Here is a 115,343-nt window from a genome sequence, read left to right on the forward strand (position 1 = left end):
TGAGCAGGCGCTCCTTGAACGTCCAGATCGTTGTCCGGTCCGGTATCTGACTACTGGAACGCAGTCCAACAAAGCGCTGGAAGCTCAGGCGGTCGAGCAACTGGAATTCCATTTGCTCGTCGCTCAAGTTGAACAACTGCTGGATCAGCAGGACGCGAACCATCAGTTCGGTCGGGAATGGAGGACGCCCGCCGCGTTCGCGGCCGGGACGCGGAGCCGCTTCGTCAACCGCATCGGCAAGCGCGACGAAGTCGACATGCTGCTCCATCACCTTGAGCGCATCACCAAGCTTGTTCAGCTTGGCTTCGCGCTCTTGGTCGGCAAACAGGCTCGTCTTGATCATGAAATTAGGTCAGCAACGTGGAGCCGCTATGATGCCACGGCTGCGCCGGTTTTTGGAGGTGCCCTTGCGTACCGCCGTCAGCGTCGTTGGCCGCGGCGCGCTTTTGTTCGGCGCCATCGCCGCGCCTGTCGACCCTGGCGAGCGGTACGTAGCCGCCCGGCTCGTACAGGTATGTTGCCATCTCGCTCCCGCGCTGCTCCTGCATCATTTGCAATACGTCCCACAGGAAGGACGTTACGCCGGACTCATCCGTTTTGCGTATCCTGCGCCCCAGCGCGTCGTAGTCGAAATGCACGAGTTGCCGTACGCCGTGGCGCACCGTCTCGACTTATCGCAACCGGTGCTCGCCGTCATAACTGAAATGTTGCTCTGTATGCGTGCCGACCCTTTTCGATTCCAGCCTGCCATGCACGTCGTACTCGAAGCGCTTGTCTTCGAACACCAACACACGGTTGTGCCGGACGTAGCCGCCTCGATGGTTGCTGTCGACCAGATTAGCAGCAGCATCCCAGCTGAACATTTCGCGTCGTGCGGGCGCGACTGTCGAGAGTATCCTGCCTAGCGGATCATAGAGATAGTTGGTCACGCCATTGCGCGAATGGCGTTTCTGCGTTATCTCTCCGCCGAGATCGTAGACCCATTCCTTGCGCAGCACTGGCTCGTGCTCGACTCGGTGTGCCGACTGTGCGGATGTTTTGCGGCTCATGGTATCGTAAGCAAAACGCGTATTGAGCGCTCCCTGGCTGCGCCCCACTTCCCGGTGCAGGTCGTCACGCTCCATATCGCTGACGACCTCGCCGTCGATATTGACTTGGTGCAGGTGTCCGTCGCCGTAAAACAGGCTGTTGATGGTGCGTCCATCGGGCAAGGCGGTGGCGGTGCGGTTACCGAGTTCGTCGAATTTGTGGCTCAGCTTGCCCAAGTGGCCGGCTTCGCTCAGCAACTCGCCACGCTTGCTGTGCGTAAACAACAGATTGTCATGGATAATTCGTGGTCCGCCGTTGTCGGTATATTGCTGCGCCTGTAGTAACTGGCCAACTTGGTCGTAGCGGTACGATGTACTGCGCGCGCGCGCATGCTTGGCGGTCAGGCGCCCCAGCGCGTCACGCTGCATGGTAAGGATGACCGCATCGGGTTCGCCCAACGCATCGGTCACCGAGACCGGGAGGCCGCGTGCATCGTGCCCGATGCGCTTGATGATGCCATCGAGTCCGATTTCTTCGACCACGTTGTCGTTGCGGTCGTAAACAAATTGGTATGCCTCGTTATTTTCATTGATCAGCCGTTCCAGCCGGTGCGCGCGGTCGTACGCGAACTGCACCGCGCGCCCAAGCGCATTGACGCGCCGGATCAACTGGCCGCGCGTGTTGCACTGGTAAAGGGTTTGATTGCCGGCGCTATCAATGCTCGTCTTCAAGCGACCGAACACGTCATAGCCGAAGCGCTCTGTCGCCCGCTTCAATCTTGAAGTTCTTCCCCACCAAAATGTTCTTGTCGCCACCGACCTGCTGCAGGTCGTCGACCTTCACGGTTTCTCTCAAGCTGTCCTTGACCAGGTTGGTCTCGTTCTGGCCGACGTACTTGATCCGGTCGAGCGCCACGCTGATGCTTTGGTCATGGCCCACGCTGACACTCTGGTCGTTGCCCACGGTACGGGTTTCGTCGTGCCGAACGGTGTAGGTCTGGTCGTTCTTGACCAGGCCGTCGAGGTTGCGCTCGGCCTGCATCCACAGCTGCTCGGCGCCCTTTTTATCTTCGAAGCGCATGCCGTTGGCATTGTCAGGGCCGCCCTTGGGCGTGGTGCGCGACAGCACGCCGCTCTGGGTTTTGTTGTCGGGCAGCTTCCAGGGCGGCATGGTGTCTTCATTCGGCACCATGCCGGTCACCAGCGGACGGTCCGGGTTCCCGTTCAGGAACTGGACCACGACTTCGGTGCCCACGCGCGGAATCGAGGTCATGCCGAAACCGGGTCCGCTCCATGCGGTCGCCACGCGGATCCAGGCCGAACTCTTGTCGTCGTAGCTGCCGATGCGGTCCCAGTGGAACTGCACGCGCACGCGGCCGTATTCGTCGGTGTGGATTTCCTCGCCTGGCGGACCTGTCACCACGGCCGTCTGCAGGCCGTAGATCTTGGTCGTTGTGCTGTTAAAGCCACGTCCGGGGCGCCAAGGGATCTTCTTGCGGATGCAGCCGATCCGGTTCTCGTAATGCGACAGCCCCGTTTGGCGGCTCACCTGGTAGTTGTTGGTGGCCGTGTGATGGACTTCGATGATGAGGAAGTTGTCGCCGCCATCGTAATGATCGGTCAGATCGAAACTGCGTCCCGGCTGTGCGTAGCGGTCGTTGCCGGCGCCTTCGAAGTGCTTGCCGGAGGCTTCGATTTCTTCCAGCCGCAGGCGGGTTTGCGCGTCGCCGTCGCCGGCATCCTTGAAGCCGTAGGCGCCGGTGTATTCGTATACTTCCTTCTTCAATACATCGCCCTGCTGGTTGACGGTCGGCAGGTCGACCTTGACCGGTTTCGGCTTCTTGAAGTCGAAGCTGGCCAGCGCCACGTGGGCCGATACCAGGTTGCGCACCGGCGTCCATTCGCGCAGGGCGTCGTCCTCCTCGGTGCCGGCTTCGGCCTGGAAGGGAATGTCGCTGCGCCCGTCGATCGGCGGCGCGGCGGTCGAGTCGTCCGCCAGCACCAGGGTGTGGCCGCCGGCCGTGTGTTCGTACCAGTAGAACCAGCCTTTCGCTTCCCAGCGCCGGTGCACGTAGTTGTAGTCGGATTCGTCGAACTGGCAGGCGTCGGTCATGACCGGATCGGGGCCGCCGATGCGCATCTCGCTCTTGCGCACCGAATACTCGCCGAAGATGTCGTCGGTCTGGTCGCGCACCGTCATGTTGTGGTACAGGTAGTTGTCGCGGCGCAGGCGCAGGTAGGCCAGCCAGGGCAGCAGGACCATTTCGTAGTACACATAGCCGCCGTCGGCGCGCACGCGGCGGAACTCGAACACGTGGCCGTTGAAGTAGCGCAGGCTGCCGTCTTCGCGCACCAGTTCGACGGTGGCGAGCTTTCCCTGTACATCCTTGAGCGCAATCGACGGATTGTCGGACAGCACCTCGACCGTAAAATTGAAGTCGCGCGACAAGCCCTCGACGGCGTCGAGCCGGTTGGCCAGCATCAGGCCCGACGGACCGCCCGACGGAAACCGCAGGCGCAGCAGGCGCTTACTCTGGCGGTCGCCGCCTCCTGACGAAGAGGATGCGGAAGGTAGCGTGCTCATGCTTAATCCTTTTGACTGATTGTGTAGGTGAACAATGGAGCGACCAGGCGGCTCTCGTGCGCTTGTCGGCTCCCACGCGATGTCGCAATCGCCCCCTGCATCGCCGGTATTCGTTTACAACAGCAAGGTGCCAATACAGAGGCAAGAAAGGCAACCATAAGTTAAACATTAGATTTTTTGGGGGGGGCAGAAAATTTGCTGGCATTGCAACCCGCAGGCAAGGCATATTCAAGCCAGCGCTACCCGATAAGGCGGTTGCCCCGAATATCGATCTTGAATCGACCGTCAACATGATGGCGGTGGCGGTGGCCGCTGCCAACGACGGTGACATGCCAAACAGGCGCAGCAGCGGTCTTGGCCTGCACAGGTGGCGATCTGGTGATTGGCACCTCCCGGTACGGGAGGTGCGCCTCCACAAGCCGCCAATCTGCCGTAAAAAGCTCTCTTCCGACATAAAAAGCCAGCTTCATCCCCCTTTACCCTGTCAGTTCGATCGCCGCTCCGGTATCATTCGGGGATGAATAAGATTTCTTTCCCTGCGTTTGTAATTGGTGTCGCTGGCGGAAGCGGTAGTGGCAAGTCAACGGTGACCCAGCAAGTACTCGCTTCGTTCGGCGCCGACATGGTGTCGGTCGTGATGCAGGACGACTACTACTGCGACCAATCCGATCTCACTCCCGAAGTGCGCCGCAAGCAAAATTACGACCATCCGCGGGCATTCGACTGGCCACTGCTGGTACAGCACATCCATGCCTTGCGTAATGGCGAGGCGATCGAGATGCCAGAGTACGACTTCACGACCGACAACCGCTCCAACAAGACCATTCCCGTCAAACCTGCCCCGGTCATCGTGATCGAAGGCCTGTTTGCCTTGTACGACGAAGACCTGCGCAAAATGATGTCGCTGAAGATCTTTGTCGACACGGCTCCCGATGTGCGCTTCATCCGCCGCATGCAAAGGGATATTACCGAACGCGGCCGCTCGGTCGAGAGCGTTGTCGGCCAATATCTGGAAACAGTGCGGCCGATGCACAAGCAGTTCATCGAGCCGACCAAGCGCCACGCCGATGTTATCTTGCCGCACGGCGCCAATGGCCCGGCAATCGATGTGATCACGACCAAAGTGGCGAGCGTCATCGGCCAGTTGAAGCGGTCCTGACCCAAGCCCTTTGAATGCCTCGGCATCTTCTGCCGTCAAGCCATGATGTCACACGCGCCCGCACGTTCCCGTGCGCAGCGATGTGCTGGTCATCGACGCGCTCGCCAGCGCAGTCTGCCGCATGTACCTGGACCATGACCGCCCACGGGTAGGGCCGGTTTTGCGGCCTTCAATGGCGTCCCCCAGGCATGACTGGTTCAATGTCACATTTATTGAGCGAGCTCAAGCATGCGCGATTCAGGCGGCTTTTACATTTGCGCAAGGTCTTCCTTACGCCTAGATTGACTGGTGAGAGCGCGCCGCGCTTCTCTGTGAAGTTCAAGCGCATGCTCGAACAGCATGCCCACGCCCAGTCAAGCGCCCAGCCGCCCAGCCAATCCGGGGTGTAATACCGCTGTCGCTGACCGCTCATGCACTCATAAAGGAAGACACCATGACTATCAAGGACAGAGGCCCGAACCAGACGGACGCACGCTTTCGCATCGAGGGGCAGGTTCAATTCGAAGAACAGGATGGCAAGGCGGAAGACCTCGGCGTGAAAGTGCTTGTCGCGGACCGGTTCGGAGAGCCGCTGGGCGATGCCGATGTGGATAGGGAGGGGCGTTTCAGCGTGGCGCTACGCCTGGCCAAGCCGACCGATGTGCAGTTGTTCATCGGTCCGGGCTTGAACGCGGCCGACGTGCGCCACACGTCAAGCTTCTCACAGCGCTATAGCATCAAGGATTGGGTGGCAACGGAAAACGGCGCCGTCATTCGCGCCACACCGGTCGTGCCACAGTCCCTATGGTGGCCTTGGCGGCCGGTGCGTATCTGCGTCACTGGCCACGTGCGCAAGATCGACGACCATGAAGGGCAGGTCGACATCTGCCCGGTTCCGTTCGTGAAGATTGAAATTTTCGACGTGGACCGGGAAGGCTGCTTCTGGCCCCCGATCCGCAACTGGTGGGATGTGCTGGTCGACCGGCCGGTCGTACGCATCCCCGATCTGTTGAAACCGCGCCGCTTCCCTGTCAAGCCATTTCCGGTGCCCGATCCGGCCCCGGACCTGCGCCTCGACTTGGGCGCACCCGGCCGCATGGCCAGCCTCAATCCGCAACCGCTGCCGCCGCGCGCCAAGTCGCTCACGAGTTTGGCTGACATCGACAGGCATGCGGTCAACGCGGTGCCGGCCCCGGTTGCATTTGAAGCGGTGCAGCGTGTCGGCGAAGCGCGCTTGCTGGACACGAGCATTGCATCCCGGCTGGACCGGCTCACGCTCACGTCCACCGTCGCGCCCTGGCTGATATTCCCGCGTTGCTTTTACAGCAGGGAGCTGTTGTGCGAGACGTATACCGATTGCGACGGCTATTTCCGCTGCTGTTTCCGCTGGTGGCCCATCCATTTCCGCAACGGCCGGCTCCGTTTCGATTCGCGTCCGGACATCATCGTCCGGCTCACCCAGATCATCAACGGCGTGCAGACCGTGATCTATATGGACCCTTATACCAGCACGCGCTGGAACGTGACCAATACCCACCTCGATCTGTATCTTGACAACGAAGACGTGCGTTGCGGCCAGGGTTGCAAGCCGCCGCCGACCGGCACGCCGGTGTTTTTCACCCGAATCGGCCACGACGAGGTCTACCAGATCAACCAGGCCAGCGGTCTGTACAGCGACACTGTCCTGAGCCAGATGGCCTACGGCCGAGGGTTGGATGTCTTCGGCTTGTTCGGCGATGCGCTGGCCAGTGGCGCACCGGCACGCTATTACCGGCTGTCGTACAAGAAGCAGGGGCAAGCCGACAGCGCCTTCAAATTTGTCGACGCGGACTTGAACGACACCCGGGTCGACAAGAGCAGCTACCTGTCAACCGGCCACAAACTCGGCCCCTATCCGGTCAACGGCACCAATGCGCTGTACGAAGTGCGTAATCGCACTGACTACTACTGGTACAACCCGGACTGGATCGGCTACTGGAACACCGTGCCGGTCGAAGCCGGGTCGGACACCTACGTCCTGCGCCTGGAAATGTTCGACGAGAACGGTGTTTACCTCGACACCGCCTCAGGGCAGGTGGATTATCGCGACGGTACGGTGGCGCCACCGGCGACGTTGCCGGCGGTGGCAGACCACTGCGATCTGGTCATCACGATCGATAACCAACCGGCCGAGCTCGATCTTGATATACCGGCGGTGCTCAACGACTGTGGCGTCATCCCGTGGCACCCCGCACTCGTCCTCAATTTCAATGTGTCCGTCACGCAGCCCAGTAACCGGCTCTATACCTGGGCATTAGACTACACCAAGGGAGTGTCCCCGACGGTCACCTCGTTATTGCCCAGCCCTGCCTTCTCCAACAGTGGAGCGCTCAGTCCGGTAAATACTACTGTCAGCGGTGCGTCGTTGCTGGCGGGACTGAGCTCTACCTGCGCGTTTGCGGTCAAACTGTCTGCCTATGCACATATTCGTAATGGCTACGGACTTGTGTACTACAGTGAGATCATCATCGCCCTCGCCATCGAGAAATGCGTACCTTGTCCGGAGTGCGGACCGATAGCGATCCTGTAAACGGCGACATCGTTGGGATTTTCCGCAGGCGCCATGCCGTTCGAACCGCGCCTGCGGACCTGTTACCAAGCGCTGCACGCTAAGTAAGTGTGCAGAAATTATTGTGATTTTTAGCGAACAGAAGCGGATGCCTTGCAAGGCGCACGCCGCGACGCAGTGCGAGCACTGCTAGCGGTGGGCAACACAGCAAGGCCCCGCTGATGGAAGCTAAAAATTACAAGAATTTATGCGCACTTACTTAGGTTCAGGAGCGAGAAAAATCAATCAGCGCCCGCCCGCTTGAACGCTCTACCCGCAAGGCGACCGTACAGCCGGTTTGTATTGCCGGCAGGTTGATCACGTCGATGGGCTGGGCGATATCGCGCTGCGTTGCAGGCGCCTGCACATCCACCAGGCGCACCACGCACAGCGGCTGGTCATTGATCAGGGTGCCGCTCTGGCGCGCACTGACGACCTTGGCATAACAAATGTCGCCGTGCGCGAGCAGCCTGGCGTCGGCCGCCTTTGCACGAAACAAGCCGCGGATCTCCCAGGCGAGGTGCCCGCCGACGAGCGCGATGATTGCCGCTGCGATCGCCATCGCGGTAAAGTCGCTCATGCCTCAGCCCAGGTGAATCTGTTTTGAATCCATTTTCAACAGCTTGTCGCTGGTCACCATGACGTGGTCGCCGTGTAGCCGCACATAGTCCCTGGCCTGGTAATCGAGCTGGCCGGCGCGCAGATGGTCGGTTTGCTCGACCTGGCGATAGCAGACACGTGCGACCTGCCGTACTTTGTCCAACAGCATTTCCAGCGCCTGCCCGGTATGGCGCAGCACCCCCAGTGCGCCTTGCCACTGCCGGCCCTGATAGCTCAGTTCCTGCGCCACGACGACAGCGCTTTCGGCGCGAATGCCCAACTGCCCCGATGCCAGGGACAGCGATGCGCTTTCCAGGCTGATGGCGTCGTCGCTGAGGACCTGGACCGCGCCGCCGTAGCCGATCGCCATGGCGCCCTCGACGCCGACCCGGGCGGTGCGCGCGCTATCGCGTTCCAGCACGGCGATCAGGTAACTTTGCTGGCGGCTCGGCCCGGAGACCAGCACCTTGTCGCCGGTTTCCGGATGCAGCAGGCAACTGGCGGCGCGCTTGCAGGTCAGGGTGCCGCCGTTGAGGTCCAGCAGAAAATTGCCATGGCCAAGATCGGCGACGACCGTGGCAATGGCGTGAATGGCCGCGTCGTGGGCGCTGGCGTGGTCGAGTACGGTATGCATCGTGAAAATCCTTAAAAAATAGGGAAGGGCGATCGCCGGGCAGGCTTAACGCGACCACAGTTCGGCCTTCAGGAGCGGCTCGTCGTGTTCGATGACGCCGCGCCGGCTGGTCCAGGTCGCGCCAGCTTGCGCGCTGCCATGCAGCCGGGTGCGCTCAAAGCCGGCGTGGCTGAAGCTGGCGTCGCGCAGATCGGCATAGGAAAAATCGGCGAAGCGCAGGTCGGTGTCGCGGAAGTTGGCGCCTTCGCAGCACGCCGCCTGGAAATTGGCGTAAGCGAGCCTGGCGCCGTGCAGGTTGGCGCTCCGCAGACTGGCACGCGGCCATAGCGTTTGTTCAAAAAAACCGCCCGACAGATCGGCGCCGTCCAGGTTGGCCTCGGCAAACAAGGCAAAGCGTGCCTGTGCGCCTCGCAGCAGCGCACCTTGCAGTTGCGCACCCTTGAACATGCAGTGCGCAATATTGGCCCCGCTGAAATCGGTCTGCGCCAGATTGCTTTCGACAAACTGGCACAGCGGCATATCCAGTCCGGCAAAGACAGTCCCGCTCAGCTTCGCCTTGGCGAAAACAACGTTCTTCAAGCTGGCCGCGCGCCAAACGCTACCTGCGAAATCGACCTCCATGAACAGCGTCTTTTCCAACAGCGCTTGGGAGAAATCGCAGTCATGCGCCGAACATTCCGTCACACACAATATTTCCGCCCTGAGAGCGATGAGCTTGGCACCATCGAGCTTGCAGCGAAGTAGCGCGGCGTTGCTGAAGCACGACAATGCCAACAGCGCATAACGCAGATCGCATTCGAGCATGTTGGCGCCACTGGCATCTGCGCGATCGAGCCGGGCATGGCTCAGCTTGCATTTGTTCCATGTCGTTTTGGCCAAGGTCGCACCACGCAGATCGGCCTGTTCAAAATTGCAGTTAATGAAGTCGCACTCGCTCAGATCGGCGCCATCGAGCTGGGCGCCCCGAAAGTCCACCTCATTGAATTGCCCCCCGGCTAGTTCGAGCCCTGTCAGCACTGCCCCGCGCAGGTCGAGTTTCTCCAAGCCCTCGCCGTTCCTGATTGTCGATTGTAGATTTTGTGCTTGCATGGCGGTTCAAAATATCAGGTTCATGAATCTGCTATTCACCCGCACCCCGCCACTCTCGTTGGACACTGCGGAGACTTGGTGATAAGCGACATTCCCTTCGACTTTCATGCCATTGACGTCGCGCTTGTACAGGCAAAAGTCGGTTTTTATGCCGAAAAAGCTTAATGCTTTTCCCAGAAAGGCGACTTGGACAATGCGCATGTTTGTGTTGAGTGGCACCACGGATAACGCTGATGTTGCATAGGTTAATTTGAAGATCCCGACAAAGTCGACGGAGTAGGTTGAAGTCATACCAAGTTTATTGTCGTAAGTGCCGCCACCAGTGCTACTTTTAGCGGGAGTGGGCGTGGGCGTGGGAGTGGGGATGGGACCCGGAGCGGGAGTGGTGCCGGGACCGGGAGCGACAGCGCCGCCGCCGCCACCGCCAGCTTTGATGAATACGTTACCACCAATAATATTGTGGATACCGCTCGTATGGTGGTCGGCATTGCTCGCGGTTACCTTATGTCCGCCATGCACAACGTGAACGTGGCTGCCTTCGACGATGTGGTCCTGGTTTCCACTGACCGCGCGCAAATAATCACCGATGACATTCTGTGCCTGATTGCCGTTCAGCATATGCACCTGGTTGCCATTCAAATCGTAATTGCGATGTCCATACACCGTGTAATTGTGGTCCCCGTGCAGGACGTAATTGTGATTGCCATAGATGGTTTCGTTGTAGTCGCCCGTGACAATATGCTCGTGGTGCCCGGTGACTTTATGCGCATGGCCGCTCTGGTGCTGCTCGGTGCTGGCGCCGGCCACCGTGCGGGTACTGGTGCCGCCAACCGTATGGGCATGATTGGCGTCGATGGCAGTTACCTTATTGGCGCCGACACTTTCGGTCAGGTTGGCCGCCACCGATTGGGTCGCGTTGGCGCCAATCGACTCCGTATGGTTGGCGACGATGGTCTCGACCTGATTGTTACCGACCGTATTGGTCTTGTCGTGTTCCACTTCGATCAACATGTCCTTTTCGGCATGCAGCGCCAGCCTTTCCGCGCCCATGGCGTCCTCGAACTCCAGCGAATTGGCATTGGCGGGCGAGCCGCCCTTGGTCGAGCGCGACACGATGCCGCTTTTGCTGGCCGCGCCCGGCAGTCCGAACGGGGGCATCTGGTCGGCGTTGTAGGTGCTGCCGATGACAATCGGCCGGTCGGCCTCGCCACCGATGAAATCGACGATGACTTCCTGCCCTACGCGCGGGATGTACAAGGCGCCGAAATTGGACCCAGCCCAGCTGCTTGCCACACGCAGCCAGCACGAACTGTTTTCGTCCATGGTGCCGTAGCGGTCCCAGCGAAACTGCACTTTGATGCGGCCGTATTCGTCGGTCCAGATTTCTTCGCCCGCAGGGCCGACCACGGTCGCCGTTTGCGGGCCGTTGGTGCGCGGCTTGGGCGTGACACGGCGCGGGCGAAATGGCAGGCTGGCCGGTTGCGTGACGAAATCGCATTCGTAGCAGGCCGGGGTCGGGTCGCTGGCGTAACAAGGTTCCTGCAAGCGATACGTCACGCTCACCAGCAGATACTCGCGGTTAGCCTCGTCGCGCGGGCAGTTGCTCAGGTTGAAGCGGTAGCCGGGCGCCAGGGCGCGCACGGTGGCGTGACCATGGTCGCGTTCACGCTCGCACTGCAATCCTTCTAGGCGAATGCGGCTGTAATGGTCGGAATCGCCCATCTCGGCGTAGCCACCCATCCAGTCGTAGACTTCCATGTCGCCATGCTGGTGCGAAGCGGCGTTGGCGCGCTGGTTCTGCAGCCTGGCGCGCGGCTTGGTGAAATTGAAGTCGTCCGTCACGTAGCTGCCCGGGGCGATTTCTTGCGCCACGTGGTAGCGGTCGATGAACTCTTCCTGGGGCGTGGCTACGCGCTCGGCCTTGAAGAAGGGGATCGAGGCGTAGTCGGGCAGTACCTCGTGCGCGCCGATATCATCGGCCAGCACCAGGGTATGGCTGCCCAGCGCATGCTTGAAGTAATAATAGATGCCTTCGTGTTCCATCAGGCGGCTGACGAAGTCGAAGTCGGTCTCCTGGTACTGCACACAATACGTCCAGGTGCGGTAATTGCCGGTCAGATTAAGCTCCAGGGCAAAGCCATATTCCCCGAGTACTTCCTGCAAGATCTCGGCGACGCTTTTGTTCTGGAAGATCTTGCAGTCCTTGGTTTGCGTAAGCAGCCACAACCACGGGCGCACGATGGCGCGGTAGCGCCAGCTGCGCGCGGTTGCCCCTTCGCGACCCACCAGCATGCCGCGCCCGACGATGCCGTTCAGGTAGCGCACTGCGCCGTCGCGCGTCTGTATTTCCAGCGTCAATGGCTGTCCCAGCAGCGCCTTCAGGTCCAGCGCGTTACTATCGGCAATCATGTCCACTTCAAATTCGAACAACTGCGACAGGGCTTCGGTGCCGCGCAGGGCGCTAAAGAGCAGCACCTCGTCACCGAGGGGCGTGTGGGCTTTTACAATGCGGTCCATATCAATTTCCTTCCAGGCTTAAACACAATTTTTGGGTGCGGACAGCCGCTCATGCTGCGATGTCACGTAATAGTTCGGCTACCTTCGGCCACCAGAAGTCGACCCCATCCGGGTCCAGCACGTAGCGGTGAGCGCACTCCTTGAAGCGGCCGAGGTTGACAAATTCAGCGTTGGCGCCGTGCTCGCAGTAGGCCTCATGCAGCGAGCTGGCATAGTCCAGCGGCCAGAAGCTGTCGTTGTCGGCGTACAGCCACAGCGAGCGCACTTTGGCGCGCCGGCCGTAATACCGGAACGCGTCGCGTAGCGGCTGCTGCCAGCCCTGGTCCGACTCCCCGCGCAGGCCGCCGGCAAAGTTCACCAGGGCGCGCACGCCGGCATGCGGCTTCATGCCGTAGGCCAGTGTTCCCAGTGCGCCGTACGAATGCCCGCTGACGATGATGCGGCTGGCGTCGATATACGGCTTGCCGGACATGGCCAGCACCACGGTCTCGATGTCGCGCGCACAGCACAGTCCGGCGGAAAGCGGGTTGGACCAGTGGCTCAGATGGCGGCCGCCCGAGTCGGCAAACCCCCTGCGGTTAGGGGCGGCAACGGCGTAGCCCTGGCGCAGCAGGACCCTGGCCAGGGCGTCCGGCCGGCTGCGCGCTTGATGCGCGGTATTGCCGAAATTCCTGCCGTGGTTAAATACCCAGAGAGGAAACGGGCCCGGCCCGCCGGGCAGGTACAAGGTGGTTACCATCATGACCGGCTCGGCCCCGCGCGAGGCGATATGCAGCATGCGGCAGGCCCGCCTGGGGGGAGGGCAACAGGCCGGACTGGCGACGACGCTGCGGTACTTCAAGGAAAACCCTTTCGGAAGGCCATGGCTAAAACGCCAGCACCTTGAACTGTCCTGGCACCAGATAGATGCCCGGTGCGTTGGTGGAATTCTGGATCGACATGCTGGTCATGCGCGTTGCGGGCGTCGCTTTGATCAGCAGGTTGTATTTGCCGGTCACTTCGCGCGACGGTCCCATGACCGTACCGCTGGCCACGCCAACGCCGGGCAAGGTCATGGTCATCGGCGCAAAGGTAGCCAGGTTGTGGGCCGGGGTGCCGCCAACGAGGATGTTGAAGGCATTCGGGATGTGCATCGGCGCTGGTGCGGCGTTGGGCGAGGTAATCGGAATCTTTGCGTCGACCGGCGCCAGGGAGAGGCCAAGTTGGGTTTTCAAGAACATGGGGTGTCCTGCTTGAGTTGTAAGAAAATCATCGGCGTCACTCGGCCTCACTCGGCCAAGGCGGTGTCAGGCGTCAGCCGGGGCAAGAATTTGGTCTGTTCCAGGTAGGCCTGGTCGAACAGGGTGCCGCCGTCGCCCAGCGTTTGCGCCAGGTCGGCGCGAAACAGGTTGGCGCCGCGCAGGTCGCACGAACGCAAATCGGCTTTCGCCAGGCTTGCGCCGATCAGATTGGCGCCGCGCAGGTCGCTGGCGACCAGATTGGCACGGGTGAAAAAACTGCCGCTGGCATTCATGCGCTGCAAGTTGGCGCCGCTGAGGTTGGCTTCGGAAAAGTCCGTGATCGCCGCTGTCGCGCCGTTGAAATTTGCGCGTTGCATGCTGATTTCACGGAAATTGCATTGGGATAGCTGGGCATCCGTGAAATCGGCATCATCGAGTGACGTTTTGTCGGTGACCGCGCAGGTGCGCAAGACGCTGCCGCGAAAACTCAGCCGCGCCGCATCGGTCGTGACCCATGCGCTGTCTTGCAAGGTGGCCTTGTCAAAACAGAGATCTTCTTGCCGGCCTTCGATAAAGACGCATTTTTCGAACTGCGCATGCATAAAGCTGCAATTGCGCATGCCAACTTTGTAGAAGGTCACCGAGAAAAAGCGCGCCCCTTCAAAATTTGCCGACGCGATCTGCATGTCGGTGAGCATGACTTCACCGATCTGCGCGTGCGAGAAGTCGCCATGATCGAGCTTGGCTTCTTCCCATGCGCACTTGTTCAGTATGGCGTGCGCGAACGAGGCGTGGCGGGCGTCGGCTTGCGCCAGGCTGGCGCCATCGCACCTGGCGTGCGCAAAGCTGGCGCCGGCCAGCGAGGTGCGCGCCAGGATCGCTTCGGCAAAGTTGCAACCGTCCAGCTTTGCGCCGCGCAAGTCGGCGCTTTCCAGCATGGCGGCGCTAAAATCGGCGCCGCGCAAATCCATGCCCGACAGATCCGCCCCGGTCAGGTCCAGGCCGGCAAAGTCCCGCGTGCTGGCGTAGATCGCCGTCACCTGCTCGCGCATGCGCCGGGCCGCATCGCCGACCAGCACGGCGGCCGGGGCGAAACCGGTCACGCCATGCAGATACATTTTGTGCATTTTCGCTTTCAGCTCCGCAGCCGGCATGATCTCGGGCACTGGCGTCTCGGGAAATGTTTTTCCCATGGCTGCCATGTGAGCGTGGCTGGCGCCGACCTCGGCGAAGCTGTGGGTGGGCGCCGCCGGCGCTCGCGTGACGCCGGCATTGCTGCCCAGCAGAGGGGCCAACTGGTCCAGCATGGCAAGCTGGTTCTTGTGTTCGGGCGGGAGATGGGCCGCCATGTCCAGACGCGACTTCGCCAGCGTGGCCCGCGCTTGATCCATGTCGGCGGCGTGCAGCCGATCCACCTTTTCCATAAATTGTGGCAAGTCTTCCAGGCGGCGCGGCAGGTCGGGAGCGGAGTTCATTGTCGGTAAGATGTCGTCCGGAACGAGCCCTTCCTCGCGCGCTGTTTGCGCGGCCTTGTCGCGCTGGTTATGCATGTGCTGCCGAAGATTGCGTTCCAGCGGGCCTGGCGCCGGGTCGAACATGGTGTCTTCGCCAGGAAACAGCGGGCCGAGCGCCACGCCGTCAGGCAGCAGGTCGCCATCGCGAAAGGCGTAGTTGCTGCCAGTCCTGGTGTCGACCCTCTGGGCGAGCACCTTCAGGAAGTGGGCGTGATCGCGTTTTGCATGGCGATGCTCCAGCGCCGGCATTAGTTGCACGACGTCGTGGGCATCATCCTGGTCGATCCCGACCACGCCGTGATACATCAGCACGCTTTCCAGCCGGTGCGGGAAGAACCAGGCGGTGGTCAGCCGCAAGTCGATGTCGGTGCTAATCTGCTTGCCGTTCTGCTGTTTGACCACGAGGCAACGGCCAACCCAGTCGGGAATGGTCCCGCTCAATACCGGGTGCTCCGGGTGCAGGTTGCGCAAGGTGTAGGGCGCGCCGGCAAGTTCAAAGTTAGCCGGGAAGTGCTGATCGTCGGGCGCGGCGTTCCATGCGCGCCAGTCCATGCCGCGGGCAAGGCCGGGGAAGTCATTCTCGAACCAGGCTTGGTCGTGCACGCCCATGCGCGACTGGCGCTGCTGCCAGGCGATGTCGATCGGTCCCATGCCAGCCGGCGCGGACGGTGGCCTGCCTGGCGATTGGTACAGTTCGCCGGCCAGCTCGATGTTTGGCAGCCGGATCACGTGTTGACCGCCAATATGGTCGGCGTCGATGCCACGGCCAAGCGGATTGGTAGCGCAGGCCGCGCCGCCGAACGCATGCGTCCAGTCCAGCGGCATGGCATCGAACGGCGCCGGCGCACTGGCGCCACCGGCGATCCAATAGCGGTCGCCAAAGACAGTCAGGCGTTTTTCTATATGACCAACCTGGGCGGCAACGGCGCATCGGGTTTTGTCTTGCTGATGGTGGGTGTAGCCAAAACCGGATACCAGGAACTCCGGATATTGTTTTGGCAAGCCCAGATCGAGGACGGCGGTTTCTCCCAGCTCGCTTGCCAGCATCGGCCACAAGCCTTGTTCATTCAATAGTTGGGGATTGGGGCCCAGCGTGACATGCGCATACGCCGTCACGCATAAAAAATGCTTGTTCTCCCAGGTAAAGGGCCGGGGTAATACGCCCAGGCGCATCGGCTTGATGATCTTCATACGTGCTTATTCATCCATGACGCTGGAACTAAAATCGATATGAAACGCGCGATATTCCATAAATCAGGATCTGATAATAGAATATTGCAATTATCTTAATTGGCGGGCTATGCTAACGTTATTGAAGCGGCCCGGTCAATAATGTTCCACAAGGTTTTGACTATATTAATTTAGTCATTAACAGGTAATATATATAATGTATGGCTTGTAATCCGGCGCTTATCAAGCGCCCGGCGCGCGCGTGACCAATTGCGGATCGCCGACCCATACGCCCAGCGCCGAGTAGTTGTCTTGCGTGCCCTCGCCATCGCTGCGTTGACGCACTTCCCCGGCAAGCAGGGTGATCCAATCTGTCACATTGCCCGCTACTTGCAGGCAGCGCTGCATCGCGGCGTCATCGAGCCCGTTCCAGAAGCCGTCGGTGCACAGCAGATAGGCATCGCCGTCTTCAAGTGAATACGCCGCTCCGGGCTCGATAGTGTCGGTATCGGCCTGGCCCAGCGCGTGGCTGAGCAAATGCGCTTTGTCCGGGCTGCACGACAAACCCGCCCGCTGCAGTTGGGCGGCCAGGCTGTGGTCTTGCGTGCGTTGCAGCAGACACCCACGCCGGAACAGGTACAGGCGGCTGTCCCCGACATGAATCCACTGCGCCATCCGTTCGCGCCGGTCGATGAACAGCGCCACCATGGTCGCCGCCATGCGCGCCCGTTCGGGGTTGCGCCTTTGTTCCGCGACGATGGCAGCGTCGGCGGCATCCACGCTGCCGTGCGTCATCGCTTGCAGGCCGAACGATTGCTTGTCATCGAGTTGCTGCAAGGCCCAGTGCACCGCCAACTTCGATGCGATGGCGCCGCCGGCCTGGCCACCCACGCCGTCGCTGATCACAAAGCAGGCGTCGCGGTCACGCACGCGGGAACCTAACGCGTCTTCATTGCTGGCGCGGCCGCCTCGATGCGAACATTGCGCCGTGGACAAGGTCAGCATGCCTGTTGCATCCTCTGTGCGCGGTAGAGTTCGACCTCGGCGTCGTAGGCGGACAAGAATACCTGCCCGAACACGGTATGGAAGTCTTCCTCCACGGCGGTCACCGCCGCCTGGTGCAGCGCGCGATAACGCACCCACGCGCGCCCGTCGCGTCCCTTCGGCATCAGGCGGTCGTACCAGACGTCGGCGCCCATTTGCTTGTCCACCACTTCCGGACTGAAATTGCGCAGCAACTGATTGAGCGCGGCGCGCATGCCCGCCAGCATGCCCATCTGGTGGGCCTGCAGGTCATGGAAGGTATCGTCCACGGCGCGTTCGGACGTCATGAAGCCGGAAAACGGTGGCCCGAACATTTGTTTGAGTACGGTCTGGGCATCCGGCAGCAGCTTGAGCGGATTGTTTTCCTTGTCGAGCATCATGGTCAGCTCGGCCTTGACTTCCCGCTTGATGATCGTGCGGCTGGTCAACAGGTTCATGGAGCCGCCGACCAGTTTGCTCAACAGGCGGCCGGCCTGGTGAAAGTGCGCTTCGGTCAGGGTGCCTTCATTGGGCGTAAAGCCGGCGCCATCCAAAAACGCGGCGACCATGCTGGCGGCGTCCGGCGTTGGCGGCGCCGGGTCGCAAGACGTGGGCCGCGTTGCCGCCTGGGCAGGCGACGACGCAATATCAGCAGCGAACCGGGCTGGCGTGGGATCTGCTTGCGCGCCGCTGGCAATCGCCGGGCCAAACAAGGAGCTGGTGTCGAAGGGTGCGGATGCCGCATGTTCTTGTTGCACCAGTTCCAGCAGCGCAGTGCTGGTGTCGGGCAAGGCGCTGGCACTGTCGGCGAACAGATTGCTGTGCGATTCCGCGCCAGGGTTGGCAAAGAAATCGAGCGGATCGACTGACGGATTGCTGAGCGTCGCAAGGGCGTCATCCGGCAAGAGCACGTCCGGCGCTGCCGCCTGCGCGACCGCCAGCGGCGCCGACACTGGCACGGTAGCGGCAAACAGCCCGGCGCTCGGTGCCGGCGCAAAGTCGGACACAAGGTTGTCCCAGAAAGCGTCGTCGGGAGCCGCCATCGCCGCTGGCGGCGCCGGCGCCGGTGCGACACTCACAGGCGCCATGTCGATTGCATCCTCCACGTCGGCCACCGGCTGGTCGCCAACCTGCAGCAGATACAAACCAATCCGTACCTGGTCGCCATCCTGCAGGCGCCAGGGCTGGTTGCCCGTCAATGCCGCGTCATTCACTTCAACCGGGCAGACCGTACTCAGGTTGGCCAGGTAAGCACCACTGTCATCGATACGCACCGATGCCTGCAAGCGTGAAATCTGCCTGGTGTCGTCGACCAGCACCAGATGATTGTCCGCGCCCCGGCCGATGGTTGCGCCGGGCCGGAAGAAGTCCTTGCCGACCGGCTTGTGTAGCGGCTGTCCGGCGTGTTCGAGGATGGTCAATCGCATGCGTGTTCCCGATTATGGCTTGGCTGGAAGGGCGGCTTTTTTGCGGGCGGCATCGAACGCCGGCCCCCAGGTCGGATGCGAACGCTCGGCTTCGGGCAACTGAAAGCGTGGATCGAGCACCATCACGCGCTCTGCTTCAGCATTGCACAGCGCGGTCTTCTTTGTGAGGCAGTAGCTGAACGCCAGCAGCTTGTGCGCCTGGACTTGCGTTGCGATGCTTGCAAAATCGATGGCCTTGCTGGTGGTCAGGTGAGCGATGACGCCTTTGAAGTCACCGGCAGTAAACTGCTTGTCGGCTTCCGCAATGGCGGCCTGCGCGCGCTGTTCCATGGAGTTCAATATCACTGCGGCGGGCCTGGCCGCTGGCGCTGGCGCGGGCGTCGCCACTGGCGCGGTGTCAGTACTGGCGCACGCGCCCAGCCAGAGCGGGGCGCCGATCGCCAGCACAGACGCGCCGGTTCTCAACATGGACATCGGAGGGCGAACGTTAAAAAGACGCTTCATCAAGAATTCTCTCGTAATAAGTGAGGCAATGTCAGTGCGGGAGTGCCGACAGTTCATCGGCCCGCGCCGCCGGGGTGGCCGGCGCGGCGTGCGCATGCTCGAAGCGATACGTGAACTCGCCTCCCTGCGCACCGATCGTCACACCCGTCAGTTTTTCGGGCGCGGACAAGCGCAGCAAGATCTCGCGGCTGATGTGCGGCAGCACCGTCTGCGTCAATACCGCGTCGACCATGCGCCCGCCGGATTCGAGCTGGGTGCAGCGTTGACCGAGCAGGGCCACGGCGGCGTCTTCATAGGTGAACGCAATGTCATGGTTGGCCAGCAGGCGGCTGCGGATGCGATCGAATTGCAGCGCGACGATACGCGCCAGCATGCTGTCCGACAGGGGGAAGTACGGCACCACCGACAGGCGACCGAGCAAGGCGGCCGGGAACACCTTCAGCAGCGGTTCGCGCAGCGCGCCGGCCAGCGCATCCACGTCCGGCATCAGGTCCGGGTCCTGGCACAGGCGCGTCAAGAGATCGCTGCCCACATTCGAGGTCAGGATGATGACGGTGTTCTTGAAGTCGATGTAGCGGCCTTCGCCATCTTCCATCCAGCCCTTGTCGAACACCTGGAAGAAAATTTCATGCACATCCGGATGGGCTTTTTCGATTTCATCGAGCAGGACCACGCTGTACGGACGCCGGCGCACCGCCTCGGTCAGCACACCGCCTTCGCCGTAGCCGACATAACCTGGCGGCGCGCCTTTCAAGGTGCTGACGGTATGGGCTTCCTGGAATTCGCTCATATTGATGGTGATCAGATTCTGCTCGCCGCCGTACAGGGTTTCGGCCAACGCCAGCGCGGTTTCGGTCTTGCCCACGCCGGACGGACCGGCCAGCAGGAACACGCCCACCGGCTTGTTCGGATCATCCAGGCGTGCGCGCGCGGTCTGCACGCGGCGCGCAATCGCTTCAAGCGCATGTTGTTGGCCGATCACGCGCCGGCCCAGCGTGTCGGCCAGTTCCAGCACCGCTTCGACGGCGTCGCCGACCATCCGTCCGACCGGAATGCCGGTCCAGTCCGCAACCACGGCGGCCACTGCATGGGCGTCCACCGCGGTGTGGATCAGCGCTTGTTCTTCCTGGTGCAGTTCAAGCTGTACCAGTACCGCTTGCAATTGGCTCAGGCGCGCGGCACGCTCGCCGGGAGCGGCCGCCTGCAAGGCTTCACGCAAGGTAAATATTTGTTCCGCCATGAGCTTTTCGGCGTGCCAGCGCGCGCTGATGGTGTCGAACTCGTGCCGCTCGGCGGCGATGCGCCGGGCCAGCGGTTCAAGGCGGCTGGCGTCGCCCGCGCCGAGATGGCATTCATGTGTCACGATGTCCTGTTCGACCAGCATGGCGTCGATGCGGCGCTGGCAGTCCTCCAGCATGGGCGGCTGGCTGTGCTGGCTCACTGCCACGCGGGCGCAGGCGGTGTCGAGCAGGCTGACGGCCTTGTCGGGTAACTGGCGCGCCGGAATGTAGCGGTGAGACAGCGCCACAGACGCCACGATGGCATCGTCGAGCAGCAGCACGCGGTGGTGGGTGGCCAGCTTGTCGGCCAGGCCGCGCATCATGGTGACGGCGCGCGCCTCGTCCGGTTCGGCGATCTGCACGACCTGGAAACGGCGGGTCAGGGCGGCGTCTTTTTCGATGTATTTCTTGTACTCGGCCCAGGTGGTGGCGCCAATGGTGCGCAGCTCGCCGCGTGCCAGCATGGGTTTTAACAGATTGGCGGCGTCGCCAGTGCCGGCCGCGCCGCCAGCGCCGATCAGGGTGTGAATCTCGTCGATGAACAGGATGACCGGCCGGGCGCTGGCCTGCACCTCGGCGATCAATTCGCGCAGGCGTTTTTCGAATTCGCCTTTGACGCTGGCGCCGGCTTGCAGCAGGCCGATGTCGAGCAGCAGCAGGTCGACGTCACGCAGCGGCGGCGGCACGTCGCCGTTGGCAATGCGCTGCGCGAGGCCTTCCACCACGGCGGTTTTGCCGACCCCGGCTTCGCCTGCCAGCAGCGGATTGTTCTGGCGGCGACGCAGCAGCACGTCGACCATCTGGCGAATTTCTTCATCGCGCCCGGTGACAGGGTCGATTTCACCGGCGCGTGCGCGTGCAGTCAGGTCGACCGTGTAGAGCGCGAGGGCCTTGCCGCCGCTGGCCGGAGGCACGCCGTCAAGCGCGCCGGCGGTGGCGCTGGCGGCAGCTTGTTCCGGCGAGCCGGCCAGGATCTGGCCGAAGCTGCCCGATAGCACGTCTGGCAAGACCCGCTCGAACTGGCGCGAGATACCGATCAGCACATGGCGCAGGCTGTTGGTCTTAAGCAAACCGAGCAACAAATGCGCACCGCGAATCTTCTCTGCGTTAAACGTCAGGCTGGCGTACACCCACGCGCGTTCGACCGCTTCGTCGATATGGCCGGACAAATCGCTCACCGCACCGGCGCCACGCGGCAATCGATCCAGCGCCGCCAGCAAGTCGCGCGCCAACTGGTCCCGGTCCACATTGAAGTGGCTGGCGACGTGCTGCAGGTCGCCGTCGGGCGCCTGCCATAGCTGATGGATCCAGTGCACCAGTTCGACGTAGGGATTGCCGCGCAGGCGACAGAAGGCGGTGGCGCTTTCGATGGCCGCGTACAGGGTGGGATTGAGCTTGCCGAACAGGGCCAGGCGGCTGATTTCAGACATGAAGTGTTCCTCGTTGACGGTGAGAGTCGGCGCGCGGCGCGGTGCGTTTGTTGGCCGCGCGTGCCGTGTAATCGATGATCAAGTGAGCGCCTGTTGCGCGCGGGGCGCCGGCCGGCCGCTTTCCCAGCCACGTCGACAGGCCGAGCGGCTGCATCCGGCTCAGCGCCGCCCTGGGCTTGTGTTCGTCGGCCAGCAACAGCTGGACATCCCAGCTCAAGTCCATGCCGACAAATTCGTGGACCCATTCGACCAGCGCGGCCACATGTTCGCCACCCGGCAAGAAGCGCTGGTAGTCGTCCAGGGTCAGCGGCCCCAGCACCAGCCGAAAGCGCGACTGGGCGTCGCGCACGGCCATGCCAAGCGTGCTGCCCCGGCCAAGCCCCGTGCCCGCGTTACCGAGCGCCAGGCGGTCGGCAGCGGCCAGCCTGACCCAATGCGTCACATGCTCGACGACATTGACCGGGATCTCGAAATAGCTGTGCAAGATGGCCCGCAAGCCTTCCGGATTGCGGCTTTGCCGGCCCAGATGGCCGGCCTGGCAGTAGCGCGCATGCAGGCCGATGGCGCCAGGGCGTTTTTGTGCCGGCAGTCCCATGCCCAGCAGGCTGGCCAGATGCGCATCGAAACGCGCCTCGCCCGGGCGATCGAGCGTGGTGCTCACCTGGCTATCGGCCCAGGCCCGGTAAAACAGGGTAATGAGGCGATGATGAAACAGGTCGGCAAACGCCACCAGCGTCGGATCGGCCGCCATGCGCTCGCGTTCACGCGCGTATTCGGTCAGGTGCAGCGGCAGCGGGCCGTTCGGTCCAAACAAACCGAAGCCGTAGATGCCCAGTTGCGGCGCGCGGCCTTCCGGCTCGCTCAGGCCGGCGACCGAGGCGGGCGCAAAGGCGAGCGACGCCTTTTGTGCCAGGCGCAGCGGTTCCCCGGACGGGTGGCCGGTGCGGCCCAGCGGCTGCGCGGCGCCCGCGCGCGCGTCGATCCAGCGCAGCAGCGCGAACAGATCGTGCTCGTACGGCGCCTCGCGCAGCCGCTGCCACGGCGCCTGATTGGTCCAGGTTGGGTTCATAACAGCGGCCTGTTGCCCAGGCGGGCCGGCCAGTTGGCGATCCGGCCCCGCTTACCGCTATGGAGCTCCAGCTCGGCGAACAGATTGACCGACACGTAGCGCGCGAAAAACTGTTCCAGCACCGCGCCAAACAAATACGGACTGTCGCCGGAAAATGCCTGCTCATCGATGGTCACGGCGATCTTCACGCCACGTCCATGCACCGGCGGGCCAGGCTGGGGCAGGCGACGGAATACCGGCTGGTGCACCACCGAACGCACGCCTTCGACCTGGCGCTGCAATCCAGCCTGGCTGTCGTCCAGATACAGGCCCAGCAATTGACGCAGGATCGCCGCGCCTTGCTCGCCATCTTGCTCGAACAGGCCCTGGTGATTCAGGCCGAGGTGGCTGATCAGCTGCCACGCCAGCTTGCCGTCGGCCAGTGGCGCCTGGGGACGCGAGGGCGCGCGTACGGTCGTGATCGCGCCAACCGGGGCGGAGACATTCAGCGTGAAGTCGCTGTCGCCGCCGGTACTGAGCAGCAAGGCCAGGTCGCGGTTAGTGCACAGCGTATCGACCGACAGTTGGCGCAGCGAGTCGGCAAACGGCGCGTCGTGCTGATCGACCAGCGAAATATAGACATCGCTGCCGTTATACGAGGTGCGCGCCCCATGTTGGCGGGCACGCTGCGACAGCAGGCGTGCGTCGCGCCGCAGGCAGTAGTAGGCGCCATGGTCGCGCGCATCGCGTGCGAATGAGGCATGAAATGGCCGGAACTGGCGGTCTTCGCCGCTGCCGTGGCCCGTCATGGACGTCACGCTATGGACTTCGAAGTCGAGCGCCTTGCTGCGGTCGACCAGCAGATGGTACTCATTGACCTTGGGCGTGACCAATACCCGGTCCGCGCGTTTCGCAAACAGATTCACCACCGGCGTGCAGTGCATGGCCAGGTCGCCCGTGCCGACCAGGCGCTCAAGCGTTGCGTCATCCTGGTCGAGCAGGATGGTGATTTCGAACTGGGTGCCGGTCACGCCGCGCAAGGCGCGCTGCAAGCCGGCGATACTGAAAAACAGCAGACGCGCAGGGTAGGCAAAATATTCCTGCAAGATGCGGTAGCCCTGGAAGTGCCGTTCGTCGACCGGCAGGAGGGCCTGCTCCATATCGAAGCCGTCATGGCGCACCGCGCTGGCGTCGAGAACTTCGCCCCATGGCCGGCTGGCCCCATTGCCGCTGTCGGTTTGCCGGCACAGCACGGCGACGCTGTGACCCGCCACCAGTTCCAGCAGGCGCAAGGCGCGCTGCTCGGGACCGGCCACATGGAAGGTGAGCTTGTCGAGCGGCGACGCTTCGCAGCGCTGGCCGCCGCCGAATTGCAGGTTGATGCGCAGCGCGGCCTTGGCCCGGTTGCGCAAGCGTGCCGGAATATCACCCGGTGCGGGGCCGAAACGCACCTGGTCCAGGGTCAGCGGCCACAGTGTGACGGCGTGGCCGGTGCGAAACTCGCAGGCAGTCTGCTCACCGCGCGCCAGGCCGGCGCGCAGCGATGTTTTGGCCGGCAAGGTGAAGCCCGATGCCAGGCTGCCCACGCTCAGGTCCGGCTGCAACTGCACGACCGCCATGGACGGCGTCGGCGCCAGGTAGCCAGGGTAGATCGACGTCAGCAACTGCTCGGTAAAGCGGGGAAACTGCGCGTCCATTTTCAGCTGCACGCGCGCCGTCAAGAAGCTGAAGCCTTCCAGCAAGCGCTCGACATAGGGGTCGGCCACGTCAATGCCGTGCATGCCCAGGCGGCCAGCGACCTTGGGAAATTGTTCGGCGAATTCCGCACCCATCTCGCGCAGGTAGCCCAGTTCGCGGTTGTAGTAGTCCAGCAGCCGTGCATCCATCAGTCGGCCACCAGGTTGTGCAGTTTGGTGTGGCCGGTTTCGATGTCCACGTCGGAACGCACGAGAAACTCCACCGGATACGGTTGCGACCATAGCTGGGCGCGGATCTCGAACGCCAGTTCATTGTGCAGCGACAGGCTGTCCGGGTCGGACACGCAGCAAACCTGGAGCGTGTCCGGCAGCAGGCGCGGCTCGAACTTGAGAATCGCGCGGCGCAGGCTGCTGGCCAGTTCCTGGCTGTCGAGTTCGGACAAATGCTTGCCTGACAGCGGAAGAATGCCGTAGTTAAGCACCGAGCGCTGCACCTGCGGGTAAGCCTCCAGATCGACGTCGGCGGCCATGGCCGTGCAATTGAGCAGCCAGACCAGGTCACGCATGACGGCGCTGCGCAGGGCCGCACTGGACGTCCCAGGCGGCTCCATTTCGATGGCTTGCAGCCGGTCGTGGTCGGTCAGGCGTTCCAGCAGGGCCGGGCGCAGGCGGTCGCGCGCACCCTGGCGCAGGCGCTCGGCGTCGTCGTGACGCCCGTGCAGGGGGCGGGGGACGTTAAACATGGCCGGCCCGCGCGTCGTCGAGTTCGAAAACAATTTCGGCGATATCGAGCAGGGCGTATTCATCCTGGTCGGTCACCAGCATGCGTTGGCCGATGCCCAGGTATTGGCCTGTCCCCGCCAGCGCCTGCCATTCGGTATACGCGGCGGTCAGGATCTTTTGGTCGCTAACAGCGGCAGGCAAGGGGTAACGCACCGGCAAAGCCGCGTGGATTGTCTTGCCGCTCACGAGATCGATGGCGCTATGGGACCAGACCAGCGCGCAGCGGCTGGTCGGCGGCACAAAACGAATGCGCTGTACCTGGGCGAGTGGCAGCCAGAGATAGCGCTCGCCTGCGAACAGTTCGAGCACCGGGCCAAAGCGGCTGTCGCCATCGGCCAGCCACGCGAACGGGACAACCGTGTCGCTGCCATGCAGCCGCAGGTGTCCGCTGCGCGCCGGCAGTTCGGCCATGGCGGCGGCGCGCAATGCGCCAGCCTGCGCATCGCTACCACCGGCGTCGAGTTGCAAGGCATCGGCCAGGCGTTCGACTGCCGCATCGGCTCCGGAAACGTCGGGCCGACGGGCGCCGGCGAACACCTGCGCGCGCAGCAGTTCGCAAGCCAGCGGCCGCATATACGTCCCCGCGAGCGAATGGGCGTTCGGATTGAGTGCCAAGGTCATTCCCAGCGCCGCCTGCGCACGCAACCAGTCGCCGCGCAATGCCTCCACCTGGAACAGCTGCGCGCGCAGGTCCGCGTCCTCCGGTGTGCGTCGGATGCGTTCCTTGAGCTGCGCATGTTCTTCATCCAGGCTTGCTACTTCAGCGATCGCATGTTGATTCATGTTCCACCTTTAAGACAGGGTTCATTGCGCCTCGGCGCAATGAACCCCGAACATTACATTTCGATGTTGTCGGTGATGTTCCAGCCCATTGGGCTGCTTGCGCCGTTGCCTTGCTTGTCGGTGTAAGCCTGACGCACTTTTGCAGCCTGGAAGCCATAGTTCATGACCAGGCGCTCCAGCGTGTCTTGTGGATCGACGCCGATGATCTGCGCCGACGTGACCAGCACGTCTTCCAGCGTGACGACGCAAAACTCTTTTTTCGTGCCTGTCGATTTGCACACGTGGACAATCACGCTGCCGACACGCAAACCGCTTGCGCAGTGCTTGATCAAGGCTGGCGTGGCCTTGTCCATGTAGGCGACCACTTGCAGGTCGTTAAAGCTGGCGCGACCTGCGCCGCCACCGACGACCATGCCACCTGGCTGGCTGGCGCCCCACGAGAACGATCGGATGTCGGTCCAATCCTTGTGCTTGTCATCGGTTGCTTCGCCGGTGACGCCAGTTACTTTCATAAACATCATTGCTGCCATGTGAAACTCCTAAATTGAGAAAAGACTTGCAGGGTTGGTGCTTGCTTAGCCGTCCACTTTCTTCAGTGAGGGCAATTTCGATACCAAACGCAGGGAGACGGTCAGGCCTTCCAGCTGGTAATGGGGACGCAGGAAAAACTTGGCGGCGTAATAGCCTGGGTTATCGGCCAGCTCTTCCACTTGGACTTCGGCGGCGGCCAAGGGTTTACGCGCCTTCGTTTCCTGCGACGAGTTGGCCGGATCGCCATCGACGTAATGCATGATCCAGCTGTTGAGCCAGCTGGTCATTTCATCGCGGTCCTTGAACGAGCCGATCTTGTCGCGCACGATGCATTTCAGGTAGTGCGCGAAACGGCAGCAGGCGAACAGGTAAGGCAAGCGGGCCGACAGGCGCGCGTTGGCCGAGGCGTCGGCGTCGAAGTACTCGGCCGGTTGCTGCAGCGACTGGGCGCCGATGAACGCGGCAAAGTCCGAGTTCTTGCGGTGCACCAGCGGCATGAAGCCATTCTTGGCCAGTTCCGCTTCACGGCGGTCGCTGATGGCGATTTCGGTCGGGCACTTCATGTCCACGCCGCCGTCGTCGGTCGGGAAGGTGTGGCACGGCAGGTTGTCGACCGCGCCGCCGGACTCAACGCCGCGAATCGAGGTGCACCAGCCGAATTCCTTGAACGAGCGATTGATGTTGACGCCCATGGCGTAGGCCGAATTGGCCCAGGTGTAACGCTCGTGCGATGCGCTGTCGGTGTCTTCTTCAAAACTGAATTCATCGACCGGATTGGTGCGGGCGCCGTAGGGCAGGCGACCGAGGAAGCGCGGCATGGTCAGGCCGATGTAGCGCGCGTCTTCCGATTCGCGCAGGCTGCGCCAGGCGGCGTATTCCGTGTTCTGGAAAATCTTGGTCAGGTCGCGCGGGTTGGCCAATTCCTGCCAGGATTCCATCTGCAGCACGGTCGGGGCGGCGGCGGAAATGAACGGGCAGTGCGCGGCCGCCGAGATGCGCGCCAGTTCCGCCAGCGTTTCGACGTCCTGCGGGCTGTGGTCGAAGTAGAAGTCGCCGATCATGCTGCCAAAAGGCTCGCCGCCGAACTGGCCGTATTCTTCTTCGTAGACTTTTTTGAAGAGCGGGCTCTGGTCCCACGCCACGCCCTTGTAGCGTTTCAGGTTGCGCGCCAGTTCTTTTTTCGAGATCGGCAACACGCGGATCTTCAGCAGTTCGTCGGTTTCGGTGTTGCTGACCAGGTGATGCAGGCCGAGCCATGCGCCTTCGAGCTGCTGGAAGTCGGCGTGGTGCAAGATCTGATTGATCTGCTCCGACAGCTTCAGGTCGATCTCGGCGATGATGGCCTGGATCGAGCTGTACGCGTCCGACGACATCGTCACCGTGTGCGCCAGTGCTTGCTGGGCAAGCGTGCGTACGGCGTTTTGCACCGCGTGGTTGGCTTGCTCGCTCTTCGGCTTGAACTCCTTTTGCAGCAGCAGCGCGAAGTCGCTTTCGGCGCTGGCGTTGTTGCTGGTACCGTGGGCGGGCAGGGCGCCCGGTTCCAGCAGGGCGGAAAAATCATTCATGCGCGTCTCCCTGCACGGTTGCGGGGCCGGTCACCGTGCCAGCGGCCGGCCGGGCGGCCAGGCTGCCGAGCAATGCCGGATTCTTGAGCACCTGGTTAATCAATTCCTCGGCGCCGCTCTTGCCGTCCATGTAGGAGAGCAGGTTGGACAGCTGGGTGCGGGCGTCGAGCAGTTGCGCCAGCGAATCGACATTGCGCGCCACATTGGCCGGCGAGAAGTCGTCCATGCTGTCGAAGGTCAGGTCGACTTGCAGCATGCCTTCGCCGGTCAGCGTGTTGGGTACCTGGAAAGCGGTGCGCGGTTGCAGCGACTTCATGCGTTCATCGAAATTGTCGATGTCGATTTCCAGGAATTTGCGCTCGGCCAGGTCCGGGAGCGGGGCCAACTGCTTGCCGGCCAGGTCGGCCATGACGCCCATGACGAACGGCAGTTGCACCTTGCGTTCGGCGCCATACACTTCGACGTCGTATTCAATTTGCACGCGCGGTGCACGGTTACGTGCGATGAATTTCTGGCCGCTGCTTGCGGGCCGTCGGTTAGCCATGGGAATTGCTCCTTGTGAAAGCTGTCAATTGGTCGAAAACGGTGTGAAAGGGAGGGCGCGCTGTCATGTCTGCGTGCCCATCAGCAGGTCGATCTGGCTGACGCTGTCCGGCGCGAGGTCGCGCATGATTTCGTAAAAACTCATCTGCATCAGCCGCTGCGCGCGCCGCAGCAACAGCGGCGCCGGGTGACTCGGTTCGTGCTTTTCCAGGTAAAAGCAGATCTTTTCGAGCATCAGGCGCACGTCGTCGCGGCTGTCAAGCTCCTGCGTGCGCCAGTCCGTTGCGCGCGGGGCCGGCGATGACGGCGCGCCAGGCTGGCCAGCTGCCTGCTCAGGCGCGCTCTCGACGGCGGCGTGGCTGCTGCCGGTGGTCTCGTCGAGGCGTCGCAGCAGTTTGGTCACGTGCTGGTGTTCCGGCAGCCATTCCGTCCCCAGGTGCTCCTGCAGCAGCGCGACAATCGTCTCGAGCGCCCAATGCGCTTCGCCCACGGCCAGCAGGGCGGGATGATTGTCGTGGCGGGCGCGCGTCAGTTCCATGCGCAGGCGGTCCGGTCCACCGGCGTAGTGCACATGCTCCGGGGCGCTGTGATTGAGTACCGATTCGATTTCGCGCAAGGGAAGGGCGCCGGGACCGAGCAGCGGCACGGCGCGCAAGTCGCGCAGCACGCTGTGCGGCTCGAACAGCGGCGCCAGCGCGTTGGTGCGCGGGAATGGGTCGATGTCCTCGTCGTCCTGGTCGTCTTCCTTCAGGCGCGGGTAAAGATCGGTCCAGTAGCGGCCCAGCAGACCTGCTACCAGGCGCAGGCCCTGGGCGTAGCCCTGCATGCCTTGCAGGTTGGTCCAGGCTTGCGCCAGCAGGCAGGCGATGCGCAGGTCCTTGCTTTGCACAATCAGCTGCTCGCCCTGGCGCGCGACCTCACGCCAGTCCGGCGCTTCGGCCGCGATGATGGTGTCGCCGTATTGCTGCTCGGCGCGCGGCTGCGCGGCCTGCATCAGCGCCAGGAAGGGGGCGGCATATTCCAGGTTGCGGCCACACGGGGGCGCGTCACCGACTGGCGCGAGCAAGGCGCTAAGCAGGGCCGACTCGGCGCAGGGAGCTTCAAGCAGGTTCATGGCTGGCCCGATTTGAAGGCGTGCACAACATCGGGCGCGGCTGCGTCGGCTGTTACCTGCAGCCGCAGGCGGTGCGGCGTCAGCGATCCGTTGCGCACTTCGATCTTGTAGTCACCGGGCATCAGCTGGAGTGACTTCATGGGTGGACTGACGCCGCGTTTTTTGCCGTTTACATATACTTCGCCCCATGGGCTGATACGCAGCGCGACCGGCACCGGCTTGAGCACCGGCTTTGACACTGGCGCGGCGGGAAGCTTGGGCGCGGCATCGACCAGCGCCGGCGGTTCGGGTTCGCTACTCTGCGCTGGTGCTGGCGGCGGGGACGGCGACACCTCGCTGCTGTTGACCTCTGGCGCAGGCGTTACGGGCGCTGGCGGGGGTGTCGCGACCGGGGGTGCGGGCACCGGTGGCGGCGCGTGCGGCGGCGCTGCGGCGTTCACCAGCCACAGCACTGCAACAAGGGCCACGGCCGATGCGCTCGCGCCGAGCACCCACCAGCGTGCTTTGTTTGTTGGCGCGACGCGCTCGGCGGGCGACGCTGGCGGCGCGACCGACGCGGACCTGACAAGTGCGTCGCGCGGCGTGCTGTGCTGGGGCGCTGAGCTCTCCGGCAGCGCGGCTTCTTTTACCGCCGGCGCCGCTTGATCAACAGCGCTGTAGTGTCCCGGCGTCGCCGACGTCAGGCCCAGCAGGGCCGCAAACGCGCCGACCGATTGCGGGCGCTCTTCAATGCGCTGGCGCAGGGCCGCATCGGCAGCGCGCAGCAGGGTGGCGCTGTAGCGCTGGGTGCTGCCTTCAAGCGGCTGGTAGTTGTCTGAAATGCTGCGTACGACCGCCGCCGGCGGCAGTTGACCCGACACCAGGATGTGAATGACCGCGCCGAGCGCGTAAATGTCGGTCCACGGTCCCTGGGGAAAGGCCGGGTCGTCGGTGTATTGCTCGATCGGCGAATAGCCGGGTTTGAGCATGATGCTGGAATCGTCAACCAGGTCGCCAATGAGTTTACGGGCGGAGCCGAAATCGAGCAGGACCGGGAGGCCGTCCGGCTGCATCAGGATGTTGTCGAGGGCAATGTCACGGTGGAAGCACTGGGTGCGGTGCAAGGTTTCGAGCGCGCCCAGCAGTGCCGCCAGCATGCGCATGATGTCCGCTTCGCCGAGGGCGCGCCCGCCCGCCAGGCGCTGCTTGAGCGTCAGGCCTTCGTAGCATGGCGTGGCCATGTAGGCGGTGCCATGGGCTTCCCAGAAACGCAGCACCTTGATCAGGCCCGGATGGTCGAACTTGGCCAGCAGGCGCGCTTCATTGATAAAGCCTGCCTGGCCGCTTTTGAAGGTGGCGGCGAAACGCTCGCCCCGTAGCGCGATACTCAGGTCGCCCTGGCGCACCGCCAGCATGGCCGGCATGTATTCCTTGATCGCCACGACCCGCGCGAGCGCATGGTCGAAAGCGCGGTACACGATGCCAAAGCCACCGACACCGAGGACGCCGGTGATTTCGAATTCTTCCATGCGGTGGCCGTTGGGCAGCGGGCGCGTGGCGGCGTCCGACGCTGCCGCTGGTTCGATCAAGACGCTGTCGTTGGAAAAATTGCTCATACGGATCCTTGTTGGGGACCAAACAGGCGGGCGAACAGGGCATTATTGAGCTGTCCGGTGTGGGTGCAGGTCTTCAGGGGCGAGCCGTCGCCCTGGTTGGTCCACCAGAAACTGGTGGCGCTGGCAGCGTCGAAGTACAGCGCCAGGTCGGGACTGGACTTGGCGTGCCGACGGGCGCCGGCCTGCGCCTGGCGCCAGAACGCGTCCTGGTCCACTGCGGCGCGTGTGCTCATCGGCGCGGTGTCCACGTGCGCCAGGGCGGCGCCGAGGCGGTCGATGGCGTGGCCGTGGCGGATCGCCTCCAGCAGCGCCTGGCCAAGCGCGCCGTAAAATTCGTCGCAGCACTCCAGCATGCCGTTATGGAACGCGCCGGTCGGCACCGGCCACAGCGCCGCGACCGGGTAGTAGCGGCCAACCCGGTCGCAACTGGGCGCCAGAACGCCGAGCTGAACCGAGTCGTGGCCGAGTCCCGCCGGAAGCAAAAAATTCCACAGCGGCGCCACGGCATAGTGCGTGGCCAGCATGTTCGGACCGGCTTGCTGCAAGGCCGCCAACCCGTTTTGCAGCCAGTGCTCCCAGCCGCCCAGCAGGGCGTAAGGCAGTTGCTGCCGGACGAAGTCGCCGGCCGACGGGATCTTGCCGAACCAGCCCACCGGCGCGGTGGCGCTGCCCTGGACGTGCGTGTTGAACGGGCCGTTCATCACACCCCTCCCGGGCAGGAAAAGCTGGCCAGCTGGGCCAGGCGGAACGGGTTGTGCGCACTGCTGGCGGTCACTTCAAACACGGCTTTGGCGCCGTTGACGTCGAACGTCGCCAGCATTTTTTCCGCATCGCGCTGTGGCGCCAGGCTGGCGCGGTCGAACATGCGGTGCAGGGCCCAGGCGCCTTCGGTCATCAGGGAGCCACTGCTGCCGTTGCTGCCGGTCACCTGCACGCGCACCTGGTTGCGCCCTGCCGGACCGGGCCATTGAATCGGCGTCGACACTTGCGGGCCGTGGGCGTAGCGCACTGCCTGGCCGTCGATGTCGATGACAAACTGCGCGATGGAGGCATCCATCTGAACCGGCTTGATATCGAGCCGGATGGTGGGCGTGCGGGCGCCGCCGGCGAAATACACATCACGGATGACCACTGCCTGCTCAAAGGAATTGAGGTAGCCGGCACGGGCCTTCTGTTCTCCCTTGAAGCGCCATGGCCGCACCGCCGTGTCGACCTGGTTTGCCAGGTTCTTCTGGAAAAACTCGTCCATCAGGGCGCCGGGGGCGAAGATCTGGGCAAAGTCGCCAAGCGCCATGTCACGCGGGGAGCTGCGCACGAACGGGTAGCGGCCAGCCACGCTTTGCTGGCAGTAGTGGCCCACATTGGCGGCGACATTCTTGCCAAGCTGCTGTTGCAGCACCTGGGTCACGTTGTTGTCGGACGAATTGGCCAGTTCGCCCAGCATGCCGCGAAACGGCGTCGGCAGGCGGCCGGCTTCGGCCAGGATTTTGCTGACCACTTGATTCGGTGGCGGCGTGGCGCCGTCGCGCAGGGCGGTCTCGGTGGCGATCAACTGGGCGTACAGCTCGCCGAGGGTGTCGACAATGCCGTCGATGGGCGCCTTGCCGCCTTTGTCGCGCGCTGTCGTAAATTCGCGCAGGCCGGCGAAGCGTGTATCGACCAGCATTTCCACGCGTTCCGCGGCGGCCGCCTCCGGCTTGCCGCCGGCCAGGTCGCTTTGGCCGAAGATCTGGCTCAGGGACGAGCGCGTGCTGTCGAGTTTGTCTCTGGCCTTGTCGACGATGGTGGCGCCGTTGATCTCGTCTTTGCGCACCAGCGTGGTTTCCTTGGCGGCAGCGTTCATGACGCGCACCAGCGGCGAGTCAAGGGACGACAGGATGCGCGCGACCTGGATATTCTGGGCCAGCGTGCCGCCGGTCTTCAGGCGCAGGTCGCCCAGGTAGTCTTCCCACACGCGAATGTAGTCGGTCAGATACAGGCGACGTACCTCGGCGCTCCATGCGGCAAGGTTGTCGGCACGGGCTGGCGCGCTTTTTGGCTGGGCCAGGACCCATTTCTCTTCTTCCGCCAGCTTGGCGATGCGCGCGTCCAGGCCGGGAGCGAACAGTTCCCAGTAACCGCGATAGCTGTACAGGCCGGCCACGCCTTGGTTCAGGCTGGCGCCACTGGCGCGCCGGAACACCAGCGGCGCCTGCGGACCGACCACGGCGCCGACATTGAACGTTGGCAGTTGCTTGTTACCTTGCAACATGCGCTTCATGGTGCCGTAGGCGCGCTGGGCCAGAGTATGTGTGAGCAGTCGTTCACGCGTTTGCGCCACCAGTGGCTCGTCCATCGCAAACGGCGACGCCACGATCCGCTGCGCAAGCAAGCGCTTCAGATGGTCGCGCAGTTCGTCGCGCTGGACGTTCGACAGGGCGCTGCCCAATTGACGTTCCAGGTCCAGCGACAACCACGCCTGCAGGAAATCGGCGTCGTAATGCGTCGGATCGAACAGCATCAGATACGCCTTGAGCGCGTTGTAGCTCAGTTCCACGTCGCCGCTCGGGGCCTGGCGCAGGCTGTCTTCCAGGCGGCGCGCCAGTTGCGGCAGAAACATGTCGTCCAGCGCCCGCTCGTAAGCACGGGTGGACGCCGCTTGCAGCTTGTTGCCCTGATACAGGCCCAGCTGGTAAGCGACCGGAGGATTTTTCACGTCCAGCACGGTGCTGACTGGCACGGCGTGCAAGGCGTCGAGCATCGGCATGACGCTGGTGATCTGTTCACGGTCGCTCAGCCGAACTGCGCCAAGGCGTTTTTCAAGCGCTGGCAGGCGCGCTGCGACATCGTTGACGTAAGCCTGGTTGGCGCGGTAGCTGTTGATCCATGCGAGCGAGATCGCGATTGCCAGCACGGCGGTGGCGGCATAGCCGGCTGTGCGCAGCCAGGTTTGCTTCTTCTGCCAGCGTTCATTGGTGCCAGCCAGGCCGGCTTCCTTGAAAATGATGTCTTGCAACAGGCTGCGCAGGAAGAAGCTGCGGCCGGGTTCGCCGATCTGCGGCGAACGCTGGCCGGTATTGATCTGCAAAAAGTTTTTGATGCCGCCGAGGACCCGGTCGAACACGGTGCCTTCCTGGGTGCCACTGGTAAAGTACACGCCGCGCAGCAAGGCGTTCGACTCGAATTTTGAGGAGACGAAGACGTGCGCCAGGAACTGGCTCAGAATGCTCTCCAAGCCGGCAAACTCCTGCGGCAGCAGGTAGGCCAGTTCGCGCTGGCGCGGGTCGTGCTCGGCCAGCAGTTGCTCGGGCAGGCTGGCGTACAGGCGTTCGAGCAGTTGCTTGTACTGGGCCGAAAAAGCGCCCGGCAAGTCGAAGCCGCTGTCGCGCACGGCGTCGAGCTTGAAGGTCAGGCCCCATACCTGGCTGCGCTGTTCCTTGCTCAGTTGGGCAAAATATTCGGTAAACCCGGCCAGCAGATCGACCTTGGTGATCAGGACGTAGACCGGGAATTGAATGCCGAGCTGGTCGCGCAGTTCGTGCAGGCGCTTGCGCAAGGTGAGCGCATGCAATGCGCGTTCCTGCTCGCCGCTGGTGAGCAGATCGGCGATGCTGATGGTGAGAATGGCGCCGTTCAGTGGCTGGCGCGGCCGGAATTTTTTGAGGAGGTCGACAAAACCCTGCCATTCGCCGTGGTCGTGTTCACGATTTTCTTGCACGGTGTAGCGGCCGGCCGTGTCGATCAGCACCGCTTCGTTGGTGAACCACCAGTCGCAGTTACGGGTGCCGCCGATGCCGCGAATGGCTGCTTTGCCAAATTGTTCAGCCAGGGGGAATTCCAGGCCGGCATTGACCAGCGCCGTGGTCTTGCCCGAGCCCGGTGCGCCGATGAAGACGTACCACGGCAGCTGATACAGATACTGGCCCGAGAAGCGCTGCAGGAAAGCCAGCTTGCCTTGATTGGCGTCGGTGGCGAACCTGGCCGTCTTCAGCTTCTCGGAGGCGTCCTGGAAGCGCTGGCCGAGTTCATCCAGGTGTGGGTTGGCAGCGCTTGGTGCGGCATGGGGGCGTGCGGCGGGCGTACGGATCTGCGTGAGCAGCTGGGAGTTCAGGCGGGCCGCGCGCCAGTAGCGGTACAGCGCGCGCAGCAGCCAGATGGCAAACACCAGTCCGATCACGCACCAGCGCGCCAGTTCGCTCTCCAGCGGGCGCATCTGGCCGATGGCGACGATCGGCCCGAGCAGCCAGACCATGCAGCACAAGGCAAGCAGGCCAAAGAATATCCACAGCTGACGACCGAAGACGACACCGGCCACTCTGCCGAACAGGTTCATGACAATATTCATGGTGCGGACTCGGTGGCCGGTGCCGCCGGCGGCACCATTAAGGTAATTTCGACGCGACGGTTGCGCGCCCGGTTGGCTGGACTGTCGTTCGGCACGGCTGGCTCGGCCGCGCCACGGCCCTCGGCGCGCAGGCGGTTTTTTTGATCGAGCAGCGCTTGCAGCATGTTCTTGACGCTCTCGGCGCGCGCCACCGACAGTTCCCAGTTGGACGCAAAGCGCAAGCCGCGGGTCGGCACATCGTCGGTGTAGCCGACCACCAGCACGGCGCCGGGGACGGCATTGAGCGCCTTGCCGATGCGCTCCAGCAAGGCTGCGTGCGCCGGGCTGCCGCTGACCGTGCCGGCGCCCGACTCGAACAAGCTGTCGCCGCGGATGATGACCGTGCTGCGGTCGCTCAGGTCCAGCACACTGACGAGCTTTTCGGCGATTTCCGTTTCCAGGAACTGCGCCAGGCGGCGCGCTTGCGGGGCGGGGACGGGCCTGGCGGCGCTGGCGACCACGCGCGGGACGCGCAGTTGATCGATGGCGGCATAGACCTCGTCGGAGCGCGACGACAGCGACCACTGCAGACCGATGAACAAGCCGACGCAGGCCAGCGCCGCCACACTGGCGACCGCCCACAGCGGTACGCTGCGCTGCGCACGCGCAGCGACGACCGGATCATGCCAATGGGGCGATAGGGCGCTGGCATGCTCGCCGCGCTGGGTGCGGATTAGTTGCAGCAGGCGCTGCTTGAGCACGTCAAGCTGCGAGCGGCCCTGGTCGAGCACCCGGTAGCGTCCTTCGAAGCCCAGCATCAGGCAGAAATATTGAAGTTCGAGCAGATCGACGTGCTGGGCCGGATAGGACGCCAGGCGCGACAGCAACTGGAAAAACTTTTCTCCGCCCCAGGTTTCGTTATGAAACGTCACCAGCAGGCTGCTGGCCGACCAGACGCCAGCGCCGCCCCAGGGCGTCAAGGTGGCCGCTTCATCGAGCGTGGTGCAGAGGCAGTAGCGTGCGCCGATAATGGTTTCGTTGGCAATGCCCGCTTCCCGGGCGCGGGTTTCGAACTGGCGCAATTCGGCCACCAGCTGCTCGCGCAGCATGGCCGGATCGGCGTGATGCACGGTCGTGCGAATCTGTGGAATGAGATTGAGCAGCGGGTTGGCCAACGCCACCAGCGGGTTGCTGCCGCTGTGGATGCGTTGGCCGGGAGGCGGCGCGGCGGCGGCATTGGCTCCAACGGCTCCAGCGCCTTGCGTGGTCGATGCGCCACCGGGATTGGGTGCGACGAAATGGTCACCGCGCCGGCCCAGCTGGCCGAGCGGATCGAAACCGAGGGTGTTGGTGGTGTTCATTGACGAATGGCCCAGAATTCCATGGAGAGGCCGGGGAAATCACCGGCCACGTGCAACGCCAGGCCGCCGGACTTTTCGAGCTGCTTCCAGAACTCGCCGGTCTTGTCGAGTTCAAAATAGGTGAAGCCGGCGTGGTAGGGCAGATGCCGGGGCGCCACTGGCAACAGGCGCACGCCAATACCGGGCAACTGCAGCAGCACCAGGTCACGGATGCGCTCGACCGCGCCCATTTTCAGCTGCGCCGGGAAGCGCATGCGCAGCAGGTCGGACGGCATGTCGGCATTGACCGCCAATACAAACCCGGCGTCCTGGATCAGTTCCAGCGACGGAATCTGGGCGACGCGAATGCCGTTGCCGCGCTCTTGCAGCTCGATGGCGATGGCGTGCTGCTCGAGGACGATGGACAGCGCACGGCGCAGTTCGGCCATCAGGGGCGTAAACGTGGCCTGCAGATCGTCGTGCAGATACGGCGGATAGACAGTCGGGCGGCGCTTGTCGGAGGTATAGGTGGCCAGGTCGCAAGCCAGTTTCAGCATGTCCTTGTACAGCATTTCCGGATGCAAACGACTGCTTTGGCCCGCATGCCAGGTGACGGCGGTGTAGCGGTTGATCACTTCAAGCAGCAGAAAATCGGCAAATTCGGCCACGCCGCTGCTGCCAGGCTGCGACAAGCGCTCTGCCAGGGCGTCACCGCGCTGTTGCAGCAGGCCGTGCAGTTGCGAGACAAAACTGTCCAGCACCGGATGCGCCGTGGCAGCTAGCATCGGCGCGATGTAGCTTTCATCGAGCAGCACCTGGCCATCGTTGCGCCGTTCGCTCACGCGCACCACCCCCACCGACTGCCAGTCTCCATTGAGGGCCGACGCGGGCATCAGGCGCAGGTTCAAGCGGCCAAATTGCAGCACGGCCGGGCCGAATGCATCGCTGTTGGCGTCTTCAATCTCGAACTCGCCGATGTCATGGCGGGTCCAGCCGGTGTTGCCGGGGCCATCCTGGGACGGAGCCTCGTCGGACCAGGAAAAATCGGGCCGGTTGGCGCGCCACAAGGGCAAGGCCAGCACGATGTCCTGGTCCTTGAGTTGCACCGGCACGTCCAGCATGGCGGGGGCATTGTCCGCTTCAAAGGTAAATGGCGTTCCATCAGGCATAACCCCGGCGCCGCTGCTGATGGCTAGCTTTCCTAGTGCAAGCGCATCCCGGTCCAGCACCAGGCGTGACCATCCCCAGTGAAAACCCTGCATTGGCAGCACGCGCGATTGCACGAAGTTTTCGAGGTAGCGTTCCATCTGCTGGAAATGGTGCGGGCGCAGAAACATGCCTTCGGTCCAGACTATGCGCTGATGCATGCTGCTGGCGATATTCGGATTGGGTGAATATGGTTTCATTTGGCTTTTTGAATCAAGGCGATACCGCCCTTGTTAATACCGACCTGCAAAAGAAACTGATCTGGCAAGGTTTGCCAGAACTTAAAGGAATTCAATTGTTTCGGATCCGGCAGGGTAACTGTTTCGCGCCACTTATTCTTTTCCAATAGCCGGTATTCAGCGACGATTCCGATAGCGGTGACATCGGGATTGCCCGGTTTTTTGATCGACCGGCTTTCACCTGGCGCCAGCACCAGCTGTTCGACTTCGACCAGATCCTTGCCCAACAGCGTTTCGGCCTGGCTTTGCAGCGCAAAGAAATCGGCCGACTGGAAGCTGGCCGGCGAGCGCAGCGCATATACCTTGACCAGCACCGGGGAAGGGCGCTGGCGACTATCGCCATTCACGTCGCGGGCCGCCTGGAATTCGATGCGATAGGGCGACGCTTTGGTCGTCGCACTCGACGCGCACGCACTGAGCACAATGGCAGCGGTGACGGTAATAAGTGAGCCAATGAAGCGAAATGTTGATTGCAATGGTGGCCTCTTGGCTAACGCGCTATTTCACGGACAAGCAAACAAGTTATTACATCGTCGAGCGCTCTGATACAGACTGCAATCGCGCAGTCTGTAATGAACGGGAATGATTGTAATGTTCAAAAGTTACAGGGTCATGACGTAAGGGATATCCAGGGAAGCGAATAAACCGCATAGTCAGGGAATCATAATTACTTTTCGAAATTAATGTTTGTTCAAGTAAATTGATTTATTAATTTGACATGAAATAGCAAACCTGCCGCGTCGCTGGTAAGCGTCGTGTTTTCAGGCAGTGGCCAGCTGCCCGGCGCGATGCAGGTCAGGAATTCATCGACGGGATTGACGGGGTGTGAAGGGGCGCCGGGCGCGTGGCCGCGCTGATGGACCATCGGGGGAGCGGGTCGCCGCACGTATCAGATCGGGGCTGGGCAGCCGGCCGGGCGGCCGCCATCGGTTTCTGCCGCGCCGACTACCGGCCCGGTCGATCACCTGTCATTGTGGAAAATCTGCCTTTTCCAGCGTGCCAGCTCGGCCGCTGTCGAGTTGCGCAGCTTGTCGGCGCGCTGCGCGCCATCGGGCCAACGGCGCGGGGTGAGTGGCGTTGCCGATGTGGCTCATGGTGGCAGCCTGCTCGAGTTTTCTGAAGTAGGCGGCCAGTTCGTTCGCGCGCCAGCCTGCGCGCCAGGCCATCGCCAGCCCCTCACGGTCCGCCTCCACTTCCTGTTCCCGGTTGAGCGCCGCCAGCTGCCCCATCAGGCGCGCGTCATTGTCGAGCGCATCTTCAAGCTCGGAAAACGGCCGCGCCAGCCAGCGCGGATCGCGCCGAACGGCTTCGTCGAATTCCTTTAAGTGATGCAGCAAGATAGCGTGCTGCATCTCGTGACTGAGCACCATCGCCAGTTCCGCATCGGTCAGCGCCAATTGTTCGACATACGCCTGGCTGACCAGGAGTTTGCCGCCGGCCATGCAGAACGCGTTGTCATCGGGATCGCCGCTGGTGTGAATTTCCCAGGACCACACTGGCGCGGCCGGATTGTCGCGCCGGGCCTGCTCGCTCAAGCGCTGCGCGATGCGCGCGACCCGCGCCAGGAAGGAGGCATCGCGGTCGAGCATGCCGGCCTGCGCCAGCCCGTCTATCCGGGCGCGATACAGCCTGGCGGCGCCCGCCACCACGTCCTCCTGGGTGACGGCGCCCACGCACCCGCTTGACAGCAAGAGGCACATGGCTAGCAGGGCAGCGATGCGATGGGTAGACATTGCCCTATCATACCAACTGCACGTGGACACGAAGTCGTCGGCCGCCTGCACGGCGGCTTAAAGGGTAACGATGGCAAAAAGAGCGCGAGGAGCAGGATTTTTTACGAAGATAGTCAACCATTTGCTGCCTCGGGCGGCTTTGTCACCATGAAGCCACTATCATCGCGCTATACACCGGCCGACTCTTTGGCGTTGAGCGTGGCGACAATCAAGTTCGCGAGTGGAACCTCGGATGCGCTCACAGTGAGAATAGACGCCGGAATGATTGTAATGGCGACCAAGGCGGTCTGGTCGATCGCTAGCACGTCGCACATCCGATCGTGGAATGCCGCCATGGCATTCATCATCGGGACGCCGGACGCAAGCGCACGCATCGGAATGGCTGTCTCGGAAAAAAGGGCGTTCGGTATGCCTTGCAACGCCTCGCGCGATGCAATACCAACTTGGGTGATGCGCGGTTCAATGTTGTTCGTATTGATTCTTGTATAAAACGCGCCAGTCTTTTCGTCCCGAAAGACGACAGGGTCACCGTTTTCGTCCGCGAAGACGCCGTAGTACGCTTGATTCTCTGCGTCGAACTTGTCGATGGCCGCTTCCGTAGCGACACGGCCGTCCATGTCACGTCCTACCTGGTCAGCGTAGTACGCGTTCGCTAAGGTAAGGGCGGACCCGGTAAGGAAGCCTCGGATAATGTCCTGCTCGCTACCGCCGGCGGCGGCCACGGCGGCGGCGCCGACCACGGCGGTGGCCAGGTGCGCCTGGTTAGCTCGGTGTAGGGGATGTCCTTCGACACTCCCAATCCGTAGGAACTCAGCCCCGCGATGACGCCGCTCTTGATTGCCGCTTGCAAGTCACCGCCGGTCACCCTGTACGTGTACCAGGCAGTGAACGCTGCGGTGCCGTAGAAACCGCCGTAAATCGAGGCCGCAGACATGGCGATGTCTTTCAATAAAGACGATTCCAGCACCGCAACAAACAGGTTCTCCTGTGTCAGCTCGGCGGGACCGAAGGTGGTGGCCCAGACAGCATCGACAATTTTTCCCTGACGAAGTGCCTTGAAGGCCCGATCGTAGCTCTTTAACAGATTGCCGCTCTCCGCCTCGACGAAATCAAGATGCAGGAGCCGAGCGGCGCCATGCTCTCAATTGCCGGCCTGGTCCACGCCAGCCCGCCGTCGGCGGCCACCGGCCAGACCCTGTACGGGCCGCCCAATACCTCGGCCACCCTGGCCTCGGCCGGCGCCTTTGCGCTCGGGGCCAAGGTGTTCGGCGCGCGCGCCGGCCTGGCCAGTTACGCCAATGCGCTGAAGATTCGCGCGGAGCGCGCCTGGAACTGGGCCGTCGCCAATCCGAACGTCCTGTTCAAAAACAACGACCCTGCCTACAACTCGCAGGGATTGGGCGCCGGACAGCAGGAAACCGACGACTACGGCCGTCTCGGCCACAAGATCGCCGCCGCCATCTACCTCTACCAGCTGACCGGCAAGGCGGTCTACAACAGCGTTATCGATGCGCAGTACCGCAACACCCATCTGTTCGAGTACTGGAACTACGTGTCACCGTTCGAAGCGGCGCTGCAGCAGGCCCTGATGCACCACGCCAGCTTGCCTGGCGCCACGCCGGCCACCGCCGCCGCCTTGCGCGCGGCCTATGTCAGCGGCATGGACGGCACCGACCACTGGAGCGCGATGAGCGCCCGGACCGATCCGTACCTGGCCCATTTGCAGGTGTACACCTGGGGCAGCAATGCCATCAAGTCGCACGAGGGCAATAACTTCGCGGCGCTGGCGCAGTACGGCCTGGGCACGCGCAGCGCCGCCGCCAACCTGAACGCGGCGGCGCACTATCTGCATTACCTGCACGGGGTAAATCCGCTCGGTAAAGTCTATCTGTCGAATATGGGCGCGCTCGGCGCCACCAATTCGGTCGATCAGTTCTATCACACCTGGTTCGCGCACGGTTCGGCCAAATGGGACAGCGTCAAGGATTCCACGTACGGCCCGCCGCCGGGCTTCCTGGTGGGCGGTCCCAATCCCGGCTATCACTGGGAAAACGGTTGCCCCGCGGTGCATCCGCTGTGCGGCACGCAGTCGCCCACGCCGCCGACCGGGCAGCCGCCGCAGAAATCGTATGTGGACTTCAACGATTCCTGGCCGCTGAACTCATGGGAAGTGACCGAGAATTCGAACGGCTACCAGAGTGCGTATATCCGGCTGCTGTCGCGTTTCGTTTCTTAACCCGGCCAGCGGGTTCACTTGTTGCGCTGCGGGCCGTGCACGCAGGCCATCTCGATCAGGCCGGACGCGTCGGCGTGCGCGCCGTCGAGCGCCGCCAGCACCGACGCGAGCGGCGCCAGCAAGCCGGTGACGATATGCGCCTGGTTGCGCCCGTTCTTTTTGCCGTGATACAGCGCCCAGTCCGCCAGGCGGATGCCGGGCTCCCAGTCGCCGTCTTCCGCTCCGGCGCCGGGCAGGGGCAGCGTGACCACGCCGGCGCTGAGCGTCACCGGCACGTTGCCCGCGCCGGCCTCGACCGGCGTGGCGCCGGTGCCGTGCAGCACCCGCGCGACAATGTCGGCCACGTGCGCCGGGTCGGCCGCCGGGGCGTAAATGAGGAATTCCTCGCCGCCCCAGCGCATCACCATGTCGGAATCGCGCATCGCCGCGCTCAGGCGCCGCGCCACCTCGACCAGCACCGCGTCGCCCACGCCGTGCCCCCAGCGGTCGTTGATTTGCTTGAAGTGGTCGATGTCCATCAACACAATGCAGTCGACGCTGCGCGGATCGTCGCCGGGGCGCCCGCGCTTGCCGCGCACAGCCATCTTTTCCAGGAACGAGCGCCGGTTGTACAGGCCGGTCAGGGCGTCGTGCCGCGAGTGATAGCTGAGCTGGGAGTTGAGCTGGTTCAGGCGTACGTTGGCGCCGGCCGAGCGCCGGTACAGCACCAACACGACAGCGCCGGCGGCGACCATCAGCAGGGCGCCGACCGTGGTCAGCAGTTGCAGCAGGTTGCGGCTGCGCAGGTCGGCGTCCTTGACCTGGTTTTCGCGGCGCAGCAGATCGATCTGGCGGGTGCGCTGGCCGGCCTCGTATTCTTCCTGTAAGGCGGCAACGGCCCGGTCGCGCGCGGCGCGCTCGCCGCTGTGCTGCGCGGCCTGCTGCTTGCGCACCGTCGCCAGCGCGTCCTTGTATAAGCCGGCCTGTTCCTGCATGCGGCCCTTTTCGTCGAGCATGGCGGCTACGTCGGCGATGGCGCCGGCCTGCTCCATGTTGGCGATCACCGCATCGATGTAGGGAAGTCCTTCGGCGAAGCGTTTCTGGCCCATCAGCGCGAAGCCGAGGTTGGCTTTGGCCATGAGAACCATGTTCTCGTCCTTGACCCGCTCCGATGCGCTCAAGGCGAGCCGCGCCTCTTGTTCGGCGCGCGGGTAGTCGTGCTGGCGCAGGAAATAGTCGGCGATGTTGCCGCGCACCTCGGCTTCGAGCCCGGCCTGGCCGCCGCGCGTGGCGCTGTCGAGCGCGTTGTTGAAGGCGGCGATGCCTTCCTTGTCGCGCTGTTGCTTGAGCAGGGCGATGGCGTCCGTGAACTGGAGCCGCCCCACGGTGCGCGCCGCCAGATCGGGCTCGCGCAGCGCCTGGCCGATGGTTTCGATCGCCTTGGCCGGGTTGTCGATGTTGATGTACACGCGCGCGATGCGCGTCAGCAGCTGGGCGCGGCTATCACCGGCCTTCGGATCGTCCTGCTGCAGCGTAAGCGCCTGCAAATAGGACGCCAGGGCTTTGTCGAACTGGCCTTTGGCATTGAAGGCGTCGCCCTCGGCCCTGCCCAGGGCAATGCGCAGCATCGGCGGCGGATGTTCCGGCAGGCCGGCCCGGACTTTCGCCAGGGCTTCCTGCGCTTCGTGCGTGCGGTTCTGGTCGAGTAACTGGTGCACCGCGCCCAGCCTGGCCAGCGCCGCGAACACGGGATCGTTGTTGTCGATCGCCAGCAGCAGCGCCTGGCGCTCGAGCGCATATGCGCGCTCGAGCTGGCCGGCGTCTTCGCGCAGCGTCACTTCGGTGCGCAGCAGGTCGCGCCGCAGCGGGTAGGGCGCGTCCTTGCCGGTGCGCGCCTGCAGCGCCTCCAGCCGCGCCAGGGCGTCCAGGGTCGAGCTATGCGACAGCGTGCGGATCGCATCGAGTTCGGCGCCGGCCAGCGCCCCGGAGGGCGCCGCGGCCAGCAAGGGCGCGCCCGGCAGGCAGAAGGTGAGCGCAAGGCACAGGAGCAGGCGAGACGATAGCGGCATAACAACCCGAAAGTCGTGGTGGCAAGTCCACCGGGACGCGTGTCCGCACTGCTGTCGCGGCCGGCGGACACTGGATGATCGATTATGAATCAAATTGCCCGGCTTGCCAGAAGTCTTGTTGCATGCGCACCCATATTGCGATGCTCATCTGCAACAGCCTATTCAATCAGGCGGGCACCACGCTGACGCGGGCGAAGCGCAGGTTGTCGAAGACCTTGATGCGCCCCTTCAGCGGCCACCAGTCGTACAGGAAAATCTGCACCGGGCGCCACATCGCCACCCAGCCGATGATGGTCAGGCTTTCGTGGGCGATCTTGGCGGTCGGGCCGGGGACCAGGCTGGTGATGGCCTCGGCCAGCAGCAGGCAGGCGGCGACGAAGACCAGGCCGACGACGAGGCTGAGCCGGCCCACGCGCAGCAGTTGGCTGAGCTCGCCGCGTACCAGTCCGATCTTGTAACCGTAGTAGTTGTGGATGGCGTCGCCCACCAGTGCGCCGGCTTCTTCCAGCGCCACCGGCTCGTCGATATGGATGGTCAGGTGCAAGTGGCAATCGTGCGGCAGAGACAGCGCCCAGTTCTCGATGAAGGCTTCGCAGGCGCGGTCGAGATCCTTGTTCAAAAAGGGTGTCGGGTCCAGCGAGTTAAACAGCTGGCGCAGCTCGCGCACGCGCAAGTCGAGGGTGTGGGTCGGATGCTGGCTGATGTGCATGGCGCTCGTCTTTCCGCGTGGAGCGTGGTGACATCGTCGGGCTGGGCTCGGGGAGCGCAAGGACCGTGTCGGTTCCTTGCCATTCTACCGCGCCAGGGCGTCGCGCTGACTTTGCACGGCCCAGCCCTGGCACGCGTGGCCCGCAACGCCGGCAAACTTGCATTGCAGGCAAAATTTGGAAATTGACATTGTTGGCAAAATGAATGATGATCCCGGCGCGGTCCGCGCTCACTCTTACCTTCGACCTTGCCATGACGTTGACCAAGTTTTCCCAGTTTCTCAGTCCACCAGTGATGGCCGCCATGGCGCTGTGCGGCCAGGCCCACGCGCAGGTCGCGCCGCCCAGCGCGCCGCCGGCAACGCCCGCGCCCGTGACAAGCGCGCCGGCCCCGCTGCCGCAGGTCGAGATCGCCGCCACGCGCACCGATGAGCAGCGCACCTCGGGCACGTTCCGCCAGACCGTCGGCACGGCCGAGCTGGTGCGCTATGGCGACGGCAGCGTGCTCGACGTGCTGCGGCGCCAGCCCGGACTTGTCGTCAATGGCGTTCCGGGACGCAAAGGCGGCGAAGTGAGCATGCGCGGCCTGGGCAGCGGCTATGTGCGCATCCTGCTCAACGGCGAGCCGGCCCCGCCCAACTTCTCGCTCGACAACCTCGCCCCGGACGTGGTCGATCGCATCGAAATCCTTGGCGTTCCCACGGTCGAGATGGGGACGCAGGCGATCGCCGGCACCATCAATATCATCCTCAAGCGCAGCAATGGCAAGAACCAGCGGCAACTGCGCGCCGGTATCTATCACGATAACGACCGCACCAAGCCGCAGCTCTCCGGCACCTGGAGCGGACAGGACGACACGCTGGCCTGGCTGGTGACGGCCGCCGCGCGCCAGCTGAGCGGCGACGAAACCTACCTCACCCGCACCGAAGGCGCGGGCGAGGAGGGGGTCATCCTGCGCGACATGACGCAGTTCAACGAGGATCGCGGCTGGAACTGGAGTCTTGCGCCGCGCATCAGCAAAAAATTCGGCGCCGACGATTCGCTGGCGCTGCAAAGCTATCTGTCCGGCACCACGTACGACAGCGCGGGTTTCGGGCGCACCGATTTTTTGCGCGGACCGGAGACGCAGTTCGCCAACGAGAACTACACCAGCGAGGGTTCGTCGCTGACGATCCGCAACAACCTGACCTGGATGCGGGCGCTTGGCGCGAGCAGCAAGCTGGAGGCGAAAGCCGGCGCGACCTATGCGCGCTCGGACGCGTCGAGCGGCGTCGATTTTGTCGACCGCGCGCAGCGCTTGCGCAACCGCCAGGATAGCGCGCGCGACAATCACAATCGCAGCGTGACGGCCTCGGCCAAGCTGCGCACGGCGTACAGCGACAAGCACGCTTTTGTGAGCGGCGCCGAGCTTCAGCGCGACCGCGACCTGTACCATCGCAGCGACGTGATCGATGCGCGTTCGCGGCTCGACCAAACCGGCAGCGCTTTTCGCGTCGACAGCCGCCGCTATGCGCTGTACGCCCAGGATGAATGGGACGTCACGGCGCGCGTGGCGCTGTATCTCGGCCTGCGCTGGGAGCGGGTGGAACTGCACAGTGCCAATAATCTCGGGCAGCAGGTGGATTTTGCCAGGGCCATGCTCAGTCCGGTGCTGCAGAGCGTGTGGCGCTTGCCCGGCACCAAGTCGGACCAGCTGCGCCTGGGATTGGCGCGCACCTGGCGCGTGCCGTCGAGCGAGAGCCTGATCGCCGGGCGCAGCATGTCGGTGGTCAACACGATGACCCGGCCCGATACCAGCGGCAATCCGGACCTGCGGCCCGAGCGCGCGCTGGGACTCGACCTGGCCTACGAACACTATCTGAGCCAGGATGGCATGGTCGGCGTGGGCCTGTTCGCGCGCCGCATCGACGATGTGACCTTGACCCGCACCGTGCGCGAGGGCGAGCGCTGGGTGGCGCGTCCCTTCAACAGCGGGCGGGCGCTGGCGCGCGGCATCACGCTCGAGACCAAATTCAAGCTGCCGCAGCTGGTCGCCGGCGCTCCGGCGCTGGACGTGCGCGCCTCGCTCGCGCGCACCTGGTCGGCGGTCGACGCGGTGCCGGGACCGGACAACCGGATCGGCAACCAGGCGCCGCTGTCGGTCAATGTCGGGGCCGACTACAGCTTCAGCGCGGCGCCGGTGTCGGCGGGGGCGACGGTCGGGTATGTGAGGAACGGGACGGTGCGCCTGTCGGGCAATGAAACATCGAGCGAATCGAACAAGCGCGTGCTTGAGGGCTATGTGCTTTGGAAGTTCACGCCCAAGGTGCATCTGCGCCTGAGCGCGTCGAACTTGCTGCATGAGGATGATCTGAAGCGCTCAAGCTATGCCGGCGAGGCACTGTGGCAGAACAAGACCGTGACGGCGCCGACCTATACCGTGCTGCGGGCGATCGCTGAACTGAAGTTCTGAGGCGTCCGGGGCGTTTACCGCGTTCGCGGCCGGGACGCGGCGCCGCTTCGTCAACAGCATCGGCAAGGGCGACGAAGTCGACATGCCGCTCCACCACCTTGAGCGCATTTCCACCGTTTTTTTCGAGATGCCCTTGAAGTATTTTTATGCCAATGTTGTATGTGTGTCACCTTCGCCGCAGGAATGATTGATAAGCTCTTGCCTTGTCGATAACGCTATTGAAAGTAGGGAAATATGATGCTCAAGAAGATGCTCGGGGCGGCAGCCATGGCGCTGTGCGCGGTGGCGGCGCAGGCTGCGCCACAGGAATACGAATGGACGTACACCGGCTTTGCCGACCTGGATAACTGGTGGTGGAAGCCGGACGTCACGGTCAGCGGGCGCTTCGTGGCCGACGACCGGAATGCGAACGGCACCTACGATCTCTCGGAAGTGACGTCGTTCGATTACGACGGGTTCGACATGTCGACCTGCGGCGGCGCGCGCGAGTGCGACCTGAAGAAGTTTTCCTACGATCCGGCGGGCGCGCTCTCGTTCGATTTCTATGCGTCCGAAAGCTTCGAGATGTCCGGTGGCGCAAACTGGCACATCACCACTGGCCAGAGCTGGGGCCGGGCGGTGACTTATCCCACCGACTCGTACTTCAAGATCTACCTGTGGGATCCGAGGACGACCTTGAGCATCACGCCGGTACCGGAACCGCAGACCTGGCTGATGCTGGGCGTCGGCCTGCTGGCCCTCGGCGCGCGTGCGCGGAGTAAGGCGCGCTAACTAGGAACACTAGCATCGTCAGCTCTGCCTGCCGCCTCATGCGGGCACAATGGAGTCCTGTCATCAAGCCGTCATATTTCGGCGCTAGAGTGGGACCCATAAAAACAACAATCAAGGCGGTCACCATGACCGGTAACACGACAAAGAACACCAAGCCGCGCACCACGCGGACGCGCCCGGCGCCGGATAGTCCCCCATCCGGCGCGCGCACCCTGAACATCGCGCGCAATATCGATATCAAAAGGCATCCCCTCGGGATGCTTTTTTTTCGTCCCGACGATCCGTCGCGGACACCCGCCGTCAACCAACCAGGAGCCCGCATGAGCACCCCCGGCAACAAAGAAACGTTCACGTTCAATCTCAGCGGCCGCCAGCAAGTGTGGGCGCTGCGCGTCGCGGCCGGCGCCGGCGCCGTGGTCACGCTGGGCGCACTGGCGCCGCTCATCTGGGGCGCGGTCAGCGGCGGCCTGGGGCTGCTGGCCCTGATGCTGGTCGGCGCCGTCGGCGTGGGCCTGTTCCAGGCCTTGCCGCTGCTCGGACAGAAGCTGGAAAACCGCCTGCTGGCGGCGCGCAAGGCCGAAGCGCGCGCCAACCCGATCGAGCAGTTGCAGAACTTCCTGCTGCAAAAGCGCGAGCGCGTGGTCGCCTTCAAGCAGTCGGTGGTGCGCATCGGGGCGCAGATCAAAAGCATGACCGACATGATCGAGGAGCGCAAACGCCAGAAGCCCGGCTACGACGCCAGCCGCCAGGAAAACGCGGTCAACGCGATGCGGGACGCGCATGTGCTGCTGGTCGTCAAATACAAGAACGCCGAACTGGCCCTGGTGCAGCTGAGCGAGGTGGTCGAGGACAAGAAATTCGAATGGCGCTTCGGCCAGGCCGGCCAGGCCGCGCTGCAGAACCTGAACGCCACCAGCGGCCAGGAACTGCTCAACCAGATGCTGGCCGACGAAGCCTTCGACAGTGTGCGCGACAACTTCAACCAGGTGTTCTCGGAGCTCGAAATGGAAGCCGAAAAACTCAGCAACGCACAGGCGCTGTCCTTCGATGACGGCATGGCGATCGACCTGGCGTCGATCCGGATGGGCAGCATGGAAAAGACAAGGAGCTGATGATGTTCTGGACACTCATACGCTGGGGCGGCACCGTGGTGGTGGTCTTGCTGGTCCTGGCCGCCTTGATGGCAACGCAGCACGAGCAAAGCGCCACGCCGGCGCCGCCGGCCGACGCGCAGCAGCAGACCAACAAGAACTTCAATTTCTAGACGCGCATTCATATAACAACAAGGAAAACACCATGAAAACCAAGATGATCCCTTTGTCCCTGACGCTTGCCCTGGCCTTCTGCGCAACGCCATCCCACGCGGCCCGCCTCGACGGCGCGCCGCCGGCCGCCTGCGATGGCCTGAAAGTGGCCACCGGCCCCGCCGGCAAAGGCTACTCCAAGCTGTACGCCGACCTGGTGCGCGTGTCGAAAAACACCATGCCGCTGTGCGAAGTGAACACCGAAGGCGGGCTCGATAACCTGACCACGCTGTCGATCAAGAAGGCCGACGTCGGCATCGTGCCGATGGACGCGCTCAAGAAAATGGCGGAAGGCGACGCCAGCATCGCTGCGCTGCTGGTGGTCGCTTCGCTCAACAGCAACTACCTGCACATCGTCACCTCCGCCAACGGCTTCACCCTGGAGGGGCCGAAGAAGTACGGCGTGCTCAAGGGCGACACGCGCACCGTGCGCATCACCAAGATGTCGGAACTGCGCGGCGCGCCGGTGGCGCTGGTCGGCTCGGCCCAGCTGATGGTGCGCCAGCTCGACAAGCTACTTGGCTACAATATGCGCTACATCGACGTCGACAGCGACGCCGCCGCGTTCCAGAAAGTGCGCTCCGGCGAAGCCTACGCGGCCTTCTCGGTGGCCGGCTGGCCGCACGGGCAGATCAGCCGCCTGGCGCAAAACAGCGGCCTGACCCTGGCAAGCTTCGATGTGCCGACCAGCAGCCCGTACAGCGTGCGCCCGTTCAGCTACAAGAACATCGGCGTCTACAACGTGCAGGCGCTGGCGGTGCAAAACGTGCTGGTCACGCGCCCCTTCAGCGGCAGCAAGATCGGCGACGTGGCCGCCCTGCGCCAACTGCTCGAGCGCGAACTGCTGGAACTGAAGGATGGCGATTTCGAGCCGGGCTGGAACGAGATCAAGTCCTTCGACGGCAACGTCGAGTGGACCCGCTTTGCCGGCGTGGCGGTCAAGCGCAAGTGAAGCGGCCGCTGCGCCCGATGTCAGGACACGTCCAGCGCCGCCAGCAGGCGCCGCACCGCCGCGAACTCGACCGGCTTGGACAGGTGATGGTCGAATCCGGCGGCGATGGCGGCCTCCACATCCGACGGCTGGCCCCAGCCGGTCAGGGCGATCAGGAGCGGCTGCTTTTCGAGCGGCATGGCGCGGATGCGGCGCGCCAGTTCGTAACCGTTGATGTCGGGCAGGCCGATATCGAGAATGCATGCCTGCGCCGGATGCGCGCGCAGGTAGCCGGTGGCCTGCTCGCCGCAATGGGCGACGGCGGTGCGGTAGCCGCCCAGGTCGAGTACGGCCGTCAGCATCTCGGCCGCATCGCGGTTGTCGTCCACCACCAGCACCTGAAGCGGGGCGGGGCGCGCAGCCGCCTGCGCGCCGCTGGCCGCGCCGCTGCGCACGTCTGGTGCGAGCGGCAGGCGCACCGTGAAGGTGCTGCCCTGTCCCGCACCGGCGCTGGTGGCGCCGATGGCGCCGTGATGCAGTGCCACCAGCCCCTTGGCCAGCGCCAGGCCGATTCCCAGGCCGCCGTGCGCGCGCTTGAGGGCCGGTTCGAGTTGCGAGAACATCTCGAACACGGCGTCCAGCGCCTCGGGCGGAATACCGATGCCGCTGTCGCTGACGGCGATCACGGCCATGCCATCGTCTTCGCGCAGCGCGAGCGCGATGCGCCCGCCCGGCGGCGTGTATTTGCAGGCGTTGCCGAGCAGGTTGACCAGCACCTGGGTCAACCTGGTCGGGTCGCCCCGCACCGTCAGGGGCCTGGGCGGCAAGGCCAGCGTGAGCGCATGGCCGGCGGCGCCGATCTACGCCTGCAGGTCGGCCACCGCCGACCGCACTATCTCGCCCAGCAGCCTGTCGGACTTGGGGAGTCGAAGCGAAAAAATAGCTGGGCGAGGCCAGATTTTGGCGCTTTCGCAGTGCCAATAGCTCGCTATTGGCACTGCGAAAGCGGTGAAATATGGACCGTCCCAGCTATTTTTGCAGCCGACGATCCCAAGTCCGACAGGCTGCCAGGCACACCGGCTCGACGCGCAGCACCAGCTTGCCCTGGCTGATGCGCGCCACTTCCATCAGGTCGTCGACCAGGTGCGACATATGGCGCAGCTGGCGGTCGAACATGTCGACGATGCGCTGAATAGAGCATCTGTGACGATGCCATTCCCAGATTGCGAAGCTGGTTAAACAAATCGTCCTCCACTATGATGGTCTTCAGAAATCGTTCCGCTCTTGTTCTTACCAGACGGAACTGTTCACGGACCAGCACGCCAACGTCAACGTGCTCAGTGGTCTGGATTACGGCTGCTACAGTACGGTTACCCGCGCGCGGCGCCTACAGCGCCAAGTCGTTCACGATGCACGAAGGTCCCGCCGCCGCGATGGCCGCGGTCGTTATGGCACTGGCAAGCTCGCCGATGGCCGCTTGGCTGCGCATGGCACGGGCAAGGTTCAGGCCGCCGATTAGGACACCGAGCATCGCCCATGCCCTCGCGCGTGCCGCGGCGTGGTCCTCGGCCTGCAGTCCGCGAGCGACGATGTCGACAATCACATTCATCTTTTCTTCGAACACAGTCTGCATGGCCGAGTCCGCACGGACAAGGTCTGGCGTCAGGGAAGCCATCGCGCAACCGCATTCGAGGTCTTCCCGGTGCGCCTTGCCCATGTAGTAATCGACAAACGCCTTTAGCCAACCGGCGCCGAACTCACGCTGATAGTACGGAATACCGCTGATCACTTCGTCAAGTCCGACACCGAGCGCGACCTCGAAGGCGCCGATCTTCGAGCCGAAGTGCGAGTAGAAGGCTCCCGACGTGACGCCCGCCCCCTTTGCCAGCGCATCCACGCCGACACCGGCAAAGCCGTGCTTGCGGAAACCGCGACTGATCGCCTCGGTCACTCTGAGCCGCGTTTCGTCCTTGTTTACACCTTTATGTCGCATCGCATCCCTCAATGAATATATCGATCGCTATTTAGCGATTGACAATATAACGATCGTTATTTAATATCCTCATCAGCGATCGTTATGTAGCGATCGTTATTTTAACTTAACAGAGAGCCCGTATACCTATGAAAATTTGCATGGTGTCCGTGAACAGCACATTCAAGCTAGCCGCCGTCACCGTCCTCGCGACGGTTTTCGGCGCGTTCAATGCCGCCGCCCAAACTACCCTCATTCAACAGGAGAAAAGCATGACCCACAAAGCGTATGTCTATACTGAACTACAACTTTCCGTCCCGTTCGAAAACGTGCCGTGGAAGCGAATCAACGACAGCATCAAGAAGCAGCCGGGCTTCATCAACAAGACCTGGCTTGCGGGCGTCGGCAACCATTCCGCAGGGGGACTGTATGCCTTTGATACGATCGAAAACGCGCAGAAGTTCGTGACGGGCTACTTCCCGGAAGAAGCACGCAGTTTTGGCGTCGCACAAACGACACGGGTATTCGACGCCGCAGCGACCGAAGCGGCGAGCCGGGAAATGAACTCGGTTCACTATGATGGCAAGATCGACGTCAAGCCCGGTGCCTACGTCTATACGGAAGTGCAACTGCATGCCATGCCCTTCGACCAGGCTGTGCCTTGGCGCAAACTCAATCCGGTCCTGAAGCGCCAGCCAGGTCTATTGTCGAAGACCTGGCTGTCCGGTGTACATAGCGGAACCCCAGGAGGGCTGTACGCGTTCGACACGGTCGAGAATGCCCGCAAGTTCGCGGTGGACTACTTCCCGACGGAGGCGACCGCTCTGAACGCCGCTTTCTACACCCGAATATTTGATGCGAACGTGACCGAAATCGCGAGCCGGGACATGCACTCGCCGTACTACCGCTAGCCAACTGCAGGTGAAGCTCAGCCTGTGCGCGGGGCTTCTTTTACGCTTACCCATTACCGCCAAAGATTGGAGGAACACATGTCGCTCGCCCCCGGGAAGGCGCCGCCGAATATCACAGTCAATTCAGCGCCGGCGTCCCAAGCCGGGGCGATCATCGCCGGCCGCATGTTGCACACAATGCTAAGGGTGCGGGACTTGGACGTCTCGCTCGATTTCTACCAGCGCATTTGCGGCATGCGGCTGTTGCGGCGCATGGACTTCAGCGAGGGACGATTCACGCTGGCCTTCGTCGGCTATGGCGAGGAGAACGACACCACGGTGCTGGAGCTCACGCACAACTGGGACCAGCGTGCATATGCAATAGGAACCGCATATGGGCATATTGCGATCGGCGTAGCGGATATATTCGCTGCCACGCAGGACGCGGCGGCCGCCGGTGCGAAAGTGACACGTGCTGCCGGGCCATTGCAAGGTGACAGGAACGAGATCATTGCCTTTATCGAAGATCCGGACGGCTACAAGGTGGAGCTGATCCAGCACAAGGCGAGCACGGCATAAAATTAACCATGTTTCAAAGTCGACGCACTTTGCTCACGTGGTCTGGTCGGGGCCAACAAACGAGGGTTTGTCTCACTCCCGCGTCCGACCAGCGAGCGGCGGGTAGCTCAAGCACAACGACAATCCACAATCCCTTTCCAATATTCAAAGTCCAGCTAGGCCGGTCGCTCAAGAACCTGATCGAGTTGGTCGAGCGGCTTGAAGCGGCCAAGGTGGGGCTGCGCAGCCGAAGCCGTGCGCGAATACCAGTGTGGCCGGACCGTACCCGCGCATCTTGACGTTGTTGCGGTGTTCAATGCGCATGCCAGAGCCAGATAAATCGTGCGCCAGCGTGGGCGCCGTCGACGCCGATTATAGCAAGGGCATGCGCTGGCGTGCGCGCGGCTGCTCGCTGCGGAAGCGCCGATGTTGCATAATTATGGATCGGAAATGCATGCTATCCATAACAAGGGGAATCGAGTGAACAAGCATCTGCAGCATTGTGGCGCCGTGCTGGCCGTCCTGGCGGCGGGAACCACGCAGGCGGCGAGCCTGGCATTGACCTGTGGCGACAGCGGCAAGGCCGGTTTGGAAGCGAAGCGCATCAAGGCGATGGCCGCCGGCGTGGTCAAGCGGCAATCGAAGCATGTGTTGCAGGTCGAGGCCGCCGGCAAGACGCTGGCATTCACCGACAAGCCGCCTTACGACGAGCCGCTGGACGGTGAACGCTATGCATTTTGCGAGCGAAAGGAGGGCTTCATCCTGCTCGCCCATGTCAATGGCGACGAGTTGACGGGCAAGCTGGTTAACGAAGCAACGGGCAAGGTCGGCCCCGGCGGCGACGCCGTGCTGTTTTCGGCCGACCGGCGCGCCTACCTGGCCACGTCGCAGGACAACGGCAGGGATGGCGCCACCTGGACTGTCTATGCGCTCGACGGCCGCCAGTCCTGGACCGGGGGCGATTATCTCCTGCATCCCACCAAACCGGACTACAAGGCGGCCGAGCTGTCAGAAGAACGCTGGGAGGCGAACGGCGAACTGAGCGCGCAGGCGCGGTGCATCGAAGGCAAAATGGCGCCGTGGCGGGTCAAGCTGGTCAAGTCCGGCGGCACCTGGAATTGGCACCCCCACCGCAAGTGCCCGGATGCATGATTGGCTGCGCAGCGGTATCATGCCGCAACCGCGCGATCAGCGCATCAGCTGCGGGTCCGGAGCGAGATACGCGGCCGGCTGCGCCGTGGCGGCCCCATCGAGCCGCGTACACAGCGCTTCCATCGTGGCCATGGACTCGCGCAGGCCGGCCAGGCCCGACTGCGCCTCCAGCAGGCACACCCACGGATCGATCCCGAAGCGCTGGGCCGCGTGCCAGTCGGCCCAGTCGTATTCCAGGGTCAGCCTGAACAGGTCGCCGGGGCTGGCGTCGGCCTGGATCAGCGCTTCCTGGCCGACGACGTACAAGGCCAGCGCCAGCGCCAGCACGCCGCCCTCGCGCTGGCGCAGCAGGGTGCACAGCTCGTCGGTCTGAAGCAGCTTCATCGGTTTTGCCTGCACCGCCGCCACCCGCCGCGCCAGGCCGCCGCCCGCATCGGGCAGGGGCGCCGTGCCGTTGACGTCGTCGAGCGAGCGGTCGAGGAAGCTGTCGGGCAGGAACAGGCTGACGATCGGATAGATTGCCTGGATCATGGCGCTCGTGCCTCAGAACGCCAGGCTGCCCGACAACACCACGGTGCGCGGGGTCGCCGCCACCAGGTAGCCGGCGTCGAACGAGGAGCCGGTCGAGGCCCAATAGTTGCGGTTGGCGGCATTGTCGATGCGCGCGCGCAGGGTCAGCGTGCGCGCGCCGATGCTGGTCAGGTAACGCGCACCGATGTCGATGCGGGTCCAGGCCGGCACTTGCTTGGTATTGGCCAGGTCGGCATATTGGGTCGAGGTGTACAGCGAGCGCAGATTGACGCTCAGGCCGGACACGCCGGGCACATCCCATTCGGCGCTGGCGTTTAGCTGCGTTTTCGGGGCGCCGATGGCGTGCTTGCCGTTGTTGGCGGCGATGTTGGTGTTGCCCTGTTCGGTATCGAGCAGGGTCAGGCCGCCCAGCAGGCGCACGCCGCGCAGCGGAGCGCCGAACAGCGACAATTCCACGCCTTGGTTGCTTTGTTCGCCGAACAGGCCGGCCACATCGCCCTGGATGGCCAGCAACGGTTTGGCGGTCGTAAACACCGCCGCGCTCATGCCGAGTTTGCCGCCGTCATACTTGACGCCGGCTTCCTTCTGTTTCGACTTGTACGGCGAAAACACTTCGCCGAGATTGGCCACCTGGCGCCCGGCCGCGGTGTTGCCGCTGGCCACAGGTCCCTTGACCAGGGCTTCGATGTAGTTCGCATACACCGACACGCGCTTGTTGACCTTGTACACCACGCTGGCCACCGGGGTGTTGGCGCTGCCGTCGTACTGCGAGGTTTGCTGCGCGCTGCCGTAGGCGAAACCGGCATCCTTGATGGTCTGGCGGCGCAGGCCGAGGGTGATCATCACATTGTCGTCGAGCAGGGAAACGGTATCGGCCACGGCGTAGCTGGTGAGGATGGTTTTTTGCGTGATGCGCGGGTCGCTCATCACCCCGCCGGTGAAGAAATCGGGCAGTGGCGCGGCTGCGTCGAGCGGGTGGTAGATGTTGGTCGGCACGCCGGCAAAATTGCTGATCGCGTAGGCATTTTTCGCTTCGTTCCAATGTCCCGACCAACTGGCCACCAGCGCGTGCGCGAGCGCGCCGGTACGCACCCTGGCGCGCAGGCCGAGTTCGCCGGTGCGGATTTCCTGCTTGCGCGCATTGTCGAAGCGGTACACGCTGGCATTGCCGTCGAGCGAAGACAGCGCCGGCTCGCCCAGGCTGTTCGATTCCTTGGTGGACCGGGTGCCCACGGCCGCCCAGGCGGTCATCTCGTTGCCGAGATCAACTTCGGCGCGCATCGTGCCGAATACATCGCGCTCCCTGGAAAAGCTCCAGGGCTGGCCGAAGTTACGCCTGGCGTCGGGCGCGCCGGGAATGGCGGCGATGCCGGCCGTGCCGACGCTCGGACGCGGTGCGTCGAGGTCGAAATCCTGGTAGCCCGCATCGGCCGACAGGCGCAGCGCGCGCGCGCGGTAATCGAGGCCCACCGAGAACATGCTCACCCCGTGTTCTTCGCGCGCCACACTGGTTTCGCCGCCGCGTTTGGCGGCATTGAGGCGCATGCCGAACTGCTGCTGGTCGCCAAAGCGGCGGCCGAGGTCGATTGCGGCGTAGGCATGGCCGCCACTCTCGACGCCGACTGTTACTTCGGTCAGCGGACTGTTGCCGGCGCGCTTGGGCATCAGGTTGATGGCGCCGCCGCTGCCGCTGCCGCCCGGCGCGGCCCCGTTCAGGAACGCGCTGGCGCCGCGAAACACTTCCACCCGTTCCAGCAGTTCGGGCGAGACATACTGGCGCGGCAGCACGCCATACAGGCCGTTGTAGCCGACATCGTCCGAATCGAGCGCGAAGCCGCGGATCATATAGACTTCCTGGAAATTGCCGTAGCCGCGGGACAGGCGCACCGCCGGGTCGCTCTGCAGCAGGTCGCCGACGCTGCGGGCCTGCTGGTCGGCGATGAACTGCTGGGTATAGCTGGTGCTGCTGAACGCCGAATTCATGATGTCCATATTGCCCAGCAAGCCCATGCGCCCGCCGCGCGCCACCTGCCCGCCGGCATACGCCCGCGACAAGCCTTCCGCCGACGCGTCGGCCGACGCCGTTACGGTGACGGTGGGAATGGCGGCGTCGCTCTCGACGGCGCTGGTCTGCGCCTGCGCCTGCGCGGCGAAGCTGGCCAGCAGGAAGGCGGCGAGGGCGAAAGGGGTGGGGGCGAAGTGAGGCTTATGCATGGCGGGTTGTCAGTAAGTCAGGTGGAAACGATTCCCATTATAAACTGCCAGGTGCGCAGGTTTCTGGTAATTGAGAATGATCTCCATTATCATTCGCGTTTAGCCACTGTGCCAGCCTGCCCGGCGCCCTCTGTCATGACACCGAATACCGTCCGCCGCTGGGCCTGGATACACAAGTGGACCAGCCTGGTCTGCACGATCTTCATGCTGCTGCTGTGCCTGACCGGCCTGCCGCTGATCTTCCATCACCAGATCGGGGAACTGCTGGGCAACGAGATCGTCGCGCCCGAGATGGCGCCCGGCACGCCCAAGGCCAGTGTCGACACCGTGATCGGCGCCGGCCTGGCCCTGTATCCGGACATGGTGATGCAATACATGTCGCAGGAAGCCGACGACGACAAGATCTGGCACCTTACCGTGGGCAAGACCCGGCTCGACCCGGATTTCAAGTCGATCGCGGTCGATTCCCGCACCGGCAAAGTGATCCGGGAAAACAAGTTCGAAGGCACCTTCATGAACATCATGCTGCGCCTGCACGCGGACCTGTTTGCCGGGCTGTGGGGCATGCTGTTTTTGGGGTTGATGGGGTTGCTGTTCCTGATTGCCACGGTGTCCGGCGTGGTGCTGTACGCGCCCTTCATGCGCAAGTTGCAATTTGGCACCGTGCGGCGCGAGCGCGCCAGCCGCCTCAAGTGGCTCGACATGCATAACCTGCTCGGCATCGTCACCCTGGTGTGGGCGCTGGTGGTCGGCGCCACCGGCATGATCAATACCTGGGCCGACCTGCTGCTGAAGTACTGGCAGAACGACCAGTTGGCCGCCATGATCGCCCCCTACAAGGACCTGCCCGCGCCGGCCGCGCTGGGGCCGTTGCGGCCGGGGGTCGACGCTGCGCTCAAGCTCGAGCCCGGCATGCAGGTCGGCTTCATTGCCTGGCCCGGCACCGCGTTTTCCAGTCCCCATCACTACGGCATCTTCATGCACGGCAAGGAAGCGCTGACCTCGCGCCTGTACAAGCCGGTGCTGGTCGATGCCGTGACTGGCCGCGTGACCGACAGCCGCGACCTGCCGTGGTACCTGACCGGCTTGCTGATTTCCCAGCCATTGCACTTTGGCGATTACGGCGGGGTCTGGATGCAAGTCTGGTGGGCCTTGCTCGACATCGCCACCGTCGTGGTGCTGGGCAGCGGGGTCTACCTGTGGCGCAAGCGCAAGCGCGCGCGCGCCGGCAACCCGCAGCTCAGGGGCGCCGCCGTGGCCGCCGGGAGCGCGCCATGAAAGCGCCGTTCCTGGCCCTGTGGGGCTGGCCCATCGTGTTTGGCGTGCTCACTTGCGTCGGCCTCGTCGCGGCCCTGCTCGGCGATGGCTGGTGGGATGCGGTGTCGGCCGCGACCCTCGGCATGCCGGTGCTGGCGTGCGCCTGGTATGGCCTGAAGCGCTAGCCGGCTTGATAGAAAGCCTTCCGGCCGGGGAGCGGCTGTATCTGATGGAACCAGCCCATTCAAGCGTGCCGCTAGCACGTGCTGTCCTCAATCGCCCCGAGATGCCTTCCACTAACGGATGACCATCCTCCCGCATGAGCTCCGACTTGATTTCTGGTCAAAATGATACGGATGTGATAATTGAATAGAATGCACGATATGTAAATACATATACTCATTGGTTCGCGTCCTTGAAAAGAGGTGCTCTATCAACCGCATCCTCACGAAATGGAATTGGCAGCGCAGCCGGACCCAGTAGCGTGCTCTCATTGGGGGCGCCCAAACTTGGAATCAAAACAATGAGGGGAAACTAAATGAATATCAAGAGTTTTTGTAGTCTCGGCGCGATGACATTGCTGTTGACTTTGACGATTCGCCCGACTGTCGCCGCAGAGTATGTTCCTGTGGGCCCGCAGCCCACTCCCGGCCGGGGACCAGCGTCGGTGGAAGCGGCGCCATCACCTAGCATCTTTGGGAATATCATCTCCAAAGCCTTCGGATCCCGGCAAAGTGTCGTGGAGGTCCGCGTCCCCAATCCGGACAACAAGCCAATTACTTTCCCCAAGTGCGCGGCCCCACCGACAATCGCCGAGATCGGGGGCAACTTTGACACATATCGGTACACCATGAGCCGAAGCGCCGCAGCCAAACTCAACATAGTCGGCGGAATGGGGAGCTCCGAATCGTCCGGCGAAGAGATGATTGCTGTTTTTGAGTTCTCGCGGTCCAAAGAGTGTCTTGCTACTGACGGTAAAACTAGAATGGTCTACGGTCAAGCTATCCGGACCGTCATGTCATTTGCGAGCGCGGAGGGCAAGATATCCGTTAGTTTTCCGGTGGTGGCCGCGTCGGCCACCATGGCTGGAAAAACATCCACGGTAAGCGTTAAGAATATCGGTTTCGACGATCCGGCAATGAGGCTTAAAGCTGTCGCGATGTCGTCAATAAACCTCGACGTGGGCACGTATGCCGAGTTCTCAAAGCTGCACCGTGAACTGATCGACTTGGCTGCCGCGGCTGCAATTCCTGTTACTGTGGAGCTTCTCGGGATTATCTCGGTCCTTGAGGAAGACGAATACAAGTCGACTTTGCTGTCCGCATATGCAATTCAAGCCATTAAGGATGGAAAGAGCTGCGCCGATGCAAAAACGAAGCTAAAATCTCCCGACGATACGGTCGCGCTTAAAGTGATTGACTCCACCTATGTCGCCATCGCCGGAGTATGTTCCGGAACCAGTCCCACAAGCGCGTCCATAACCAAAGCCCAAGAATATTTACGCGGCATGACAGTCAAACGCTGAGTCCCGGACGCGAGCGTCGGCACGATAGCTCAGCCGGCGCTTGCGCCAAAAAATAAGGAAGATGAATATTGGCGCGCTCGCCGCCGCCCTCGCCGCAGAGTGCCGCTTGCATCATTGTCCGGGAGCTAGCCTCCCCCGCCGCGCGCGGCGGGCGCGCGATCCATCCGAGCGCGCCGCCGTCGGCGTTGTGAATGTACAGGCGAGCCGCGCTGACGGTGGCGCCGGTGGTCAGGGGCGAAGCGCCGCCCGGGTCTTGCAGGTCGTCCAGTACATTGCCGTCTTCGCTGAAGGCCATCACGTGCCCGACCGGTATGGGCGCGGCCCACAAAAAGCGCGGGATGCGCAGCACCACGCGGCGGAGAAAAGGCCGGCGCGCCATCTTGTCCAGGTCGTTCCGCTGGCCGCCGAAGCCCAGCCAGAGCGCGCCATCGGGCGCGCGGGTCAGGTTGTCCGGATAGCCGGGCAGGTTGTCGAACAGGATCTGCGCCTGCATGGACGGCTTGCCCACATCGAGTTGATCGGCTTCAATCGCGATCTTCCACACCCTGTAGCGCCCGCTCTCGCTGACGAACAGGCTCGCTCCATCGGCGCTCAGGGCAATTCCATTGACCAGCGAGAAACCGCGCGCGAGCTCGCGTAGCGCCTTGGTCGCCGGATCGTATTCCAGCACCCGTCCCGTGGCCGACTGCTCCATCACATCGAGCATGGCCGCTTCCACCGTGCCGCCGTGGCGGGCGGGGGGGAAGCGCGTGGACGATTCGGTGACGTAGATCTTGCCGCTGGCGCCAATGGCCACCGCGTTGAGAAAACGCGCCCGGGCCTCGCCCAGTGCCGACACCTGGCCGCCTGGCGCGACCGACAGCAAGCCCTTGACGCCGTCCGCCACCACCAGGCTGCCATCGGCGGCGAACGCCATGCCGAGCGGGCGCCCGCCGGTGGCGGCGAACACGTGCTGGCCGCTGCCATCGGGGTTCATGCGCAGGATGTTGCCGCTCCTGACGCCCAGGTACAACTTGCCGTCCGGGCCTTCGAGCATGTGTTCCGGCCCGACTTCACCGTGCAGGTCGATGCGCTGCGCGCCCGCCAGCTTGCTGTTGGCGGCGTGCACGCCGGTGTAGCCGGGCGCGGTGGGCGCCTCCCAGCCGACCGGGTCGATCGGCACCGGCCACAGGCCGAGGCAGGAAGCCAGCACCACCGTGCCGGCTGCGCGAATCCACAACATGCGTACTGACTTAGCGGAACGCGTAGTTCACGCTGCCATAAAAGCGCCGTCCGCGCGGGTCGGTGTAGGTTGGGTCGTAGCCGGAAATGAAGAAGTTGGCCTGGTTCGAGTACGGCGGCGCCTTGTCGAACAGGTTTTGCACGCCGGCGCGCAGTTTCAGGTTCTTGCCAAACTCATAGGCCAGCGACATGTCCCACAGCGAATACGCTTTCACGCGGTTGGCCGCCACCACGGTGCCGTTGTCGACGTTGATGGCCGAGTTCTGGTCGTCGTAGCCGGCCGAAAAACTGTTGGACACGGTGGCCGAGAGCGGACCCTGGTCCCAGTCCAGGCTGACCGTATGGCGCCAGCGCTGCACCACGCTGTCGGTGACGAACTTGCCCAGGTTGCTGATGTACGGGTCGCCCGTGGCGGTCTGGATTTTCGAATCGAGCACATAGGTGCCGTTCAGGCGCGCGCCGAAGCGGCCCAGGCCGGTATTCGCGCTGCGCAGGTTGACCACCAGGTCCAGCCCGCTGGCGATCTGGGCGCCACGGTTTTCCTTGTGCAGTTCGATGTACTCGATCACGCCGTCTTCATCGCGGTGGACCAGGCTGCCGTACTTGCCCAGGTTGCCGAGGATGATGTCGTCGCCGATTTCGCTGATCAGATCGGTGCGCTTGATCTTCCAGTAGTCCAGGCTGGCGTTCCAGTGCTTGCTCGGCTCCATCACGATGCCGGCCGACACCTGGCGGCTGCTTTCCGGTTTCAGGTTGACGTTGCTGTAGCGGCGCGTATCCCAGTTGGTGGCGCAATCGGCATAGTTGTTATCCACGGTGGCGCAGTAGACCGGGTCGGGCAGGGTGGCGGTGCTGCTGTAGACGGTCGGGCGGTACAGGTCGGACATCGACGGTGCGCGGAAGCCCTTGCCGGCCGAGGCGCGCACGGTGAGCGCCTTGTTCGGGGTGTACGCCATGCCGATTTTCGGGCTCAGGGCGCCGCCGACGCGTTGGTAGCGGTCGTAGCGCGCCGAGAACTGGCCCTGCCACTCCTTGGTGAAGGGCGCCAGCACTTCGCCGAACACCGCGTACACCTTGCGCTGGTCGCTGGTGGCCTTGCCGCCTTCGGGCGCGGAATCGTTGTTGATGTTGTCGCTCATGAGCAAGGCCGACGGATTGAAATCGGTGCGCTCGCGGCGCGCTTCGGCGCCCACCGCCACGCCCAGGTCGCCGCCGGCCAGCGTCATCAAGGAACGCGAGGCCTTGAAGTCGAGCGAATCCATGGTGCCGCGCGCGCGCCGCACCACGTCGTTGACCTGGATGCTATCGAGCAGCGCCACGCCTTCGGCGCCGGACGGGCCGAAGGGATTGATCCTGCCGTCGGCCACGCCAGCGAGCAGCTTGTCGAGCAGCACGTAACCGTGGGTATCCCTGTCCTTGACGGTGTTCACGCTATGGTTGTAGCCCACGTCGTAATCCCAGCCGGCCGCGATGCCGGTCACGCCGGCCACGTAGCGCTGGCTTTCGCTGGTCAGTTCGCTGCTGCGCATGCCGGCTTCATTGAGCCGCATGCGCAGCTGGAGTTCGCCGGGATTGTCGTCATCGACTTGGTCCAGGCCGCTATTGGCCAGGGCTGGAATCTTGCGGTAATCGATGTAGGCGGTCACGCGCGCCGACGAGCCGACGTAGTTGGTGCGCGAGCGGCTCAGGGCCATTTCGGCGTAGGCCTGGGTGTCGGCGCCGAGCTTGAACACGCCCCGGCTGAGCAGGTTCTGCTTGTTCGACTTGGGGTACAGCTCGGTGTCGCCCATGTAGTTGTAGGTGCAGGCGTCCACGCCGCCGGTGCCGTCCGGCAGGTACAGATTGGCCGGCGCCGCGCAGGTCGGGATCGCCAGGTTGATCTGGCGGTTGGTAATCGTCCGGCCGTTGAGCAAGAAGCCGGTTTCCTGCAGGTAGTCGCGCTGGGACGAGGAGAGGCGGATGTTCGCCGGGCTGGTATAGCTCGACAGCAAATGGCCGAGGCGCTGCGGGATCCGCAGTTCATTGATGAAGCTGCGCTGCGAGGTGTTCAGGCGCTCGGTGCTTTGCACGTCGAGCACGGCGAACACGTTGTAGCCGTCCTTTTCCAGTTCGCCCGTGCCCAGGCTGAGGGTGGCGGCGCGCTTGCCGGCGCCGCCTTCCTTGGTGCCGAGCGCGTAGGCGTTGATCTCGACGCCACGGAAATCCTTGCGCGTGATGAAGTTGATGACGCCGCCGACCGCGTCGGTGCCGTACAGGGCCGAGGCGCCGTCGAGCAGCACTTCGACGCGCGAGATGGCCGCCGCCGGAATATTGTTCAGGTCCACGCCGGAATCGTCGCCAGGGGACGCGAAGTTGGCCATGCGCCGGCCGTTGAGCAGCACCAGGGTCGACGAGGTGCCGATGCCGCGCAGGTTGGCGCTATTGAAGCCGCGCTGGTCGCCGCCGACGTTGATGCTGGCGCCATCGGTCAGGCCGCCCACGTTCGACGAGATGCGCGCCATCAGTTCGGCGGCGGTGGTCACGCCGGTCTTCTCGATTTCTTCGCGCGTGACGATCTGCACCGGCAGCGGGGTTTCGGTGACGATGCGCTTGATGGCCGAACCGGTGATCTCCACCTTCGGCATCGGCGCCTCGCTCGCCTGGGCCGAGGCGGCGCCATGGGCCAGCAGGCCGGCGCAGGCGCTCGCGTGCAGCGCCCCGCGGACGGCGCGCGTCAGGCGCGAAACAGGGATCAATTGGGGATTCTGGCGGTCTTGCTGGCGCATGCTGGAGGCTCCGTGGGAATGAGGGAATTGCGGTGACGCCAATGGCGTCGATGGAAGCCATGTCGGCCACGATATCCGACACCGTCTCTGCCGCCGACGGCGGGAAGTGGTTCTTCCGGAGCAGAAAAAGAGGGTTTGTCGATCAAGGTGATGGCTGTCTGACGCGCATGTGAGTATTTAACAAGCTTTCCACTGTACGCAGTTCGTGACGAAAGCTCAATAGTTTCATGTGCCAGCTGCGCGCGGCGCGCGATGCGATGGCGGGCCCCGGCCGGCCCGCGCATCGCACAGCGCCCGCAACAGCGGGTGCATGCGTTGTGCATGCGGCGGCCCGGGCCGCGCGCCACAGGCACGGCTCAACTCATCGATACTGTTGCGTTTTCGCCCGGTATGCATGCGCTCCCGGCATGCAGACTGGGTGGAAAAGCTATCTTATTGGCAGGATTGCAACTATAATTAATGTCCACTTAAAGTAGTAAAGAAAGTAACTCATGTTAATGACGAATATCGAAACCATTCCGGGCAAAACCATCATGACCTGCCACGGCGTGGTCTCGGGCAGCACCGTGCGCGCCAAGCACGTCGGGCGCGACATCATGGCCGGCCTGAAAAATATCGTTGGCGGCGAGCTCAAGGGTTACACGGAGCTGCTCAACGAATCGCGCGACAGCGCCATCGAACGCATGCAGGCACAGGCCAGGCAGATGGGCGCGAATGCGATCGTCAACGTGCGCTTTTCGACCTCGTCCGTGGCCGCCGGCGCCGCCGAAATCTATGTGTACGGCACCGCCGTCACCGTGGGCTGAGACGATGGGTGAGTTAGTCGCCATCGGATTCTGGCTGGTATTGGTCGTGGTCGGCTATTTCTTCGGCCGCGCCGCCGAGGCCAAGCACTACGCATCGATCCACAGCCGCGAAAAAACCTGGCTGCACCTGCCATCGACCTCGCTCAAGACCTTGCTCGACCCGGCCCGTCCGGTCGAACGCAGTGAGCTGGTGTACGGCAACGTGGTGGTCTCGATCGATTACTTCAAGCAGGCCGTGCTGGGATTGCGCTCGTTCATCGGCGGCGCCGTCACCTCGCACGAAACGCTGATCGACCGCGCCCGCCGCGAGGCCGTGCTGCGCCTGAAGGAAAGTTGCCCCAACGCACACGAGATCGTCAACCTGCGCCTGGAAGCGATGTCGATTTCCGGCAAGCGGCCTGGCAGCGTGACCTCGGTGGAAGTGCTGGCCTACGGCACCGCCATCTACTTCGCCAAGTAAGAAACGCCATGAAATACCAGCCTTCGCTGCCCGAACATAACGACAACATCTCCGACCAGCATCCGCTGAAGGATTTTTTCGTGATCGGGCTGTGGCTGGTGGCGGGTACGGCCCTGCTGTTCTGGATGCTGGCGCTGGCCGTCGATACGGTCGTCGAGCGACTCGACCACGAAAGCGAGGCGCGCCTGTACGCGCTGTTGCCGGCCAAGGCGATCGAAACCGCGCCCGCCGAGCGCCCCCGGCAAGTGCAGGTGCAGGCGCTGGTCGACAGCCTGCGCACCTGCGCCGGCCTGCGCCTGCCGTCGAATGTCACCCTGTACAAGTCGGACACACCCAACGCCGCGGTTCTGCCGGGCGGCAATATCGTCGTGTTCACCGGCTTGCTCGATGAGGTGAAGTCCGAAAACGGCCTGGCCTTCGTGCTGGCGCACGAGTTGTCGCACATCACCCAGCGCGACCATTTACGGGCGCTGGGGCGCGGCATCGTGCTGTTCGGCGTGTCGGCGCTGCTGACCGGCAGCGATTCGGGCCTGAGCGACTTGCTGGCGCCGGTCGGCCAATTGGGCGACGCCACGTATTCGCGCACGCGCGAGGCGGCGGCCGATGCGGCGGCCCTGCGCATCCTGCATTGCCGCTACGGCCATGCGGGCGGGGCGACCGAGCTGTTTGCTGCCCTGAAAGAGGGCGACGCCGACCCGACCGGCCTGTCGCACTACGTGGCCTCGCATCCGGCCATGCAGCAGCGCATCGATGCGCTCGACGCCGCCATCCGCACCGGCGGCATGACAGTGGGGCCGGTCACGCCGCTGGCGCCGGCGCCCTGACACCTGCCCGAAAAGCACGCAGGTGCATTTTTGTGTTTAGAAGCAATGACTTAGCGTGCGAGCGGCTGGCTTGTTAACAAACTTATCCACAGATTCTGTTTGCAACTTAAGGCCGGATAGCAACTGTCCACAGTGCCTGATAATAGGGCAGTGCGATTTTCCCCTTTAAAAGCAAGGACTTGCCGACGTCGCGAGTGGCTTGTTAACACACTTATCCACAGAATTTGTTTACAACTGTGGATAGCAAGGCCATGCAGCGGCCCGCCGAACGCAAAACATCTTTACAAATCGGCCCGATTCGCTAGACTTCGAGTCCTGATGTTAGCGCTAACTTTTGGAGGCGGCATGGTCGGCAAGGATGACAAGATGCGTTGGGTGGTGATGGGGGTGTCCGGCTGCGGCAAGAGCACGGTCGGGCAAGCGCTCGCGCAAGAGCTCGACGTGACGTTCGTGGAGGGCGACCAGTATCATCCGGCCGCGAACGTGGCCAAGATGTCGGCCGGGGTGCCGCTCGACGATGCGGACCGGGCCGGATGGTTGCATGCCCTGCAAGCGCAGATCCGGGAGGCGCGCGCGCGTGGCGCCGGCCTGGTGCTGTCGTGCTCGGCGCTCAAGCGGCGCTACCGCGACCTGCTGCGCGAAGGCGATCCGGCGCTGCGCTTCGCCCACCTGGACGGGCCGCGCGAACTGATCGCCGAGCGCATGCGCGCCCGCGCCAATCACTACATGCCGCCCGCGCTGCTCGAGAGCCAACTGCGCGACCTCGAACCGTTGCAGCTTGATGAAGCCGGCGTGGTGCTCGACATCGGCAGCGCCCCGGCCCTGCAGGTGGCGCGCATCCTCGGCGGCCAGTGAGGCCTGGCCGGCGTCAGCCTTCGCCGGCGCCGTAGATGCAGGCGATATAGGCCGAGCCGTCGCCTGGCGCTCCCACTTCGATCATCCCGCCGCCTTTGACGTTGCGCTTGTAGTTCGGTCCCGTCACCCTGGCTGCCCTGGCGGCGTCTTTCTGCGACATCCCGACGAATTTGGCGTTGTAACCGCCGCCGCCGTTCTGGTCGTCCTCGGTCACGCTGATCAGGGTGGTCTTGATGCCGAACACAGTCAGCGGCGCCGGCAGGACAATGTCGTCGAAGCTGTTGGGGTCTTTCACAAACACCTTCACCGCATCCGTATAGACCAGCTTCTTCTTGCATTCGAGCGCGGCGACCAGGTGCGGTGCGGCTTTGGCGAAATCGGCCAGTGCCTGCGCGCTGGGGGCCGGCGTTTGCGCCTGGGTGCTGGCGAACGAGGTAGACAGTGCGGCGGCGAGCAGGCTGCGGGTCAGGGCATGATTCATGCTGGATGGGCTTTCGTGTGATCGTATTGGTGACATATAATAGTGTTGATAAATATACCATATGAAAGCGTGCATGCAATGCGAATCGTAAGCGGGCTCTCCACCTTGATCGTTGCTGCCGGGCTGCTGTGCTCTGGGTCGGCGTTTGCGCGGGTGCTCGACGTGAACAAGGTGCGGCCGACCGGCTTGACCGTGAACCAGGCCAAGCGGGTCCTGATGGTGGTGCTGGAACACGAGCGGGTGGACATGTCCGACACAGCCTGGTGGATCGACGAACCATTCCGTGGCGGCGACGACCTGTATCCGGGCTATCGTACCTTTGGCCTGGTGTACAGCCACCCCAAGAACGCCATGTCTTTTACGCACGGTCATTACGCGGTGAATGTGCTGACCGGGGATGTCTGGGTGGCGAACGCCTGCAAACGCATCAGCTTTCCGGCCTTGTCGACACTTCAGCGAGGTATTTCTTCGCGCACTGGCAAACATCGCCCGAGCGCCAGGGTGGCGCGCGGCGACTTCGGCTGCTGACGCTGGCATCTCCCCGCCAAAGCGTTCGCGCAACAGGGCCTGGACCAGCCGCTTCCGGCGCTGCTATTGCGCCGCGGCGATGCACGGGTTGACCGTGTCCGCGTCCAGGTTCAAGGTGCGCAGCATGGTCGTGCGCGCGCACAGGGCGAAGGCCGGCATGGCGTCGTTGATCGACATGCGCGGTTTGTACTTGGGCGCGATCTGGGAATAGCAGGTCACCATCGCTTCGTCGAGCGTCGCGGCGAAACGCGCGCGCGAGACGCCGTGGCAAGCGACGATCTTCTCGCTGATGGTCTTGCTCGATGCGGCGCTGCGTCCGCGCACGTAGGCGAACGCGGCGTCGGTGGCGACCAGGCCTTGCGCGTCCGGCGCCAGCTGCGACTTGTCGAGGTTGGGGGCCGGCGCCGGGTCCGCCGCGTGCGCGGGCACGCCGGCGGCGACGGCCGCCGCGAGGATCAGGGTAGTGAGGATAGTGTTGCGCATGGTGCTCTTTCTGGTTGGATAAATCGGTCTAGCGCGTGGCCAGCGCTCGCAGTTCCGCCGTCATGAGCTTTTTCGGCACGAACGCCAAAGCGTCCGGCGATGCCGCCACGGCCACCTCGGCCATCGCCTGCGTGATGCGGCGCTGCGCGATTTTCGACAGCGCCAGCGGGTGCGTGCGCAGGCCGCGCAGCAAGGCTTCATCGTCCGCCGCCGACAAGGTGGCCTTGGCCTCGGGCGCCAGCCAGGTCGTATCGGCCGTCCAGTCGGGTTCGAAATCGCTGTCGATCGCCAGTACCGTCGCCGCTTCCAGCGCACTGTCGAACGCGCGGCCGAGGGCGCGGTAGGACACGGCCAGCAGGAAGTGCGCGTTAACCGGAAACTCCAGATAGCCCAGCGCCAGGGTGGCGTCGCCGATCGCGCCGGCGTAGTCTTCGTTCCAGACCCGCACCCAGGCGCGCAGCGCATAGTGCCTGCCGCGCAGCTTGCGTGTCCATTCATTCCCGGCGCCCGCTGCCAGGCCAGCCTCGATGACGCGGGTGCAGATGTCTTCTTTCATCTCGTCCGGCACCCAATAGATCGCTCCCACGTCGTGCGCGACCGCCGCCGTGCATACGTCGATGCTGCGCAGCGCCGGCGGGACGAAGGCGAGCGTGTCGCCGCCATGCTGTACCGAGGCCAGGCACAAAGCGGGCGTGAGCAGGTGGGCCGGAATGTATTCGAGTAGCGCCGAGTGGCGTTCGCGCACCGCGCGCGCCGCGATGTCGGCGGTGATCGCCTGCTTGCGTACGGTGCGGATGTCCGAGATTTTCAGCTGCAAGGCCAGTGCTTCGAGTTCCGGCGTGCGCAGCCAGAGCGGGATTTTGTACAAACTGACGCCGGCGCGCAGCGCGCGTTCGCTCATCGGAGCATCGATCAGGGCGCCCCAGTAGTTCCACAGGGCGTTTTGGTCCCAGCAGGTGCGCGGTTTGCTGCGATAGGCGTCATGCGCGATCCAGGCGTCGTCCTCGCCGTACAGCGCGCGCGCCAGCGCCAGGCCCTGGGCGCTCATGCAGACGTCGGGAATCGAGCGTGCGCAATCGACACTTTTACGTATCAGCGCTTCCAGCCGCTCTGGCGTCTGGAAACGTTCGGGCAGGTACTCCAGCGCGTCCGCGTGCGCTTCCGTGGCGGCGTCGGCCAGCTCGGCGCTGATCTGGTCGTCGGCGAGCTCGTTGATGCCGGTGGGCGATTCGGTTACCAGGGCCAGCAGGGCCTCATGGCTCATGGTGGCCGGCTCGTCCTCGCCCTCGTCGTCGTCTTCGTTGTCTTCGTCCTCGTTCTCGCTGTCTTCGTCGCAGGGCAACTGGTCGAACGCTTCCTGCGCCAGTTCCAGCGTTTCAAGGCTCGGCGCGCAGGTCAGCCACAAGTCGCCCCACTCGTCGCCGTCGCCGGTGTCGCCGCTCCAGTTCAGGGCCAGCCACAGGCGGTTCGCCTCGGGGGCGTCGTCCGTGCCTGGCAGGGCAGTGTCAAGGCGGATCGGCCAGGCGTAGTACCAGGTGTTGTGCGGCTGGCCGGCAAAGTCGGGCTTGTTATCGACCGGGCCGAATTGCGCGCTCAGCCGCTCCACGCAGTCCTGCTGGATGTGGTGCAGAAGCGCCCTGCGTTCCTCCGCCAGGAAGGGGTAGTAGCCGACCAGTTCTTCGTTGAGGTAGAAGCGGACAATGCGGCTGCGCGTGGCCAGGTAGCTGGCGAGCGCCGCTTCGACACCGGCGTCCTCATCCTCATCCTCGTCTTCGTCTTCGTCTTCGTCTTCGTCCTCGTCTTCGTCCTCGCCCTGGTCCTCGCCATGGTCCTCGTCCTCATCGTCGAGTTTTCCTTCGCGTACGAGCAGTTGCAGCTTGCGTTCGGTAGCGAGCAGCATCGCCCTGGCGAAGTCGACCAGGGCATCAAGCGAGGGAAGCTTGTCCATCAGGGAGTGCGGCGGGGCCACGAAGAAGCGCTCCGGCAGTGCGATCGGCCCGCCTGCGGGGCTGGTCCAGATCAGGCGCGCATCGGCGTCGTAGAGCGCCGCAAACTGGCCCTGCGCCGACGCTTCGCGGCGCAGGCGGAAGGCGATGCGGGCGTCGCGCCCGAGCATCAGCAGGTCGTCGTCGTCGCCGAAGAAAACGGCCAGCGGCGTGTCCGCTTCCGCTTCCTCGAACATGCCGTCCTTGTCCGTCAGCGGTTCCAGGGCGTTGCCAGGCACCGCGACGAATTCGCCTTCGATGTCCAGGATGCCCCATGTGGCCGGCGGATTGGGCTGGCCCTCGACGCGCTCGCAGTAGTGCGCAGTGCGTCCGAGGGCGATGCCGTGCTCGTTGATCTCACCGCCCCAGTCCATGCCGGGAATGTGCACCGCGCCATGGCGCGTGACGTAGGTCTGGTCGTTCTCGCGCAGCATGCCGCCGACCATATTGGTGCTTCCGACGGGCGCACCCAGGAAAAATTTGTCGCCGCGCGCATCGAGAAAGCCGGTGTCGTAATTCCAGCTGCTTTTCCCCTGCCCGAAAAATGCCAGGCCGTCGGCATTGAAGTCTTCAATAAACCGGTAGCCGGGCTGCGCGATCCATTCGCCGCGCGCGTCGATCAGGCCATACCGGTCTTCTCCGACCGATACCGGCGCCGCGCCACCGGCGCAAAAACGCAGTGCCTTGACGAAGCGCGGAGCAATCGCCCAGCCGCCCTGTTGGTCCAGGTAGCCGGCCTGGTCGCGCTTGCCGCTCCTGGCCACCGCCAGGCCGTTCGCGCAAAAATCACCGGCCTCGCAAAACTCGCCCTCGAAAGCAAACTCGCCGCGCTTGTCGATGTAGCGAAAGGTGTCGGGCGCGACCAGCACCGCCGCCAGGCCAGCATGGAAATGCCGCCCGCCGATCAAGCGCGGCGCGATCGCTGGCGTGCCGTCCGGGTGCATGAAACCCAACAGTCCATCCTTGCGGTACGGCGCCAGGCCATCGGAGAAGGGGTGGGCGCTTTCCAGCTCGGGCGCAACCACCCAGCGGCCGCCCGCATCGATGTAGCCGGCACCGCCGCCGATGGCGTTGGCGGGGGCGATCAGGCCGCCCTTGCCGTCGTCGCTGAAGGCCCCGACCCATCGCAGCGCGGGGGAGGCCGGCATGACCCGGCCTTCGTGCACCAGGAGGATTTCGCGCGGGCCGTCGCCAGCCTGCAGGTGATTGCGGATCAAGATCGGTTGCGTTGGCATGTGGCGGGTTCTCGTGTGGGAAGAGTCAAGAGTCAAGCGTGTCGGACCGCTTGTTAAGTCGATATTCTAACCGCGCGCCTTGATTTTTCGTCAAGATCGCGGCCGTGGCCGCACCGCGCTTTCACAGGGATCGGTTCACGGCAGTTGCGCGCGCAGCCGCTCGATGGCGAACTCGGCGAACTGGCGCACCCTGGGCGACAAATGCAGCGCGTGCGGATACACCACCTGCAGCGGCTCGCTCGGCGCGCTGTAGTGCGGCAGCACGCGCACCAGCGTACCGGCGGCGAGATCCTCGCTCACATCCCACAGCGCCTTGTAGAAAATGCCGCCGCCTTCGCGCGCGATGGCTTGGGCCGCATCGCCATCGTTGCAGAAAAAGGTCGGCGTGATGGCGGCCGTGACCGGTTTGCCGTCGCGCTCGAACACCCAGTGCCGGGTCGAGTCGGCGCGGTACACGATGCAGGCGTGCCGGACCAGATCCTCGGGCGTGAGCGGGGCGCCGTGCCGTTCGATGTAGCCGGGCGAGGCGCACATGATGCGGTAGCCGGTGGCGATCGGGCGCGCGATCATGCTCGAATCGTTCAGGTTGCCGAAGCGCAGGGCCACGTCGATGGCCGACTCGACCATGTCGACGTAGGCGTCGTCCAGGCTCAGCTCGATGCACAGGGCCGGATGCTGGCGCTGAAAGGCGGCCGCGATGCCGCTCATGTAGCGCCGCCCGAAGCCGCGCGGCGCGGCCACCCGCAACAGGCCGGCGATGCTGGTGCGGCTGTCGGTCATGTCGGCCTCCGCATCCTGGACTTCGGCCAGGATGCGGATGCAGCGCTGGTGAAAGCGCGCCCCTTCCTGCGTGAGCGACTGCTTGCGCGTGGTGCGGTTGAGCAGGCGCACGCCGAGCCGGTCTTCCAGCGCCGCCATGCGCTTGCTCACCACCGCCAATGACAAGTCGAGCTCGCCGGCGGCGTCGGTCATGCTGCCGGTCTGCACCACGCGCGCAAAAATGCTCAGGTCGAGAATGTTGTCGATCATGCGATTATCAACGCTGCATAGATAGACATTGTATTTTTATCCTATGTATCAATGAAAGTGAAATAAATATAATCGATCGCCTCACCACTTTCAAGAAAATAATATGAAAAACACCGTCCTGATCGGCGCACTGGCGGCCGCCTTCCTCACCTTTGGCGCGGGCGCGCCGGCCGCATTCGCCCAGGCTGCGCCAGGCGTCCGCCTCAACAAGGTCCAGCCCGGCTACCATCATTTCAAGGTGGGCAATGTGAACGTGACGGCCTTGTCCGACGGCACCCTGGCGATTCCGCCCGCCGCGCTCCTGACCAACGTGGCGCCGGCCCAAGTGGCGGCGCGCCTGGCGGCCACCTTCCAGGGAACCCATGTGGACGCGTCCGTCAACGCCTACCTGATCGAGAGCGGCGCGCGCCTGCTGCTGGTCGACACCGGCAGCGGCGAACTGTACGGCCCGACCCTGAACAAGCTGGTCGCCACCCTGGCATCGGCCGGTTACCAGCCCGGACAGATCACCGACATCCTGATCACGCATATCCACACCGATCATACGGGCGGACTGATGGATGGAAAGCGCATGGTTTTCCCCAACGCCACCTTGCATCTCGACAAGCGCGAACTGGACTATTGGATGAGCGCCGCCAGGCGCAGCGAGGCGCCCGAGGCCAAGCGGGCGCTGTTCGACCAGGCGCTGATGAAGGTGAAACCATATGTGGACGCCGGCAAGGTCAAGACCTTCGATGGCGCCACCGAATTATTCCCCGGCATCCGCTCGATTCCGAGCTACGGCCACACGCCGGGCCACAGTTTCTACGCGCTCGAGGGCGGCGGCGAAAAACTGGTGTTCTGGGGCGACCTGCTGCACGTGGCGGAAGTCCAGATGCCGGACCCGTCGGTGACGATCGTGTTCGATGTCGACGCCAATGCGGCGGCCGCGCAGCGCAAGCGCGCCTTTGCTGAAGCGGCCAGGGAGAAATACCTGGTGGCGGGCGACCACGTGGCGTTTCCCGGCGTGGGCCGCTTGCGTGCCGACGGCGACGGCTACCGCTGGGTGCCGCTACCGTATATCAACGACCACGTGAAATAGGCCGGGAACCGGCATCGGGCAAAGTGGAGGAGGAAAACTGGTGCCCGGTGTTGAGGCCACCGGACCAGCCTGTCGCCGCATACAACAGAGGCGGCGTACACCCATAGCCTAAGCGCCTGGCGCGCACGCAACACGATCTGCGTCTATCGCGCTAGCTCGCCTGCGCGCCGCTCTTGTGGTATGCAGTTGGGCGAAAATATCCGCCCATTATTTATCGGCTGGCCTCGACGGCCGCCACCGGGCGCGGTTCCGACAACCACAGCGCCAGTCCCAGCGCGGGAAAGGCCATACCCGTCAGCAACACCGCATGCCAGCCATACGTGGCGAACACCCACCCGCCGAGCGCCGAGCCGAGCGCGCCGCCGGCAAAAAACAGCGCGATATACACCGAGTTCAGGCGGCTGCGCACTTCCGGCGCCATGCCGAAAATGGCGCGCTGGCCCAGCACCAGGCTGGCGGCCACGCCCATGTCGAGGATGATCGAGGCCACCACCAGCACGCCCAGCGCCAGCGCGCGCGAACCCGGAATCAGCAAGGGCAGGGCAAACGCCACCACGCCCAGGGTCAGCGCCACGCCGGTGGCGGGCAAGGTCTTGCCGGCATCGGCCAGGCGTCCGGCGATCGGCGAGGCGATCGCCCCGGCCATGCCGACCAGCGCGAAAATCGCGATGCCGGTCTGCGAGATCTGGAACTGCGGCCCGGACAACATCATCGGCGTGACCGTCCAGAACAGGCTGAAGGCGCCGAACAAGCCGGCCTGGTAAGCGGCGCGGCGACGCAGCACCGGCGTGGTCTTGAACAAGGTCCACATCGAGCCGATCAGGCGCCCATAAGGCAGCGTGGAGGTCGGCATGCGCTGCGGCAGCTTGACGCGCAGCACGGCGGCCAACATCAGGGTCAGCACGGCGGCGCCGCCGAACACCACGTGCCAGTTGCTGGCGTCGGCCACCAGGCTGGCGACCGGGCGCGCCAGCATGATGCCCATCAGCAAGCCGCTGACCACCTGGCCCACCACCTTGCCCCGCGTCGCTTCGCGCGACAGGTGGGCGGCAATCGGCACCAGTATCTGCGCCGCCACGGAACCGAGACCGATGGCCAGCGCCGCCGCCAGGAACACCCAGCCGCTGGTGCTGAACGCCGCCGTGAGCAGCGCCACGGCGGTCAGCAGCAGGGCGCCGATCACCAGGCGCCGGTTTTCCAGCACATCGCCGAGCGGCACGATGAACAGCAGGCCGATGGTGTAGCCGACCTGGGTCAGGGTGACGATCAGCCCGGCGGCCGCGGCGGACAGGCCGGTGGCGCGGCTGATCGGCCCGACCAGGGTCTGCGCGTAATACAGATTGGCCACGATCAGGCCGGCGGCCACCGCCAGCAGCAGCACCATGCCGGAAGAAATATCGCCTGTGGATTCGGTGTTCGGTTTCATCTTGCATCCTCAAAATAGCAACTTGCGTTGAAGTGCTGCCATTGTAGACAAAACCGGTCGGGCGATTATATGCTCATAATGCGCCTATACTTTTCACAAAATATGAACAATCGATGGGGGGATTACGCATGGACAAGGTGAAGGCAATGCAAACATTCGTGCGCATCGTGGAGGCGAACAGTTTTTCGCGCGCGGCCGAGAGCCTGCACCTGCCGCGCGCCTCGCTGACGGCCACCATGAAGAACCTGGAAGCGTTCTTGGGCCGCCAGTTGCTCCAGCGCACCACGCGCAAGCTCTCGCTGACGCCCGACGGGGCCCAGTATTACGCCCATTGCATCGACATCCTGGCCGCCATCGACGCCTCCGAGCAACCGTTTTTTGGCGCGGAATCGGCCCGGCCCAGGGGCAAGCTGCGGATCGACCTGCCGTCGGCGCTGGCGCGGCATTTGATCCTGCCGCACATCGCCGCCTTCCATGAGGCCTGTCCCGAGGTCGAACTGAGCATCAGTATCACCGACCGCCTGGTCGACCTGATCCAGGACGGCATCGATTGCGCGGTGCGGGTCGGCAAGTTGCAGGATTCGTCGATGATCGGGCGCCAGATCGGCGAGATGCGCTTCGTCACCTGCGCCACGCCATCCTACTTTGCGCGCCATGGCGTGCCGCAAGCGATTGACGAGTTGCACGCGCACCGCAGCGTGGTGCATTTTTCGGCGCGCACGGGGCGCCCGTTCGACTGGGATTTCGTGGTGGGCGAGGCGGTGGTCAAGGTGGCCATCAGCGGGCCGATCGCGGTCAACGATGCCGACGCCAACCTCAGTTGCGCCTTGCAGGGATTGGGACTGACGCAGGTCGCCACCTACCAGGTCCGCCGGCACCTGGCCGACGGCACGCTGGTGCAGGTGCTGGCGGACACGCCGCCCACGCCCATGCCGGTGTCGCTGCTGTATCCGCAAGGGCGGATGGCCGCGCCCAAGCTGGCCGCCTTTGCCGGCTGGCTGGGGGCGCTGTTCGACAGCGACCCGGACCTGGCGCTGGCCGGCCGGCCCTGATGCCGATGGCCGGGCGTGCGGCGCGGCCTCCCCCAGAATCGCACCGCGCCTTGGTCATTTTCGTAATTGAACTTACACCTCGTTGCTTGCAGAATAAGCCGCAGCCCCGCACCCCGTTCATTGCTACTAAAGCAATTTGTTTTAGTTATACAATAAACAAATGAAGCATGCCCAAAAATGAGGCATGCCAGCGAGGCTAAAGGAGACAATCAACCATGTTGATGCCAAAATCGCATCGAATCGCACTGCTGTTCAACGCGAACAAGATTTTCGATCGTGAAGTAATTGAAGGAATCGCCGCCTATCTGTCGAGCACGCGCAGCTCGTGGGACCTGTTCCTCGAAGAGGACTTCCGCCTGCGCCTGCCCGGCATCGAAGACTGGCAGGGCGACGGCGTGATCGCCGATTTCGACGACCCCGCAGTCGCCGCCGCCCTTGCGCGCAGCCGCATTCCCGTCGTCGCCGTGGGCGGCTCCTACGAAAACGTGGCCGCCTACCCGTCCGGCGTGCCCTACGTGGCCACCGACAATTTCAAACTCATCAAACTGGCCTACGAACACCTGATCGAAGCCGGCCTGCGCCACTTCGCGCTGTTCAGCCTGCCGGAAGCGCAGGAAAACCGCTGGGCCCAGGAACGCGAAAATGCCTTCCGCAGCCTGATGCGGCGCGACCGCATGGAAGCCGAAGTCTTCCGTGGCCAGGGCACCAGCGCGCCATCGTGGGACGAAGCGGTCCAGCAGCAGATCAACTGGCTGCACAGCCTGCCCAAACCGTGCGGCATCATCGCCGTCACCGATGCCCGGGCGCGCCAGTTGATGCAGGCCTGCATGATCGCCGGCATCGAAGTACCCGAACAGGTGGCGCTGATCGGCATCGACAACGACCCGCTGGCGCGCATGCTCACCCGCATTCCGCTCAGCTCGGTGATCCAGGGCGCGCAGGAAATGGGACGCGCCGCCGCCCACCTGCTCGACCAGATGCTGCACGGCGCGCGCCTGTCGACGACGCGCATTCTGGTGCCGCCGGCCGGCATCAACGTGCTGGCGTCGAGCAAGCACGAACCGGCCAAGCACCCGCACGTGATGCGCGCGCGCCACTTTATCCGCCAGTACGCCTGCCAGGGCATCAAGACCGGGCAGGTGGCCGATTACGTCGGCATTTCGCGCTCGTCGCTGGAATCGTATTTCAGGCAGGAGCTCGGTTGCAGCGTGCATGACGAGATCCTGCGCTTCCGCCTCGACACGGCCATCGCCATCCTCGGGCGCGGCGACTGCAACCTGGCCAACGTGGCGCTCAGCTGCGGCTTTACGTCGAGCCAGTACATGCACTCGGTCTTCAAGCGCGAGCTTGGCTGCACCCCGCGCGCCTACCAGGACCAGGCCCTGCAAGGCCAGGCCGAGCTGGCGGGGGCTCCTCAATTTCACCATGCAGATTCTTAATGACGACCAACCAATTGATTGCCACACCCGCGCTGCGCGCCGCCGACCAGTTGTTCACCCTGCGCAACGGCAATGACATGCGCCTGACGATCAGCGAGCGCGGGGCGGCGCTGGTGTCGTGGTGGGCGCCCGACCGCTACGGCAAGGTGGCCGACGTGCTGCTCGGCTATCGCGACCTTGCGGGCTACGCCGACAACAGCGCCTACTTCGGCGCCATCATCGGGCGCTGGGCCAACCGCATCGCGCAGGGCCGCTTCATGCTCGACGGCGCACCGGTGCAGGCCGCCGTCAACGACCGCGGCAACCACCTGCACGGCGGCGACGCCGGCTTTCACAAGGCGCGCTGGAAACTGAACGCATCCGACGCGGGCGTATCGCTGCGGCTTAGCTCGCCCGATGGCGACGGCGGCTTTCCCGGCAAGCTCGACGTGCAGGTGCACTACCGGCTTGATGACGAAGGCCGCCTGACCATCGACTTCGAAGCCGTGGCGGACGCGCCCACGCCGGTCAACCTGACCGCGCATCCGTACTTCAACCTGAACGGCGGCAGCGCCGACGTGGGCGACCACATGTTGCAGATCGATGCCGATTTTTACCTGGAGACCGATCCGGGCGGCATTCCCGTGGGCGTGGCGGCGGTGGCCGGGACCCCGTTCGACTTCCGCCAGCCGGCCGCGATCGGACCGCGCCTCGGTTGGCCGGATGCGCAGATCCGCCTGGCGGGCGGCTTCGACCATTGTTACTGCGTCAAGCCGCACGCGATGGGCCGCACCGGGCCGCTGCGCGAAGTGGCGCGCGTGGTCGATCCCGGATCGGGGCGGCGTTTGCAGGTGTCCACCACCGAGCCGGGCTTGCAGTTTTATAGCGGCAATTCGCTCGATGGGGTGCAGGGCAGGGCGGGGCGGCCGTATGCGCGGCATGACGGGTTTTGCCTGGAGGCGCATGCGTATCCGGATCAGTTGAACGGCCAGTGCGCCTCGGCCGTGATTCTGCGGCCGGGGCAGGTGTACCGGCAGACCACGGTGTACAGGTTGTCTTTACAGTCTTGACTGCTCGGGAATCGCGTTACGCTACAATCGCGCATCTCAACGGCGACAGGCCAGAACCATGTGGTGGAGCGCCATCGTTGCATTAGCGTTGTCAGGTGCCGCCGCCATGACCAGGCAGGCGCCCGTGAGGATTCTTCTGATCGCCTTTTCCCTGCCCTTTTTCTGGATCTGGCGCCGTCTCTGGCATGAGAAGAAGCAAGCGGACGACGACGCCGATGCGCGCCAACTGGGCCGCTTGATCGGCGCCGAATACGACAAGCTGCCGGCCGACGGTTTCCTGGATCAGTTTACCGATAATCCGTGGCAGGGCTGGCCCAAGTTTGCGGGCGATATCGAGGTGGGCCGGGTCTTGCGCGCCACCGGCGAGACGCCCGCGTTCTTCATTGTCGACGTCTGCTTCAATAAAAAGAACCGGGATGAAGACCTGGCCGCCTACACAGTGACCTTCGTGGTGATCCCCCTGCGGGCGGCGCGGCCGGGCCAGCTCGAGGAGTCGATGATTCCCAAGCACTACAAGGCCCATGAAGGGACGGCGTTCCTGTATTTCTATCGGGCCAAAAGGTGGAACGAGTGGGGCGAGGGCGGCCATTTGCCGGTCGATGACGTTCCGGAGGCGCTGGCGCACGCCAGCAAGCTCGCCGTACAGCTCGGACACGCCGGCCACGGGCTTTGAGCCGGCACTCCTGCTTGCTTCTATTCCCTGATTTGCGGGTAAGTCTGCGGATAGTTCGCCATCAACTCGTGCGCACTGCGGCCGGGACAGGTGTACCGGCGGACCACGGTGTACCGTTCACTCTTGTGATAAAGATACCAATATGCGAATTTGACGATGACCGGACTGGCAAGGCCCCGCCAACCCAGACCGTGGTCCATATGGCATGCGCAGGTCAACGAGAAGTCACAATTGAGCGGTATCGTTGGCACCGGCAGGCGTAACGCTCTCGCCCGACATTCCCGCGACATTGGCCCTCTCTCAAAAGGCATCTTCCATGAAAAGAGAAACAAACCCAGTTCAATCGACAAACCCGGCGTGGTTCAAAGCTGCGCTGGCGTCCTGTATCACCTTGACCGCTGCGACGGCGCATGCCGACGACTTCCCCAAGTGGAATGCCGCTATCACCAAATACAATGAAAAGCAGGTGCGCAATTTTCATCCGACCTTCGACTTCGACTCGGACGGCTGCTATCCGGCCACGCCGTTTCACCGCAACGAGAACCTGCGCCAGAATCCCGGCAAGAACGCCACTGGCAGCGTGTACGGCGCGTGCCGCGACGCCGACTGGACCGTCTACGCCAATACCGTTCACCGGCAAATCTGCAAGGCCAGCGTCGAAGGCGCCGACAAGATCGAACGTTGCGCGCATTTTTACGAGCTGTATTTTGAAAAGGACCAGGCCATCGGCCTGAGCTTCCTCGGCGGCCACAGGCACGACGTGGAAACGGTGATCGTCTGGACCGGCAAAGTGAACGAGCAGCCAGATTTCATCTCGCACGTTTCCACCAGCGCCCACGGAAAATACACCACCCGCGCAATCGGGCAGGTACTGACCCAGAACGGCCACCCGATGGTCGTCTATCACAAGGACGGCGCCCTCACCCACGCTTTCCGCTTCGCTAACGCCGACGACAAGCGCCGCGTCGAGTTCCTCGGCAACTGGGGCGAGTTTCATGCGCCGGATATCATCAGCCATTACAGCGCGGTGGTGGACTGGAACAGTGACGAAAGCGTGCGCTATCAAGCCAACCGGCAGTACCGGCTGGCGCTGGAAGCATCGAATTTCGGCAGCGCCTCGTTCAAGACGCGCAACGACAACGAGATTGCCAACGTCGCCAACAGCACCGTGCCGCGCGGCGACGCGTTCTGGCAAAACACCGCGTTTTCGCTCAATGAGGTGTGGAGCACCAGGGACAGCGAATTGAAGGCGAATTATCCGCAGACTTACTTGCAAATCCGGGAATAGGCGTCACCGGCGGTTATTGAACGTAAAACGCCACCTTGCGGTGGCGTTCATTCCAGCGGGATTGCAAGATCAGCTCGGGCAGCGACGGTAGTACCCTTTTACATATGTTCCATTCTTCCGATAGTAACCGCTCACATAGCACTGGCCGCTGCTGGAAGGGATCGGAGCAACGTAGGGCGAGGTGATCTCGTTGGCGATATCGTTCGCTTCGCATGGCTTGCCGTCATTGTCGCGATCAAGATACGTGTGGCCTTCGGCGTAAAGTGCCAGGGCGCGCTGCTTTGTGATACTGCCGCAACGATAAGTGCCATTGTCAGCGACTGTTATCGTGTTTGCCAGTTTTGCGATGATAGTGATGGTGTCTTTGGTGGCGCTGGCGGCCTTGCCATCGCTGACCGAGAGGGTTACCTCATAAATTCCGGTAGCGTCAGCGAGGAACTGTGGTTGTGCCAGGGTCGGCGTTGTCATCTGGCTGCTGCTGTTCGCCGGCTTTGCGGTAATTGACCAGGCATAGGTAAGCTTGTCGCCGTTCGCATCGGTGCTTGAGGTGCCGTCCAGATAGACCATCGAACCTGCATTGACCGTTTGGTCCTTGCCTGCGTTGGCGGTTGGAGCGATATTTTGCGGTGTCGGAGGCGCAACTGCTGTGATCAAGACTGTCGCGGGCAAACTATCGGCTTTTCCATCGTTGACAACAAGCGTGACGCTGTAGGTGCCAGCGGCGTCGAGGAGCAGAACTGGCCGGACATTACCGTCTCCGATCACGCTGGTGTTACTGCCAGGCGGTTTCGAGACCAACGTCCATGTATGCTTCAACGCGTCGCCATTTTTGTCCGAGCTGGCTTCACCGTTAAGGGTGACTTTTGTCCCGACTGGCGCGGTTTGGTTAGCTCCGGCGTTCGCGACAGGAATGGCATTGGCGCTAATCTGTTTTTCGGACGCGATAATGGTCGCAGTAACCGGAACACCGTCGACTTTCCCATCGTTCACCACGAGCGTGGCAATGTAGATTCCGGCGACGTCGGCATTAAATCTCGGGGCAACGGTCGTGACAGATGCGAACGCTGCATTGCTGCTTGCCGGACGCGTTGACAATGTCCATGTGTAGGTGAGCGAATCGCCATTCGGATCATTGCTGGCGCCGCCGTCCACGATGACGGCGGCCCCAACGAACACATTTTGATCTGCGCCGGCGTTCCCGATTGGCGCCGCGTTCACGGGCGCAGGTGTAACCACGGGAACGATTACGGGAGCTACGACAGGAGCCACGATGGGAACAACCGCCGGAGCGGGAATGCTGCCGCCCGCATCAGCTGCTGGCTGGTTGTTGCTTCCGCCGCCGCAGGCGGTAAGGGCAAGTATCGCAAAAGACAGGAGACCGGTTTGTATGTGATTTTTCATTACTATCTTTTACTTTTTGTGAATTATCAACAATAACATTTGCTCCATGGAAGTCAATATTTATTTGCGCTCTCGGAATGAGCGCTTTCGTCCTGCTACGGACGGCACGATGGATGTCCTCAACGCGAATACCACATTGACCAATTGGCTGATTGTTTAATCATCTTTTCGGGCGTAGTATGAATTCGTTGGTGCCGTAACAACCCTTTCGCGGGTTGCTGCGCCGATCCCGACCTGCGCGACCCGGTTCCCCACCGTCCTCGCAATGGCGACAGGTACGCGAGGTATCTGTCTCAGACATCGCTGTCGGATGCTGATTGTATTTCCCTAATCCACGTTGTCGGACCCCATCGCCCTGCGTCGCATCGTCAGGCCGATCTGGCATTGCCGCAGGCAAGGCCCCGGCACGTGGGCAGGGATCGTCATGCGCGGCGCAAAGCGTTCGCCAAAAGAACGCGCGCCTCTTTCTATTTTTGTTCATTGGAGACAACCATGAAAACGTCCTTCCTTGCCGCCAGCGTCATGCTGGCGTTCGCTTCCACCGCCCACGCTGCCGCGCTCGACGCCAGCACCTTCGTCGGCGCCAGCACGCCCCTGCAAACGGCCCTGTACGGCGTGCGCAACTATTCCGCTCCGGTGCTGGTGAAGGGCTTGCACGACCCGGCCAACTACCTGGCCGCGCCCAAGCTGCCGGTGTGGCAGTTCGCCCGCGTCGATCCGACCGGCGGCGTGCTCACGTTCGAGCGCCAGGCGGCGCCGGCGACCGGCTGGCATACCTGGTCGCGCAAGGGCAAGGTGGTCCTGAGCGGCGGCGGCGCGGCGCGGCTTGATCGCGTCTATACCGTGTTCAACGGCCAGCAACTGGTCGCCGCCATCAAGGAAGCCGGCAACGAACCGAAAATCATCCGCGTGGTCGGCCATATCGACTTGCGCTGGAGCGAGAACAATACGGTGTTCCGCGAGTACACCAGCTACGCCGACCAGAAATACGGCGGCTCGATCAGCCTGCCGTCGAACACGACCCTGGTGGGCATCAACGACGCCCAGGGACGGCCGGCGCGCATCACCGGCACCTCGTTGCTGATCGGTGGCGAGCTGGCGCTGGCGCAAGGGGGCGATCCGGAAGCCGACTTCAAGAAGTGGATCAAGGATGGCAAGGATGGCGAAGACTATCCGAGCTGGACCCGCAACGTGATCGTGCGCAACCTGGTCATCGACACGCCGTGGGACGTCAATCCCGAGGACGAGGACAATGCCTATGCCGACGGCGTCACCGTCTCGCGCGGGCAAAACATTTTTCTCGATCACCTGAGCATCAGCGATGGCGACACTCCCGAGTCGCTCGCCACCGGCGCCTACAAGACGCGCCATGATGGCGCGCTGGACGTGGTGCGCGGCAGCGATTACGTGACCATCGCCAACAGCTATTTCGCCAATCACCACAAAACCACGCTGGTCGGCAATGGCGACGGCGGGCGCGCCTGGAGCGACGAGGGCCGCCTGCGCGTGACCTTCTCAGGCAATTGGTGGAGTTCGGTGGCGGCGCGCCTGCCGCTGAACCGTTACGGGCTGGTGCACATGTTCAACAATCTGGTCACGGGCAACGTGATCACCAAAGACACCGACGTCAAGTTCGAAAGCGGCACCGATGCGCGTTACCGTTCCAACATGCTGATCGAAAATAACTACTACAACCTCACCGGCCTGAAACTCTCCGAGTTCTGCGGCAAGGCGATCAAGGGCAAGAGCTTCATCGGCTTTCGCTCGTCGGGCCACATCTTCACCAGCGACCGCGCCGGCACCAATGCCGTCGATGGCCAGTGCGGCATGGCGCGGCCCGATGCGGCCAACCTGTGGACGCCGCCTTACCTGTACGCGCTGCAAACGGCCACCTCGACCCTGGCCGCCGTGCCTGCGCAAGCCGGCGCCGGCAAGCTCAAGTAATCGCATCACTTATCTATCTGGAGACAAGCATGTTGTTCGAACGATTGCGCTTTACTGCGGTCTTACTTTTCACACTGGGCTGCGCGCCCGCGCTGGCGCAGGCGGCGCTGGTGGCCGACACCGGCACGCCGTCGAGCACCATCGGCGCGGGCTGGGCCTTTAACAGCGGCCACAGCTATGCGGGCCGCTTTGCGCTGCCCGCCGCAACGACGATTAATAGCGTCGAAGGCTATTTCGGCACCGATGCGGGCGAGGTTGGCATCAGCCTGTTCAGTAACAGCGCCGACGGCGAGGGCGGCTTCATTCCGGGCGGCGCGCTGCGTTTGGCCAGCTTTGCCACCGGCGTGGGCGAGGCCGGCTGGCGCGGGCTGGCCGGCCTGGACTGGGCGGTGGGCGAGGGCAGCTACTGGATCGTGTTCACCGCGACCTGGGACAGCGCCAGCCAGGCCAGCATGCCCGGCGCGGCCGCCAGTCCCTTGGCCGGCTATGCGCTGGAGCAGGGCGGCCAGTGGTTCGACGCGGCCGGCCTGGGGCTGGACCAGGGTTTGCGCGTGGAGGCCAGCGCCGTGGCCGTGCCCGAGCCGGGCGGCATGGCGCTGTTCGGCCTGGTGCTGGCCGTGCTGGGCATGGTGAGCCGGCGCAAGCGGGCCTGAGGCCGCGCGAGCAAAACGGGTTTGGTTCCAGTCATGCCGTCCCTATAATAGTAGGTGACACACGGGGACCTCGAAAAACTACTGCGCGACGCAATTGTCGTCGCGGACGCGCATGTCCTGCGATGCTCACCGTACCTTCGTACGGCTGCGCTGCCCGGACATGCGCGTTGGCGACGACACTTGCGCCGCTCGCTACGGTTTTTCGAGGCCCCACATGATTGGAGCCAATTCCATGAGCCACTATTTTGCTCGCCCGGTGCTGGCATCGTCCATGGCGCGCCAGCTGATTCATCCCGACGTGCTGGATCAGGGTTCCCGTTCCGGCTTGTTCATGTCGGGCCAGCGGCGCACCGGCAAAACCACCTTCCTTCACAACGACCTCATTCCCGCCCTCGAGCGGGAAGGCGCGCTGGTGATGTATGTCGACCTGTGGAGCGACACCAGGGCGAACCCGGCGCAGCTGGTGCGCGACGCCATTCGCGAAGCCCTTGCGCAACTTCAAACACCGGGGTCGTCCTTGCTGGCGCGCCTGGCGCGGGTCAGCGGGGTGGATGTCGGCGCCCTGAGTTTCAAATTCGGGTTCAAGCTGGAAAAGATTGGCGAAACGGGCGGCACGCCCTTGTCCCAGGTCATTACCGAGCTGGTGGACCAGGCCCGCTGCGATGTGGTGCTGATTGTCGATGAGGTACAGCAAGCGATCACGACCGACGATGGCAAGCACTTGCTGGTCGCATTGAAGGCCGCGCGCGATGCGGTCAATCCGCGTCCCGCTACCGTCGGCCATTTCATTTTTATCGGTACCGGATCGCATCGCGCGATGGTCAGCGAGCTGACCGCGCGCCGAACCCAAGCCTTCAGCGGCGCGCAGTCCATTACGTACCCGGTCCTCGACGCCGACTACACTGCCGATCTGCTGGCCCGCTTGCAGCACGCCGGCGTGCCCAATGTGCCCTCGCATGAGGTCGTGCTGGCCGCTTTCCGCACCCTGGGACACCGGCCGGAGGAACTGCTCAAGGCGCTGCGCCAGGTGCAGTTGCACACACCCGCCGGCCAGGATCCGGATGGCTACTTACCGGTTGTGGCCGCCACCTTGCGCAGCGCGGCCGCAGACATCGAACTGGCCAAGGTCGAGCAACTCGGCCAACTGGCGAGCGCTGTGTTCGAGAAGATCGCGGCGGCCCATTACAGTCGCGTGCTCGGGCGCGAGGTCAAGGTGGAAGAAATCGGGGCCGTCGTGAACGAATTGATGGCGTCGAACATCATCCTGCGCCGCGCGCACGGCTTGTATTGCGTGGCCGATCCGGCAGTCCAGGAAACCTGGCGCGAGAAGCTGCAACTGCTGGGGTAGCGCCTTGCGCCCAGGCTGCGGTCGATGCCGGCAAGACTGGCCTGGGTGTTTCAGGTTTACTCGGGTGCGCTCCCACCTTACACCTTGAATCCGCCGACAATGTGCTCCAGGTTGGCCGCTTGCTGCTGCAGCGACAGCGCCGCCGCCGCCGCTTGCTCGACCAGGGCGGCGTTTTGCTGGGTGGTATCGTCCAGTTCGGTGATCGCCTGGTTGACCTGGCCGATGCCCAGGTTCTGCTCGGCGCTGGCGCCCATGATGGCGCCGATGATGCTGGCCACCTTGTCGGTGCTGGCCACGATCTGCTGCATCGTGGCGCCGGCCTCGGCCACCAGTGCGGCGCCCTTGTCGACCCCGGCCACCGACTCGCCGATCAGGGCGTTGATTTCCTTGGCCGCCGCCGCCGAGCGTTGCGCCAGGTTGCGCACCTCGGCGGCGACCACGGCGAAGCCGCGTCCCTGCTCGCCGGCGCGCGCCGCCTCGACGGCCGCGTTCAGCGCCAGAATGTTGGTCTGGAAGGCGATCCCGTCGATCACGCTGATGATGTCGACAATCTTGCGCGACGACTGCTCGATCGCGCCCATGGTCGTTACCACGCTCGAGACAATGGTGCCGCCCTGCGCGGCCACAGTGGACGCCTCGCGCGCCAGCCGGTTGGCCTGGCTGGCGTTGTCCTCGTTGTTCTTGACCGTGCTGGTGAGCTCCTCCATCGAGGCGGCGGTTTCCTCCAGCGAACTGGCCTGCGCTTCGGTGCGCGCGGACAGGTCCTGGTTGCCGGCCGCGATCTCGCGCGAGGCCAGCGCGATCGACTGGGTGCTCATGCCGATTTGCTGGAGCATGCTTTGCAGGCGCGCGATAAAGCCGTTGACGCTGCTCGAGACGGCGTCGAACTCCATGCCGCCGCCGGGCGGCAGGCGGCGCGTCAGGTCGGCGTCGCCGGCCGAGAGGGCGTCGATGTTGTCCTTCAAAACGGCCAGGCGGCGCATGATCATGCGGATGCCCAGGACGATCAACACCAGCATGGCGATGGCGATCGGAATCTGCACCACGCCCAGCGTGTGCAGGATGCGGTTGCTCTGCTGGCTCAGCAGATGATTCGGCAGGCCGGTGGCCAGCAGCCACGGGCTGCCCGGAATGGTGGCCACGAACAGGGTGTGCTCGGCGCCGTCGCTGCGGTAGGACGATTCGAGCGCGGCTTTGTCGCCCAGTTGCGGCAGCACCTTGACCAGTTGCGCCGCCAGCGGCGAGGTGGCGGCCAGGTCGCTGATGTTCTTGAGCACGATCTCGCTCTTGATATAGCTGCTGTTGCTGACCACCTTGCCGTCGTGTTCCAGGATCAGGATCTGGCCGTGCACGGCCGCTTCCATGTCCGCCACCAGGCGGTTGAAAAAGCCCAGCGTGACGTCCACCGTCGAGACGCCGAACAGCTCATCGCCCTTGTAGATGGCCATGGCGCAGTTGGTGCGCGGCTGCGGGCTGGCGTCGTCCTTGTAGGCCTTGGCCCAGGCGCACTGGCCTTTGGGCGCCTTGGCGCCGCCCTGCCACCACGGCTGCTCGAAATACTTGAGCGACTCCGGCGAATTCCAGTGGGTGTTGACCTGCAGCTTGCCGGCCGCGTCGCGCGCGTAGAAGGTGCTGAATTTTTCCTTTTCCGGATCGCGCTTTTTAGGGACCGGCCAGATGCCGCCGCCGAACACGTTCAGGTCGCCATACTGATCGACCAGGCCGGGCAGCAGGGTGTCGATCGCCGCGCTGTCCATCAAGGCCACCGTCTGCGTGATGGCACGCTGCTGCGCTTCGACCTGCTTGAGTTGCTCGCTGATCTTGATGGCAATGTTGTTGACATCGTTACCGATCAGCTGGCCTTCGGCGCGTTTCAGTTCCGGCGTGATGAACAGCGCGATGGCTGTCAGCGTAATGACCAGCAAGGCGACGAAAATGGCGGAGAACAAGAGGGTGAAGCGCGATTGGCTGGAGCGGAAATAGTCGTTCAAGGGAACCTCTGGGTGGATGAACTGCTGATGTGATTGGCCGCCCACGCACGGGATGATGCATTCTCCCTTCGCAACGGCGCAGTTGCTCAAGAAGACTATGCTTGTAGGAAACAACTGTCAAATGTGTGTGGTCATTCTGCGCAATACGCAACACACCTCCCGCCGCCGATGGCAAGTAACGCTGCTGATAATCATGATCGCCCTTGGTGGATTTCATAATAGAAAAAACCCAACACTCAGTGCACCATCTATCCCGTGATGCCGGGCAAGGGGAGCTCCCCGGCCGGCATCGAGTCCAATCGGGAAGAGAGACATGACAGATTCATACATATCGATGTTGCCGGTCGATGCAGAACGGGCCTTGCTGGTCGGCCGCGCCTGGCGCGCCGGCGCCGGTCCCTCGGTGGTGGTGGTGCGCGACGGCCAGGTCATCGATATCAGCGCGCACGCCGCCACCATGGCCGAGCTGCTCGAACGCGCCGACGCCCCGGAGATCGCGCGCAACGCCCCCGGCGATTCGCTGGGCACGCTGGACGAGCTGCTGGCCAACGCAAAAACCGAGGGCACGCGCCTGCTGGCCCCCAACGACCTGCAAGCGATCAAGGCCTGCGGCGTGACATTTGCCGTCAGCCTGCTCGAACGGGTGATCGAAGAACAGGCCAAGGGCGACCCGGCCCGGGCCGGCGAACTGCGCGGCGCGATGCAGGAATGTATCGGCGACGACCTCTCGGCCATCAAGCCCGGTTCGCCGGCGGCCGATAAACTCAAGCAAGACCTGATCGCGCGCGGCCTCTGGTCGCCCTACATGGAAGTGGGCATCGGCCCGGACGCGGAAGTGTTTTCCAAGTCGCAGCCGATGTCGGCGGTGGGCTTCGGGGCCGATGTCGGCCTGCATCCCGATTCCAAATGGAACAATCCCGAGCCGGAGATCGTGCTTGCCGTCAACAGTCGAGGCGAAGTGCGTGGCGCCAGCCTGGGCAACGACGTCAACCTGCGCGATATCGAAGGCCGCAGCGCCTTGCTGCTCGGTAAAGCCAAGGACAACAACGCCTCTTGCGCGATCGGGCCGTTCATTCGCCTGTTCGACCAGCACTTTACGATCGACACCATCCGTAACGCCGAGGTCAGCATGCTGATCGAAGGCGCGGACGACGATTTCCGCCTGGCGGGCGCAAGCCGCATGCGCGAAATCAGCCGCGATCCGCTCGAGCTGGTTGGGCAGGTGTGGGGCAAGCACCATCAATATCCGGATGGCTTCATGCTGTTTCTGGGAACCATGTTCTCGCCCATCAAGGACCGCGACGCGGCCGGCGGCGGTTTTACCCATCACCTGGGCGACCGGGTCAGCATCTCGACGCCATCGCTCGGCACGCTGCTCAATGAAGTCCAGCGCAGCGATCAGGTTGCGCCGTGGACCTTTGGCGTGCGCGCCCTGTTCGACAACCTGGCCCGCCGCGGCCTGCTGAGAATGACCCAATGAGCACGCCACGACAGCTAACTTACGCGATCTACCCCGATCTTGCCTGTAAAACCGTGCTGGTGACCGGCGGCGGCAGCGGTATCGGCGCCGAGATGGTCAGTGCCTTCGCACGCCAGGGCGCGCGCGTGTTTTTTGTCGACATCGCCGAAGAAGCGTCGCTGGCGCTGGCCGCCGCGCTGGCCGGTTGCGCGCATGCGCCGGTGTTCCTGCCGTGCGACCTGACCGACCTGAACGCGCTGGCCGCCGTCTTTACGCGCATCGGCGTGACGGTCGACATACTGATTAATAACGCCGCCAATGACGACCGTCATGGCATCGCCGACGTTACGCCGGCCTACTGGGACCAGCGCATGGCGGTCAACCTGCGCCACCAGTTCTTTTGCGCGCAGGCGGCGGCCGAGGGCATGCGCGTCAAGGGCGAAGGCGTGATCCTGAACATGGGGTCGATTTCCTGGCACCTGGCCTTGCCGAACCTGAGCCTGTACATGACGGCCAAGGCCGCCATCGAGGGCATGACGCGCGGGCTGGCGCGCGATCTGGGCGCTGATGGGATTCGGGTCAACTGCATCATTCCGGGGGCGGTGCGCACGCCGCGCCAGGAGCAGTTGTGGCACACGCCGGAGGAAGAGGTCAAGATTTTGGCCGGGCAATGCCTGCGCGAGCGGGTGGAAGTGCAGGATGTGGCGGCGCTGGCGCTGTTTCTGGCGTCGGATAATGCGGCGCGCTGCACCGGGCGCGAGTATTTTGTCGACGCCGGCTGGTACGGAGCATGAGCATGGCGCAGCCTGTTTGTTTGTGGCCGGTGGGGGCGGAGCTGGGCGAAGGGCCGCTGTGGCATGCGGCCAGTGATGCCGTGTATTTTGTGGATATTCGCGGCCGGCAGATCCATCGCTGCGCCGCCGATGGCGCGCGCCGGCAATCGTGGAGTGCGCCGGGACGGCCGGGGTTTATCGTGCCGGCGGCCGACGGTAGGGGGGGCTTCATCGTCGGCCTCGATGATGGCCTGCACCGGTTCAACCCCGAAAGCGGAGCATTTTCCCTCCTGCGCCCGGTCGAAGCCGACCAGCCCGGTAACCGCTTCAACGACGGCTTCGTCGCCGCCGACGGCTCCCTCTGGTTCGGCTCCATGGATGTCGGCGAAGCCGCGCCCACCGGTTCCCTCTACCGCCTGCACCCGGGTGGCGTCCTCACCACCGTCGACAGCGGCTACATCATCACCAACGGCCCGGCCATGAGCCCGGACGGCACAACGCTGTACCACACCGACACCCTCGGCAAGCAAATCTACGCCTTCGACCTGCTGCCCGACGGCACGGCCACGCGCAAGCGCCCGTTCATCGCCAGCGCCGCCCCCGGCCACCCGGACGGCATGGCCGTGGACGCCGACGGCAACATCTGGGTCGCCATGTTCCGGGGCGAGCGCATCGACCGCTACAACCCGGCCGGCGAACTGAGCGGCACCATCGCCTTTCCGGTCTCGAACATCACCAAACTGGCCTTCGGCGGCCCCGACCTGCGCACCGTTTTTGTGACCACCGCCTGGAAAGGCTTGAGCGATGCCGAGCGCGCGCGCGAACCGCTGGCCGGCGCGCTGTTCACCTTCCGCACCGACACGCCGGGCCTGCCCCAGCACACTTTTTCGCTACAGGACATCGCTTGAGCACCCATCCAACTCCGTCACTCCGCTACCGCTCGCAGGACTGGTTCGACAATCCCGACCATATCGACATGACCGCGCTCTACCTTGAGCGCTTCATGAACTACGGCATTACCGCCGACGAATTGCGTGCCGGCCGGCCGATCATCGGCATCGTCCAGAGCGGCAGCGATATCAGCCCCTGCAACCGCATCCATCTGGAACTGGCCAAGCGCGTGCGCGACGGCATCCGCGACGCCGGCGGCATTGCCATGGAATTTCCGCTGCACCCGATTTTTGAAAACTGCCGCCGCCCGACCGCCTCCATCGACCGCAACCTGGCCTACCTGGGCCTGGTCGAAATCCTGCACGGCTACCCGATCGACGCCGTCGTGCTCACCACCGGCTGCGACAAGACCACGCCGGCCCAGATCATGGCCGCCTCGACGGTCGACATTCCCGCCATCGTGCTCTCCGGCGGGCCGATGCTCGACGGCTGGTTCGAGGGCGAACTGGCCGGGTCCGGCACCGCCATCTGGCACGGCCGCCGTCGCCTTGCCGCCGGCGAAATCGACAACGAAAAATTCCTGCAAATTGCAGCCGCGTCCGCCCCGTCCGCCGGGCACTGCAACACCATGGGCACGGCCTCGACCATGAACGCGCTGGCCGAAGCGCTCGGCATGTCGCTCACTGGCTGCTCGGCCATACCGGCGCCGTACCGCGAACGCGGGCAGATGGCGTACGAAACCGGCCGGCGCATCGTCGAACTGGCGCGCCAGGATGTGCGGCCCTCGCACATCCTCACCAAGGACGCGTTCCTCGACGCGATTGTGGTCAACGCCGCCATTGGCGGCTCCACCAACGCCCAGCCGCACATCATGGCCATGGCGCGCCACGCCGGCATCGCGATCGAATCGAGCGCCTGGATGGAATACGGCCACGACGTGCCGCTGCTGCTCAACATGCAGCCGGCCGGCAAGTTCCTCGGCGAGCGCTTCCACCGCGCCGGCGGGGTGCCCGCCATCATGTGGGAGCTGCAACAGGCCGGCAAACTGCGCGCCGACCGACTGACCGTGACCGGGTCCACCATGGCGGTCAACCTGCAAGGGCGCGCCAGTGTCGATCGCGAAGTCATTTTCCCGTACCACGCGCCTTTGAGAACCAAGGCCGGCTTCTTTGTCTTGAAGGGCAACCTGTTCGACTTTGCGATCATGAAGACCAGCGTGATTTCGGCCGATTTCCGCGCGCGCTACCTGAGCCGGCCGGGCCATGAAAACGTGTTCGAATGCCGCGCCGTGGTGTTCGACGGCTCGGGCGACTACCACGCCCGCATCAACGACCCGGCGCTCGATATCGACGAAGGCTGCATGCTGGTCATTCGCGGCGCCGGCCCGATCGGCTGGCCGGGTTCGGCCGAGGTGGTCAACATGCAGCCGCCGGACGCGCTGATCCGGCGCGGCATATTGAACCTGCCGACCCTGGGCGACGGGCGCCAGTCGGGCACCTCCGACAGCCCGTCGATCCTGAACGCCTCGCCTGAAAGCGCGGCCGGCGGCGGGCTGGCGTATGTGCGCAGCGGCGACATCATCCGCGTCGACCTGAACACGGGCCGCTGCGACATGCTGGTGGCGGACGAGGTGCTGGCCGAACGCAAAAAGGAACCGCTGCCGCCCACGCCCGCGAGCCAGACCCCGTGGCAGGAGCTGTACCGTTCCACCGTGGGCCAGCTGGAGCAGGGCGGTTGCATGGAAATGGCGCTGCCTTACCGAGGCGTGGGGCACGATCTGCCGCGCCATAACCATTAAATGTAAATATGGCAACAAATTGCAAAAATCCGCTATTCTGTTGCCAAAAACACGGCGCCACGCCGGGTAGCATCCACGTCGTATAACAATAATGGAGACAAACAAGATGAAAAAAATTCTGAGTGTTGCGGTCGTATCGGCCATGATGATTCTCACCAGCGGCCAGGCCAGCGCGGACGCCAAAAACCCGAAGATCGGCTTTTCGATCGACGACCTTCGCCTCGAGCGCTGGGCGCGCGACCGCGACTATTTCGTGGCCGCGGCCGACAAGCTGGGCGCCAAGGTGTTCGTGCAGTCGGCCGACGCCAGCGAGCAAAAGCAGATCGCGCAGATCGAGAACCTGATTTCGCGCGGGGTCGATGCGCTGGTCATCGTGCCGTACAACGCCACCGTGCTCAATAACGCCATCAAGGAAGCCAAGAAGGCCAACATCAAGGTCATTTCGTACGACCGCCTGGTGCTCAACGCCGATGTGGACGCTTACATTTCCTTCGACAACAAGGCGGTGGGCGAGATGCAGGCGGCGGGTGTGGTGAAGGTGCGCCCGAAGGGTAATTACTACCTGCTGGGCGGCGCGCCGACCGACAACAACGCCAAGGTGCTGCGCGAAGGCCAGATGGCCGTGTTGCAACCGCTGGTGGACAAGGGCGATATCAAGATCGTCGGCAAGCAGTGGGTGAAGGACTGGAGCCCGTCGGAAGCGCTGTCGATTGTCGAAAATGCGCTCACGGCCAACAACAACAAGATCGACGGGATCGTGGCCTCGAACGATGCCACGGCGGGCGGCGCGATCCAGGCGCTGGCCTCGCAAAAACTCGATGGCAAGGTGCCGGTGTCGGGCCAGGATTCAGATATCGCGGCGGTGCGCCGGGTGATCGCCGGCTCGCAGGCGATGACCGTGTACAAACCGCTCAAGCTGCTGGCGGGGGAAGCGGCCAAGCTCGCGGTGCAGCTGGTGCGCAATGAAAAGCCTGCTTATAACGGCGCGTATGACAACGGTTTCAAGAAGGTGAGCACGATTTTGCTCAAGCCGACCGCGCTGACCAAGGAAAATATCAATCTGCTGGTGACGGACGGGTTTTACACGCAGGCGCAGATCGCGGGGAAATAGGTTCTGACACGAATGTCGTTAAGTTAACTGGCTTTTTGGCCACAAACCTACAAACCGTCATTCCCGCGCCGGCGGGAATCCAAGGCACCGTCGAGTAGCGAACATGCCTTGGATTCCCGCCGGCGCGGGAATGACGGTTGGGTGGGCGGCGTGCGCCTTTGTTGTGAAAACGTTTTCAAACACGAGAACCAGTATGTCTGACTATTTGCTTGAAATGAAGGGCATCGTCAAGCAGTTCGACGGCGTCCGTGCGCTCGATGGCATCGACCTGAAGGTCCGCGCCGGCGAGTGCATCGGCCTGTGCGGCGAAAATGGCGCCGGCAAGTCAACCTTGATGAAGGTGCTTTCCGCCGTCTACCCGCACGGCACCTGGGACGGCGAGATCCTGTTCGAAGGCCAGCCCCTGCGCGCCGCCTCGATCCGCGAAACCGAGGCCGCCGGCATCATCATCATCCACCAGGAACTGATGCTGGTGCCCGAACTGTCGGTGACCGAAAACCTCTTCCTCGGGAACGAAATCACCGGTTTCGGCGGGCGCATGAACTACCCCGCCATGAACCGCCGCGCCGAACAGCTGCTGAAAGACTTGAACCTGCTTGATGTGAACGTGGTGCTGCCGGTGATGAACTACGGCGGCGGCCACCAGCAACTGATCGAGATCGCCAAGGCCCTCAACAAGGACGCCAAGCTGCTGATCCTGGACGAACCGTCGGCCTCTCTCACCGCCGCCGAAATCAAGATCCTGCTCGAGATCATCCGCAAGCTCAAGGCCAAGGGCGTGGCCTGCGTCTACATCTCGCACAAGCTCGATGAAGTGGCGGCCATCTGCGACACCATCGCCGTGATCCGCGACGGCAAACATATCGCCACCACGCCGATGGCCGAACTCGATGTCAACCGCATCATCGCGCAGATGGTCGGGCGCGAGATGAACCAGCTCTATCCCAAGCAGGAGCGCGCACTGGGCGAGGTGATTTTCGAAGCGCGCAACGTCACCTGCTACGACATCGACAAACCCGAACGCAAACGCGTCGACAACGTCTCGTTCACCTTGCGCAAAGGCGAAATCCTCGGCATCGCCGGCCTGGTGGGAGCGGGGCGCACCGAGCTGGTGTCGGCCTTGTTCGGGGCCTATCCGGGTGTTAGCGAGGCCGAGGTGCGCCTGCATGGCGCCGTGGTCGATACCGGCACCCCGCTCAAGGCGATCCGCGCCGGCTTCGCGCTGGTGCCCGAAGACCGCAAGCAGCACGGCATCGTGCGCGACCTGGACGTGGGCCAGAACATCACCCTGTCCGTGCTCGAATCGTTCTCGCGCCTGACCCGCATCGACCGCGAAGCCGAACTGAAAACCGTGCAGGACCAGATCAACCGCCTGGGACTGAAAACCGCCAGCCCGTTCCTGCCGATTACCAGCCTATCGGGTGGCAACCAGCAAAAGGCGGTGCTGTCGAAAATGCTGCTCACGAAGCCGCAAGTGCTCATTCTCGACGAGCCCACGCGCGGCGTCGACGTGGGCGCCAAATACGAAATCTACAAGCTGATGTTCGAACTGGCCGCGCAGGGCATGTCGATCATCATGGTGTCATCCGAACTGGCCGAGGTGCTGGGCATTTCCGACCGCGTGCTGGTGATGGGCGAGGGCAAACTGCGGGGCGACTTCGTCAACCAGAACCTGACCCAGGAAACCCTGCTCGCCGCCGCCCTCGACCACGCTGCGCACTGAACGACTCCACCTTCGCGACAGACCACATGAACCCCATCAAATTCAAGCAAATATTCACGCAGTACAAAATCCTGGCCCTGCTGGCCGCGATTGCCCTCATCTGGCTGTTCTTCAGCTTGAAAACCGACGGCGGCTTCACCTCGGCGCGCAATTTGTCGAACCTGATGCGCCAGATGTCCATTACCGGCATCCTCGCCTGCGGCATGGTATTCGTCATCATCGCCGGCGAAATCGACCTGTCGGTCGGCTCGCTGCTCGGGTTATTGGGCGGCGTCGCGGCGGTGCTCGATGTAAGCCACCACCTGCCGCTGCCGCTGATCGTGCCGCTGGTGCTGGCGTGCGGGCTGGTGCTCGGTATCTTCAACGGGTATCTGGTGGCCTACGCGGGCATACCGTCGTTCATCGTGGGGCTGGGGGGCATGCTGGCCTATCGCGGCATCGTGCTCGGGGTGACCGACGGCACCACGGTGGCGCCGGTGTCCGCCGAGATGGTGTACCTGGGTCAGGGCTACCTGTCGCCCGACCTGAGCATCGGCCTTGGCGTGCTGCTGTTCGTGCTGGCCTGTGTGCTGACCTGGCGCCAGCGCGCCAGCCTGGCGCACCACGGCTTGCCGGTGCCGAGCGCGGTGCGCGATGGCGTGCGCCTGCTGGCGATTGGCGCGGTGCTGTATTCGGTGGTGCGCACCCTGCACAGCTACGAAGGCATTCCGCTGCCGGTGCTGCTGCTCCTGGTGCTGCTGGCGGTGTTCAGCTACGTGGCCACGCAAACCGTGTTCGGACGCCGCATCTACGCGGTGGGCAGCAATATGGAGGCAACCCGCCTGTCGGGCGTGAACGTGCGCGCCGTCAAACTGTGGATCTTCGGCTTGATGGGATTGATGTGCGCACTGGCGGGCTTGATCAACACGGCGCGCCTGGCGGCCGGCTCGCCGTCGGCCGGCACCTCGGGCGAGCTTGATGTGATCGCGGCCTGCTTCATTGGCGGCACCTCGATGCGCGGCGGCTCGGGCACCGTGTACGGCGCGCTGATCGGCGCACTGGTCATGGCCAGCCTGGATAACGGCATGTCCATGCTCGATGTGGACAGCTACTGGCAAATGATCGTCAAGGGCGCCATACTCACGCTGGCGGTGTGGGTGGACGTGGTCACGCGCTCCGGCCGCCGTTGATTGAACAGGGACCCGTCATGACACACATCAAACAATTCGCGCGCCTGGCGCTCGCCGCTTCCGTGCTGCTGGCCACCGGCGCCTGCACTACAGCGGGCAAACAGGGCGCGGGCAAACAGGGCGATGAACTGAGCATCTACGCAGCCGGCCCGCGCGCCGGCTCGCACGTGGTGGTCGCCGACTTCGAAGCATCGCAGCGCGTCGCTGGCGCATCGGTGCTGGTACCAAAACCGGCCGTTCCCAAGGTGGCGGCGAGCCGGGTCGGGGTCGATGTCGGCCAGGAGGCGATGACCTTGCACTTCAAGGACGCCTGGTACGCCAACCTGCGCGTTGAAACCGATGCGCCGCTCGACCTGCGCGCCTATGCGCCGGCGGGCGTGCTGGCGTTCGACATGAATGTGGAAGACATGGCGCAAGGCGGCGTGTCGTTTAAGGTAGGTTGCGGCAAGGGGTGCGAGCGCCAGGTGCCGTTCCTGGTGCCGGCGCGCGCCATGGCGGGCAAGGGCTGGCAGCCGCTGGTGTTCCCGATGCGCTGCTTCACGCGCGACCGCGACGATTTTTCGGCTGTGAGCACGCCGTTCGCGCTCGAAGGCAGCGGCACCGGCCGGGTCGGTATCGCGCAGGTGCGCTTTCTCAAGTCGGGCACGCCGAATACATCTTGCCCGGACTACAAAACGCAGTCGGTCACGCCCGAGATGCTCAATCAATCCTGGTCGATCAATCACTGGGGACCGCGCCACGAGGCCAAGAAGGCGGAAGCCAGGCGCCGCAACGCCGCCGGCGAGAAAACGCGCATCGTCTTCATCGGCGACTCGATCACCGAAGGCTGGGAGAAAACCGGCGCGCCGGTCTGGCAGCGCCATTACGCCAAATACAATGCGCTGGGCCTGGGCCTGGGCTTTGGCGGCGACCATACCGAAAACGTCTTGTGGCGCTTGCAGCACGGCGCACTCGACGGCCTCGATCCGAAGGTGGTGGTGCTGATGGTCGGCACCAACAACACTGGCGACCGCCTTGAAAACCCGGTGACCACGGCGGCCGGCGTGCGCCGCAATATCGACGAAATACAACAGCGTCTGCCGAACGCCAACATCCTGCTGCTGGCGATTTTCCCGCGCGACGAAAAGCCCGATAGCCAACTGCGCCGCATCAACGACCAGGTCAACGCAATCCTGTCGGGCTTCGATGATGGCAAGCGCATCGCCTTCCTGGACATCAACCAGGCCTTCCTGACGGCGGACGGCACCCTCTCGCGCGAGGTCATGCCCGATCTGCTGCACCTGAACGAACAAAGCTACGAGGTGTGGGCCAGGGCGATGGAGCCCGCCTTGCAGCGCTTGCTGTCGCAATGAAGGCGTCGCTGTACTGCGCGCTGTTGCTGGCCAGCGTCGTCCATGGCGCCAGCGCCGGCGACCGCACCCTGCGCTACGACCGCCCTGCGCCCGACACGCCCGAGGGCTGGGAACGCGAGGCGCTCCCGATTGGCAATGGCCGCATCGGCGCGATGATCTTCGGGCAGGTGGCGCGCGAGCGCATCCAGTTCAACGACATCACCCTGTGGACCGGTGACGACAAGACGCTGGGCGCTTACCAGCCTTTCGGCGACGTGTTCATCAACCTGCCGGGCCACACAGCCGCCAGCGACTACGCGCGCAAGCTCGATCTGGATAACAGCCTGCACAGCGTGACCTACAAGCACGCCGGCGTCACGTTCAAGCGCGAGATGTTCGCCAGCCATCCGGCGCAGGCCATCGTGGCGCGCCTGAGCGCCAGCCAGCCGGGCAAGTACAGCGGTTCGATCGAACTGACCGACATGCACGATGCGCGCATCAGCATCGTCGGCAATCGCATCTACGCCACCGGCTCGCTGGCCGGTTTCTCGCAGCCGGCAACATCGAACGTGATGGATTACGCCAGCCAGGTCCAGGTGATCAACGAGGGCGGCACCTTGTCGGTCGACGGCAAGCGCATCGTCTTCACCAATTGCGATGCGCTGGTGCTGGTGCTTGGCGCAGGCACCAGCTACGTCAACGATGCCGCCAGGCGCTTCCAGGGCGCGCATCCCTTGCCGCGCGTGTCGGGGCAGGTCAGTGCGGCGGGGGCGCAGACGTGGACGCAGCTGCTCGCCGCGCACCAGCGGGATTTCAAGCGCCTGTACGAGCGCGTGAGCGTGGACTTCGGCCAAGCGTCGGCGGCGCGCCGGGCCTTGCCGACCGACCGGCGCATCGAGACCTACACCGCCGAAGGCAAGGACCCCGGCCTGGAAGCGCAGTTCTTCCAGTTCGGCCGCTACCTTCTCATTTCGAGCTCGCGCGATTCGCTCCCGGCCAACCTGCAAGGACTGTGGAACAACAGCCTCACGCCGCCGTGGAATTCGGACTACCACACCAACATCAACATCCAGATGAATTACTGGCCGGCGGAACCGGCCAACCTGTCCGAAGCGGCAATGCCGTTTTTCGATTTCGTGACCGGCGTGGCGCCCGTGTACCGCAAGCTGCTGCTCGATACGGCGGCCCAGCCAGCCAAGGCCGGTGAAGAACGTTTCCTGACCGAGCAAGGCAAGCCGGTGCGCGGCTGGACCGTGCGCACGGAATCGAATCCGTTCGGCGCGACCACCTACGTCTGGAACAAGACCGGCAACGCCTGGTACGCGCAGCACTTCTGGGAGCATTACGCCTTCACCCAGGACCGCGCGTTCCTGCGCACGGTCGCGTATCCGCTGATGAAGGAAGTGTGCGCGTTCTGGGAAGACCATCTGAAGCGCCTGCCCGACGGCCGCCTGGTGGCGCCGCGCGGCTGGTCGCCCGAGCACGGGCCGATTGAAGATGGCGTGAGCTACGACCAGCAGATCATCTGGGACCTGTTCAACAATACCGTGGAAGCGGCGGATGTCCTCGGTGACGACAAAGCCTTCCGCGACCGCATCGTCGCCATGCGCGACCGGCTTGCGGCCCCGCGCATCGGCAGCTGGGGCCAGCTGCTCGAATGGATGGACGAGAAAAAGCACCCGGTGCTGGACACCCCCGCCGACACGCACCGTCACGTCTCGCACCTGTTCGGATTGTTCCCTGGCCGGCAGATCTCGCCCGCCAACACCCCGGCGCTGGCGGCAGCCGCGCGCAAGTCGCTGGAAGGACGCGGCGACGCCGGCACCGGCTGGTCGATGGCCTGGAAGACCGCATTCTGGGCACGCCTGCTGGACGGCGACCACGCCTACAAGATGCTGCGCGGGCAGCTCGCCAAGCCCGGTGCGCGCGCCGCCCAGCAGGCCGGCCCCGGCACCGAAACCAACAACGCCGGCGGCACGTACGCCAACATGTTCGACGCTCACCCGCCGTTCCAGATCGACGGCAACCTGGGCGCCACCGCCGCCATCTGCGAAATGCTGCTGCAGTCGCACACGGGCGAACTGCACCTGCTGCCGGCGCTGCCATCGTCGTGGCCCGACGGCTCGGTAAAGGGCTTGCGCGCGCGCGGCGGCTTCGAAGTCGATATCGCCTGGGCCGGCGGCAAGCTGGCCGGCGCCACCATCCGCGCGGTGGCGGGGCAGGGCGGCGGGACGGTTCGCTATGGCGACAAAGTCGTCGCGCTCAAGCTACAACCGGGAGCTGAAATACGCCTCGGCGCCATGCTCGTCATCAAGAAAAAATAGTCCGGTATGCCGTGGTTGACGCATTTTCGCCGCGATGGCGACAGGTGCATATAGCCACGGGCCTTACAAACCTTGTTTCCTTAATATCATTCCGCGCCTTGGTCATTTTCGTAATTGCGGCGGGTTGGCGTAGCTCGGAAAATCAATACACAAACCAGCGCGGCACCAGCCGACGCTTAGAAAAATCCAACCGAGATGCACTCCATGATGATCAACCGCAGGCCCTCGCGGCCCTGTCTCCGTCCGCCTTCGCTTCTTTCGACAACCGTGTTGGGGAGGGCTTGCCTGTATCGATGAACGGCATTGCGCAGCACTGCCGGCACACACATAAAAGCAGCAGTAATCCGATTGGAACAGAGGAGACAAGTTGAACAACTATAAGAAAACAGCGATTGCCGTCGCCGTCGCACAGATCGCACTGATGTCGGGCGGCGCAGCGATTGCCCAGGTCGGCGCGAGTGGCGAACCCGCCGTGGTGGTGGTCAGCGGCCAGCGCGCCGCCTTGAACTCGGCGCAGAAGGTCAAACAGAATTCCGACGAAATCGTCGACTCCATCGTGGCCGACGATATCGGCAAGCTGCCCGACCGCTCGGTCACCGAAGTGCTGCAACGGGTGGTGGGCGTGACGATCGACCGCACCATGAGCAAGTCGGACCCGGAACACTTTTCGGTGGAAGGCTCGGGCGTGTCGATCCGTGGCTTGAACTACGTGCGTTCGGAACTCAATGGCCGCGATTCGTTTTCGGCCAACGGCGGGCGCTCGCTCAACTACGAAGACGTGCCGCCCGAACTGATGGCCGGCGTGGACATCTACAAGAACCCCTCGGCGGAACAGATCGAAGGCGCCATCAGCGGCCTGGTGAACCTGCGCACCGCCATGCCTTTCGATTACAAGGGCATGAAGGTGGCGCTGTCCGCGCAGACTACGTACTCCGACCTGAAAAAGGGCCGCAGCTCGCCGTCGGCCTCGGGCTTGTTCTCGAACCGCTGGAAGACCGGCATCGGCGAAGTTGGCGTGCTGGTCGACCTAGCCTATTCCGAAAGCGCGACCCGCACCGACGCCTTGCAGGTCGAGCCGTATTTTCCACGCGACGATGTCGTCCCCGGCAAAACCGTCTGGATTCCGAAGGGCGCGTCGTGGCGCACGCTCAATTTCGAGCGCCAGCGCGAAGGCGCCTACGGCGCACTGCAATGGCGCCCGAACCGCGACATCAACACCTCGCTGACGTTCTTCAAGTCGCGCTACAAGATGGACTGGGACGAACAGGCCATCTTTGCCGCATCGAATCCCTACAACATCCTGGTCGGCCCGGGCGCCACCTACGATGGCAAGGGCGCTTTTGTGAGCGGCACCCTGACCGACCCGGCCGACAAAGGCATCAACTACGGCGGCGATACGCGCATTGCCAACCGCAAGTCCGATACCACGGACGTGTCGTGGAACCTGGTGTGGCGTCCGACCAGCAGCTGGACCTTCAAGTCGGACCTGCAAAGCATCCGCGCCAAGACCGCCAATCTCGATTCGACCGTCGCCACCGGCGTGCAGATGCCCAAGCAGCAGATGGACCTGGCCGGCGGCAGGCCGAACCTGATCTTCGACAGCGCCGACCTGGCCTACCTGGCCAATCCGAATAACTACTACTGGGCCTTCACCCAGGAGCACGCGGACCGCAGCAAGGCCAAGGGAACCGCGTGGAAGGGCGACGCCCAGTACGACTTCGATCACAAGGTCATGCGCGATATCCGCTTTGGCGTGCGCCTGACCAAGCGTGACGCGGTCACCGAAAAGACCAACCCGGATTACAACTGGGTCGCCATTTCGCAGCCGTGGCAACTGGGCTGGAATATCGGCCAACTGGCGTCGCTGGGCGACCCGCGCTTTTCCGGCAATACGCGGGTCCACAACTTCAACAACTTCTTCGGCGGTAAAGTCTCGGTGCCGTCGCTGGTGGTGCCGAATACCTCGCTGGCCACCGGTTACCCCGACAGCTACGCGGGACTGCACAAGTACCACGATATTCTGTGTAACGAACACGCCGCCGCCAACGGCGCCACGCCCGCCTGCGCGCCATGGAAAGGAGCGTCCTACGGCACCGATCCGGCGGGATCGAACGAGCAGACCGAAAAGACCGGCGCCTTCTACACGCAGGCGCGCTTCGGCTTCGACGATTTGCCGATGCCGATCGATGGCAATATCGGCGTGCGTTACGTGAAGACCGACATGAAGGCGAGCGGCTATACGGTGTTCAGCTACACCCGCCCGACCATCCCGGCAGGCTACCAGACCACCGGCCCGGCCATTCCGAACATCCCGGCGTTCGTGCGCCCTCAGGATTACAGCGGCTCGTACAGCAACGTGCTGCCAAGCCTGAACCTGCGCATGAAGGCCAGCGATAAACTGCAGTTCCGCTTTGCGGCCTCCTCGGCCGTGTCGCGCCCGGATTTTTCGCAATTGCAGGGCTATACGACGCTGACGCAGGATGTGAAAACCACCTCCGACGACGCTGCCGGCATCGTGCGCGTGAACAGCGTGACCCTCACTGGCGAAGGTTCCGGCAACCCAGCCCTCAAGCCGGTCACGTCGCGCCAGGTCGACCTGACGGCCGAATGGTATTTCGCGCCGGCCGGCTCGCTGACCCTTGCAGTGTTCAACAAGCAGCTCAAGGACATCATCGTCGACCAGAGCTACAACTTCCAGCTGCCCGACGTGAACGGCGCGATGAACAACTTCACGGTGACCGCACCGATCAACGGCGCAAAAGGCAGGGCGCGCGGTTTCGAGCTCGCGTACCAGCAGTATTTCGACAATCTGCCGCAATGGCTGTCCGGCCTGGGCGTGCAGGCCAATTTCACCTTCGTCGACGGCAAGAAGACCATGTACCAGTCTGTGTTCCAGGAATACTGCACCGGTGGCGCCGGCAATGGCGCGTCGAACCTGAACCTGAACATGAACGGCTGCGACACCAACGGCCGCTCCTTCGGCAACCTGCCGCTGTATAACCAGTCGCGCCGTTCGTACAACCTGGCGCTGATGTACGACAAAGGCCCGCTGTCGGCCCGCCTGGCCTACAACTGGCGTTCGCGCAGCCTGCAGGGCGTGAACGTGAACGGCACCAAGGGCGGCGACGGCCTCGATTCCAATCCGGCCAGCCCGACCGTCGGTCAGCATAATGTGAGCTACGGCCTGCCTACCTGGGCGGCGGCGTACGGCCAGCTCGACGCGTCAATCTTCTACAAGATCACCGAGCAGTTGTCGTTCGGCCTGGAAGCGCAGAACATCAACGATGCGAAGTTCAGGCAGGAGATGGACCAGGAAATCGGCACCAAGGGGCGGGCCTGGTTCGCCACGGGGCCACGCTATACGGCGCAGATGCGCTACAGCTTCTGATGGCGCGCCATGTCGTTGCGGTGCTGGCCCTGGCCGCGTCCAGTGTAGCGGCGGCGCCACCGCTGCCGCAACTGGTGCACAAGGACGGGCGCCATGCGCTCATGGTCGATGGCGCGCCGTTCGTGATGCTCGGCGCGCAGGCGCACAACTCGAGCAATTACCCGGCCGCCCTCAAGAAGGTTTGGCCGGCGATTCGCGACATGCACGCCAATACGCTGGAAATTCCGGTGGCGTGGGAACAGATCGAGCCGGTCGAGGGCAAGTTCGATTTCAGCTATGTCGATACGCTGGTGGCCGAGGCGCGCAAGAACAAGGTGCGCCTGGTGCTGCTGTGGTTCGCCACCTGGAAGAACACCAATCCGCAATACAGCCCGGAATGGGTCAAGTTCGATAACCAGCGCTTTCCGCGCATGGTGGACAAGGATGGCAAGGTCAATTACTGCATGTCGCCGTTCGGGGAAGAGACGCGTAAGGCCGACACGAAGGCATTCGTGGCGCTGATGACCCACATCAAAAAGATCGACGAAACGCATCGCACCGTCATCATGATGCAGGTGCAGAACGAGGTTGGCACCTATGGCCTGGTGCGCGATTACGGCGCGAAGGCGCAGGCGGCGTTTGCGCAGCCGGTGCCGCTGGCGGTGCTGGAGCGCCAGAAGTCGCCGGTGAAGCTGGCGGCCGGCGGCACCTGGACCGAGGTGTACGGCGACTACGCGGAGCAGTATTTTCATGCCTGGGCGATTGCCAGCTACATCGGCGATATCGCCAAAGCCGGGCGCGCGGTCTACAACCTGCCGATGTACGTCAACAACGCGCTGCGCGATCCGCTCGAACCGCTGGCGCCGTGGAAGGGCAACTTCGCCAGTGGCGGGCCGACTTACGATGTGATCGACATCTACAAGGCGGCCGCACCGGCGATCGACATTGCCGCGCCCGACATCTACATGCCGCAGTCAGCCAAGTTCACGGGCACGCTGGATCGCTTCCAGCGCCCTGACAATGCGCTGATGGTGCCGGAACTGGGCAACGCCGCCACTTACGCGCGCTACACCTACCAGGTGCTGGGGCGCGGCGCATTGGGGTTTGCGCCGTTCGGGATCGACTACGCCGACTACAGCAATTTTCCGCTCGGGTCCAAGCTGACCGACAAAACGATGGTCGAACCGTTCGGATCGATTTTTGCCGTGTTCCGGCCGATGGAGCGCCAGTGGGCCAAATGGGCCTTCGAAGGTCGTACCTACGGCGTGGCCGAAAGCGACGAGCGCAGCGAGCAAACCATCGCCATGAAGAACTGGAAGGCCACGGTCTCGTTCCGCCAGTGGCGCTTCGGCGAAAAGCACTGGAATCCGGAGATCAAGGATGAACCGGCCAACACCGAGAACCCTGGCGGCGGCGTGTCGATTGCGCAGATCGCGGATAACGAATTCATCGTCATCGGCCAGCAGGTGCGCCTGCGCCTGGACGGCGCCGGCAGCAACGCGGGCAAGCCGACCATGCTGGCGCGGGTGGAGGAGGGCAGCTTCGACGCAAACGGTCAATGGATCATGGAGCGCAACTGGAATGGCGACCAGGTCGACTACGGCATCAACCTGCCGGCCAAGCCGATCGTCCTGAAAATCAGAATCGGCACCTACTAATAACTATGGGAGATCACAGAATGCGTCTTAAATCACTGGTGGGAACGGCGTCCTGCCTGGCACTGATGGCATCAGGCCACGCCCTGGCGGGCACGTTCGAAAAGACCGGCAGCGGCGTGGTCGTCAAACCCGACCAGGGCGCGGCGAAGGAAGTGCGCCTGGAGGTGATGAGCGAGAATATCATCCACGTCGTCAAGCTTGATGGTCCGGGCAAGGAGCTGAGCCCGTCGATGATGACGGTGGCAAAACCATGCGCCTGCCAGTTCACGGTCAGCGATGCCGACAAGGACGTGGTGACGCTTAACGCCGGCAAAATCTCGGCCAGGGTATCGTTGAAGACCGGGCTGGTGAAGTTCTATAACGCCAAAGGTGAAGTATTTCTCACCCAGTCGTCCGAGAGCCTCACGCCCATCAAGGTCGACGGCAAGCCGTTTTTGGCGATCAAGCAGGGCTTCAATCCGGGCCTGAAAGACGCGTACTACGGCCTGGGCCAGCACCAGAACGCCCAGATGAACATGAACGGCGAAGACGTCCTGCTGGCGCAGCACAATATGGACGTGGCGGTGCCGTTCGTGATCTCGGACAAAAACTACGGCGTCCTGTGGGATAACAACGCCATCTCGCGCTTTGGCGACCCCAAGCCGTACGGCCCGATGAAGCGCGACCTGAAACTGGTGGACGCCAGCGGCAAGGCCGGCGGCCTGACCGCGCGTTACTACGTCGGCGGCAAACTGGCATTGACCCGCATTGAGACCGACATCGACTACAAATACCTCAAGGACGTGGCCGAACACTGGCCCAAGGAACTCGGTCCGCTCAAGGACCTGAAAGACGTCAAGGTGGTATGGGACGGCAGCATGAGTTCGGCCAAGGCCGGCGTGCACAAGATGCAGCTCTATTCGTCCGACTACGCGACCCTGACGCTCGACGGCAAGCAGGTGCTGGACGTGTGGCGCCAGGGCTGGAACCCGTGGTACCACAACTTCGAGGTCAGGTTTGCCGCCAACAAGCCAGTGAAGCTGCACCTGGAATGGAAGCCGACCGGCGGCATGATCGCCATCACCCACAACGACCCGCTGCCGCCGGCGGAACGCCATTCGCTGACGTTTTCGTCCGAGATCGCGCAAGCGGTGAACTACTACGTCATCAACGCCGAGAACATGGACAGCGTGATCGCCGGCTACCGCCACCTGACCGGGCAAGCGCCGATGATGCCGAAATGGGCCTACGGCTACTGGCAATCGCGCCAGCGCTACGAAACGCAGGACCAGATTGTGGGCGCCGTGCGCGAGTACCGCAAGCGTGGCTGGCCGTTGGATAACATCGTGCAGGACTGGTTCTACTGGCCCGAAAACGGCTGGGGCTCGCACGATTTCGACAAGACCCGCTTCCCTGATCCGAAAGGCATGGTCGACGAAATCCACAAGAACAATGTGCGGGTGATGCTGTCCATCTGGGGCAAGTTCTACCTTGACACCGACAACTACAAGGAATTCGCCGCCAAGGGCCACATGTGGACCAAGAACGTCGAAAACGGCGACCTTGACTGGGTCGGCCCGGGCTACAAGAACGCCCACTACGATCCGTACACGCAGGAAGCGCGCGATATCTATTATCGCCAGGTGAAAACCAAGCTCGGAGGCCTTGGCTTCGATTCGTGGTGGATGGATAACAGCGAGCCGGATGTGCTGTCGAATACCCGTCCGGAAGACTTCAAGAAGCTGATCGGGCCAACCGTCCACGGCGCCGGCGAGATCACTTACAACACCTACAGCATGCCGCACACGCAGGCGCTGATCGAGGGGCTCAAGCGCGACCAGCCGGATACGCGCCAGCTGATCCTGTCGCGCTCGGGCTTTGCCGGCATCCAGCGCAACGCGGTGGCGGTGTGGAGCGGCGACACGGTAGGGCGCTGGAACAACCTGTACGACCAGATTTCGGCCGGGGTGAATTTTTCGATGTCCGGCATTCCGAACTGGACCCACGATATCGGCGGCTACGCGCAGGAAGTGCGCTTCCAGAGCGGCGACGTCGGCTCGGCCCAGGAAAACCGCAGCACGGGCGCCGCCGTCGTCAACCCGGAAGACATGAAGGAGTGGCAGGAACTCAATTTGCGCTGGTTCCAGTTCGGCGCCTTTACGCCGCTGTTCCGCTCCCACGGCGAAGTGGTCAAGCGCGAGATCTACAACATCGCGCCGGAAGGCTCGGAGATGCAGGACTCGATGGTCTGGTACCTGAAGCTGCGTTATCGCCTGATGCCCTACATTTACGCGACGGCGTCGGATATCTACTACCACTCGGGCACCGTGATGCGTGGGCTGGTGATGGATTTTCCGAAGGATGAACAGGTCAAGGACATCAAGGACCAGTACCTGTTCGGGCGCGACATCATGGTGGCGCCGGTGCACGTGTACGGCGCGCGCGAGCGCAGCGTGTACATGCCGAAAGGGGCAAGCTGGTACGACTTCTACACCGGCGCTGTGCACCAGGGCGGCAAGTCGGTGACGATGGCCGCGCCGGCGGCGCGCATGCCGCTGTTGGTCAAGGCTGGCGCGATCCTGCCGATGGGTCCCGTGACGCAGTATGTTGATGAAAAACCGGATGCGCCGATCACGCTCAACGTCTACACGGGCGCGGACGGCAAATTCAGCCTGTATGAAGATGATGGCGTCACCAACGCATACACCAGGGGAGAATTCAGCCGCATTCCGCTCAGTTACGACGACAGCACCAGGACCGTGACCATCGGCGCGCGCACCGGCCAGTACAAGGGCATGGTCGCCAAGCGCCAGTTCAAGGTGCGCTTCATCAAGGCGGGCGTATCGAGCGCGGACGGTTTCGACAGGGCCGACAAGGAAGTCAGCTACGACGGCAAGGCTGTCAGTGTCCGGATGTAGATAGGCGCCTGTGCGGTTCAGCAAGGCCTGCGGTATCCCGGCGGGCCTTTTTTACTGGGCGGGCAGGAAGGCCTGATACTAAGTGACATACTCAGGCTTGAATATCGATAACCAGGAGAAGAATAATGTCAAAAGCCCCAATCCGAATAGCATAATGGAGCCTCCCCATAACGAACCAAATGCATCCGCGCCAGGGTCTTTGTGAGGATCGTGCGCGTAGTACAAAATCGAAACTTTCTCCCCAACCTCGAACGATGTATAGCCATGCTGGGTGTAGTTTACAATTTCACCTTTTTCAGTGCTGAAACGTATATGGGCATGATATTTGCCACTTTCTTTGCTAATAACAACACCATTCGCGCGCGATGTGGATTTGATAAATTCGATACGGTCTTTGATACTCGAATAACCAAATAGGAACAAGCATACGGAGGCGCAGAACACAACCATACCCCAAATCAAACTCCCAGTTGAAGTTTTGGTTGGTATTAATCCGGACATCATACTCATAGTCAACTCCTTGTGTTCATTAGAATGGAAATCTCATTGCCAGCTCTGTACGCAGTTTTCTGCGCCGACTGAGTTCGCCGTCCCGCTTGACGTTGATATCGACAAGGGCGCGGACGGCAAACTCAGCCTGTCCGAGGATGGCGGTGCGAGCAACGATTAACGCGGGGCGATTTTCACACATGAGGTTCCGTGACGACGAGCGCGCCGGCGCCTTGACGAATGGCGAGCGCATCGGCCAGTGCCACGGTGACGCCGCAAAGCGTCGACTCACAATGCCTTTTGTCAAGGCAACGGTCTTGGGCGCGGACCGCTTCGACAAGGCCAACAATGAAATCGGGCGCGATGCCAAGGCGATCACCGTCAAAATCTGGCAATCGCTTCAGGGAGACCCGTCGTTGCCTGAAGGGATTACGACACGTCAGTGATTCGCTGGCGGGGGACGAACCCTCGCACTGAGCGTAGAGCGGCACGTGACCGGAAGCAATGTGGGCGCGGCCGTGGCCACTAAAACAGGCGCGACGATCCAGCGCACCGGAGTCAATCCGCAGGCCACGACCGAGAACCAACCCTCTCCCTTCCTGAGAAGGATAGGATATATCCTGACTTCACACAGTAACTCGCACGTATTTTCCACCACTAACAAGTCCTCGCCTATTACCTCAAATACGCCAGGCTTGCTGTTACCCCATAACCTATCTGCAGACCCGCATTTACCCCGTGCATGATAATTATGCCCTTGGCAGAAGCAGCAGCAAGTACAGGTCCCACCTGTCCGAACCCTAAGTATGCTGGATTTATGCCCACAAGAATAGCTGTTGCTGAATAGCCTGCAATGTAACCAGCCCCAATTTCGCAAATGATGCAATTTCCTTTGATATCATCGAGGGTAAGGTCATCATTAGTATGGGCTTTCGTTACAAACACATTTCCAAATGCTGGAAAATCAGTTGTTGATAACGCGCCTGACTTACTTTGTACATTGAGCTGCGGAAATTCTGGCAGTTTTGGCAGTTTTGGACTTTTAAACCCCTGGGACAATCCCAGGCCAACAGCGCCGTAATGCAAATCGACCAACTTTCCGGATGGATCTTTCAATCGAACCAAACCGCCAGATGCCGCAAAGAAGCCTAACCCCACTCCTCCAGTTGCAGAGGTTTCATGTAGCAACGGCTTCGTGGCATGGCCCGCCCGCGTCCGGGCGGTTTTTTATGGCTCGGGGCAGGAAGGAAAGCCTGCTCCGCCCGTTGCGGATAGATGACATTGCCTCTGTAATTTGATGACATGTCGTGGAATTTGTATTGCGATGACATGTTAATCGGAATACTCAGGCTTGAATATCGACATCCATGAAAAGAATAGTGTTAAAACTCCCACTCCAAATAACGTCAGGGAGCCTCCCCATAATGCACCGGATGCATCGGTGCTGGGATTGTTGCGAGGATCATCCGCATAGTACAAAACGCTCACCTTCTCGCCGGCCTCGTAGGATATGTCGCCATTCTGGCCATATTCAACCACCTCGCCTTTTGCCGTAGTGAAACGGACGTCGACATGATGTTTGCCTGCGGTTTGCCGGACAACAACACCATCCGCACGAACGGTGGATTTGATGAATTCACCCCTGTCTTGTATGCCCTCGTAACCAAATAAGAATAAGCATATTGAGGCAAAGAAAAAAACTACTCCCCATATCAAATTCCGGGTGGATGTATTGGGTGGTATTAATCCAGGCAGCATAGTTATCGTTAATTCCTTATGATCGTTGAACTGGATGGTTTATTCTGCTTTGAATGCAATTTTTCCCGCATGGCTTTCTACTATTATACGCCGTTCGTTGGAAGATATTTCTAATATGGCAACTATCGGCAGTGTTTCACGACCAATTGCAAAAAGGTCCCCGGGTCTATTGTCGTCCGTACATACGCCTGTTGCACGCCACACGCCATAGTTATTAAGGCGTACTCCCGATACGTCTTTTCCCGTCTGCCCACAACCGTCATGCCCATAGGCACTGTCGGGCCTGGTCCTTACACTTATCCAGTCGGCATACGTTTCCCACAAGTCGACGCGCATCAGCGATTGATACGGGGGAGCGTTCCCCCTTGCCCAGAACCGGAGAGTACAACATGAAGAAGAACAGCCCAGCAACGTCCAGCCCCTCACTCGCCGGCAGCCGCCGCGATTTCCTCGGCAAGAGCGCCCTGGCGGGCCTGGCCACCGCAGGCGCCACCATCGGACTGACGGGATGCAAGGAAGAGGCCGCGCCAGGCAAGGCCGCCGTGCCCGCCAAGGCCGCCGACACCGGCGAACACATCAAACCCGGCCAGCTCGACACCTACTACGCCTTCATCAGCGCCGGCCACGGCGGCGAAGTGCGCGTGCTCGGCCTGCCGTCGGGCCGCACCCTGAAACGCATTCCGGTCTTCAATACCGATTGCATGGTCGGCTGGGGCATCACCAACGAATCGAAGGCGATCATCGGCACCAAGCCCGATGGCAGCCTGCAATACACCACCGGCGACACCCACCACGTGCACGGCAGCTACAAGGACGGCACCTACGACAGCCGCTGGCTGTTCGTCAACGACAAGATCAACGCGCGCCTGGCCCGCATCCGCATGGATACGATGGAGTGCGACAAGATCACCAGCCTGCCGAACGTGATGGGCTTCCACGGCATTTTCCCGGACAAGCGCGACCCGGTCGACGCCGCCATCAACTACACCACGCGCGTCTTCTGCGGCACCGAATTCCACATGCCGCTGCCGAACGACGGACGCGACCTGGACGATCCGACCAAGTGGGGCTGCCTGTTCACCTGCGTCGACGCGGCCAGCATGGAAGTGCGCTGGCAGTGCCGGATCGACGGCAACATGGAGCTGGTCGCGTCCTCCTACGACGGCAAGCTGGCCGCCGCCACCCAGTACAACACCGAGGGCGGGGCCGACCTGGCCGGCATGATGTCGGCAGAACGCGACGCCTGCGTGTTCTTCAACGTGGCCCGCATCGAGCAAGCCATCAAGGATGGCAAGGCCACCACCATTGGCAGCTCCAAGGTGCCGGTGGTGGACGGGCGCAAGGCCGCCAACGACAACCCGGCCACCGCGCTGACCTGTTACGTGCCGGTCGGTAAGAACCCGCACGGCGTCAACGCCAGCCCGGATGGCAAGTATTTTGTGTGCGCAGGCAAATTGTCGCCAACCGCCACCGTGATCGAAGTGAACAAGGTGCTCGGCTGGTTCGGCGGCGACGTCAAGCTGCCGCGCGACTGCGTGGTGGCCGAGCCGGAACTGGGCCTGGGACCTTTGCATACCGCCTTCGATGGCAAGGGCAATGCCTTTACCTCGCTGTTCCTCGACAGCGCCGTCGTCAAGTGGAACGTGGACGCGTCGATTGCCCAGTTCAAGGGCGACAAGGCGGCCAAGGTGGTGCTCGACCGTATCGACGTGCACTACCAGCCGGGCCACGGTTATGCGTCGATGGGCGAAACCAAGGAAGCGGACGGCAAGTATTTCAACTCTGGCAACAAGTTCTCGAAAGACCGTTTCCTGCCGGTCGGTCCGCTGCACTGCGAAACCGAGCAGTTGATCGACATCAGCGGCGCCAAGATGAGCTTGATGGCCGACCATACGGCGTATCCGGAACCGCACGACGGCATCATCGTGCGCCGCGACGTGGTCAAGACGCGCCAGATCCACACCATGACCGACTTCCCGAATGCGGTCACGCCGGAAACCGCCGGCATCGAGCGCAAGGGCAACAAGGTGCAGGTGCGCCTGATGTCGCAGGCGCCCGCGTTCAGCATGCCGGTCATTAAGATCAAGGTGGGCGACGAGGTGACCTTGACCCTGACCAACTACGACAAGGTGGAAGACCTGACCCACGGTTGCGCCATTCCGACGTACAACATCAACTTTATCGTCAATCCGCAGGAAACCAAGTCGGTGACCTTCAAGGCCGACCGGGCCGGTGCTTACTGGATTTACTGCACCCACTTCTGCCACGCGCTGCACCTGGAAATGCGCAGCCGCCTGCTGGTCGAAGCGTAAGCCTTGCCACCGATGCGCGCCGTGAACGTCATCCTGCGTCTGTTCGGCCTGCTGCTGCTGTTGGCGGCGGCGGGGCCGGCGCGCGCCTCGGTGTACTCGGCCGAGCTGTCCCAGCAACTGCTGCATGGCCCGGACCTGTGCGCCGAGGCGCCTTGCCGCGATGTGATGCCGCAGGCGCAGAAGTTTTCGGTCCGCAAGGGCCGGCCGAGCTATGTCGAAGGTATCGCCGTCGCGGCGGACAAGACCGAGCGCGTGGTCGGCTATGTATTCCTGTCGACCGACGTGGTCGACATTCCCGCGTATTCGGGCAAGCCGATCGTTACCCTGATCGGCATGGATACGCGCGGCATCATCACCGGGGTGCGCGTGCTCAAGCATTCCGAACCTATTTTGCTGGCGGGGATCGACGAGTCGACCCTGCTCAAATTTATCGGCCAGTACATCGGCAAGGCCGGCGACGCCAAGCTCGAAATCGGCCATGGCGATGAAGCCAGCGGCACCGTGGGGCTCGACGCGATCAGCGGCGCCACCGTCACCGTCATCGCCGAAAACCAGGTCATTTCGCGCAGCGCCTACGAAATCGGGCGCCAGGTCGGCATCTTCAAGGGCGAAGTGCGGCCCGCGCCGCGCTACACGCCGCTCGACGAGCGCCTGAGCTGGCAGCAATTGCTGGACGAAGGCAGCGTGGTGCATTTTCCCTTGCAGCGCAAGGACGTGGGCCTGGCGGGCGACGCCGCCTACATCGACATGTATTTCGGCCACCTGAACGTACCCTCGGTCGGCATCAGCCTGCTGGGCGAGCCGGTCTACAAGCGCCTGATGGCCGACTTGAAACCCGACGAGCAGGCCATTTTCATCATCGCCAACGGCGAAGCCTCGTTCAAGGGCTCGGGCTTCGTGCGCGGCGGCATTTACGACCGCATCCAGGTGCGCCAGGACCCGCAAAGCTTTACCTTCCGCGATACCGATTACCTGAACCTGTACGGCGTGCAGGCGCCCGGCGCGCCGGCGTTTACCGAGTCGGCCGTGTTCATCGTGCGCTCGGCCAACTTCAATCCGGCCTGGCCGTGGCAGCTGACCTTCCTGGCCAACAAGGCCGATCCGCAGAGCGGCGCCAAGACCTTCGTCCACTTCAACGCGCCATACTGGTTGCCGGCACGCTACCTGGAAGGCGGGCGTCCGCACATCGTCCAGCCCGAGGCCAGCTGGCGCGCCATCTGGAAGGGCAAGACTGTCCAGATCGCGCTGTTCCTGCTGGTGCTGGCCTTTACCGCAGCCATGTATTCGCAGCGCGACAAGCTGGTGCGCGCGTCCAAGCGCAAGCACAAGCCGTGGATCGAGCGCCCGCGCCACGTGCTGTGGCTGGTCAGCGTGGTGTTCCTCGGCTTTTATCTCAAGGCCCAACCGAGCATCACCCAGGTGCTGACGTGGTTCCATTCCTTGCTGCATCAGTGGAAGTGGGAATTGTTCCTGTCCGACCCCTTCATCTTCCT

The 115,343-nt window shown here is 63.3% G+C and carries 92 protein-coding genes and 1 pseudogene (1 of these 93 running past the window's edge); 43 read left to right on the plus strand and 50 right to left on the minus strand.

Annotated elements, in window-relative coordinates:
* The 4 genes from F0185_RS24255 to F0185_RS24270 all read right to left on the minus strand — a co-directional run.
* The coding region (locus tag F0185_RS24255) for a transposase (protein WP_187362641.1) at positions 1 to 343 on the minus strand (343 nt) is incomplete at its 3' end.
* Positions 344 to 347: 4 nt separating this feature from the next.
* Complete coding sequence (locus F0185_RS24260) at positions 348 to 638, minus strand: hypothetical protein (protein WP_167228803.1); 291 nt, start codon at positions 636 to 638, stop codon at positions 348 to 350.
* A 33-nt stretch (positions 639 to 671) separates the two neighbouring features.
* Positions 672 to 1,805: an RHS repeat domain-containing protein gene (locus F0185_RS24265; RefSeq protein WP_167228804.1), complete on the minus strand. Its 1,134-nt coding sequence runs from the start codon at positions 1,803 to 1,805 to the stop codon at positions 672 to 674.
* Positions 1,774 to 3,612, minus strand: a complete 1,839-nt coding sequence (locus F0185_RS24270; protein WP_167228806.1) for a type VI secretion system Vgr family protein — start codon at positions 3,610 to 3,612, stop codon at positions 1,774 to 1,776. The genes F0185_RS24265 and F0185_RS24270 overlap by 32 nt, the downstream gene beginning before the upstream one ends.
* Before the next feature lie 517 nt (positions 3,613 to 4,129).
* Between F0185_RS24270 and udk the strand changes: the two genes are divergently transcribed.
* Together udk and F0185_RS24280 are read left to right on the plus strand one after the other, a co-directional pair.
* A complete protein-coding gene (gene udk, locus F0185_RS24275) occupies positions 4,130 to 4,771 on the plus strand; it encodes a uridine kinase (RefSeq protein ID WP_167228808.1) in 642 nt (213 codons plus the stop codon).
* Positions 4,772 to 5,204: 433 nt separating this feature from the next.
* Complete coding sequence (locus tag F0185_RS24280; RefSeq protein WP_167228810.1) at positions 5,205 to 7,319, plus strand: hypothetical protein; 2,115 nt, start codon at positions 5,205 to 5,207, stop codon at positions 7,317 to 7,319.
* Between the two features lie 244 nt (positions 7,320 to 7,563).
* Here the strand turns inward: F0185_RS24280 and F0185_RS24285 are convergent, their stop codons facing one another.
* The 27 genes and pseudogenes from F0185_RS24285 to F0185_RS24415 all read right to left on the minus strand — a co-directional run bounded on the left by F0185_RS24285 (position 7,564) and on the right by F0185_RS24415 (position 40,842).
* Complete coding sequence (locus tag F0185_RS24285) at positions 7,564 to 7,917, minus strand: hypothetical protein (RefSeq protein ID WP_167228812.1); 354 nt, start codon at positions 7,915 to 7,917, stop codon at positions 7,564 to 7,566.
* A 3-nt stretch (positions 7,918 to 7,920) separates the two neighbouring features.
* Positions 7,921 to 8,571: a DUF3540 domain-containing protein gene (locus F0185_RS24290; protein WP_167228814.1), complete on the minus strand. Its 651-nt coding sequence runs from the start codon at positions 8,569 to 8,571 to the stop codon at positions 7,921 to 7,923.
* A 45-nt stretch (positions 8,572 to 8,616) separates the two neighbouring features.
* Entirely contained in the window at positions 8,617 to 9,660 is a 1,044-nt protein-coding gene (locus F0185_RS24295) for a pentapeptide repeat-containing protein (RefSeq protein ID WP_167228816.1), read from the minus strand.
* A gap of 6 nt (positions 9,661 to 9,666) precedes the next feature.
* Positions 9,667 to 12,177, minus strand: coding sequence for a type VI secretion system Vgr family protein (locus F0185_RS24300; RefSeq protein ID WP_167228818.1), 2,511 nt, complete (start codon positions 12,175 to 12,177; stop codon positions 9,667 to 9,669).
* A 49-nt stretch (positions 12,178 to 12,226) separates the two neighbouring features.
* Complete coding sequence (locus F0185_RS24305; protein ID WP_167228820.1) at positions 12,227 to 12,955, minus strand: dienelactone hydrolase family protein; 729 nt, start codon at positions 12,953 to 12,955, stop codon at positions 12,227 to 12,229.
* 88 nt (positions 12,956 to 13,043) lie between these two features.
* Entirely contained in the window at positions 13,044 to 13,397 is a 354-nt protein-coding gene (locus F0185_RS24310; RefSeq protein ID WP_054267264.1) for a PAAR-like domain-containing protein, read from the minus strand.
* A 47-nt stretch (positions 13,398 to 13,444) separates the two neighbouring features.
* Positions 13,445 to 16,102, minus strand: a complete 2,658-nt coding sequence (locus F0185_RS24315) for a DUF2169 family type VI secretion system accessory protein (RefSeq protein WP_167228822.1) — start codon at positions 16,100 to 16,102, stop codon at positions 13,445 to 13,447.
* 222 nt (positions 16,103 to 16,324) lie between these two features.
* Positions 16,325 to 17,086: a PP2C family protein-serine/threonine phosphatase gene (locus tag F0185_RS24320; RefSeq protein ID WP_167228824.1), complete on the minus strand. Its 762-nt coding sequence runs from the start codon at positions 17,084 to 17,086 to the stop codon at positions 16,325 to 16,327.
* On the minus strand, positions 17,080 to 18,531 hold the full coding sequence (gene tagH, locus F0185_RS24325; RefSeq protein ID WP_167228826.1) for a type VI secretion system-associated FHA domain protein TagH: 1,452 nt from the start codon (positions 18,529 to 18,531) through the stop codon (positions 17,080 to 17,082). Before tagH ends, F0185_RS24320 begins: the two co-directional genes overlap by 7 nt.
* Before the next feature lie 12 nt (positions 18,532 to 18,543).
* Positions 18,544 to 18,861: a TssQ family T6SS-associated lipoprotein gene (locus F0185_RS24330; RefSeq protein WP_167228828.1), complete on the minus strand. Its 318-nt coding sequence runs from the start codon at positions 18,859 to 18,861 to the stop codon at positions 18,544 to 18,546.
* 205 nt (positions 18,862 to 19,066) lie between these two features.
* Entirely contained in the window at positions 19,067 to 21,745 is a 2,679-nt protein-coding gene (gene tssH, locus F0185_RS24335; RefSeq protein WP_167228830.1) for a type VI secretion system ATPase TssH, read from the minus strand.
* Positions 21,738 to 22,814, minus strand: coding sequence for a type VI secretion system baseplate subunit TssG (gene tssG, locus F0185_RS24340; RefSeq protein WP_167228832.1), 1,077 nt, complete (start codon positions 22,812 to 22,814; stop codon positions 21,738 to 21,740). The genes tssH and tssG overlap by 8 nt, the downstream gene beginning before the upstream one ends.
* The gene (gene tssF, locus F0185_RS24345) at positions 22,811 to 24,679 is read right to left on the minus strand and encodes a type VI secretion system baseplate subunit TssF (RefSeq protein ID WP_167228834.1); all 1,869 of its coding nucleotides are present in this window, start codon (positions 24,677 to 24,679) and stop codon (positions 22,811 to 22,813) included. The genes tssG and tssF overlap by 4 nt, the downstream gene beginning before the upstream one ends.
* On the minus strand, positions 24,679 to 25,233 hold the full coding sequence (tssE, locus tag F0185_RS24350; protein WP_167228836.1) for a type VI secretion system baseplate subunit TssE: 555 nt from the start codon (positions 25,231 to 25,233) through the stop codon (positions 24,679 to 24,681). Before tssE ends, tssF begins: the two co-directional genes overlap by 1 nt.
* Positions 25,226 to 26,056: a type VI secretion system accessory protein TagJ gene (locus F0185_RS24355; RefSeq protein WP_167228837.1), complete on the minus strand. Its 831-nt coding sequence runs from the start codon at positions 26,054 to 26,056 to the stop codon at positions 25,226 to 25,228. Before F0185_RS24355 ends, tssE begins: the two co-directional genes overlap by 8 nt.
* Before the next feature lie 53 nt (positions 26,057 to 26,109).
* Entirely contained in the window at positions 26,110 to 26,586 is a 477-nt protein-coding gene (locus F0185_RS24360; protein ID WP_167228839.1) for an Hcp family type VI secretion system effector, read from the minus strand.
* 45 nt (positions 26,587 to 26,631) lie between these two features.
* Complete coding sequence (tssC, locus tag F0185_RS24365) at positions 26,632 to 28,152, minus strand: type VI secretion system contractile sheath large subunit (protein ID WP_167228841.1); 1,521 nt, start codon at positions 28,150 to 28,152, stop codon at positions 26,632 to 26,634.
* Positions 28,145 to 28,696 carry a type VI secretion system contractile sheath small subunit gene (gene tssB, locus F0185_RS24370; RefSeq protein ID WP_167228843.1) on the minus strand — a complete coding sequence of 184 codons (552 nt, stop codon included), beginning with the start codon at positions 28,694 to 28,696 and terminating at the stop codon, positions 28,145 to 28,147. Before tssB ends, tssC begins: the two co-directional genes overlap by 8 nt.
* Positions 28,697 to 28,759: 63 nt before the next feature.
* The gene (tssA, locus tag F0185_RS24375; RefSeq protein WP_167228845.1) at positions 28,760 to 29,809 is read right to left on the minus strand and encodes a type VI secretion system protein TssA; all 1,050 of its coding nucleotides are present in this window, start codon (positions 29,807 to 29,809) and stop codon (positions 28,760 to 28,762) included.
* 719 nt (positions 29,810 to 30,528) lie between these two features.
* Positions 30,529 to 31,404 (minus strand): annotated as a pseudogene (locus F0185_RS35600) (serine/threonine protein kinase); the annotation flags it as partial.
* A complete protein-coding gene (gene tagF, locus F0185_RS24385; RefSeq protein WP_167228849.1) occupies positions 31,401 to 32,105 on the minus strand; it encodes a type VI secretion system-associated protein TagF in 705 nt (234 codons plus the stop codon). The gene tagF and the pseudogene F0185_RS35600, both read right to left, overlap by 4 nt.
* Entirely contained in the window at positions 32,105 to 35,728 is a 3,624-nt protein-coding gene (tssM, locus tag F0185_RS24390) for a type VI secretion system membrane subunit TssM (protein WP_167228851.1), read from the minus strand. The genes tagF and tssM overlap by 1 nt, the downstream gene beginning before the upstream one ends.
* Positions 35,725 to 37,068: a DotU family type VI secretion system protein gene (locus tag F0185_RS24395; RefSeq protein ID WP_167228853.1), complete on the minus strand. Its 1,344-nt coding sequence runs from the start codon at positions 37,066 to 37,068 to the stop codon at positions 35,725 to 35,727. Before F0185_RS24395 ends, tssM begins: the two co-directional genes overlap by 4 nt.
* Positions 37,065 to 38,453, minus strand: coding sequence for a type VI secretion system baseplate subunit TssK (tssK, locus tag F0185_RS24400; RefSeq protein ID WP_167228855.1), 1,389 nt, complete (start codon positions 38,451 to 38,453; stop codon positions 37,065 to 37,067). The genes F0185_RS24395 and tssK overlap by 4 nt, the downstream gene beginning before the upstream one ends.
* Positions 38,450 to 38,968 carry a type VI secretion system lipoprotein TssJ gene (gene tssJ / locus F0185_RS24405; RefSeq protein ID WP_167228857.1) on the minus strand — a complete coding sequence of 173 codons (519 nt, stop codon included), beginning with the start codon at positions 38,966 to 38,968 and terminating at the stop codon, positions 38,450 to 38,452. The genes tssK and tssJ overlap by 4 nt, the downstream gene beginning before the upstream one ends.
* A 492-nt stretch (positions 38,969 to 39,460) precedes the next feature.
* Entirely contained in the window at positions 39,461 to 40,225 is a 765-nt protein-coding gene (locus F0185_RS24410) for a M48 family metalloprotease (RefSeq protein ID WP_167228859.1), read from the minus strand.
* A gap of 167 nt (positions 40,226 to 40,392) precedes the next feature.
* Positions 40,393 to 40,842 carry a hypothetical protein gene (locus F0185_RS24415; RefSeq protein WP_167228861.1) on the minus strand — a complete coding sequence of 150 codons (450 nt, stop codon included), beginning with the start codon at positions 40,840 to 40,842 and terminating at the stop codon, positions 40,393 to 40,395.
* Between the two features lie 497 nt (positions 40,843 to 41,339).
* Here F0185_RS24415 and F0185_RS24420 point away from each other — a divergent pair, with 497 nt between their 5' ends.
* Positions 41,340 to 42,461 (plus strand): glycoside hydrolase family 9 protein, encoded by a 1,122-nt coding sequence (locus tag F0185_RS24420; protein WP_167228863.1) that lies wholly within the window; start codon positions 41,340 to 41,342, stop codon positions 42,459 to 42,461.
* A gap of 14 nt (positions 42,462 to 42,475) precedes the next feature.
* Here F0185_RS24420 and F0185_RS24425 read toward each other — a convergent pair whose 3' ends face one another.
* Both F0185_RS24425 and F0185_RS24430 read right to left on the minus strand, forming a co-directional pair.
* Positions 42,476 to 44,509: a tetratricopeptide repeat-containing diguanylate cyclase gene (locus tag F0185_RS24425; RefSeq protein ID WP_167228865.1), complete on the minus strand. Its 2,034-nt coding sequence runs from the start codon at positions 44,507 to 44,509 to the stop codon at positions 42,476 to 42,478.
* A gap of 166 nt (positions 44,510 to 44,675) precedes the next feature.
* Positions 44,676 to 45,218, minus strand: a complete 543-nt coding sequence (locus F0185_RS24430) for a hypothetical protein (protein ID WP_167228867.1) — start codon at positions 45,216 to 45,218, stop codon at positions 44,676 to 44,678.
* Positions 45,219 to 45,469: 251 nt separating this feature from the next.
* Between F0185_RS24430 and F0185_RS24435 the strand changes: the two genes are divergently transcribed.
* The 5 genes from F0185_RS24435 to F0185_RS24455 all read left to right on the plus strand — a co-directional run bounded on the left by F0185_RS24435 (position 45,470) and on the right by F0185_RS24455 (position 50,695).
* A complete protein-coding gene (locus tag F0185_RS24435; protein ID WP_167228869.1) occupies positions 45,470 to 47,668 on the plus strand; it encodes a TonB-dependent receptor plug domain-containing protein in 2,199 nt (732 codons plus the stop codon).
* Positions 47,669 to 47,905: 237 nt separating this feature from the next.
* Positions 47,906 to 48,439 carry a PEP-CTERM sorting domain-containing protein gene (locus F0185_RS24440; protein ID WP_167228871.1) on the plus strand — a complete coding sequence of 178 codons (534 nt, stop codon included), beginning with the start codon at positions 47,906 to 47,908 and terminating at the stop codon, positions 48,437 to 48,439.
* Between the two features lie 320 nt (positions 48,440 to 48,759).
* Positions 48,760 to 49,551, plus strand: a complete 792-nt coding sequence (locus F0185_RS24445; protein WP_167228873.1) for a hypothetical protein — start codon at positions 48,760 to 48,762, stop codon at positions 49,549 to 49,551.
* A gap of 2 nt (positions 49,552 to 49,553) precedes the next feature.
* Positions 49,554 to 49,703, plus strand: a complete 150-nt coding sequence (locus F0185_RS24450) for a hypothetical protein (RefSeq protein ID WP_167228875.1) — start codon at positions 49,554 to 49,556, stop codon at positions 49,701 to 49,703.
* Between the two features lie 32 nt (positions 49,704 to 49,735).
* A complete protein-coding gene (locus tag F0185_RS24455; protein WP_167228877.1) occupies positions 49,736 to 50,695 on the plus strand; it encodes a TAXI family TRAP transporter solute-binding subunit in 960 nt (319 codons plus the stop codon).
* A gap of 20 nt (positions 50,696 to 50,715) precedes the next feature.
* Here F0185_RS24455 and F0185_RS24460 read toward each other — a convergent pair whose 3' ends face one another.
* The 3 genes from F0185_RS24460 to F0185_RS24470 all read right to left on the minus strand — a co-directional run bounded on the left by F0185_RS24460 (position 50,716) and on the right by F0185_RS24470 (position 52,625).
* The gene (locus F0185_RS24460; RefSeq protein WP_167228879.1) at positions 50,716 to 51,501 is read right to left on the minus strand and encodes an ATP-binding response regulator; all 786 of its coding nucleotides are present in this window, start codon (positions 51,499 to 51,501) and stop codon (positions 50,716 to 50,718) included.
* 202 nt (positions 51,502 to 51,703) lie between these two features.
* A complete protein-coding gene (locus tag F0185_RS24465; protein WP_167228881.1) occupies positions 51,704 to 51,850 on the minus strand; it encodes a hypothetical protein in 147 nt (48 codons plus the stop codon).
* A 211-nt stretch (positions 51,851 to 52,061) separates the two neighbouring features.
* Positions 52,062 to 52,625 carry a TetR/AcrR family transcriptional regulator gene (locus F0185_RS24470; RefSeq protein ID WP_223164567.1) on the minus strand — a complete coding sequence of 188 codons (564 nt, stop codon included), beginning with the start codon at positions 52,623 to 52,625 and terminating at the stop codon, positions 52,062 to 52,064.
* A 182-nt stretch (positions 52,626 to 52,807) separates the two neighbouring features.
* On the opposite strand from F0185_RS24470, the gene F0185_RS24475 reads away from it, so the two are divergent.
* From F0185_RS24475 to F0185_RS24485, 3 genes are all read left to right on the plus strand, one after another.
* Positions 52,808 to 53,557 carry a YdhR family protein gene (locus F0185_RS24475; RefSeq protein ID WP_223164568.1) on the plus strand — a complete coding sequence of 250 codons (750 nt, stop codon included), beginning with the start codon at positions 52,808 to 52,810 and terminating at the stop codon, positions 53,555 to 53,557.
* Positions 53,558 to 53,722: 165 nt separating this feature from the next.
* Positions 53,723 to 54,115: a lactoylglutathione lyase gene (gene gloA, locus F0185_RS24480; RefSeq protein ID WP_187362643.1), complete on the plus strand. Its 393-nt coding sequence runs from the start codon at positions 53,723 to 53,725 to the stop codon at positions 54,113 to 54,115.
* Positions 54,116 to 54,574: 459 nt separating this feature from the next.
* Positions 54,575 to 55,246, plus strand: coding sequence for a hypothetical protein (locus tag F0185_RS24485; protein WP_167228885.1), 672 nt, complete (start codon positions 54,575 to 54,577; stop codon positions 55,244 to 55,246).
* 36 nt (positions 55,247 to 55,282) lie between these two features.
* Here the strand turns inward: F0185_RS24485 and F0185_RS24490 are convergent, their stop codons facing one another.
* Positions 55,283 to 55,777 (minus strand): contact-dependent growth inhibition system immunity protein, encoded by a 495-nt coding sequence (locus tag F0185_RS24490; protein ID WP_167228887.1) that lies wholly within the window; start codon positions 55,775 to 55,777, stop codon positions 55,283 to 55,285.
* A 12-nt stretch (positions 55,778 to 55,789) separates the two neighbouring features.
* Positions 55,790 to 57,991 carry a TonB-dependent receptor gene (locus tag F0185_RS24495; RefSeq protein ID WP_167228889.1) on the minus strand — a complete coding sequence of 734 codons (2,202 nt, stop codon included), beginning with the start codon at positions 57,989 to 57,991 and terminating at the stop codon, positions 55,790 to 55,792.
* A 135-nt stretch (positions 57,992 to 58,126) separates the two neighbouring features.
* Here F0185_RS24495 and F0185_RS24500 point away from each other — a divergent pair, with 135 nt between their 5' ends.
* The 3 genes from F0185_RS24500 to F0185_RS24510 all read left to right on the plus strand — a co-directional run bounded on the left by F0185_RS24500 (position 58,127) and on the right by F0185_RS24510 (position 60,773).
* Positions 58,127 to 59,269 (plus strand): PepSY-associated TM helix domain-containing protein, encoded by a 1,143-nt coding sequence (locus tag F0185_RS24500; RefSeq protein ID WP_167228891.1) that lies wholly within the window; start codon positions 58,127 to 58,129, stop codon positions 59,267 to 59,269.
* Positions 59,266 to 59,433 (plus strand): hypothetical protein, encoded by a 168-nt coding sequence (locus F0185_RS24505; RefSeq protein WP_167228893.1) that lies wholly within the window; start codon positions 59,266 to 59,268, stop codon positions 59,431 to 59,433. Before F0185_RS24500 ends, F0185_RS24505 begins: the two co-directional genes overlap by 4 nt.
* A 353-nt stretch (positions 59,434 to 59,786) precedes the next feature.
* On the plus strand, positions 59,787 to 60,773 hold the full coding sequence (locus F0185_RS24510) for a hypothetical protein (protein ID WP_167228895.1): 987 nt from the start codon (positions 59,787 to 59,789) through the stop codon (positions 60,771 to 60,773).
* On the opposite strand, the gene F0185_RS24515 is transcribed toward F0185_RS24510, so the two are convergent.
* Positions 60,763 to 61,995, minus strand: coding sequence for an SMP-30/gluconolactonase/LRE family protein (locus F0185_RS24515; RefSeq protein WP_167228897.1), 1,233 nt, complete (start codon positions 61,993 to 61,995; stop codon positions 60,763 to 60,765). The two genes, F0185_RS24510 and F0185_RS24515, sit on opposite strands and share 11 nt — an antisense overlap.
* Before the next feature lie 10 nt (positions 61,996 to 62,005).
* Complete coding sequence (locus F0185_RS24520) at positions 62,006 to 64,759, minus strand: TonB-dependent receptor (protein ID WP_167228899.1); 2,754 nt, start codon at positions 64,757 to 64,759, stop codon at positions 62,006 to 62,008.
* Positions 64,760 to 65,250: 491 nt separating this feature from the next.
* Here F0185_RS24520 and F0185_RS24525 point away from each other — a divergent pair, with 491 nt between their 5' ends.
* The 4 genes from F0185_RS24525 (at position 65,251) to F0185_RS24540 (ending at position 67,704) form a co-directional block, all read left to right on the plus strand.
* Positions 65,251 to 65,565, plus strand: a complete 315-nt coding sequence (locus F0185_RS24525; RefSeq protein ID WP_166888335.1) for a YbjQ family protein — start codon at positions 65,251 to 65,253, stop codon at positions 65,563 to 65,565.
* Between the two features lie 4 nt (positions 65,566 to 65,569).
* Positions 65,570 to 66,025: a YbjQ family protein gene (locus F0185_RS24530; RefSeq protein ID WP_167228901.1), complete on the plus strand. Its 456-nt coding sequence runs from the start codon at positions 65,570 to 65,572 to the stop codon at positions 66,023 to 66,025.
* Between the two features lie 8 nt (positions 66,026 to 66,033).
* Complete coding sequence (locus F0185_RS24535) at positions 66,034 to 66,849, plus strand: M48 family metallopeptidase (protein ID WP_167228903.1); 816 nt, start codon at positions 66,034 to 66,036, stop codon at positions 66,847 to 66,849.
* Between the two features lie 381 nt (positions 66,850 to 67,230).
* Positions 67,231 to 67,704 (plus strand): gluconokinase, encoded by a 474-nt coding sequence (locus tag F0185_RS24540; protein ID WP_167228981.1) that lies wholly within the window; start codon positions 67,231 to 67,233, stop codon positions 67,702 to 67,704.
* 13 nt (positions 67,705 to 67,717) lie between these two features.
* On the opposite strand, the gene F0185_RS24545 is transcribed toward F0185_RS24540, so the two are convergent.
* Complete coding sequence (locus F0185_RS24545; protein WP_167228905.1) at positions 67,718 to 68,185, minus strand: hypothetical protein; 468 nt, start codon at positions 68,183 to 68,185, stop codon at positions 67,718 to 67,720.
* 78 nt (positions 68,186 to 68,263) lie between these two features.
* Between F0185_RS24545 and F0185_RS24550 the strand changes: the two genes are divergently transcribed.
* On the plus strand, positions 68,264 to 68,713 hold the full coding sequence (locus F0185_RS24550; protein WP_167228907.1) for a Tgi2PP family T6SS immunity protein: 450 nt from the start codon (positions 68,264 to 68,266) through the stop codon (positions 68,711 to 68,713).
* A gap of 63 nt (positions 68,714 to 68,776) precedes the next feature.
* Here F0185_RS24550 and F0185_RS24555 read toward each other — a convergent pair whose 3' ends face one another.
* The 3 genes from F0185_RS24555 to F0185_RS24565 all read right to left on the minus strand — a co-directional run bounded on the left by F0185_RS24555 (position 68,777) and on the right by F0185_RS24565 (position 73,445).
* Positions 68,777 to 69,196, minus strand: coding sequence for a hypothetical protein (locus F0185_RS24555; RefSeq protein ID WP_167228909.1), 420 nt, complete (start codon positions 69,194 to 69,196; stop codon positions 68,777 to 68,779).
* Between the two features lie 28 nt (positions 69,197 to 69,224).
* Positions 69,225 to 72,416, minus strand: coding sequence for a WG repeat-containing protein (locus tag F0185_RS24560; protein WP_167228911.1), 3,192 nt, complete (start codon positions 72,414 to 72,416; stop codon positions 69,225 to 69,227).
* 135 nt (positions 72,417 to 72,551) lie between these two features.
* Positions 72,552 to 73,445: a LysR family transcriptional regulator gene (locus F0185_RS24565; RefSeq protein ID WP_167228912.1), complete on the minus strand. Its 894-nt coding sequence runs from the start codon at positions 73,443 to 73,445 to the stop codon at positions 72,552 to 72,554.
* A gap of 103 nt (positions 73,446 to 73,548) precedes the next feature.
* On the opposite strand from F0185_RS24565, the gene F0185_RS24570 reads away from it, so the two are divergent.
* Positions 73,549 to 74,526: an MBL fold metallo-hydrolase gene (locus tag F0185_RS24570; RefSeq protein ID WP_167228914.1), complete on the plus strand. Its 978-nt coding sequence runs from the start codon at positions 73,549 to 73,551 to the stop codon at positions 74,524 to 74,526.
* A gap of 211 nt (positions 74,527 to 74,737) precedes the next feature.
* Here F0185_RS24570 and F0185_RS24575 read toward each other — a convergent pair whose 3' ends face one another.
* Positions 74,738 to 75,952, minus strand: coding sequence for an MFS transporter (locus tag F0185_RS24575; protein ID WP_229477168.1), 1,215 nt, complete (start codon positions 75,950 to 75,952; stop codon positions 74,738 to 74,740).
* Between the two features lie 146 nt (positions 75,953 to 76,098).
* Between F0185_RS24575 and F0185_RS24580 the strand changes: the two genes are divergently transcribed.
* The 5 genes from F0185_RS24580 to F0185_RS24600 all read left to right on the plus strand — a co-directional run bounded on the left by F0185_RS24580 (position 76,099) and on the right by F0185_RS24600 (position 81,453).
* Entirely contained in the window at positions 76,099 to 77,004 is a 906-nt protein-coding gene (locus F0185_RS24580) for a LysR family transcriptional regulator (RefSeq protein WP_308624282.1), read from the plus strand.
* A gap of 215 nt (positions 77,005 to 77,219) precedes the next feature.
* The gene (locus tag F0185_RS24585; protein WP_167228918.1) at positions 77,220 to 78,443 is read left to right on the plus strand and encodes a XylR family transcriptional regulator; all 1,224 of its coding nucleotides are present in this window, start codon (positions 77,220 to 77,222) and stop codon (positions 78,441 to 78,443) included.
* Positions 78,443 to 79,492, plus strand: coding sequence for an aldose epimerase family protein (locus F0185_RS24590; protein WP_167228920.1), 1,050 nt, complete (start codon positions 78,443 to 78,445; stop codon positions 79,490 to 79,492). The genes F0185_RS24585 and F0185_RS24590 overlap by 1 nt, the downstream gene beginning before the upstream one ends.
* Before the next feature lie 124 nt (positions 79,493 to 79,616).
* Positions 79,617 to 80,165 (plus strand): hypothetical protein, encoded by a 549-nt coding sequence (locus tag F0185_RS24595; protein WP_167228922.1) that lies wholly within the window; start codon positions 79,617 to 79,619, stop codon positions 80,163 to 80,165.
* A 316-nt stretch (positions 80,166 to 80,481) separates the two neighbouring features.
* The gene (locus F0185_RS24600; protein ID WP_167228923.1) at positions 80,482 to 81,453 is read left to right on the plus strand and encodes an NPP1 family protein; all 972 of its coding nucleotides are present in this window, start codon (positions 80,482 to 80,484) and stop codon (positions 81,451 to 81,453) included.
* A gap of 69 nt (positions 81,454 to 81,522) precedes the next feature.
* Here F0185_RS24600 and F0185_RS24605 read toward each other — a convergent pair whose 3' ends face one another.
* Positions 81,523 to 82,854, minus strand: a complete 1,332-nt coding sequence (locus F0185_RS24605; RefSeq protein ID WP_167228925.1) for a PKD domain-containing protein — start codon at positions 82,852 to 82,854, stop codon at positions 81,523 to 81,525.
* Positions 82,855 to 83,346: 492 nt separating this feature from the next.
* Between F0185_RS24605 and F0185_RS24610 the strand changes: the two genes are divergently transcribed.
* The 3 genes from F0185_RS24610 (at position 83,347) to F0185_RS24620 (ending at position 86,799) form a co-directional block, all read left to right on the plus strand.
* On the plus strand, positions 83,347 to 84,798 hold the full coding sequence (locus F0185_RS24610; protein WP_167228927.1) for a pectate lyase family protein: 1,452 nt from the start codon (positions 83,347 to 83,349) through the stop codon (positions 84,796 to 84,798).
* 29 nt (positions 84,799 to 84,827) lie between these two features.
* Positions 84,828 to 85,451: a PEP-CTERM sorting domain-containing protein gene (locus F0185_RS24615; RefSeq protein ID WP_167228929.1), complete on the plus strand. Its 624-nt coding sequence runs from the start codon at positions 84,828 to 84,830 to the stop codon at positions 85,449 to 85,451.
* A 232-nt stretch (positions 85,452 to 85,683) separates the two neighbouring features.
* Entirely contained in the window at positions 85,684 to 86,799 is a 1,116-nt protein-coding gene (locus F0185_RS24620) for an AAA family ATPase (RefSeq protein WP_167228931.1), read from the plus strand.
* 77 nt (positions 86,800 to 86,876) lie between these two features.
* Here the strand turns inward: F0185_RS24620 and F0185_RS24625 are convergent, their stop codons facing one another.
* The gene (locus tag F0185_RS24625; RefSeq protein WP_223164569.1) at positions 86,877 to 88,790 is read right to left on the minus strand and encodes a methyl-accepting chemotaxis protein; all 1,914 of its coding nucleotides are present in this window, start codon (positions 88,788 to 88,790) and stop codon (positions 86,877 to 86,879) included.
* Between the two features lie 313 nt (positions 88,791 to 89,103).
* Here F0185_RS24625 and F0185_RS24630 point away from each other — a divergent pair, with 313 nt between their 5' ends.
* The 12 genes from F0185_RS24630 to F0185_RS24685 all read left to right on the plus strand — a co-directional run bounded on the left by F0185_RS24630 (position 89,104) and on the right by F0185_RS24685 (position 109,291).
* Positions 89,104 to 90,270 carry a fumarylacetoacetate hydrolase family protein gene (locus F0185_RS24630; RefSeq protein ID WP_167228933.1) on the plus strand — a complete coding sequence of 389 codons (1,167 nt, stop codon included), beginning with the start codon at positions 89,104 to 89,106 and terminating at the stop codon, positions 90,268 to 90,270.
* Positions 90,267 to 91,043 (plus strand): D-xylose 1-dehydrogenase, encoded by a 777-nt coding sequence (gene xylB, locus F0185_RS24635; protein ID WP_167228935.1) that lies wholly within the window; start codon positions 90,267 to 90,269, stop codon positions 91,041 to 91,043. The genes F0185_RS24630 and xylB overlap by 4 nt, the downstream gene beginning before the upstream one ends.
* Positions 91,040 to 91,930, plus strand: a complete 891-nt coding sequence (locus F0185_RS24640) for an SMP-30/gluconolactonase/LRE family protein (RefSeq protein ID WP_167228937.1) — start codon at positions 91,040 to 91,042, stop codon at positions 91,928 to 91,930. Before xylB ends, F0185_RS24640 begins: the two co-directional genes overlap by 4 nt.
* On the plus strand, positions 91,927 to 93,711 hold the full coding sequence (locus F0185_RS24645; protein WP_167228938.1) for an IlvD/Edd family dehydratase: 1,785 nt from the start codon (positions 91,927 to 91,929) through the stop codon (positions 93,709 to 93,711). Before F0185_RS24640 ends, F0185_RS24645 begins: the two co-directional genes overlap by 4 nt.
* A 106-nt stretch (positions 93,712 to 93,817) precedes the next feature.
* Positions 93,818 to 94,822 carry a D-xylose ABC transporter substrate-binding protein gene (gene xylF / locus F0185_RS24650; RefSeq protein ID WP_167228940.1) on the plus strand — a complete coding sequence of 335 codons (1,005 nt, stop codon included), beginning with the start codon at positions 93,818 to 93,820 and terminating at the stop codon, positions 94,820 to 94,822.
* A 193-nt stretch (positions 94,823 to 95,015) separates the two neighbouring features.
* Positions 95,016 to 96,545 carry a D-xylose ABC transporter ATP-binding protein gene (gene xylG / locus F0185_RS24655; protein WP_167228942.1) on the plus strand — a complete coding sequence of 510 codons (1,530 nt, stop codon included), beginning with the start codon at positions 95,016 to 95,018 and terminating at the stop codon, positions 96,543 to 96,545.
* A 26-nt stretch (positions 96,546 to 96,571) separates the two neighbouring features.
* On the plus strand, positions 96,572 to 97,714 hold the full coding sequence (locus F0185_RS24660) for a sugar ABC transporter permease (RefSeq protein WP_167228944.1): 1,143 nt from the start codon (positions 96,572 to 96,574) through the stop codon (positions 97,712 to 97,714).
* Positions 97,715 to 97,731: 17 nt separating this feature from the next.
* On the plus strand, positions 97,732 to 99,066 hold the full coding sequence (locus F0185_RS34955) for a GDSL-type esterase/lipase family protein (RefSeq protein WP_167228946.1): 1,335 nt from the start codon (positions 97,732 to 97,734) through the stop codon (positions 99,064 to 99,066).
* Positions 99,063 to 101,369, plus strand: coding sequence for a glycoside hydrolase family 95 protein (locus F0185_RS24670; RefSeq protein WP_167228948.1), 2,307 nt, complete (start codon positions 99,063 to 99,065; stop codon positions 101,367 to 101,369). The genes F0185_RS34955 and F0185_RS24670 overlap by 4 nt, the downstream gene beginning before the upstream one ends.
* Positions 101,370 to 101,736: 367 nt before the next feature.
* Positions 101,737 to 104,757, plus strand: coding sequence for a TonB-dependent receptor (locus F0185_RS24675; protein ID WP_167228950.1), 3,021 nt, complete (start codon positions 101,737 to 101,739; stop codon positions 104,755 to 104,757).
* Entirely contained in the window at positions 104,757 to 106,394 is a 1,638-nt protein-coding gene (locus tag F0185_RS24680; RefSeq protein WP_167228952.1) for a GH35 family beta-galactosidase, read from the plus strand. Before F0185_RS24675 ends, F0185_RS24680 begins: the two co-directional genes overlap by 1 nt.
* Positions 106,395 to 106,414: 20 nt before the next feature.
* A complete protein-coding gene (locus tag F0185_RS24685) occupies positions 106,415 to 109,291 on the plus strand; it encodes a glycoside hydrolase family 31 protein (RefSeq protein WP_167228954.1) in 2,877 nt (958 codons plus the stop codon).
* 78 nt (positions 109,292 to 109,369) lie between these two features.
* Here the strand turns inward: F0185_RS24685 and F0185_RS24690 are convergent, their stop codons facing one another.
* Positions 109,370 to 109,801, minus strand: coding sequence for a DUF3592 domain-containing protein (locus F0185_RS24690; RefSeq protein WP_167228956.1), 432 nt, complete (start codon positions 109,799 to 109,801; stop codon positions 109,370 to 109,372).
* Positions 109,802 to 109,980: 179 nt separating this feature from the next.
* Here F0185_RS24690 and F0185_RS24695 point away from each other — a divergent pair, with 179 nt between their 5' ends.
* Positions 109,981 to 110,226 carry a hypothetical protein gene (locus F0185_RS24695; RefSeq protein ID WP_167228958.1) on the plus strand — a complete coding sequence of 82 codons (246 nt, stop codon included), beginning with the start codon at positions 109,981 to 109,983 and terminating at the stop codon, positions 110,224 to 110,226.
* A gap of 229 nt (positions 110,227 to 110,455) precedes the next feature.
* Here the strand turns inward: F0185_RS24695 and F0185_RS24700 are convergent, their stop codons facing one another.
* Positions 110,456 to 110,968, minus strand: a complete 513-nt coding sequence (locus tag F0185_RS24700) for a hypothetical protein (protein ID WP_167228959.1) — start codon at positions 110,966 to 110,968, stop codon at positions 110,456 to 110,458.
* A 144-nt stretch (positions 110,969 to 111,112) separates the two neighbouring features.
* A complete protein-coding gene (locus F0185_RS24705; RefSeq protein WP_167228961.1) occupies positions 111,113 to 111,538 on the minus strand; it encodes a DUF3592 domain-containing protein in 426 nt (141 codons plus the stop codon).
* A gap of 389 nt (positions 111,539 to 111,927) precedes the next feature.
* Between F0185_RS24705 and nosZ the strand changes: the two genes are divergently transcribed.
* Complete coding sequence (gene nosZ, locus F0185_RS24710; RefSeq protein ID WP_167228963.1) at positions 111,928 to 113,850, plus strand: TAT-dependent nitrous-oxide reductase; 1,923 nt, start codon at positions 111,928 to 111,930, stop codon at positions 113,848 to 113,850.
* Between the two features lie 21 nt (positions 113,851 to 113,871).
* Positions 113,872 to 115,343 carry the 5' portion of a 4Fe-4S binding protein gene (locus F0185_RS24715; protein WP_370664059.1) on the plus strand. Its footprint extends 715 nt past the window's final position, so only the first 1,472 of its 2,187 coding nucleotides appear in the window; the start codon lies at positions 113,872 to 113,874; its stop codon lies beyond the right edge, outside the window.

Origin of the sequence: Massilia rubra, from assembly GCF_011682065.1 — a bacterium.
In the GTDB taxonomy this organism is placed as follows: Bacteria; Pseudomonadota; Gammaproteobacteria; order Burkholderiales; family Burkholderiaceae_D; genus Telluria_A; species Telluria_A rubra.

Coding starts and splice junctions, on each gene's coding strand:
- F0185_RS24270 (WP_167228806.1), bottom strand. CDS start 3,612: ATGAGCACGCTACCTTCCGCATCCTCTTCGTCAGGAGGCGGCGACCGC.
- udk (WP_167228808.1), top strand. CDS start 4,130: ATGAATAAGATTTCTTTCCCTGCGTTTGTAATTGGTGTCGCTGGCGGA.
- F0185_RS24280 (WP_167228810.1), top strand. CDS start 5,205: ATGACTATCAAGGACAGAGGCCCGAACCAGACGGACGCACGCTTTCGC.
- F0185_RS24285 (WP_167228812.1), bottom strand. CDS start 7,917: ATGAGCGACTTTACCGCGATGGCGATCGCAGCGGCAATCATCGCGCTC.
- F0185_RS24290 (WP_167228814.1), bottom strand. CDS start 8,571: ATGCATACCGTACTCGACCACGCCAGCGCCCACGACGCGGCCATTCAC.
- F0185_RS24295 (WP_167228816.1), bottom strand. CDS start 9,660: ATGCAAGCACAAAATCTACAATCGACAATCAGGAACGGCGAGGGCTTG.
- F0185_RS24300 (WP_167228818.1), bottom strand. CDS start 12,177: ATGGACCGCATTGTAAAAGCCCACACGCCCCTCGGTGACGAGGTGCTG.
- F0185_RS24305 (WP_167228820.1), bottom strand. CDS start 12,955: ATGCTGCATATCGCCTCGCGCGGGGCCGAGCCGGTCATGATGGTAACC.
- F0185_RS24310 (WP_054267264.1), bottom strand. CDS start 13,397: ATGTTCTTGAAAACCCAACTTGGCCTCTCCCTGGCGCCGGTCGACGCA.
- F0185_RS24315 (WP_167228822.1), bottom strand. CDS start 16,102: ATGAAGATCATCAAGCCGATGCGCCTGGGCGTATTACCCCGGCCCTTT.
- F0185_RS24320 (WP_167228824.1), bottom strand. CDS start 17,086: ATGCTGACCTTGTCCACGGCGCAATGTTCGCATCGAGGCGGCCGCGCC.
- tagH (WP_167228826.1), bottom strand. CDS start 18,531: ATGCGATTGACCATCCTCGAACACGCCGGACAGCCGCTACACAAGCCG.
- F0185_RS24330 (WP_167228828.1), bottom strand. CDS start 18,861: ATGGAACAGCGCGCGCAGGCCGCCATTGCGGAAGCCGACAAGCAGTTT.
- tssH (WP_167228830.1), bottom strand. CDS start 21,745: ATGTCTGAAATCAGCCGCCTGGCCCTGTTCGGCAAGCTCAATCCCACC.
- tssG (WP_167228832.1), bottom strand. CDS start 22,814: ATGAACCCAACCTGGACCAATCAGGCGCCGTGGCAGCGGCTGCGCGAG.
- tssF (WP_167228834.1), bottom strand. CDS start 24,679: ATGGATGCACGGCTGCTGGACTACTACAACCGCGAACTGGGCTACCTG.
- tssE (WP_167228836.1), bottom strand. CDS start 25,233: ATGTTTAACGTCCCCCGCCCCCTGCACGGGCGTCACGACGACGCCGAG.
- F0185_RS24355 (WP_167228837.1), bottom strand. CDS start 26,056: ATGAATCAACATGCGATCGCTGAAGTAGCAAGCCTGGATGAAGAACAT.
- F0185_RS24360 (WP_167228839.1), bottom strand. CDS start 26,586: ATGGCAGCAATGATGTTTATGAAAGTAACTGGCGTCACCGGCGAAGCA.
- tssC (WP_167228841.1), bottom strand. CDS start 28,152: ATGAATGATTTTTCCGCCCTGCTGGAACCGGGCGCCCTGCCCGCCCAC.
- tssB (WP_167228843.1), bottom strand. CDS start 28,696: ATGGCTAACCGACGGCCCGCAAGCAGCGGCCAGAAATTCATCGCACGT.
- tssA (WP_167228845.1), bottom strand. CDS start 29,809: ATGAACCTGCTTGAAGCTCCCTGCGCCGAGTCGGCCCTGCTTAGCGCC.
- tagF (WP_167228849.1), bottom strand. CDS start 32,105: ATGAACGGCCCGTTCAACACGCACGTCCAGGGCAGCGCCACCGCGCCG.
- tssM (WP_167228851.1), bottom strand. CDS start 35,728: ATGAATATTGTCATGAACCTGTTCGGCAGAGTGGCCGGTGTCGTCTTC.
- F0185_RS24395 (WP_167228853.1), bottom strand. CDS start 37,068: ATGAACACCACCAACACCCTCGGTTTCGATCCGCTCGGCCAGCTGGGC.
- tssK (WP_167228855.1), bottom strand. CDS start 38,453: ATGAAACCATATTCACCCAATCCGAATATCGCCAGCAGCATGCATCAG.
- F0185_RS24410 (WP_167228859.1), bottom strand. CDS start 40,225: ATGTCTACCCATCGCATCGCTGCCCTGCTAGCCATGTGCCTCTTGCTG.
- F0185_RS24415 (WP_167228861.1), bottom strand. CDS start 40,842: ATGGACGGCCGTGTCGCTACGGAAGCGGCCATCGACAAGTTCGACGCA.
- F0185_RS24420 (WP_167228863.1), top strand. CDS start 41,340: ATGCAGGAGCCGAGCGGCGCCATGCTCTCAATTGCCGGCCTGGTCCAC.
- F0185_RS24425 (WP_167228865.1), bottom strand. CDS start 44,509: ATGCCGCTATCGTCTCGCCTGCTCCTGTGCCTTGCGCTCACCTTCTGC.
- F0185_RS24430 (WP_167228867.1), bottom strand. CDS start 45,218: ATGCACATCAGCCAGCATCCGACCCACACCCTCGACTTGCGCGTGCGC.
- F0185_RS24435 (WP_167228869.1), top strand. CDS start 45,470: ATGACGTTGACCAAGTTTTCCCAGTTTCTCAGTCCACCAGTGATGGCC.
- F0185_RS24440 (WP_167228871.1), top strand. CDS start 47,906: ATGCTCAAGAAGATGCTCGGGGCGGCAGCCATGGCGCTGTGCGCGGTG.
- F0185_RS24445 (WP_167228873.1), top strand. CDS start 48,760: ATGAGCACCCCCGGCAACAAAGAAACGTTCACGTTCAATCTCAGCGGC.
- F0185_RS24450 (WP_167228875.1), top strand. CDS start 49,554: ATGTTCTGGACACTCATACGCTGGGGCGGCACCGTGGTGGTGGTCTTG.
- F0185_RS24455 (WP_167228877.1), top strand. CDS start 49,736: ATGAAAACCAAGATGATCCCTTTGTCCCTGACGCTTGCCCTGGCCTTC.
- F0185_RS24465 (WP_167228881.1), bottom strand. CDS start 51,850: ATGTTCGACCGCCAGCTGCGCCATATGTCGCACCTGGTCGACGACCTG.
- F0185_RS24475 (WP_223164568.1), top strand. CDS start 52,808: ATGGTGTCCGTGAACAGCACATTCAAGCTAGCCGCCGTCACCGTCCTC.
- gloA (WP_187362643.1), top strand. CDS start 53,723: ATGTTGCACACAATGCTAAGGGTGCGGGACTTGGACGTCTCGCTCGAT.
- F0185_RS24490 (WP_167228887.1), bottom strand. CDS start 55,777: ATGATCCAGGCAATCTATCCGATCGTCAGCCTGTTCCTGCCCGACAGC.
- F0185_RS24495 (WP_167228889.1), bottom strand. CDS start 57,991: ATGCATAAGCCTCACTTCGCCCCCACCCCTTTCGCCCTCGCCGCCTTC.
- F0185_RS24500 (WP_167228891.1), top strand. CDS start 58,127: ATGACACCGAATACCGTCCGCCGCTGGGCCTGGATACACAAGTGGACC.
- F0185_RS24505 (WP_167228893.1), top strand. CDS start 59,266: ATGAAAGCGCCGTTCCTGGCCCTGTGGGGCTGGCCCATCGTGTTTGGC.
- F0185_RS24510 (WP_167228895.1), top strand. CDS start 59,787: ATGAATATCAAGAGTTTTTGTAGTCTCGGCGCGATGACATTGCTGTTG.
- F0185_RS24515 (WP_167228897.1), bottom strand. CDS start 61,995: ATGTTGTGGATTCGCGCAGCCGGCACGGTGGTGCTGGCTTCCTGCCTC.
- F0185_RS24520 (WP_167228899.1), bottom strand. CDS start 64,759: ATGCGCCAGCAAGACCGCCAGAATCCCCAATTGATCCCTGTTTCGCGC.
- F0185_RS24525 (WP_166888335.1), top strand. CDS start 65,251: ATGTTAATGACGAATATCGAAACCATTCCGGGCAAAACCATCATGACC.
- F0185_RS24530 (WP_167228901.1), top strand. CDS start 65,570: ATGGGTGAGTTAGTCGCCATCGGATTCTGGCTGGTATTGGTCGTGGTC.
- F0185_RS24535 (WP_167228903.1), top strand. CDS start 66,034: ATGAAATACCAGCCTTCGCTGCCCGAACATAACGACAACATCTCCGAC.
- F0185_RS24540 (WP_167228981.1), top strand. CDS start 67,231: ATGGGGGTGTCCGGCTGCGGCAAGAGCACGGTCGGGCAAGCGCTCGCG.
- F0185_RS24545 (WP_167228905.1), bottom strand. CDS start 68,185: ATGAATCATGCCCTGACCCGCAGCCTGCTCGCCGCCGCACTGTCTACC.
- F0185_RS24550 (WP_167228907.1), top strand. CDS start 68,264: ATGCGAATCGTAAGCGGGCTCTCCACCTTGATCGTTGCTGCCGGGCTG.
- F0185_RS24555 (WP_167228909.1), bottom strand. CDS start 69,196: ATGCGCAACACTATCCTCACTACCCTGATCCTCGCGGCGGCCGTCGCC.
- F0185_RS24560 (WP_167228911.1), bottom strand. CDS start 72,416: ATGCCAACGCAACCGATCTTGATCCGCAATCACCTGCAGGCTGGCGAC.
- F0185_RS24565 (WP_167228912.1), bottom strand. CDS start 73,445: ATGATCGACAACATTCTCGACCTGAGCATTTTTGCGCGCGTGGTGCAG.
- F0185_RS24570 (WP_167228914.1), top strand. CDS start 73,549: ATGAAAAACACCGTCCTGATCGGCGCACTGGCGGCCGCCTTCCTCACC.
- F0185_RS24575 (WP_229477168.1), bottom strand. CDS start 75,952: ATGAAACCGAACACCGAATCCACAGGCGATATTTCTTCCGGCATGGTG.
- F0185_RS24580 (WP_308624282.1), top strand. CDS start 76,099: ATGCAAACATTCGTGCGCATCGTGGAGGCGAACAGTTTTTCGCGCGCG.
- F0185_RS24585 (WP_167228918.1), top strand. CDS start 77,220: ATGTTGATGCCAAAATCGCATCGAATCGCACTGCTGTTCAACGCGAAC.
- F0185_RS24590 (WP_167228920.1), top strand. CDS start 78,443: ATGACGACCAACCAATTGATTGCCACACCCGCGCTGCGCGCCGCCGAC.
- F0185_RS24600 (WP_167228923.1), top strand. CDS start 80,482: ATGAAAAGAGAAACAAACCCAGTTCAATCGACAAACCCGGCGTGGTTC.
- F0185_RS24605 (WP_167228925.1), bottom strand. CDS start 82,854: ATGAAAAATCACATACAAACCGGTCTCCTGTCTTTTGCGATACTTGCC.
- F0185_RS24610 (WP_167228927.1), top strand. CDS start 83,347: ATGAAAACGTCCTTCCTTGCCGCCAGCGTCATGCTGGCGTTCGCTTCC.
- F0185_RS24615 (WP_167228929.1), top strand. CDS start 84,828: ATGTTGTTCGAACGATTGCGCTTTACTGCGGTCTTACTTTTCACACTG.
- F0185_RS24620 (WP_167228931.1), top strand. CDS start 85,684: ATGAGCCACTATTTTGCTCGCCCGGTGCTGGCATCGTCCATGGCGCGC.
- F0185_RS24630 (WP_167228933.1), top strand. CDS start 89,104: ATGACAGATTCATACATATCGATGTTGCCGGTCGATGCAGAACGGGCC.
- xylB (WP_167228935.1), top strand. CDS start 90,267: ATGAGCACGCCACGACAGCTAACTTACGCGATCTACCCCGATCTTGCC.
- F0185_RS24640 (WP_167228937.1), top strand. CDS start 91,040: ATGAGCATGGCGCAGCCTGTTTGTTTGTGGCCGGTGGGGGCGGAGCTG.
- xylF (WP_167228940.1), top strand. CDS start 93,818: ATGAAAAAAATTCTGAGTGTTGCGGTCGTATCGGCCATGATGATTCTC.
- xylG (WP_167228942.1), top strand. CDS start 95,016: ATGTCTGACTATTTGCTTGAAATGAAGGGCATCGTCAAGCAGTTCGAC.
- F0185_RS24660 (WP_167228944.1), top strand. CDS start 96,572: ATGAACCCCATCAAATTCAAGCAAATATTCACGCAGTACAAAATCCTG.
- F0185_RS34955 (WP_167228946.1), top strand. CDS start 97,732: ATGACACACATCAAACAATTCGCGCGCCTGGCGCTCGCCGCTTCCGTG.
- F0185_RS24670 (WP_167228948.1), top strand. CDS start 99,063: ATGAAGGCGTCGCTGTACTGCGCGCTGTTGCTGGCCAGCGTCGTCCAT.
- F0185_RS24680 (WP_167228952.1), top strand. CDS start 104,757: ATGGCGCGCCATGTCGTTGCGGTGCTGGCCCTGGCCGCGTCCAGTGTA.
- F0185_RS24685 (WP_167228954.1), top strand. CDS start 106,415: ATGCGTCTTAAATCACTGGTGGGAACGGCGTCCTGCCTGGCACTGATG.
- F0185_RS24690 (WP_167228956.1), bottom strand. CDS start 109,801: ATGAGTATGATGTCCGGATTAATACCAACCAAAACTTCAACTGGGAGT.
- F0185_RS24695 (WP_167228958.1), top strand. CDS start 109,981: ATGAGGTTCCGTGACGACGAGCGCGCCGGCGCCTTGACGAATGGCGAG.
- F0185_RS24705 (WP_167228961.1), bottom strand. CDS start 111,538: ATGCTGCCTGGATTAATACCACCCAATACATCCACCCGGAATTTGATA.
- nosZ (WP_167228963.1), top strand. CDS start 111,928: ATGAAGAAGAACAGCCCAGCAACGTCCAGCCCCTCACTCGCCGGCAGC.